Source organism: Arenibacter antarcticus, assembly GCF_041320605.1.
Classification (GTDB): domain Bacteria; phylum Bacteroidota; class Bacteroidia; order Flavobacteriales; family Flavobacteriaceae; genus Arenibacter; species Arenibacter antarcticus.
In genome coordinates this window covers 2,133,843-2,249,185 of record NZ_CP166679.1, presented here as the reverse complement: position 1 = coordinate 2,249,185, position 115,343 = coordinate 2,133,843, and the positions used below count along the sequence as shown (strand labels likewise).

General features: G+C 39.6%; 94 protein-coding genes and 1 tRNA gene (2 of these 95 cut by a window edge). 43 read left to right on the top strand and 52 right to left on the bottom strand.

The features are described 5' to 3' along the window. The 4 genes in view from hemL to KCTC52924_RS09205 are tightly spaced (each overlapping or abutting the next) and all read right to left on the bottom strand, a layout consistent with a single transcriptional unit that may run on beyond the window. On the bottom strand, positions 1–279 hold the 5' portion of the coding sequence (hemL, locus tag KCTC52924_RS09220) for a glutamate-1-semialdehyde 2,1-aminomutase (protein WP_251806437.1). It extends 1,011 nt beyond the left edge of the window; only the first 279 of its 1,290 coding nucleotides appear in the window; it begins with the start codon at positions 277–279; its stop codon lies beyond the left edge, outside the window. After that, a complete protein-coding gene (locus KCTC52924_RS09215) occupies positions 276–1,142 on the bottom strand; it encodes a glucosaminidase domain-containing protein (protein WP_251806436.1) in 867 nt (288 codons plus the stop codon). Before KCTC52924_RS09215 ends, hemL begins: the two co-directional genes overlap by 4 nt. Continuing rightward, positions 1,139–2,065, bottom strand: a complete 927-nt coding sequence (locus KCTC52924_RS09210; RefSeq protein ID WP_285903355.1) for a 1-aminocyclopropane-1-carboxylate deaminase/D-cysteine desulfhydrase — start codon at positions 2,063–2,065, stop codon at positions 1,139–1,141. The genes KCTC52924_RS09215 and KCTC52924_RS09210 overlap by 4 nt, the downstream gene beginning before the upstream one ends. After that, entirely contained in the window at positions 2,047–2,385 is a 339-nt protein-coding gene (locus tag KCTC52924_RS09205; protein ID WP_251806435.1) for a hypothetical protein, read from the bottom strand. The genes KCTC52924_RS09210 and KCTC52924_RS09205 overlap by 19 nt, the downstream gene beginning before the upstream one ends. Positions 2,386–2,569: 184 nt before the next feature. Here KCTC52924_RS09205 and KCTC52924_RS09200 point away from each other — a divergent pair, with 184 nt between their 5' ends. From KCTC52924_RS09200 to KCTC52924_RS09185, 4 genes are all read left to right on the top strand, one after another. Beyond that, the gene (locus KCTC52924_RS09200) at positions 2,570–2,731 is read left to right on the top strand and encodes a DUF5522 domain-containing protein (RefSeq protein WP_251806434.1); all 162 of its coding nucleotides are present in this window, start codon (positions 2,570–2,572) and stop codon (positions 2,729–2,731) included. 70 nt (positions 2,732–2,801) lie between these two features. Next, entirely contained in the window at positions 2,802–3,359 is a 558-nt protein-coding gene (locus tag KCTC52924_RS09195) for a DUF4136 domain-containing protein (RefSeq protein ID WP_251806433.1), read from the top strand. 172 nt (positions 3,360–3,531) lie between these two features. Continuing rightward, entirely contained in the window at positions 3,532–5,283 is a 1,752-nt protein-coding gene (locus KCTC52924_RS09190) for an aromatic amino acid hydroxylase (protein ID WP_251806432.1), read from the top strand. Between the two features lie 57 nt (positions 5,284–5,340). Further along, a complete protein-coding gene (locus KCTC52924_RS09185) occupies positions 5,341–6,606 on the top strand; it encodes a S9 family peptidase (protein WP_251806431.1) in 1,266 nt (421 codons plus the stop codon). Positions 6,607–6,613: 7 nt separating this feature from the next. Here the strand turns inward: KCTC52924_RS09185 and KCTC52924_RS09180 are convergent, their stop codons facing one another. From KCTC52924_RS09180 to alaS, 3 genes are all read right to left on the bottom strand, one after another. After that, the gene (locus KCTC52924_RS09180; protein ID WP_251806430.1) at positions 6,614–7,240 is read right to left on the bottom strand and encodes a DUF4230 domain-containing protein; all 627 of its coding nucleotides are present in this window, start codon (positions 7,238–7,240) and stop codon (positions 6,614–6,616) included. Positions 7,241–7,243: 3 nt separating this feature from the next. Beyond that, positions 7,244–8,191 carry a GSCFA domain-containing protein gene (locus KCTC52924_RS09175; protein WP_251806429.1) on the bottom strand — a complete coding sequence of 316 codons (948 nt, stop codon included), beginning with the start codon at positions 8,189–8,191 and terminating at the stop codon, positions 7,244–7,246. A gap of 94 nt (positions 8,192–8,285) precedes the next feature. After that, positions 8,286–10,901 carry an alanine--tRNA ligase gene (gene alaS / locus KCTC52924_RS09170; RefSeq protein WP_251806428.1) on the bottom strand — a complete coding sequence of 872 codons (2,616 nt, stop codon included), beginning with the start codon at positions 10,899–10,901 and terminating at the stop codon, positions 8,286–8,288. A 104-nt stretch (positions 10,902–11,005) separates the two neighbouring features. Between alaS and KCTC52924_RS09165 the strand changes: the two genes are divergently transcribed. The 5 genes from KCTC52924_RS09165 to KCTC52924_RS09145 are packed head-to-tail and all read left to right on the top strand — an operon-like array spanning position 11,006 to position 14,198. After that, a complete protein-coding gene (locus tag KCTC52924_RS09165; protein ID WP_251806427.1) occupies positions 11,006–11,983 on the top strand; it encodes a M23 family metallopeptidase in 978 nt (325 codons plus the stop codon). Further along, positions 11,983–12,312 (top strand): MerR family transcriptional regulator, encoded by a 330-nt coding sequence (locus KCTC52924_RS09160; RefSeq protein WP_251806426.1) that lies wholly within the window; start codon positions 11,983–11,985, stop codon positions 12,310–12,312. The genes KCTC52924_RS09165 and KCTC52924_RS09160 overlap by 1 nt, the downstream gene beginning before the upstream one ends. Before the next feature lie 26 nt (positions 12,313–12,338). Further along, on the top strand, positions 12,339–12,938 hold the full coding sequence (locus KCTC52924_RS09155; RefSeq protein WP_251806425.1) for a LemA family protein: 600 nt from the start codon (positions 12,339–12,341) through the stop codon (positions 12,936–12,938). Between the two features lie 8 nt (positions 12,939–12,946). Then, complete coding sequence (locus KCTC52924_RS09150) at positions 12,947–13,384, top strand: TPM domain-containing protein (protein WP_251806424.1); 438 nt, start codon at positions 12,947–12,949, stop codon at positions 13,382–13,384. 13 nt (positions 13,385–13,397) lie between these two features. Then, positions 13,398–14,198, top strand: coding sequence for a YgcG family protein (locus tag KCTC52924_RS09145; RefSeq protein ID WP_251806423.1), 801 nt, complete (start codon positions 13,398–13,400; stop codon positions 14,196–14,198). Between the two features lie 101 nt (positions 14,199–14,299). Here KCTC52924_RS09145 and KCTC52924_RS09140 read toward each other — a convergent pair whose 3' ends face one another. From KCTC52924_RS09140 to der, 3 genes are all read right to left on the bottom strand, one after another. Beyond that, positions 14,300–14,689, bottom strand: a complete 390-nt coding sequence (locus KCTC52924_RS09140) for a VOC family protein (RefSeq protein WP_251806422.1) — start codon at positions 14,687–14,689, stop codon at positions 14,300–14,302. A gap of 250 nt (positions 14,690–14,939) precedes the next feature. After that, positions 14,940–17,675: an outer membrane beta-barrel protein gene (locus KCTC52924_RS09135; protein WP_251806421.1), complete on the bottom strand. Its 2,736-nt coding sequence runs from the start codon at positions 17,673–17,675 to the stop codon at positions 14,940–14,942. A 129-nt stretch (positions 17,676–17,804) separates the two neighbouring features. After that, complete coding sequence (der, locus tag KCTC52924_RS09130; RefSeq protein ID WP_251806420.1) at positions 17,805–19,109, bottom strand: ribosome biogenesis GTPase Der; 1,305 nt, start codon at positions 19,107–19,109, stop codon at positions 17,805–17,807. A gap of 155 nt (positions 19,110–19,264) precedes the next feature. On the opposite strand from der, the gene KCTC52924_RS09125 reads away from it, so the two are divergent. Next, a complete protein-coding gene (locus KCTC52924_RS09125; protein ID WP_251806419.1) occupies positions 19,265–19,699 on the top strand; it encodes a GTP-binding protein in 435 nt (144 codons plus the stop codon). Between the two features lie 5 nt (positions 19,700–19,704). On the opposite strand, the gene era is transcribed toward KCTC52924_RS09125, so the two are convergent. Beyond that, complete coding sequence (gene era / locus KCTC52924_RS09120) at positions 19,705–20,586, bottom strand: GTPase Era (RefSeq protein WP_251806418.1); 882 nt, start codon at positions 20,584–20,586, stop codon at positions 19,705–19,707. A 48-nt stretch (positions 20,587–20,634) separates the two neighbouring features. Further along, positions 20,635–22,116: a Na+/H+ antiporter NhaC family protein gene (locus tag KCTC52924_RS09115; RefSeq protein WP_251806417.1), complete on the bottom strand. Its 1,482-nt coding sequence runs from the start codon at positions 22,114–22,116 to the stop codon at positions 20,635–20,637. A 437-nt stretch (positions 22,117–22,553) separates the two neighbouring features. Here KCTC52924_RS09115 and KCTC52924_RS09110 point away from each other — a divergent pair. Next, a tRNA-Met gene (locus KCTC52924_RS09110) sits at positions 22,554–22,626 on the top strand. Positions 22,627–22,905: 279 nt separating this feature from the next. Here KCTC52924_RS09110 and KCTC52924_RS09105 read toward each other — a convergent pair. The 7 genes from KCTC52924_RS09105 to KCTC52924_RS09075 form a co-directional block, all read right to left on the bottom strand. Beyond that, on the bottom strand, positions 22,906–24,936 hold the full coding sequence (locus tag KCTC52924_RS09105) for an OmpA family protein (RefSeq protein ID WP_251806416.1): 2,031 nt from the start codon (positions 24,934–24,936) through the stop codon (positions 22,906–22,908). Between the two features lie 77 nt (positions 24,937–25,013). Continuing rightward, the gene (locus tag KCTC52924_RS09100; protein WP_251806415.1) at positions 25,014–26,540 is read right to left on the bottom strand and encodes an ice-binding family protein; all 1,527 of its coding nucleotides are present in this window, start codon (positions 26,538–26,540) and stop codon (positions 25,014–25,016) included. Positions 26,541–27,392: 852 nt separating this feature from the next. Next, on the bottom strand, positions 27,393–29,165 hold the full coding sequence (locus KCTC52924_RS09095) for a right-handed parallel beta-helix repeat-containing protein (RefSeq protein WP_251806414.1): 1,773 nt from the start codon (positions 29,163–29,165) through the stop codon (positions 27,393–27,395). A 249-nt stretch (positions 29,166–29,414) separates the two neighbouring features. Then, positions 29,415–31,238 (bottom strand): neutral/alkaline non-lysosomal ceramidase N-terminal domain-containing protein, encoded by a 1,824-nt coding sequence (locus KCTC52924_RS09090; protein WP_251806413.1) that lies wholly within the window; start codon positions 31,236–31,238, stop codon positions 29,415–29,417. A 58-nt stretch (positions 31,239–31,296) separates the two neighbouring features. Beyond that, positions 31,297–34,335, bottom strand: coding sequence for a PVC-type heme-binding CxxCH protein (locus tag KCTC52924_RS09085; protein ID WP_251806412.1), 3,039 nt, complete (start codon positions 34,333–34,335; stop codon positions 31,297–31,299). A 119-nt stretch (positions 34,336–34,454) separates the two neighbouring features. Beyond that, complete coding sequence (locus KCTC52924_RS09080; protein WP_251806411.1) at positions 34,455–35,792, bottom strand: neutral/alkaline non-lysosomal ceramidase N-terminal domain-containing protein; 1,338 nt, start codon at positions 35,790–35,792, stop codon at positions 34,455–34,457. A gap of 179 nt (positions 35,793–35,971) precedes the next feature. After that, a complete protein-coding gene (locus tag KCTC52924_RS09075) occupies positions 35,972–37,369 on the bottom strand; it encodes a sulfatase (protein ID WP_251806410.1) in 1,398 nt (465 codons plus the stop codon). Positions 37,370–37,738: 369 nt separating this feature from the next. Here KCTC52924_RS09075 and KCTC52924_RS09070 point away from each other — a divergent pair, with 369 nt between their 5' ends. Then, positions 37,739–41,041, top strand: coding sequence for an amidohydrolase family protein (locus tag KCTC52924_RS09070; protein WP_251806409.1), 3,303 nt, complete (start codon positions 37,739–37,741; stop codon positions 41,039–41,041). A gap of 204 nt (positions 41,042–41,245) precedes the next feature. On the opposite strand, the gene KCTC52924_RS09065 is transcribed toward KCTC52924_RS09070, so the two are convergent. The 5 genes from KCTC52924_RS09065 to KCTC52924_RS09045 form a co-directional block, all read right to left on the bottom strand. Next, positions 41,246–42,007 (bottom strand): ThuA domain-containing protein, encoded by a 762-nt coding sequence (locus tag KCTC52924_RS09065; protein WP_251806408.1) that lies wholly within the window; start codon positions 42,005–42,007, stop codon positions 41,246–41,248. A 69-nt stretch (positions 42,008–42,076) separates the two neighbouring features. Beyond that, a complete protein-coding gene (locus KCTC52924_RS09060; RefSeq protein WP_251806407.1) occupies positions 42,077–44,755 on the bottom strand; it encodes a PVC-type heme-binding CxxCH protein in 2,679 nt (892 codons plus the stop codon). Positions 44,756–44,806: 51 nt separating this feature from the next. Then, positions 44,807–45,217, bottom strand: coding sequence for a cupin domain-containing protein (locus KCTC52924_RS09055; protein WP_251806406.1), 411 nt, complete (start codon positions 45,215–45,217; stop codon positions 44,807–44,809). A gap of 11 nt (positions 45,218–45,228) precedes the next feature. Next, positions 45,229–46,089: a phosphoenolpyruvate hydrolase family protein gene (locus tag KCTC52924_RS09050; protein WP_251806405.1), complete on the bottom strand. Its 861-nt coding sequence runs from the start codon at positions 46,087–46,089 to the stop codon at positions 45,229–45,231. A 148-nt stretch (positions 46,090–46,237) separates the two neighbouring features. Beyond that, entirely contained in the window at positions 46,238–47,386 is a 1,149-nt protein-coding gene (locus tag KCTC52924_RS09045) for a glycerate kinase (protein ID WP_251806404.1), read from the bottom strand. Between the two features lie 834 nt (positions 47,387–48,220). Between KCTC52924_RS09045 and KCTC52924_RS09040 the strand changes: the two genes are divergently transcribed. The 4 genes from KCTC52924_RS09040 (at position 48,221) to KCTC52924_RS09025 (ending at position 52,397) form a co-directional block, all read left to right on the top strand. Continuing rightward, positions 48,221–49,240: a TQO small subunit DoxD gene (locus KCTC52924_RS09040; protein ID WP_251806403.1), complete on the top strand. Its 1,020-nt coding sequence runs from the start codon at positions 48,221–48,223 to the stop codon at positions 49,238–49,240. Between the two features lie 232 nt (positions 49,241–49,472). Then, positions 49,473–50,369, top strand: a complete 897-nt coding sequence (locus KCTC52924_RS09035; protein WP_251806402.1) for a YihY/virulence factor BrkB family protein — start codon at positions 49,473–49,475, stop codon at positions 50,367–50,369. An 11-nt stretch (positions 50,370–50,380) separates the two neighbouring features. Then, a complete protein-coding gene (locus tag KCTC52924_RS09030) occupies positions 50,381–51,397 on the top strand; it encodes an AI-2E family transporter (RefSeq protein WP_251806401.1) in 1,017 nt (338 codons plus the stop codon). A gap of 388 nt (positions 51,398–51,785) precedes the next feature. Next, positions 51,786–52,397, top strand: coding sequence for a nitroreductase family protein (locus tag KCTC52924_RS09025; RefSeq protein ID WP_251806400.1), 612 nt, complete (start codon positions 51,786–51,788; stop codon positions 52,395–52,397). A 206-nt stretch (positions 52,398–52,603) separates the two neighbouring features. Here KCTC52924_RS09025 and KCTC52924_RS09020 read toward each other — a convergent pair whose 3' ends face one another. Beyond that, positions 52,604–53,965: an NAD-dependent succinate-semialdehyde dehydrogenase gene (locus KCTC52924_RS09020; protein ID WP_251806399.1), complete on the bottom strand. Its 1,362-nt coding sequence runs from the start codon at positions 53,963–53,965 to the stop codon at positions 52,604–52,606. A gap of 72 nt (positions 53,966–54,037) precedes the next feature. Further along, a complete protein-coding gene (locus tag KCTC52924_RS09015; protein ID WP_251806398.1) occupies positions 54,038–55,339 on the bottom strand; it encodes a DUF2254 domain-containing protein in 1,302 nt (433 codons plus the stop codon). A gap of 509 nt (positions 55,340–55,848) precedes the next feature. Here KCTC52924_RS09015 and KCTC52924_RS09010 point away from each other — a divergent pair. Beyond that, complete coding sequence (locus tag KCTC52924_RS09010; protein WP_251806397.1) at positions 55,849–56,730, top strand: mechanosensitive ion channel family protein; 882 nt, start codon at positions 55,849–55,851, stop codon at positions 56,728–56,730. A 7-nt stretch (positions 56,731–56,737) separates the two neighbouring features. Here KCTC52924_RS09010 and KCTC52924_RS09005 read toward each other — a convergent pair whose 3' ends face one another. Next, a complete protein-coding gene (locus KCTC52924_RS09005; protein WP_251806396.1) occupies positions 56,738–57,961 on the bottom strand; it encodes a hypothetical protein in 1,224 nt (407 codons plus the stop codon). 207 nt (positions 57,962–58,168) lie between these two features. On the opposite strand from KCTC52924_RS09005, the gene KCTC52924_RS09000 reads away from it, so the two are divergent. The 10 genes from KCTC52924_RS09000 (at position 58,169) to KCTC52924_RS08955 (ending at position 66,002) form a co-directional block, all read left to right on the top strand. Next, complete coding sequence (locus KCTC52924_RS09000; RefSeq protein WP_251806395.1) at positions 58,169–58,618, top strand: PA2169 family four-helix-bundle protein; 450 nt, start codon at positions 58,169–58,171, stop codon at positions 58,616–58,618. Positions 58,619–58,843: 225 nt separating this feature from the next. Further along, positions 58,844–59,581: an SOS response-associated peptidase gene (locus KCTC52924_RS08995; protein ID WP_251806394.1), complete on the top strand. Its 738-nt coding sequence runs from the start codon at positions 58,844–58,846 to the stop codon at positions 59,579–59,581. A gap of 331 nt (positions 59,582–59,912) precedes the next feature. After that, positions 59,913–60,074 (top strand): DUF1328 family protein, encoded by a 162-nt coding sequence (locus KCTC52924_RS08990; RefSeq protein ID WP_251806393.1) that lies wholly within the window; start codon positions 59,913–59,915, stop codon positions 60,072–60,074. Between the two features lie 84 nt (positions 60,075–60,158). Next, entirely contained in the window at positions 60,159–60,350 is a 192-nt protein-coding gene (locus KCTC52924_RS08985; protein ID WP_251806392.1) for a hypothetical protein, read from the top strand. A gap of 422 nt (positions 60,351–60,772) precedes the next feature. Beyond that, positions 60,773–61,333: an AraC family transcriptional regulator gene (locus KCTC52924_RS08980; protein WP_251806391.1), complete on the top strand. Its 561-nt coding sequence runs from the start codon at positions 60,773–60,775 to the stop codon at positions 61,331–61,333. Positions 61,334–61,347: 14 nt separating this feature from the next. Beyond that, entirely contained in the window at positions 61,348–61,794 is a 447-nt protein-coding gene (locus KCTC52924_RS08975; RefSeq protein WP_251806390.1) for a response regulator, read from the top strand. Positions 61,795–61,805: 11 nt separating this feature from the next. Next, entirely contained in the window at positions 61,806–64,385 is a 2,580-nt protein-coding gene (locus tag KCTC52924_RS08970) for an ATP-binding protein (RefSeq protein ID WP_251806389.1), read from the top strand. Between the two features lie 212 nt (positions 64,386–64,597). Further along, positions 64,598–64,744, top strand: a complete 147-nt coding sequence (locus KCTC52924_RS08965; protein WP_251806388.1) for a hypothetical protein — start codon at positions 64,598–64,600, stop codon at positions 64,742–64,744. Between the two features lie 53 nt (positions 64,745–64,797). Next, positions 64,798–64,944: a lmo0937 family membrane protein gene (locus KCTC52924_RS08960; RefSeq protein WP_353057461.1), complete on the top strand. Its 147-nt coding sequence runs from the start codon at positions 64,798–64,800 to the stop codon at positions 64,942–64,944. Positions 64,945–64,970: 26 nt separating this feature from the next. After that, positions 64,971–66,002: an AraC family transcriptional regulator gene (locus tag KCTC52924_RS08955; protein WP_251806387.1), complete on the top strand. Its 1,032-nt coding sequence runs from the start codon at positions 64,971–64,973 to the stop codon at positions 66,000–66,002. A gap of 403 nt (positions 66,003–66,405) precedes the next feature. Here the strand turns inward: KCTC52924_RS08955 and KCTC52924_RS08950 are convergent, their stop codons facing one another. The 3 genes from KCTC52924_RS08950 to KCTC52924_RS08940 form a co-directional block, all read right to left on the bottom strand. Beyond that, complete coding sequence (locus KCTC52924_RS08950) at positions 66,406–66,894, bottom strand: Dps family protein (protein ID WP_251806386.1); 489 nt, start codon at positions 66,892–66,894, stop codon at positions 66,406–66,408. Positions 66,895–67,092: 198 nt separating this feature from the next. Further along, entirely contained in the window at positions 67,093–67,515 is a 423-nt protein-coding gene (locus tag KCTC52924_RS08945) for an arsenate reductase family protein (RefSeq protein ID WP_251806385.1), read from the bottom strand. Positions 67,516–67,610: 95 nt separating this feature from the next. Next, a complete protein-coding gene (locus KCTC52924_RS08940) occupies positions 67,611–69,170 on the bottom strand; it encodes a hypothetical protein (RefSeq protein ID WP_251806384.1) in 1,560 nt (519 codons plus the stop codon). 253 nt (positions 69,171–69,423) lie between these two features. On the opposite strand from KCTC52924_RS08940, the gene KCTC52924_RS08935 reads away from it, so the two are divergent. Further along, entirely contained in the window at positions 69,424–69,894 is a 471-nt protein-coding gene (locus tag KCTC52924_RS08935; protein WP_251806383.1) for a hypothetical protein, read from the top strand. A gap of 92 nt (positions 69,895–69,986) precedes the next feature. Here the strand turns inward: KCTC52924_RS08935 and KCTC52924_RS08930 are convergent, their stop codons facing one another. The 7 genes from KCTC52924_RS08930 to KCTC52924_RS08900 form a co-directional block, all read right to left on the bottom strand. After that, a complete protein-coding gene (locus KCTC52924_RS08930) occupies positions 69,987–71,174 on the bottom strand; it encodes a M20 family metallopeptidase (protein WP_251806382.1) in 1,188 nt (395 codons plus the stop codon). A gap of 173 nt (positions 71,175–71,347) precedes the next feature. Then, the gene (locus KCTC52924_RS08925; RefSeq protein WP_370671533.1) at positions 71,348–72,256 is read right to left on the bottom strand and encodes an FAD:protein FMN transferase; all 909 of its coding nucleotides are present in this window, start codon (positions 72,254–72,256) and stop codon (positions 71,348–71,350) included. 119 nt (positions 72,257–72,375) lie between these two features. Beyond that, positions 72,376–73,812 carry a c-type cytochrome domain-containing protein gene (locus tag KCTC52924_RS08920; RefSeq protein ID WP_251806380.1) on the bottom strand — a complete coding sequence of 479 codons (1,437 nt, stop codon included), beginning with the start codon at positions 73,810–73,812 and terminating at the stop codon, positions 72,376–72,378. A 3-nt stretch (positions 73,813–73,815) separates the two neighbouring features. Next, positions 73,816–75,282: a DUF1501 domain-containing protein gene (locus KCTC52924_RS08915; RefSeq protein ID WP_251806379.1), complete on the bottom strand. Its 1,467-nt coding sequence runs from the start codon at positions 75,280–75,282 to the stop codon at positions 73,816–73,818. Positions 75,283–75,287: 5 nt separating this feature from the next. Beyond that, entirely contained in the window at positions 75,288–77,630 is a 2,343-nt protein-coding gene (locus KCTC52924_RS08910) for a PSD1 and planctomycete cytochrome C domain-containing protein (protein WP_251806378.1), read from the bottom strand. A gap of 799 nt (positions 77,631–78,429) precedes the next feature. Then, positions 78,430–78,966, bottom strand: coding sequence for a YceI family protein (locus KCTC52924_RS08905; RefSeq protein WP_251806377.1), 537 nt, complete (start codon positions 78,964–78,966; stop codon positions 78,430–78,432). A 39-nt stretch (positions 78,967–79,005) separates the two neighbouring features. Further along, complete coding sequence (locus KCTC52924_RS08900; protein ID WP_251806376.1) at positions 79,006–80,037, bottom strand: SUMF1/EgtB/PvdO family nonheme iron enzyme; 1,032 nt, start codon at positions 80,035–80,037, stop codon at positions 79,006–79,008. 160 nt (positions 80,038–80,197) lie between these two features. Between KCTC52924_RS08900 and KCTC52924_RS08895 the strand changes: the two genes are divergently transcribed. Further along, the gene (locus KCTC52924_RS08895; RefSeq protein WP_251806375.1) at positions 80,198–82,915 is read left to right on the top strand and encodes a pitrilysin family protein; all 2,718 of its coding nucleotides are present in this window, start codon (positions 80,198–80,200) and stop codon (positions 82,913–82,915) included. A 69-nt stretch (positions 82,916–82,984) separates the two neighbouring features. Here KCTC52924_RS08895 and KCTC52924_RS08890 read toward each other — a convergent pair whose 3' ends face one another. The 3 genes from KCTC52924_RS08890 to KCTC52924_RS08880 all read right to left on the bottom strand — a co-directional run bounded on the left by KCTC52924_RS08890 (position 82,985) and on the right by KCTC52924_RS08880 (position 87,058). After that, positions 82,985–83,167 carry a CPXCG motif-containing cysteine-rich protein gene (locus KCTC52924_RS08890; protein WP_251806374.1) on the bottom strand — a complete coding sequence of 61 codons (183 nt, stop codon included), beginning with the start codon at positions 83,165–83,167 and terminating at the stop codon, positions 82,985–82,987. Positions 83,168–84,061: 894 nt separating this feature from the next. Continuing rightward, positions 84,062–84,937 (bottom strand): hypothetical protein, encoded by an 876-nt coding sequence (locus KCTC52924_RS08885; protein ID WP_251806373.1) that lies wholly within the window; start codon positions 84,935–84,937, stop codon positions 84,062–84,064. Between the two features lie 192 nt (positions 84,938–85,129). Continuing rightward, entirely contained in the window at positions 85,130–87,058 is a 1,929-nt protein-coding gene (locus tag KCTC52924_RS08880) for an ABC-F family ATP-binding cassette domain-containing protein (protein WP_251806372.1), read from the bottom strand. Between the two features lie 64 nt (positions 87,059–87,122). Here KCTC52924_RS08880 and KCTC52924_RS08875 point away from each other — a divergent pair, with 64 nt between their 5' ends. After that, positions 87,123–87,512: a DUF983 domain-containing protein gene (locus KCTC52924_RS08875; RefSeq protein WP_251806371.1), complete on the top strand. Its 390-nt coding sequence runs from the start codon at positions 87,123–87,125 to the stop codon at positions 87,510–87,512. Here KCTC52924_RS08875 and KCTC52924_RS08870 read toward each other — a convergent pair. The 9 genes from KCTC52924_RS08870 to KCTC52924_RS08830 all read right to left on the bottom strand — a co-directional run bounded on the left by KCTC52924_RS08870 (position 87,509) and on the right by KCTC52924_RS08830 (position 99,070). After that, complete coding sequence (locus tag KCTC52924_RS08870; RefSeq protein WP_251806370.1) at positions 87,509–88,555, bottom strand: FAD-binding oxidoreductase; 1,047 nt, start codon at positions 88,553–88,555, stop codon at positions 87,509–87,511. The two genes, KCTC52924_RS08875 and KCTC52924_RS08870, sit on opposite strands and share 4 nt — an antisense overlap. Positions 88,556–88,785: 230 nt before the next feature. Further along, entirely contained in the window at positions 88,786–89,688 is a 903-nt protein-coding gene (gldN, locus tag KCTC52924_RS08865) for a gliding motility protein GldN (protein WP_251806369.1), read from the bottom strand. Between the two features lie 119 nt (positions 89,689–89,807). Continuing rightward, entirely contained in the window at positions 89,808–91,376 is a 1,569-nt protein-coding gene (gldM, locus tag KCTC52924_RS08860) for a gliding motility protein GldM (protein ID WP_251806368.1), read from the bottom strand. A gap of 57 nt (positions 91,377–91,433) precedes the next feature. Beyond that, complete coding sequence (gene gldL, locus KCTC52924_RS08855; RefSeq protein ID WP_251806367.1) at positions 91,434–92,084, bottom strand: gliding motility protein GldL; 651 nt, start codon at positions 92,082–92,084, stop codon at positions 91,434–91,436. 76 nt (positions 92,085–92,160) lie between these two features. Next, the gene (gene gldK / locus KCTC52924_RS08850; protein ID WP_251806366.1) at positions 92,161–93,519 is read right to left on the bottom strand and encodes a gliding motility lipoprotein GldK; all 1,359 of its coding nucleotides are present in this window, start codon (positions 93,517–93,519) and stop codon (positions 92,161–92,163) included. Between the two features lie 115 nt (positions 93,520–93,634). After that, complete coding sequence (locus KCTC52924_RS08845; protein WP_251806365.1) at positions 93,635–94,792, bottom strand: formimidoylglutamase; 1,158 nt, start codon at positions 94,790–94,792, stop codon at positions 93,635–93,637. Between the two features lies 1 nt (position 94,793). Continuing rightward, positions 94,794–97,283, bottom strand: coding sequence for a type I DNA topoisomerase (topA, locus tag KCTC52924_RS08840; RefSeq protein ID WP_251806364.1), 2,490 nt, complete (start codon positions 97,281–97,283; stop codon positions 94,794–94,796). Positions 97,284–97,406: 123 nt separating this feature from the next. Then, the gene (locus KCTC52924_RS08835; RefSeq protein ID WP_251806363.1) at positions 97,407–97,760 is read right to left on the bottom strand and encodes a hypothetical protein; all 354 of its coding nucleotides are present in this window, start codon (positions 97,758–97,760) and stop codon (positions 97,407–97,409) included. A gap of 62 nt (positions 97,761–97,822) precedes the next feature. Beyond that, on the bottom strand, positions 97,823–99,070 hold the full coding sequence (locus KCTC52924_RS08830; RefSeq protein ID WP_251806362.1) for an LVIVD repeat-containing protein: 1,248 nt from the start codon (positions 99,068–99,070) through the stop codon (positions 97,823–97,825). Between the two features lie 364 nt (positions 99,071–99,434). Here KCTC52924_RS08830 and miaB point away from each other — a divergent pair, with 364 nt between their 5' ends. From miaB to groL, 7 genes are all read left to right on the top strand, one after another. Next, the gene (gene miaB / locus KCTC52924_RS08825) at positions 99,435–100,880 is read left to right on the top strand and encodes a tRNA (N6-isopentenyl adenosine(37)-C2)-methylthiotransferase MiaB (RefSeq protein ID WP_251806361.1); all 1,446 of its coding nucleotides are present in this window, start codon (positions 99,435–99,437) and stop codon (positions 100,878–100,880) included. Between the two features lie 4 nt (positions 100,881–100,884). After that, entirely contained in the window at positions 100,885–102,156 is a 1,272-nt protein-coding gene (locus tag KCTC52924_RS08820) for a sigma-54-dependent Fis family transcriptional regulator (RefSeq protein WP_251806360.1), read from the top strand. 26 nt (positions 102,157–102,182) lie between these two features. Further along, on the top strand, positions 102,183–102,701 hold the full coding sequence (locus KCTC52924_RS08815; RefSeq protein WP_251806359.1) for an LptE family protein: 519 nt from the start codon (positions 102,183–102,185) through the stop codon (positions 102,699–102,701). A gap of 3 nt (positions 102,702–102,704) precedes the next feature. Then, positions 102,705–103,634 carry a hypothetical protein gene (locus KCTC52924_RS08810; RefSeq protein WP_251806358.1) on the top strand — a complete coding sequence of 310 codons (930 nt, stop codon included), beginning with the start codon at positions 102,705–102,707 and terminating at the stop codon, positions 103,632–103,634. A 4-nt stretch (positions 103,635–103,638) separates the two neighbouring features. Then, a complete protein-coding gene (secG, locus tag KCTC52924_RS08805) occupies positions 103,639–103,998 on the top strand; it encodes a preprotein translocase subunit SecG (RefSeq protein ID WP_251806357.1) in 360 nt (119 codons plus the stop codon). Positions 103,999–104,139: 141 nt separating this feature from the next. Then, complete coding sequence (gene groES, locus KCTC52924_RS08800) at positions 104,140–104,418, top strand: co-chaperone GroES (protein ID WP_251806356.1); 279 nt, start codon at positions 104,140–104,142, stop codon at positions 104,416–104,418. 100 nt (positions 104,419–104,518) lie between these two features. Further along, positions 104,519–106,147, top strand: coding sequence for a chaperonin GroEL (gene groL / locus KCTC52924_RS08795; protein WP_251806355.1), 1,629 nt, complete (start codon positions 104,519–104,521; stop codon positions 106,145–106,147). Positions 106,148–106,353: 206 nt separating this feature from the next. Here the strand turns inward: groL and KCTC52924_RS08790 are convergent, their stop codons facing one another. The 3 genes from KCTC52924_RS08790 to KCTC52924_RS08780 all read right to left on the bottom strand — a co-directional run bounded on the left by KCTC52924_RS08790 (position 106,354) and on the right by KCTC52924_RS08780 (position 109,502). Further along, the gene (locus tag KCTC52924_RS08790) at positions 106,354–106,716 is read right to left on the bottom strand and encodes a heavy-metal-associated domain-containing protein (protein ID WP_251806354.1); all 363 of its coding nucleotides are present in this window, start codon (positions 106,714–106,716) and stop codon (positions 106,354–106,356) included. A 34-nt stretch (positions 106,717–106,750) separates the two neighbouring features. Then, on the bottom strand, positions 106,751–108,988 hold the full coding sequence (locus KCTC52924_RS08785) for a carboxypeptidase-like regulatory domain-containing protein (RefSeq protein WP_251806353.1): 2,238 nt from the start codon (positions 108,986–108,988) through the stop codon (positions 106,751–106,753). A gap of 97 nt (positions 108,989–109,085) precedes the next feature. After that, positions 109,086–109,502 (bottom strand): HYC_CC_PP family protein, encoded by a 417-nt coding sequence (locus KCTC52924_RS08780; protein WP_251806352.1) that lies wholly within the window; start codon positions 109,500–109,502, stop codon positions 109,086–109,088. 140 nt (positions 109,503–109,642) lie between these two features. Between KCTC52924_RS08780 and KCTC52924_RS08775 the strand changes: the two genes are divergently transcribed. The 6 genes from KCTC52924_RS08775 to KCTC52924_RS08750 all read left to right on the top strand — a co-directional run. Further along, positions 109,643–110,095 carry a GAF domain-containing protein gene (locus tag KCTC52924_RS08775; RefSeq protein ID WP_251806351.1) on the top strand — a complete coding sequence of 151 codons (453 nt, stop codon included), beginning with the start codon at positions 109,643–109,645 and terminating at the stop codon, positions 110,093–110,095. A gap of 93 nt (positions 110,096–110,188) precedes the next feature. Next, positions 110,189–111,721 carry a bifunctional phosphoribosylaminoimidazolecarboxamide formyltransferase/IMP cyclohydrolase gene (gene purH, locus KCTC52924_RS08770; RefSeq protein WP_251806350.1) on the top strand — a complete coding sequence of 511 codons (1,533 nt, stop codon included), beginning with the start codon at positions 110,189–110,191 and terminating at the stop codon, positions 111,719–111,721. A 55-nt stretch (positions 111,722–111,776) separates the two neighbouring features. Beyond that, positions 111,777–112,805, top strand: coding sequence for a rod shape-determining protein (locus KCTC52924_RS08765; RefSeq protein ID WP_251806349.1), 1,029 nt, complete (start codon positions 111,777–111,779; stop codon positions 112,803–112,805). Positions 112,806–112,919: 114 nt separating this feature from the next. Then, positions 112,920–113,741, top strand: a complete 822-nt coding sequence (mreC, locus tag KCTC52924_RS08760; RefSeq protein ID WP_251806348.1) for a rod shape-determining protein MreC — start codon at positions 112,920–112,922, stop codon at positions 113,739–113,741. Beyond that, complete coding sequence (gene mreD / locus KCTC52924_RS08755; protein WP_251806347.1) at positions 113,728–114,237, top strand: rod shape-determining protein MreD; 510 nt, start codon at positions 113,728–113,730, stop codon at positions 114,235–114,237. Before mreC ends, mreD begins: the two co-directional genes overlap by 14 nt. Beyond that, on the top strand, positions 114,234–115,343 hold the 5' portion of the coding sequence (locus tag KCTC52924_RS08750; RefSeq protein WP_251806346.1) for a penicillin-binding protein 2. 759 nt of this gene lie beyond the right edge of the window; only the first 1,110 of its 1,869 coding nucleotides appear in the window; its start codon is at positions 114,234–114,236; its stop codon lies beyond the right edge, outside the window. The genes mreD and KCTC52924_RS08750 overlap by 4 nt, the downstream gene beginning before the upstream one ends.

Genomic DNA, 115,343 nt, shown 5'->3' with positions numbered 1-115,343 from the left:
CACCTCTGTGGGCATCCCAAAAGAAGTCCCTTTTTTTGCTTTCTCAATAACCGCATTGATGACGGGCTCGTAAGCATGACCTAAGATTAAAGGGCCCCATGAAGCAATATAATCTATAAATTTATTGCCATCCTCATCATATAAATAAGCTCCCTTGGCTTCCTTAACAAATATTGGGTCACCACCCACTGCCTTAAATGCTCTTACTGGGGAGTTGACCCCACCTGGAATAAATCGCTGTGCTTCGGCAAACAAAGCACTACTTCTCTTATATATCATTTTATACCTGATTTTTCTGCTTTTACAGTAAGTTTTTGACCTACCGCCAAATTACTGTTCTTCATTTTATTTAATCTCATCAGTTCCGGAACCGTAAGAAAGTATTTTTTGGAAATAGAATACAAGGTATCCCCTTTCTGAACCACATAAGTTTCAAAGTTATACTGTCTGGGTTCTTTTTTCACGATCCTTCCCGTCTTTATTACATCTAGGTCATATTTATGCAAATCATAGCGTTCTATAAAGGATATTAATTTATCGGGATATTTGCGATCTGTAGCATAGCCTGCTTGTTTTAATCCTTTGGCCCAGCCTACATAGTCATCATGCTCCAAATCGAAAAGAAATGCATATCTGGCGCGAGTAGAAAGAAATATACTGTGATCTCTAAAAGAATACATGGGATGATTGTATTTTCTAAAGCACTCCCCCTTTTCATCATCGTCGTGATAATCATAATCGCCATCCCAACCGGTATGGCATTTTATTCCAAAATGATTATTGGTCCTTTGAGCAAGGTCGCCCCTTCCAGCTCCACTCTCCAAGATTCCCTGGGCCAGAGTAATACTGGCCGGAATGCCATAAGCTTTCATTTCAAACTGGGCAATCTCAGCAAAAATTGTTATATACTCATCCACGGAACTGACTGGAAAACTCACAAATTTCCCCGTATCTTCCGGAAGTGGGTACAGCACACTTCCCAGCTGTTCATTTGCCTTTCCGGTCTCTCTTTCGGTATCTTTTTCGGCAGTCTTCTTGCTAGCCCTATCAATAGGTTTCTTAGTATGGGAGACCCGTTTTTTAGATCCACATCCAATCATTAAAAATCCAAAAATTACTACAGTTACAATCCTTTTTATCATACTTCTATCAATGGCAGCTGTCGCTTTTTTAATACTGAATTCATTCCTTCTATCCCTTGTAATCCACCCGTATGGATGGCTAATATTGATGATCCCTTTTTAAAATAATCCTGTTTTACCAGATCTAAAATACCATAAAATAATTTTCCGGTATAAATGGGATCTGTGGGGATGCCGGTTTTTTGCTTAAAGTGATTAATAAATTCTATAAGCGATTGGGACACTTTGGCATAACCTCCAAAGTGATACTCGTTTCTTATTTCCCAATTCTCCCTAGTGACAAAATTACGAATATCTTTTGTTAGAAAATCACCTTTCAAGGAGGCAAAACCCAATACCTTTTGGGCCGGCCCAGAGGAATTGATAATTCCGGCCAAGGTTCCACCCGTACCTACACTGCTGCATACATAATTAAAGTTCCAGTCACTTTCCTTTAATATCTCTTCACAACCTTTGATGGCCAACACATTGGTTCCCCCTTCAGGCACCAAATAGAATGGCCCAATAGTTTCCTTCAATGCCTGTATAGAGGCAGAATTGGCCTTATCCCTATATTCCTCCCTAGAAATAAATCTAAGATCCATCCCATGTTCATTAGCTTGGACTAAGGTGGGGTTGTCTTTCCATTTCCCACTTAACTCCTCACCTCTTATAATACCAATAGTGCGCAGTCCATATTCTTTACCGGCATAGGCAGTAGCGGCAATATGGTTGGAATAAGCCCCACCAAAAGTGACTAAGGTTTGAATACCTTGCTGCTGGGCCTCTATGATGTTGTATTTTAACTTTCGGAATTTATTGCCAGAGATAAAAGGATGATTCAAATCTTCCCTTTTCACTACTAGGGAAACCTGTTTCTCTTTTAATATAGAAAGATTTACTTCTTGATGGATTACCGACACGCCTAACGCTTTTCGGTCCAAAGATATTTAATAAAGCTATACGGACGTCGTTCCTGCAAATAATATAAGTTAGATTCATTCTGATACGCCTCTCGTTCAAAACTAATATTTCGATAGGCGGTGTAAACATCAAAATAAATAAAAAATCGCACCACACCTTCCAACAGGTATAACATATAAAAAGGAAGAACAAGCAATTCCCGTTGTTGTTTTAAATGGATTTTTTCATGATTAATCAGGACAGCATCATTTTTTAAGGCAGGATTCTTCAATATGATGAATGGCCAGAGCGACAGTCCCACATAGTTTTTGATGAAAAAATGTTTAAATACAATGATCATAGAATCCGAAAATAATAATGCTTCTTCCAAAGGTAAAAGTCATCAAACAAAGAACGGACCATAATCGATTTAAAACCTACTAAATAAGATAAACTACAGAAAGAACCAGAGTGATTCCCAATATTATCACCAATGACTACGGTTGAAGTTACATTTTTCAATTTAATCCCATAAATTTACAACAATGAAGAAATTGATACCATTGGAGGAAGGAGATTTTTATCTTTCGGAGGAAGGCTATAAAGTTTTCACGGAACAATATCATCTAAAAAGAGGGTATTGTTGCGAAAGCGGTTGTAGACATTGCCCCTACGGCTACAATAAGAGCACTAACAGAAGAAACTAAAAACCAGGCTGTTCGGCATGATTTTTGCGAATACATCTAAAGGAGTAGTACTAATTCAAATTTTAAAGCTATGAAAAATATTACATTTTTGGTCGTTCCGATTTTCGCATTACTTTTAATAAGTTCCTGCACATCGGTACGTGTATTATCGGATTATGATAGGGAAGCAAATTTCAACAACTTTAAAACCTATGCGTTCTACAAAACAGGGATAGACAAGGCGCAAATTTCCGATTTGGACAAAAAAAGAATCCTTAAGGCCATCGATTCCGAAATGAGTTCTCGTGGTTTCGTAAAAGCCAATGACCCAGACATTCTGCTTAGTATTTTCACCAAGGAAAGACAGCAAGTAGACGTTTACAGCAATTACTGGGGCGGTGGTTATTATGGTTGGGGATGGAATCCCTATTTCTGGGGCGGTCCTTATAATGGCAGCAACGTTAGCACTAGAACGGAAGGCTCTTTGTACATAGATGTAATAGACGCCAAAAATAAAGAACTGGTATGGCAGGGACGCGGCATTGGAACCTTGCACAACATAAAAAATATTGAAAAGAAAGAGGCTCGAATAAAAGAATTTGTTGCTGAAATCTTGCAGGCCTATCCTCCAGGATCTGAAAGCAAATAAGAATATTTGTAATAAGACTGCCCAAAAAGAACCTCTTGCCGTAATTTAGAAGTTACTGGAACACATAAATTTTAGGACCCTCCGAAATTACATAGTGCTTCCCCTCTAAAAAGCAAGGCTTACTTTTTGGGCAGTTGCTTTTTCGTATCTTTCCTAGAGCAAAACAGAAACCATGTCTTACGAAAGCAACTATATATTGGAGAAGCTCCCCGAGCATTTAAGACAGTATATAAAACCTCAAAACTACGAGGAGTATACTGCTATAGATCAAGCTGTATGGCGCTACGTAATGCGAAAAAATGTGGACTACCTAAGCAGGGTAGCCCATAAAAGCTACTTAGACGGACTACAAAAAACAGGCATTTCCATAGACCATATCCCCAATATGTATGGGATGAACCGCATTCTAAAGGAGATTGGTTGGGCCGCAGTAGCGGTGGACGGTTTTATCCCTCCATCTGCCTTTATGGAATTCCAAGCCTATAACATTTTAGTCATCGCTTCAGACATAAGGCAATTGGAGCACATAGAATACACTCCTGCCCCAGATATAATACATGAAGGTGCCGGACATGCTCCTATAATTGCTAATCCTGAATACGCCGAGTATCTTAGAAGATTTGGAGAAATAGGCTGCAAGGCAATTTCCAGTGCTAAGGATTACGAACTCTACGAAGCCGTTAGACACCTCTCCATAATAAAAGAAGCACAAGGCACTCCCCAAGACCGAATCGACAAAGCTGAAAAAAAAGTGGCGGAATTACAGCACAATATGGGGAAACCCAGTGAAATGGCCCTTATAAGAAACTTACATTGGTGGACGGTAGAATACGGATTGATTGGCACCGTGGAAAACCCAAAAATATATGGGGCGGGACTTTTATCCTCAATTGGGGAAAGTGCCTGGTGCATGACCGATGCGGTAAAGAAAATACCCTATTCCATTAATTCCGTACATACCTCTTTTGATATTACCAAACCACAACCACAACTTTTTGTAACTCCAGATTTTGCTTATCTCAATCAAGTATTGGAAGAATTCGCCAACACCATGTCGCTGCGGAAAGGCGGCTTAAGGGGATTGGAAAAATTAATTGAATCCAAGGAACTAGGAACGGTAGAACTAAGCACTGGCCTTCAGATTTCAGGAAAATTCAGTACTGTAATCGCATATGAAGGGAAACCCGTTTATCTTTTCACTGAAGGAAAGACGGCACTCTCTTACAGGGAAAAGGAATTGATAGGACATGGCACCAAACAACACCCCCATGGATTTGGTTCCCCGATTGGAAATTTAACGGGAATAAATATAGCCATTGAGAACATGAGCCCTAGGGACCTAAAGGCATATAATATTTACGAGAGCGAGGTGGTTACCCTAGAATTTGTTGGGGGGATTACCATAAGCGGGAAAATTATAACAGGGACCAGGAATTTGAAAGGCGAAATTATCTTGATCAGCTTGGCAAATTGCACGGTAAAACACTATGATAAAATACTGTTCCAACCAGCGCAAGGACTTTACCATATGGCAGTGGGAGAATCTATTGTTTCTGTCTTCAACGGTCCGGCAGATCTGTCAAGCTTTGATCTAGTTACCCATAAGATTTCCGACACCACTATTAAGGCTACCAAAACCGAGCAGCACACGGAATTGGAACAACTTTACCTTCAAGTAAGGGAGTTTAGGGATGGAAAAAACACCAATACCTCCCGAAACAAGATTTTTCAAGAACTAAAACTGAACCACCCGGAAGATTGGCTATTATCCGTAGAATTGTACGAATTGGCAAAAAACAATGAGGATTGGGAGTTTGCAAAGGAAATAGCGGAACATCTGGAAATTGTAAAACAGAACAAGCCAAAAGTTGGACATTTAATAGATGACGGATTGGAACTGGTAGCTAAAAAATTAGTACTTTAGAGTTTTTATGATCAACAATTATTCACCCTATATAACTGACCATTAATTAGATAACCTATGAAATTACCGGTCCATTTAACACTATTATTATTCCTTTTTTCCATGTCCTTTTCTAAAGCCCAAACCATTTACAATGAAAGTGAAGTTCCCTCTTTTGAGGTACCTGACCCCTTGGTCACCTTTAAGGGAAAAACAATTGGCACTATTGGGGATTGGGAAAATGTGAGAAGGCCAGAATTACATACTTATTTTGAAACCAAGGTCTATGGAAAGATTCCCAAAAATCTTAAGATAGATTCCTATAAGATTTTAGAACAGGAAGACAATGCCCTTAATGGAAAGGCGAACCGGAGGCAGGTTGAACTCACTTTTAAACATAATGATAAAGTACTGAGCTTTACCATTTTGTTATATCTCCCCAAGAAGGTTGAAAATACAGCGGTTTTTTTAGGCTATAACTTTTACGGCAATCATACGATTACCGAAGACGAGTCGGTCTTAATTTCAACCGCTTGGGCCGATAATAATGAAGGTTTTGACATTGTAAACAATACTTTAACAGCAGCATCCCGCGGCAAGCGGACCCATCGCTGGGCCATTGAAAAAATTATAGATGCAGGTTACGGCCTCGCCACCATTTACTACGGGGAAGTTGATCCGGACAAGGACGATTTTTCAGACGGTATCCAAAGCCTCTTATACAGTAAGAACCAAAAACATCCAAAAGCAGATGAATGGGGAAGTATTTCCGCATGGGCTTGGGGCTTGAGCAAGGCAATGGATTATTTTGAAAAGGATCCTGAAATTGATGCGGCAAGGGTCATTGCTTTTGGCCATTCCAGATTAGGTAAAGCAGCCCTGTGGGCAGGAGCCAATGACAAACGGTTTGCAGGTGTTATTTCCAATAATTCAGGATGTGGGGGAGCCGCCCTTTCCAAGCGGAAATTTGGAGAGACTATAGGGGTCATAAACGAAAGGTTTCCACACTGGTTTTGTACGAATTTTAAAGAGTTCAATAATAAGGAAGAGACATTGGCCGTAGACCAACACCAACTTTTGGCCCTGATTGCGCCTAGGCCCTTGTATATCGCCAGTGCGGAAGAAGATAGGTGGGCAGATCCCAAGGGCGAATTTCTTTCTGCCCTTTACGCATCGTCTGTTTATGAATTATACGGTAAAAAAGGTATTAATATCATGGACATGCCAGTTGTAAATTCACCCATCCTAAACACAGTTGCCTATCATATACGCACAGGCAAGCACGATGTTACGGATTACGATTGGGAACAATATATTAAGTGGGCCGACACCTTTCTGCGATAAACAGGGACTAATGCTTTATAAATTGCTCTGCAGACTTTAATTCTTCTAAATTCTGAACGGTATTGTCACCATAAACCAAGGTCCAACCCATCGTATTTGTAAGCACCAAAAACTTTGAAAGCTCACTGACCAATCGGTTTTCTGCATTGGACCTTAAAGTAGAAGCCTCAATCTTTTTCATCAAGGAAGCATTTACATTGCGCTTAATTTTATTGTAGTCTTCCGCATTAAACTGATTAAGAAAATCTGAAGTAACATCATAATACTCAAAATCTGGATTTATCTTAATTTCTGCTTTGGGAATACTCCGGATAAACAAAGTTTTAGCCTCCTTGTCTACCTCATAATTTATTTTGCTTAGATCATAGGCCACAGTTACCTCGGCATTCACCACCACTAAGGCTTTTTTATTTGCGGTTATCAATGGCCCAAACAATTGTTGGGAATCTTTATAATTGTACACCTCCGCAAAATGCCCTTCGGTTACAATTAATTTGGAAACATTCTCTATTTGTTGCTGAATAAGCATCGAATTCTCTTGTAAGATCGATTTCTCCTTTTTGTCTTCCGAACAGGAACGGAAAATTAACACTGCCGCCAAGGCAAGTAGCACCCCAGTAAATATATTTTTCATTCCTTAAAATTTCATAAATGGGTACTCTAGTAAGAGATCCATAATTTTTTGCTGTTGCTTGTCCAGAAACTGTTGATGTTGTTCCGAAGAAGGATTAAACGGTCTATGCTTCATTCCCTTTTGAATTTGGTCCACTTTTTCCATCACCGTATACACGGCTTCTGATATCCAAACATATTTAAATTTTTCCCATATATAATCTATGGCCAACGTATTGGGATGAACCATATCGGCATTGTAAAAACGGTAATCCCGCAGTTCGTCCATCATAATTTCATACGCGGGAAAATAAGTCACATTAAGCGATTTCTCCAATACTTCATGGATGGCAGTACTTAAATTTGCCTTACTACGCTGATTTTCCACAAAACCATCTTTGAGATGTCTTACTGGCGATACTGTGAAAATAAACCGAACATTTTCATTGATAGTTCCTACAAGCTCCATAATATGTCTTAAACTTTCCACGTTGGCTTCTACCGATATCATCTCCTTGGAAAATTCCTTTTGTGGCACCTTATGGCAATTGGCGACGTACCGATCGGTTTCTTTATGACGGTACGCCCAGGCAGTGCCCAATGTAATAAAGATATGGGAAGCGGCACCAATCTCTGCCAAGGTAACACTTAAACCTGTATTTAAATTTTCGAGCAATTGTTCTTTGGTAAGGGCAGAAAGATCGGAATGAGCATCAAAACAATGCCAACGTTCGTTGTGGAAAAAAATATCCCCTTCTGTGTAAAATTGCTTATTAACGCATCTGGCAACCAAACGCTCTATGGCCTTTGGGTGAAACAAAATTCCGAAAGGATTGCTTAAGGCTCGAAACTTAAAATAACTCAATTTATCACCGATATTTTCTGAAAAACAAGAGCCTAACAGAACCACCTTACCCTGATAGTCCATTTGGTCGGCAACCTTATATAACGGTATTTGGGTTTGTAGCTTCATTTTAGTCCGCACTTCATTTAATAAAACATCCTAAACCGTACAGTGAAGCCGCAGGATATGGAACTCCTGCCAGGCCTCAGTTAACAGTTGGGCATTAGGTTAAATACTCCTTTGCCATTTTTAAGGCTTCCGGGATACCTGCAGGATTCTTACCCCCTGCCGTAGCAAAGAAGGGTTGACCTCCGCCACCACCTTGAATGTATTTCCCTAATTCCCTTACTATGGTACCGGCGTTTATCTTTTTTTGCGTTACTACTTCCTTAGAGATGTAACAGGACAAAATAGCCTTCCCCTCTTGTTCCGAGGCGAACAACAAGAACAAATCATCTCTATTGCTCCCCATTTCAAAAGATAGATCTTTAATTCCGGAAGCATCTAGGTCCACTTTTTTCGCAAGGAACTGCACTCCGTTTACTTCGGTTAGTTCGTTTAAGAGATCCCCTTTTAAGTTTTTGGCCTTATCCCTTAACAAGCCTTCAATTTGCTTTTTCAACGAAGAGTTCTCCTCTTGTAAAGCTCCCAAGGCTTTCACTGGATCTGCAGTATGGTTAAGCAGGTCTTTTATCTGGTACATCAACCTGTTGTTTTCGGAATAAAAATCCTTAACAGCATCAGAGGTTATAGCTTCAATTCTTCGTATTCCAGCAGCTACAGCTCCTTCCGATCTAATTTTAAAATGCCAAATATCCCTAGTATTCTTAACATGGGTGCCACCACAAAGTTCAATAGACTGCCCAAAACGGATAGTTCTTACGGTATCCCCATATTTCTCGCCAAAAAGGGCCACTGCGCCTTCTTTGACAGCTACTTCCATAGGAACACCACGCTGCTCCTGCAAGGGCAGGTTACCGTAGATACGTGAATTTACAAAATTCTCGACCTCTCTTATTTGGTCTACGGTGAGTTTGGCAAAATGGGAAAAATCGAATCGCAAATATTTGGAGTGAACCGCAGAACCCTTTTGTTCTACATGGGTTCCTAAAATTTCACGCAATGCTTGATGCAAAAGGTGTGTAGCGGTATGGTTGCAAGCAGTTCTCCAACGTTGTTTTTTATCTACTACAGCCTTAAAACTATCGTCTACCTCCGATGGCAATTCCTTGGTGAAATGTACAATTTCATTGTTTTCCCTTTTGGTGTCTAAAATGTAATACACATTCCCATTGGCCGCTTCCAGATAGCCTTTATCACCTACCTGTCCACCACCTTCTGGGTAAAAAGGAGTTAAATTAAAGACCATTTGATATTGTTCACCTTCCTTCTTGGAGGTAATCTTTCTATATTTCACCAATTTCACATTGGCTTCCATCAGATCATAACCCACAAATTCCTGTTCCAGATCGTTGGACAAGATCACCCAATCATCCTTGGAAACCTCTGAGGCTGACCTAGAGCGGGCCTTCTGTTCCTGCATAGCGACCCCAAATCCCTTTTCATCTAATTCATAGCCCCTTTCACTTAAAATAAGAGCAGTTAAATCTATTGGAAAACCAAAGGTGTCATAAAGCTCAAAGGCTTTTCTACCATCCAATATAGTCCCTTTATTGGCCAAGATCATGGTATCTAACAACACCAAGCCTTGATCCAGAGTTTTTAAGAATGATTGCTCCTCTTCTTTAACCACATTCTCTATCAACTGTTTTTGAACTTTAAGTTCGGGATATGCCGAACCCATATTATCGGAAAGCACCTTTACCAGCCTGTACATAAAGGGTTCCTTCGTATCTAAAAAGGTAAACCCGTACCTAATGGCCCTTCTAAGGATCCTACGGATTACATAACCTGCTCCTGTATTACTTGGCAATTGTCCGTCCGCAATAGAAAAGGCCACTGCCCTAATATGATCGGCAATTACCCTAATGGCAATATTTATATTTTCATCTTTTCCATATTTGGCATTTGCAATGGTCTCTATCTCTCTGATTAGGGGAGTAAATACATCTGTATCATAATTGGATTGTACGTTTTGCATCACCATACAGAGTCGCTCAAAGCCCATCCCAGTATCTACGTGTTTTGCGGGCAATGGTTCCAAGCTCCCATTGGCCTTCCTATTGTATTGCATAAATACAAGGTTCCAAATTTCCACTACTTGCGGATGGTCCATATTTACCAAGGAGGCACCGGACACCTTTTCCTTATCCTCTTTAGATCGTATATCCACATGGATTTCGGAACATGGTCCACATGGGCCTTGATCGCCCATTTCCCAGAAATTATCCTTTTTATTACCGAACAATATTCTATCCTTGGCCACTATATTTTGCCAAAAATTCAATGCTTCGGTATCTTGCTCCAGATTATCTACATCCTTACTACCTTCAAAAACAGTCACGTAAAGGCTATCCTTGTCTATTTTACACACTTCTGTTAAAAACTCCCATGCCCAAGCTATGGACTCTTCTTTAAAGTAGTCCCCAAAGCTCCAGTTCCCCAACATCTCAAACATGGTATGATGGTAAGTGTCTTTCCCTACCTCTTCCAAATCATTGTGCTTTCCGCTTACCCTAAGGCATTTTTGGGAATCGGTCACCCTGGAAAATTTGGGTACGGAATTGCCCAAAAAGAATTCTTTAAACTGGTTCATTCCCGCATTGGTAAACATCAAGGTCGGATCGTCTTTGATGACCATTGGGGCAGAAGGAACAATTTTGTGTGCTCTTTCCTTAAAAAACTCTAAAAACTTGGCTCTAATTTCTTGGGATCTCATGTATAATGGTACACTTTTTATATATTTAACTGATGGTAGAAAACATTTACTAACTTTGCGTGTTATTGATAAATACCAGCACAAAAATAGAATAAATTACATACATGTCTAAGGTAAAATATTATTACGACCCTGACACCCTATCTTATCGCAAGATAGAGCCCAAAAAAGTAAAGCGATATAGAAACATTGCTTTCTTTTTTTTAGGGTCCTTGCTATTTGGTTTTTTGGGCCTGATTTTTCTATTGAACACTAATTTAATCAACACCCCGCATGAGCTCTCCTTACAGCGGGCGGTTAAGAATTACGAGCTTCAGTTTGAAATTCTCAACAGGAAGATGTTACAGATAGAACAAGTACTGGGAAATATAGAGGAAAGAGACAATAATCTTTATAGATTGTATTTTGAGGCCAACCCAATTCCTGAGGAACAAAGAAAGGCAGGATTTGGTGGGGTAAATCGATATAAATCCCTAGAAGGCTTCAATAATTCCGAGATGATCATTGCTTCGACCAAGCGAATGGAAATCATTCAAAAACAGATGGTGATCCAATCAAAATCCTTGGATGAGATCACTAAATTAGCAGGAGAAAAAGAAAAACTTTTAGCCGCAATCCCCGCTATTCAACCCATAAAAAATGAAGATCTCACCAGAATGGCTTCGGGATATGGCTGGCGTACCGACCCATTTACCAAGGCACGAAAAATGCATTGGGGAATGGATTTCACTTCCCCAAAAGGCACCCCAATCTATGCCTCGGGAGATGGCAAAATATTGCGCGCAGACAACAATTCTTCCGGTTATGGAAAGCATATCAGAATAGAACATGGTTATGGGTACATGAGTCTCTACGGCCATTTAAGCCAATACAATGTAAAAAAAGGCCAAAAGGTAGAAAGAGGTGACCTTATTGGTTTTGTGGGCAATACGGGAAGATCCGAGGCACCCCACTTACATTATGAGGTCTGGAAGGACGATCAAAGGATAAACCCTATTAATTTCTACTATGGAAGTTTAACAGCGGAAGAGTTTGAAAATATGCTGAAATACGCTACACAGGAAAACCAATCACTGGATTAATGCATATAGACCTCCCTGAAAAAAGATATTACGGAATTGGCGAAGTTGCCAAAGCCTTTAAGGTGAACGCCTCCCTTATCCGTTTTTGGGAGAAGGAGTTTGATGTGCTTAAACCCAAAAAGAATGCCAAGGGAAATAGAAAATTTACGCCCGAAGATATTAAGAACCTCCAACTGATCTACCATTTGGTTAAGGAACGTGGATTTACCTTGGAGGGAGCAAAAACCCATTTAAAAGAGGACAAACAAAAAACCTTGACTACCTTTGATGTTATCCAAAAATTGGAAAGAGTAAAGGCTGAATTGATCAAAATAAAAAATCAACTATAAACACAAACAATTAAAATACACCACTTATGAAAAAATGGTTAATCCCTGTTATTGTCATTGTAATTATTGTTTTTGGATTTTACCGATATGGTGTAGGCTTCAACAATACCGCCATATCCTTGAATGAAAATGTAGGTGAAGCTTGGGGTAATGTACAAACATCCTACCAGCGTCGTAACGATTTGATTGGAAATCTTGTGAAAACCGTACAAGGCGCCGCCGATTATGAGCGCAACACCCTACGTGAGGTTATTGAGGCACGCTCCAAAGCTACTCAGACTACTATAGACCCCTCCAACATTACTGCGGATCAATTACAAGAATTTAATAAAGCTCAAGGAGGGTTAAGCAGCGCACTGTCTAGACTTTTAGTAACTGTAGAACGTTATCCAGATTTAAAAGCCAATGAAAACTTTTTAAAACTGCAAGATGAATTAACAAGCACCGAAAACACTATACAAACAGCAAGAACACGTTTTAATGAGGCTATAAAACCCTACAACAACCACGTAAAAATATTTCCAAACTCTATATTAGCGGGTTGGTTCGGTTTTGATGACAAACCATATTTTGATTCTGAACCTGGGGCCGAAAATCCTGTGGACGTTGAATTTGATTTTAATTAGAAGAAAAAATGTCTGCCACTGAAGATTTTCTAACCCAAATAGAAGAGCAGGAAATTGTTGAAGCCATTCGTTCCGCCGAATTTAAAACTTCGGGAGAAATACGCGTGCATATAGAAGACGGATGTGGCAAAGATCCCTTTGAACGTGCCAAAGAACTTTTCCATTTTTTAAAAATGGATAATACCAAACACGACAATGGCGTATTAATATACGTAGCCGTTAAAGAACACACTTTTGCCATCTGTGGAGGCAAAGGGATCGATGAAGTTGTACCCGAAAATTTCTGGGACTCCACAAAAAACACTATCATCTCCCACTTTAAAGGAAAGCGATTTAAACAAGGTCTAGTTGAAGGTGTTTTGCTGGCTGGAAAAGAACTTAATATGCATTTTCCATGGCAAAAGGATGATGAAAATGAACTTTCTGATGAGATCTCGAAAGGATAAAACACAGTAATTAATGTTGAAAAAAACACTTTTATCCTGGATTTTTATAGCTTGTTTCACAAGTATATTCGCCCAATTCACTATTCCAGAGGCGCCCAAAGCACCTACCAGCGTATACGATTACGCCAAGGTGCTTTCCTTCTCGGAAGCACAAGCTTTAAAAACAAAATTAATTTCTTATTCAGATACTACTTCAACACAAATTGTTCTTGCTATTGTCAACACCATAAATGGAGAAAACATTGGCTTACTAACCCCAAGGTGGGCTCATAAATGGGGAATTGGTCAGGCGGATAAGGACAATGGCGTTTTTATTCTACTAGCAGAGAAAGAACGTAGAATATGGATATCCCCGGGTTACGGCGTAGAGGATAGACTTACATCTGGCATAGTAGGTGAAATTACGAGAAACATAATTATTCCAGAATTTAAAAAAGAGGATTACTATACTGGCCTAGATAAGGGCACCGATGCCATTATTCAGGCTTTAAATGGAAAATTTAAAGGGGAACGTACGCCTGATAAATCCCCCGACTTTCCTTTTTCTTCCGTTTTACCCTTTATTGTTTTTATCGTTATCATGATGATTCTTTCTAATAGAGGAAGAAAAGGTGGCGGCGGCAAGGGTGGTGGAAAATCTACCGGCTTGAATATTTGGGACATGATTATCCTTAGTAGTATGGGGCGCAGCGGCCAGGGAACAGGCTCCTCTAGAGGAGGATTTGGAGGCAGTGGCGGCTTTGGCGGTGGAGGCTTCGGTGGAGGCTTCGGTGGCGGAGGCTTTAGCGGAGGTGGCGCAGGAGGAAGCTGGTAAGAGATCTGATTACATTAAACACTTCTATTCTTTTGCTAAGAAGAAAACTTGCGATTCTACTTAAGCAATAGCAAACCATAACTTAAAATGGATTTCTAATTTTATGACATAGAGTGTAGCCCAAACATATTCCCCTCTGTGTCATAAGCTAAGGAAATAAATCCATACTCCCCAATGGAATGTTTGCCCTGAAACACCTTGCCCCCAGCCTTTTCTACTCTATTCTCTTCCACTACGCAATCGTCACAATGAAAATACACTACAGTACTGTTTCCACCCGCTTTAAAATCATCCATTTGCACTAAGGCACCACTTGCACCAGACCCATTCATATTCATCGGAAACGTAACCATCGTCATATTACCCTGTATCTCTTGGGGCATGGGCAGCTTACTACATTTAATTTTTAAAACGGCCTCATAGAAGTCTTGGGCCCTTTCCATTTCGTTTACATATATTTCAAACCAAACCACAGGATTGTTAGCTGCCATATCTTGATAAATTAGGGGTTGTTACTCCTTAAAATTACGAGATTTTGCTGTAAACAACATCAACTAAAGAAACTAATTAATACGATAAGGCCATCTACTCTCCATACCAGTATTAGATCTCAACCCTTATGCAAAGCTATATCCCCAACAACTTAGTGTGGTTTGCGGTGTGGATTCACTATCAATAGAACAAGAATATACCGAGACAACACTTACAAATGAATCACTTTAAAAGAAAGTGGTACAAGCCTTAGAAACGCCTACCCCTACTTTGTTTCTTACCGCCAAACTGATCAAATTTATAGCTAAAACTAGCCATAAAATAGCGCTTTAACATAGTACCCTGGTAGTCTTGGATAAAATCTTCTCCAGTTGTCCTACGTGTATTTATATTCTGATCCAACAGGTCGTATGCCAATACTTTTACCGTTCCCTTTTCTTTTAGCACCTGAAGACCTAGGCTCATATTCCAGAATAAGGCATCTTTCTTAAATCCTGGCCCAACATTTCCGTTATAGCTATAGCGTAGGTCGTTCCCCCAAATTAAATTTTTTGGCCAATAACTAGTTACCCTTAAACTAGCGTTCTGGGAAGTATATGATATATCATCTATATTATCTAGGTTGTATTTGGTATTATTAAACGAAACCCCATACCCTGGTTCTATTTCCAAAAGTTCCTTATAATTGTAGGTAGTAGAAACGTAAGGAGAAACACTGATGCTATTTCCTTTAAGCTCTACCCCATTGGTAAAACTTACTCGCTGATCTATACTAAAGCTAGGCCTAATGTTAAATCTAAGCGTGTACACACTATCTTTTTTAATCTGTTTGGAATAACCAAAGCCGCCATAACCATTATAGTTGCCATTTACATTGGCAAATCTAGTGGTTCTTAAGAAATTTTCATCGGTGGTAGTTACAGCCGAAACCCAGTTATTTTGCATATTAAGTCCAGAGTACAAATAAACACCACTGCGTTCCCTCCAATTGTAATTATTAAAATTAAAACTAATACTGTGATTTACACCCGGTTGTAAGTTTGGATTACCAATAACGATATTTAAAGGATTATTTACGTTGGGAACTGGCTGCAATTGATTTACATTAGGGATATTCAATCTAGGATTATACCGAAGAGATAATCGCTTATTTTTCCCTAAGGTATAATTGATGTTGCCGTTGAACGTTAGGTTTTCATAGGAATTGGAAAAGCCACTACTCCTTAAATAATCCGTATTATTAAGATCGGTAAAAACATAATTTGCACTGACCATAAAGTTAAGTTTCTCACCTTGACTTTGGATTCCTAATGAAGGGGTTTGTTGTTTGTTGGTAAAATTAAAATCGGAACTCAACGCTTCGTTAAAAAGATTGTATCCATTAGTATTATCATCGTAATCCATTACCTCTATATTATCTCCCCTTTGCTCATGAGAAAACTGATAACCTAGATTTAGGAATACTTTACTGCCCAAAGGCTGTCTGAAAGAACCCTCCAAGTCATAGGAGTCGCGCCTATTATCCACTTCCGATAATTGATCCAAGATTTCTAAGCTGGCATCGCCCCCATATATTTCACGAATAGAATTTAAACTGGAAGTACTCTTATTTTCAGAGTTATTATTAGAAAAGGTAAAACTTAGAATGGTGCCAATGGTATCTAATTTTTTCATTAGACTAACCCTATTGGAGAAGTTCCTCTGATAGCCATCGCTTATAGACACTCGCTCGTTAGAATTTATTAGGTCACCGTCCTCATTCTTACTTACCGTATTATTACTATTGTTGGAGTTGTTCCAATTGACACTTAAGTTGGGTTGTACCGACACCCTAAGGGTTTCGTCAATATCAAATTCTAGATTTGCAGACCCCTTATTAGAGTTGGTAGCCCCCACAAAATTGGATACATTTTCAGTGAAATATCTACGATCTGGCAAAATATTTTCCCTGTTGGTCATCTGATCATTATAAGAGTCGCTGTAGGCAAAAAAGTAATTTCCGTCTACTTTATATTTACCTTTTTTTGCATTGGCATAACTAGCTCCCAAATTTGATGAAGTCGTAATCCCATTTCCAAAATTATTTAGAAGACTAGATCCCCTAGCCCCAGAATTCCCTACCATATCATAAATCTCATCGTATGAGAAACCGGAGTTATTAATATTATTGGCACCTCCTATAAAACTTACACGTTGGGTATCGTTGAAATAATTAAGTAATCCGCTTAGCTGATACCTGTCATCCGTACCGTAACCTGCAGAAGCTCGACCCATATACCCTTTATTCTTATCTTTCTTGATGGTTAGGTTAATGGTCTTATTCTCGCCATCGGCATCGTCTCCTGTAAATTCTTGTCTTTTTGTCTTAGTGTCGGATATTTGGATTTTACTTATAATATCTTTAGGCAGACTCTTGGTAGCCACCTTGGGGTCGTTACTAAAAAACACCTGCCCATTAACCAATACACGATCTACTTCTTTACCGTTTACGGTAATTTTACCATCCGAATCCACCTCCACGCCCGGTAATTTTTTCAGCACATCTTCTACCGTGGCATCTGGTCTGGTTTTAAAAGAATCGGCATTAAATTCTAGCGTATCTTTTTTTATGGTAATGGGAATCCTATGCCCTACAAGTCGTACTTCATCCAGTTCTTCTGCTTGCTCCTCTAATTGAATTTTCCCCAATTCAACCTTCTCCTTAGGCTTTATATTCATCACCAACGACTTATAGCCATTATAGGTAAAGAACACCTTCATCTCCTTGTGATTGGTTTTTCCCTCTAGCTCAAACTCTCCTGTTTGATTAGAGATGGTATAAGCAATTAATGTACTGTCTTTAACAGATTCCGCGTATATAGTGGAAGCTTCCAAAGGAGTATTGGTGATAGCATCTACCACCTTACCACTTAATATAAAATCTTGGGAATAAGAAACTGAAAAAAATAAAATAGCAAAGAGAGCGGAAAGAAAAAGTTTATTCATTGGTAAGTTAGTGTTGGAATGATGGCAACTATAGAAGTTGCCAAAAATAGACCAACACCTAGCCTAACCCAAATGATTAACAGAACTTTAATAGTACAAAGCACTAGGCCATGAACCAAAAAATTACAGTTATTTTTTCCTCATAAACACCGTTACTGGCACTCCGGTAAAATCGAAATGCTCCCTAAGTTTGTTCTCCAAGAACCTCTTATAGGGATCCCTAACATATTGTGGTAGATTACAAAAGAATGCAAACTGGGGATAAGGAGTGGGCAACTGGGTACAAAATTTTATCTTCACATATTTATCCTTGTATGCCGGCGGCGGATAATTTTCTATAATGGGCAACATTATATCGTTCAATTTTCTGGTAACCACCTTTTTGTTGCGATTCTCATAAACCTGCACTGCAGTTTCAATGGCCTTAAAGATCCGTTGTTTGGTATGTACGGATATAAAAAGAATAGGCACATCCACAAAGGGAGTTATGGCCTCTTTTATTTTTTGAGTGTATTGTTTAATAGTATTGGTTTCCTTATCTTCTATAAGGTCCCATTTATTTACCAAGATTACAATCCCCTTATTGTTTCGCTGTGCCAACCAAAATATATTCTCTACCTGCCCATCAAACCCACGGGTAGCATCCAACATTAGAATACAAACGTCTGAATGCTCTATGGCCCTTACGGAACGCATTACAGAATAAAACTCCAAATCTTCCCGCACCTTAGCCTTACGCCTAATTCCTGCGGTATCCACTAAGTTAAATTCAAATCCAAAACGATTGTATTTTGTATCTATACTATCCCTAGTTGTTCCAGGAACATCGGTAACGATATATCTTTCTTCCCCAATAAGGGCGTTTATAAACGATGATTTCCCAGCGTTGGGCCTTCCCACTACTGCAAATCGAGGAAGATTATCCTCTACCTTTTCTTTCTCGGGCAATATTTTCACTAGATCGTCCAAAAGGTCTCCAGTACCACTTCCACTTATACTTGCAATGGTATAGTAATCCCCAAGTCCAAGCGAATAAAACTCCACTGCATTTTCGGCTCTCTTGCCGTTATCTACCTTATTCACCACTAAAAATACAGGTTTGTTCACCCGTCTTAACAGATTGGCAACATCCTCATCCATACCGGTAACTCCAGCCTCCACATCCACCATAAAAATAATGGCATCAGCCTCGTCTATTGCAAGTTCTACTTGCTTATCAATTTCTTTTTCAAAAACATCATCGCTACCAAGTACATATCCCCCGGTATCTATCACTGAAAATTCTATCCCGTTCCAATCACTTTTTCCGTAATGACGGTCACGCGTTACCCCACTCTCGGCATCAACAATTGCCTCTCTTCTTTGGATAAGACGGTTAAAAAAAGTTGATTTGCCTACATTAGGTCTTCCTACAATAGCAACTATTGCACTCATATTTTTTAATTTGATGCAAAAGTACTATTTATAATCGAGGTAAAAACAGTATCTTTTCTCCTTATTCACAGTAATTTAGTTTGATGGCCCTCCCCAATAGTATTGTCTTACGCCCTAGATTTCAACTCTTACTAAATAAAAATGCCCTTCCCGTTTTGGAATTATTCAAAAATACTGAAGAACCTCCCTTTGTTGTGAAGTGTATGGATCATCATGTTTTTATTAAGTTCAATAAAGTGGAATCTAATTTTTGGTCGCCCCAATTACAGATCGAGATTGTTGACCACGTAGCGGGAAAAAGCACCCTTTACGGCCTGTTTGGCCCTAATCCAACCTTGTGGACCTTTTTTATGTTTGTACATTTTGTGGTAGCCACCCTGTTTATCATATTAGGAGTCTGGGCATATTCTAGTCATGCTTTGGGTAAATCCTACGAGCTACAAATGGGGCTTATGGCCCTTATGATAGCTTTATGGATCGTCCTGTATTTCTTTGGCAGGAACGGAAAAAGAAAGGGAAATGATCAAATGCAACAATTAAATGATTATATGATGCGCCAACTGGGACACCATGTCATTTCCCCCTCCTAAATGGGTTAATTGTTATACCCAAATCGTTTTAATTGATTAGGGTCGTTTCTCCAATTTTTGTTCACTTTCACATAAAGCTCCAAGTGCACCTGTTTGTCAAAGAATTTCTCCAGATCCTTCCTTGCCTCTACACCTACTCTTTTTAGTGCAGCCCCTTTATGACCTATGATAATGCCTTTTTGGGAATCGCGCTCCACCATAATCACGGAACGCATTCGTATAATCTTTTCGTCCTCGAAAAATTCCTCGGTCTCTATTTCTACCGCATATGGAATTTCCTTTTTGTAAAACTGTAGAATTTTCTCCCTTATAGTCTCATTAACAAAAAAGCGTTCCGGCTTATCAGTTAGCTGGTCTTTGGGATAGTATGCCGGTCCCACTGGCAATAATTCCAGAATCCTGAGAAATACTTCCTTTACATTAAAATTCTGTAGAGCAGATATGGGGTGAATCTCCGCCGTAGGCAACTGTTCTTGCCAGTATTGCACTTGTTCTTCTAATACTCCTTGTTCGGAAATATCGATCTTGTTCAACAATAAAAGTACGGGAATGGAACTATTTTTAATTTTTTCAAAAAAACGTTCGTCCTTTAATGCCTTTTCCCCAATCTCCACCATATAGACCAAAACATCAGCATCCTCAAAGGCTGATTTCACAAAATCCATCATAGAGGACTGCAGTCCATAGGCTGGCTTAATAATTCCTGGAGTATCGGAAAGAACCATTTGAAAATCGTCTCCGTTTACAATACCCAAAATCCGGTGCCGGGTAGTTTGCGCCTTGGAGGTTATTATAGATAACTTCTCCCCAACAAAGGCATTCATCAGCGTAGATTTCCCAACATTGGGATTCCCTATAATATTTACATAACCGGCTTTATGAGACATGTTCCTTAATTTGCTTTTAGAAGTGCAAAGGTAAGGGAATCATTGGTTTTAAATTATAATTAACCCTAAAATTATATAAAGGACCACTGTGATTAATCCGCCAATCAGCGCATAAGGCAACTGTGTATTAATATGGTCTATATGGTCACTACCGGAAGCCATGGAAGAAATTATGGAGGTATCCGATATTGGGGAACAGTGATCACCAAATATCCCTCCCCCAAGAGTGGCAGCCACCACTAACGACAATGGTGCAGCATGTATTTCCGCCATAGGCACGGAAATTGCCATCACAATAGCAAACGTACCCCAAGACGTCCCGGTTGAAAATGCGATAAAAGAGCTAATGACAAAAATAAGGGCAGGTAAAAAGGCGGGAGACAACCAATCTTTAGACCAATTGGCAATAAACTCCCCGGTCCCTAATTCGTTACAGGCATCACCTATCGCAAAGGCTAACAACATTAAGAGGGCCAAGGGCATCAGTTCACTAATCCCTTTTAGGACCAAATCCACCATCTCCTTGGTTTTCATAATTGCCTGAGACCTATACAGCACCATGGCCACTATAATTGCGGTAAGTACGGCGTACAAAACGGACGATGAACCAGATCCGTTACCAATGGCTTTAAAAAGATTATCCCCAAAGGAACCCGAATTATCTATAGCACCCCAACCTGTATATGCCAAATAAACGGGCATCATTACCACCATGGTTGCCAATGGCACTACCATATTGTACGCCTTTGCCTTGATCCCTTTTTTTGACTCAAAGGAGGTTACCGTACTGGATAACATAGGTTGGGCATTGTCGTTCATCAATTTTCCCGTTTCCCGCGTCCGTTTTTCAGCTTTGGCCATGGGTCCAATATCTTTTTTGGAAATAATTACCACAAACACAAACAGTATAGCAAGAATGGGGTAAAAATTATATACCATAGAAGAAAGCATAGTCCCAAAGGGATCCTCTATCCCTTGCGTAAGCAACAGCCCCATTATAAAGGCGCCCCAGGCATTAAAAGGGATTAATATAGACGAAGGCGCAGAACTGGAATCTGCAATATAGGCCAGTTTTTCTCTTGGTATATTTAGTTTATCAAATACGGGCCGATATAGCGTACCTACAGTTAAAGAGCTAATACTAGTCTCAACAAACAAAAGGAGCCCTGTTATCAAAGCCATAAGCTGCACTACTACCCTACTGTATCCACTTTGCTTTTTCTCAAAATAGGCAATCACTTTATTTAGAACGTTAATAAAACCCTCAACTCCTTTGGAGTATTGGATAAACAACAGCAAAGCCCCCACCAGCGCACTGAACATAATGGTCCTTGTATTTCCCGGGGATTTAAAAACATTGACCAGCCCTTCTACGGTGGCAAAGGTACCTGTCAAAAAATTCCAATCATTGATTATAATCCAAGAAAACCAAATTCCAAAAAGCAGGGCTATATAAACTTGTTTTGTTCTGAGCGCCAATACAATAGCAATGACAGGAGGTAAAATTGAGAGAAAACCATAGTTATCCATAAATGTTCGGGCGAATTAGAGGTGATGGATTTTAATTAAAATCGATACAAAATAGAAAGATTTTGGACAAGGTAGACTACAACTAGGTATTTTTACATAATAAATTACTTAAAACTAAGGCCACACCACAATAACTCACTTCGGTCATTAGCAGTTTCAAGTATTATAATCACTCCTCTAAAAGGTCTGCTAAAAATCGCATTTCCAACTTTTATACTTCGTCTACGCCCGACACTAGCTTAGAAAAGTAAATTAAAATTCCCGGCCAAGAGTCTGAAAATCTTTAGTTTGATAAAATTTTAGGTCGATTTTCAATATTTAATTCGAATTATATTTGGGAAATCGTAAAAAGGATGTATCTTTGCAGTCCGAAATAATTCAGTCAGCATTATGAACTGAGAGTTAAAAGCTAAGTAGAATATTTTGGAAACGCAGATCGCGGGATAGAGCAGTAGGTAGCTCGTCGGGCTCATAACCCGAAGGTCACAGGTTCGAGTCCTGTTCCCGCTACTAAGAAAGACAAGGGCTTCAAGAGATTGAAGCCCTTTTTTTATTTCTACTGTACAACATATGTACAACAATTTCCATATTTCTTGCTTACCAACTTTACTGCAGGCTTCCATCAGATTCCATCTCACGATGGACACCCTTTCCTTGAGCTAATGGCAGGTAACTACAGCCCCCATAAATTACTTGTACCGTCCAGTTATTAGCCATGCATGGCATACAACAAAGGGGTCGTCCAAATTGTTTTTGGACGACCCCTTTTTTTATAACAAGTTATATTATTTATTTTTGTAGAACAACATCAATAATAACAGTACGGTTATAAGCTCTTTCTTCTGGGAGTTTATTTCCAAAAGGAGCTGCGTTTGAATTTTCGCCCAATCCGGCAGTTTCAAATGTTACACCAGTTGTGCCTAATTTAGACACGGCTCTTTGCAAAATGGTTTTAACATTATTAGCTCTTTTTAAAGACAGTTTTAAGTTATAGTCTTCCTCACCAATAATGTCTGTATAACCGTGGATAATAACTTTTGCATTATTTGCAATTTTAGGAGCCACGATCTCTGTAAGATATTTATCATACATTGCAATTGCACTCTCGTCATCAAATTCATTAAGAATGCTGAATCTCATTCCTTCTTCAATTTTAGAAGGTGTCCAAAGCACAATGTGTGCAGAAGATTCTTTAGTTATAACATCGCCATTTTTGGTTGTGCCGATCATTTTCATTCTGTAGTCTCCTTCAGGATTTGTTCCTAAAATGGATTTTCCGGGAAGACTCACTTCTTCTTGTGTATAAGGACCGAAATTTTGTACCGTTCCGTCTTTATCCGTAATCTCCATTTTCCAAGAAGTAAACGCTTCATCTTCTGTTACAGCTTTAAAAGTTACGTAACTATCAATTGGTGCTTCCTGGACTCCTACAAGTACTACCGGCTTTAGTGGTGCAGCAGGACCGCTACGGAATTCCATTAATAAAGCAGGAGAATTACTTTCAATAGAAACTCTACGGTCACCTTCTTGAAGAAGTGTCAATTCTTTTGTAGCACCTGGTTTCAATGATGGAATTTTTGGTTTGTCCCTTCCTTCAATCGCAATTCTTGCAGTATTAACAGCAAATACCTCCACCAAGTATTTTTGAACAGATTCTGCCATTAGTTTTCCTTCTGTTGAACCTTTTTCTGAAGATCCAACCAAAACAATTGTTGAGGCAGGATTTTTTCCCATACGATCGCCAAGAATATTTAAAATATTGTAATAAACCGTCATTTCACGTTTTGAACGACCTGCCAATTCTATATTTGGCACAAACACTTCAACTTGCTCTTCTTTAAAGTCTTTTACCTGATCCTTGTTCAATAATACATAGCGTTTTGAGATAGCTGTAGATTCTTTTTCGAAATAGATATAGTTACGTAAAGGGAATGTTTCTGTTACTCTAAGTTCTCCAGGAACGTTCAATGGAGAGATAACCGTAAATTCAGCTTTGGGAACCATTAAGACAACTTCCTCTTCCACTTTCGCTGAAACTTTTTCTCCAGCCCCAAGTTTAAGAACAACCCCAGCTCTTATTGTAGTTATGTTCCAAGTTTCTATTGAACGTGGATATTGGCCAAAATATGGTTGAAAAGCTACAAAAGGTGAAAGCACCAATTGTGTTTTGCTAGTTGTTTTAGACAAAGGAACATCATAACCTGCACCAACTTGTACAGAGATAATCGTTTTTTCCACATCACTAAAATCGCCTTCTACATCTGCTGGAGCAACCTGATTAGGGAAATTTGGATTTATACCTTGTTGGTATGTAAATCCTTTGTCTAAGTTGAAAGCAAATCGTGGGCCACCATATAAATAAAAATTAGACTTAAATGGCGCGAACCGCAAACTAGGCTCCACTGTAAAATAGCTTAAGTCGGTTGACAAGTCGGCCGGACAATTACAATCGGTCAACTGTTGGTCGAAATCCCCTTTACGGCTGTCTAAACCGGCTTGTAAAATAACCCCGAATCTGGTATCAGGACGGTAAAATTCTATACTGGGGGCAAGAAAAAGTCCAATACCTGAACCTTTATGAAAAGTAGTGGCAGGTGTAAAATTGGCATTCAACTGCTGAGTTGAACCATCATAGAAATTAAAATTCGCACCACCTGCTAAACCGAAGTACCAAGAAGGTCTTGAGTATTCTACTTCCTGTGCTTGAAGCGGCGCTTCAATCCCTGTTAAAATCATGGCACCTATAATAAGGCCTTTCAGGGTAAGTTTAAGGGAGCCGGCAAAAAGCAAACTCTTTTTTTTTGTTGTTTTATTATTCATTATTTTGTGAATTAAATTTTGTAAAATATTTTTTTAAAGAATATCCCCCCTTTTTTTGGGGGGACTTCTAAATTTAATTAAGGTTTAACAACACTGTTTGCGTCCAATGTAACCGCAGTTTGTGCTAATAATCTACCATTAACGGTTGTTCCTGTATTCAAGGATATTAAAGTTTTAGATAAGATATTTCCTTGGAACTGGACAGTTGTTCCAAGTATAGCGCCTGACCCTGCTACTACCCAGTAAATATTATCTGCGCTTGCGCCATTTGCTAAAGTAATAATAGCATTATCCGCTACTGTAAGTTCTTGGGCAATTTGGAATACGAACATCGCGCAAGGATCACCACCACCGTCCAATGTAATGCCATTTGTTATAGAAACTCCCGTACTCCATTTGTAAACCCCTGCTGCCAAAGTTTGGCCATTAAGATTACCGGCCAACAGTTCAGTTGTGCCTGGGGCCAACCCATTCCCTGTGGTAAATGCAGTACGCACATTGTCTACAGCTGTGGTTAAATTAGAAGGCGTTGGGTTTGCATAACCAGGAGCGTAAATTTTTCCGTTTACTAAACTTGAAGTTGAGAAAGTACTTCCAGCGGCATAACTTAAGCCAAATCCGGTTATAAAAGTTGCTGCTGCAGGGCTTATTCCCATATTGCCAGTAATAGAAGTTGTACCTGTAGTAGATATTCCTGATTCAGCCAATATCACGTAATTGGCGGCAGTTCCCAAATCTATTGCAGGGGTACAAGCAACGGGTGGAATTACACTGAAATTTGCCGTGATATTTTTATCAGTATCCATAAGTACATTTAATGGATCGTTATTTCCAGTGGCATCTCCGCTCCAAGAGCTAAATTCATATCCCGGATCTGGCATAGGATTAAGTAGTACGGTATCTCCAAAGTCATAAGTTATTTGATTGGGAACAATTTCAACCGTACCGTTTTGAGCGGTCACAACTAATGTATAAGTGTTAATATCAAAATTCGCAACCAAGGTAGTGTTTGCATTTAATGTAAATGTATAATTTGCATTGGTTGAAACTTCAACTCCAGCCAATGTCCAGTTCACAAAAGTATACCCTGTATTTGCAGTTGCTGTTACAGCTACAGCAGTACCTTCGTCAAATAGGCCATCTCCAGCAGTTACGCCGCCAAGAGCTGGATTTGATGATAGTACGACAGAAAACTCTGGTGAAGGGGGAACAGTGACAAATGTCCAAACATAATCTTCCTGCAAAGCATTTCCTCTGAAATCTTTAACCACTGTTTTAATTGTACCGGTATATTCCGTGTTTTCATCAAGAAGTGATGAAGGCGTAAAAACAGCCGTTGAATCGGTATAGGTAACAGTTCCATTTATCAATGTACCAGATCCAACTGTAAATGAAGCCTCTGAAATTGTTAAAGGGTTCATTTTCTCATTGAAAGTTGCTGTAATAATCTGGCTTAGAGGTACTCCTGTGGCAAGGTTCTCGGGGGTAGTCGAAATAACAAGTGGGCAAACACCATCGATTTGTTCGAAATCATCGTCTGCACAACCTGAAAACAAAAGAACAAATGCAACTGCGAATGTTGTAAGTAATTTTCTAGTGATCATAATTTTTGGGGATTAAAATTCATAATTTTTGTTTTTGGTGTGGAAAAATTTTTCACGCATCAAAGGTGGCTGCATATAGCAGAGAAAACCTTACACAATTATGAAGAAAAGTTGTATAATTCAACTAATATAATTTGCAAAAGAGAATCAAATGATTTTTTTTTCGTTTTAAATCGGCGTTTTATATAACCTATTTCCACTATGCCGCTTTATTTTGATGAAATTAAGTGCCATAAATCTTTTAATCATTTCTAAATCGAAGAGTATTCATATGGAATACCAATAATTTCAAAATTCGAACCCAAATGTTGGGTCATAAAGTGGCTTATCTGTTGCATTATAGAAACGAACATTTGTATTAGCTTCCCAATGATCCAGGGCTTATAAATTATAGACTTTCAATCCCATGTTAGGGTAGGCGAATAAGCAAATCTAACGATTGCCAAAGATTATAAGCTGTTGGATACATACCAAATGCTCTTGGTATGACCCCTCCATTTTCATCAGTTATAAAAGGTGGGTTATAAACAGGATGAATATCTGTTTCATACCCTTTGTCACTAGGAGGTTCAGAGATAATAAAAACAGGTACAACATTTATTGGTTTTAAACGATATTATTTGATATCAAAGACTATAAATAAAAACATTGATTATTAGCGTATTTATAATATTTTATTATGCAATGGTAAAGCACTCATAACTACTAGGAAAGCCTTTCAGAAATGAAAGGCTTATTTTTTGGGAGTATATGAAGCAAGTTCCGGCACTAAGTCGGGAGACTTAGCGCAGCGAGTGTTTATTCGAAAATTGTCGTTAATCTATAAAGGAGGAATTCTACATTTTTACATGATTATAAATTTGGTAGTATCGGAACATTAACATCCGTATTCAATGTCTCAGCACCCTTGTTATCAAATGCACTAACACGTTTTGATGAGCCAATTATAATTGGATCTCCATCAATATTTTTAAAAACATTGTTTCTTAGGGTCACATCCTCTGAACCTCTAACGACAATGGCATGTTGCCCACCATCAATAGTATTATCATATATCAATATACGCTTATGCAATCCCTGCACGCTGGTGTTTTTGGCCTTTACATGAAGTGCAATTGCCGATGCACCGTCTAAAGTGCCGTCATTGGCACCGCCTAAACCACAATTGGTAAATTCATTGCCGCTTATAACCACATCTTCAGAGGCTGGTCCCTCACCCCAATCACCTTCTACACCCAAGTGTATAGCGGTGCCGGTCGTATTTTCAAAAGAATTGTCCTGGATCAACACCTTACGGGTCTTTACTAAAACCGACCTTGCCCTGTGGGAACGGATCGTATTATTGACAAACTCCAATCTTGGTGAGGCCGATATATTAATTAGGTAGTAATCTTCTATTTTTTCAGGTAGCGTTCCATCAAATTGAATCCTAACCTTGTCCTGCAAAGGATAGGACCAAAATCGTCTTACCCTAACGTAATCCAATTCATCCATTGTATTTTTATCGACTAAAGCCATTATATCACCTTCCGTAGGTTCATCTAGATAAGAAGAATGGGTATAATTATTTCTATCGACCATAATATCGTAATATCCTTCTTTTGACGTATTGGTAATGGAAACATAATAGGTGTGCACATTGGTGGCATCATCACCCTGACCAGCAAACTCACAACCATTAAACCTAATTAACCCCCTGTTCGTGGCAAAATGGGTGGCATCGGTATTGGTAGAGGCATAACGCCCCTCAGAAGGCACTACCCTTAAGTGATTCATGGTAATGTTTTCACTGAGATGCCCCACAATTCCCATTCCCGCTTGGGAATGTATGGTTACATGGTTCAATTCAATATTTTGGGTCTTATAAATTAAAATGGCTGGACGATAATGATACCCAGAAAAGGTGAGCAGCATATTTCCTATTCCCGATTGATTCCTAATCTTCTTTCCATAAAAACGCACAGTATTGGGAGCCACGAATTCCATTTTCTCGTGATAGACTCCTGCCCCGGTAAAGGCATTTTTCTCTTTATCGAACACCATGATACGCAATACAACCTGTTCATGCTGCAGCATCTCCTTGTCTGTAAAACACACCTCAACATAGTCGCTCCCTAGGGCCATAACTTCTCCTTGATTGTTGGGTCTTCGTTTGTAATCTATAGTAATGCCGTTTAAGGTTATGTTTTTGGCATTCCGAAACGAAAGTGGCTCCATCCAACCATCACATAACAATTGCACCCCTGCAGCCTCAATGACCAGATTTTCTGCTCCTTCAAAATCAAGACCAATGGCATATTCCTGATTGGGAATGAACAATTTGTCCTGGGGATTTGCGCCTAATTTCCCTGACATGGCCTCCTCTTGGATCTTTAATGCTAGTGGATCCGATATGTGGTAAATCCCTGGTTCAATATACAAAATGGCACATTCTAGGTAAGATGCTGCTGATCTTACAGCACGTCTAAGAGCCTCCGTATCATCCTTTTCATCATTGGGAAAGGCACCGAATTCTGTTGCCTTTATGATTTTGCAATCTGATTTCTTAGCTTGCCCACTTGCAATGAAAGGAAGACAAAACATTAAAAAAAAGATTCCTAAATAAACTTTGTAATTAGTATTCATTTCCAATCCTATTTGTATCCACATTAGCACCAATATTCCTTATCATTTGAACCTCCAATTCCAAATTAACTTTGACCATGCCTGATTGCCCCACCCCAACAAAACCTACTTATTAATATTCTATTCCTAAGCTTTTCTATACTACAGAAATCTCATCAACTACCATCACAGCGGCTGCAGTTGCCGATATTCCCCAATCATAAATACAGCTATATACACAAACTGGCGCCTTTGGTTTTCTTCACCTTTTTACAACCCTGATAAATACCCCAAAACCGCCTCTTTAAGTTCAATTTCTGCAGTTGATGTAAAGGGAGAAACTGTTTCTACTTCGTAACCTCCGTGTTGCCAAGCGGACGAAGTGGGCAAATAGCCGAGCCAGCCGTTGGTGTACCCAAAATAAAACGTGAAAGGGAAAGGAGAACGATCCCGTATTTCGTTCGATATTTCATTGAACAGCTCTAAGGGAGCACTCCATATGGCCACATCATCGTTGATATTTAAGAAACGAATTGGAAGTCGCACTATATTTAATCCATCATTCGTCGTCCTTGTGTAGTTTCCGAGGTCGGATGGCCATCCAAGACCAAGTTTTCGAGGGGTTTCGACCACCATTGCTCCAGAATTTAATTTCACCACATTGGTGGTTGATAAAATCCTTTGGTTCGCTTCAATAATTTTGTCTCCTAGGAGTACGCGAAATTGCCCTAAATGGCCAGAGCCAGGTGTTGGGTAGGTACTATATATTGGGGCCAGATTACCAGCGGCACCGTTGATAAAGAGCACCGGTGCTCCAATCTTTTGCTCCACATACTCGGAGACAATTCCGGGGGCATCACCACTAATTTTCAAATTACCATGTCCCAAAACCGTTCCATGAATTGCATAATTGGAGATAAGGGCCAGAGGGCTCCCATCTTCCCTATCTATTCGAATCAGCCCAATACGCCGATCAACAGCCCCATCAGGGTTCATGCCAAGGGAAGCCTTCCCATCAATATCTAAAGCCCTACGGTTAATATTTGCTTGTGAGAAGCCCCAGCCAACACCTAAGCCCGCTGGCTCAAGGTTCTTTCTGGCTTCTAAGATACCATCAATTAATTTCTGTTCCACCATGGCAGTATAAGCGGGGTCAACCTCGTGTTGAATTCGTTCACCCATATACGTACCATAAATACCTGGCACTCCCACTTCAGGTGCCGAGTGGGTATGGGTAACCGTCCACCATATATCAATGGGCTCTATTCCATGTTGTTTCTGGAGCTTATCCGCAACTTTATCATATTCCGATGGGGAAAACAGGCAAATATCTGTCGATACGATAAAGAATTGTTTTTCACCGTCATCCATGGCAACGATCCGATGAAAAATACTGTCGTGAACACTCTCCGATTTCCGTTCTCCATAGCCAAGAAGATACTGGCTATCCGATGGCGTGATACTTTTTTTAACAACGGCCGCTCTAAATTCCTTTTCTGTGGTCAACTTCTGCGCCCCAACTTTCGTTTCAATAGGGACTAATTTTATTTCCCGTAAATCCAACAGCGCACCTTTCTTAAATTTGGAATCCGGCTTAAAAACCATCAATTGCTGGCCTGCCGATAGATGGACATTCCCTATTTTTTTACTTTTAAAGGTCTCCCATGACCCGGATTTAGCCACATTATTTTTTAAATCCTTGCTTCCCGCCCTAAAAACAAATGGCTTACCAGCTTCAATATCCGATACGGACCATTCCAAAAACACCTCGTATTCGCCACTTTTTTCCACCAATACACTCCATTCTACCCTGTCCTTTGCCGTAAACCAACCGAAAGCTTTCCATTCTGGCATATATTTAATCTCAGGACCTATAGCCTTTCCCTTTTCCGCATTTAACCTTAACGAGCCATTGGATTCTGGCCTGACCAACAATTCATCTTGCACGGATGGATTTGCAGCCATGGACTGGATTGAAATCAACAGTAAAAAAACAGTGATAAAGGCCCTGACACAACAGATTCTTGTATTCCCGTTAAAGAACTTTTTTAAGTTTGGTTGTGCTAATGACAGTTTTATTTTTAGAGAATCCATAATTGTTTCATTTGTATTAAAAATGTTCTACTTCCTTAATTTTAAACCGACAATACTATTATTTTACATCTCGGATATAGGCCAAGAGATCTGCCATTTCCTGTAGATCAATATTATTTTCAAGTCCAACCGGCATAGCCGACATGCCCAGTGGTATCAATGACTTAATATTTGCTCGGGAAATGGTTGTTTCCTGTCCGCCTATCTGTTGTAGGGTGATAGCAGTAGGGGTTTCCGCTGAAACAACCCCCTGAATTGATTCACCATCATTAAGTGTAACGGTCCACAGATCAAAACCATCGGCAATAGATTGGGCCGGATTTATAATGTCGTTAAGAATGGAAGCAGGTCGCCGATTTCTGATGGTAGCCAGATCGGGACCGAAACCTGTTCCAATTGCACCTCCTATTTGATGGCAGGAAGCACAATTTTGAAGGAAGACTTGCTTTCCCTCCAATGAATTTCCTTTAAGTTCCAAAGCACTTTCGTACTGCTCTATGATCTCTTGGCGTTGATGATCATCATTTTCAGCAAACATGGTACGGGCACGATCCTTAAGTGCTTGATCCTGCTGCGTCATAAGTTGAATTTTATGACCTTGATCTAGGTTCGTTTTCTGGATCTCTCCCGCATCAATCGCGTCTAGGAGCAGTTTAACCCTAACTGGATCCTTTAAAAAAGTCTGAATAGCGGCCTTTCTCACTTCAGGAGATAATACTTTCCATTGCTCCAATAGATATCCGCTAATAGTCTGTCCCGGTGTTGCACTAAGGGTACGCAGTGCCGCCAGTTGAACCGGCAATGCCTCACCAGGTGTAATTAGTCCTTTAAGCAAGGGAATATGACTTTCAGGATTGTCAAGAGCCAAAAAATATACGGCTCCAGCCCTTCGTTCCATAGATTGGTTTTTGTTGCGTATTGTTTTTTCGGCACGATTTAAGGCAGTAGCTGAAATTGAACTATTAGGAAGACCTATCACTTGCAACATTCGTAAGCAGCCCTCGCCAACCGATTCTGAGGGATGTTCAAAGAACGCTCGAATTAATGAATTTTGAATTCCCTGAAAATCTGAAGCAACTAATTTCTTGCTTTTGATACCCTGCGCCAAGCCTTTAAGGACTGCTGCCTGCCACTCAGCCACTTCTTCTGAATCCTTCTTCGTTGCTCTTTGCGCTTGCCGTTGGATTTCCTTAAGATTTCCAGACCTTCCTATCATGGCGCTCAATTTATGGATCAGTGAAGTATATACTGAAACATTCCCCTTAGCGTGAGCAATCACGGCATCCAACAAAGTACTATGCTGAACGGAGGAAGCCGAAAGTGCAGCAATTTGAAACCACTCGTCCTCTATATCTTTAAACAGAAGGTCTTGCCGTGCCTGTGAAACGGCTGGTGTATCCACAAACCCCAATGTCAGTAACAGTTGATACCTAACTTTGATGTCTGTATCTTCCTTAAGCGATAGCAAAGCATCGCTAAGGCCGGGAGTTTTATTAAGGTGCAGCTCAGCCAGTCTGATGGCATTTTCCCTTATACCTGAAACTGGGTCCATTAGAGCCCGTTTTATCATTTCCGGGCCAAGTTGCCCTAATCCTTCTAGGGTCCACAAGGCGTGAAGTCGACCCAATGGAGCCTCGAAATTTATTGCCATTTCCTTTAATAAAGGTATCGCCTCCTTCGCCTTCCTATCTATTAAAAGACGCTGGGCATTTTTACGCCACCAAATATTGGTGTTGGCCAATGCCCCCACTAACTGTTCCAAAGAAGCATCTCCCAGATTTAAATTTTTAGATCGATCTGTCCGTTTTGATCCAATGGGAGTAATACGATAAATTCGCCCCTTGTCTGTGCCTTCATATAATTCCCCTGATTCTACCACTTCTTTTGCCATCCACTCAGGGTGCTCAATAAATTTCCGGTAATAGTCGAGTACATAAAGGGCACCGTCCGGTCCCGTATACATATTGACGGGACGAAACCAAGAATCGGTAGATGCCAGAAATTCCTTTTGATGATAAACACGGGAAGCTTTAAAACTAACCCCATCATCCTTAATATAATCTGCATGTACGAGATTATTTACAGGTTCTGCCACGAAACTAACATGATTAAAATCTTCTGAAAAAGCGCCGCCTTGATACATTTCAAGGCCCGAAGCAGAGGTAAAGACTCCTACAGTGGTCAACAACTGGTGCTGTGGGTCTTTCGTTATGGGAAACACATCTGCTGGTTGCCCATGATCGGAAAGAGTGCGTGTAACTTTTGTTATAAGCTGGTCAGGATTTCGTTGGAGATATCGCTCGGCAATAAGTTCTTGATAGATGTGATTGGAATTGTTTAGTAAGAAGTGATTGCCCCAGGAATCAAATGTTTGACCAAATTGTGAGGCGGCAGCGGTCATTTCCAGCTCGTGGCTACCTGGCCGAAAACGGACGTTTCGCCCATTGGCATTTTTAGGCAAACGTGGGCCCTCTGGTTTTCCGGGATAGATGATCTCCTTCCCATCATCGCCAAACTCTTCCTTATAAGACTGCGTAGCAACGGTTGACTCATGTGCGAGATAAATCCAATTATCCAGTCCATACATAGGATTATTGAGGTTGTGTTGTGGATTAGATAAGGCAAACCCTGTGAGTAATATTTCCCTTATATCTGCTTTCCCATCCCCATCTGAATCTTCCAAATAAAGTACATCGGGAGCATCGGTTACTAAGACCCCATTCTTCCATCGCATGATACCTGTAGGAAGCGTTAGCCCATCGGCAAATACAATACTATTATCTATTTGTCCATCACCATTGCTATCCGTTAACAGTTTAATTTTTCCAGTACCACTTTCATCAAGTGGATATCCATGCATTTCCACTACATACATCTTTCCATATTCATCTATCATCATGTCTACAGGGTCGGATATAAACGGCTCTGAGGCGACTAGTTCAATCTGGAAGGGTGGCGCAATCTCCAAGGTAGAAAGAGCATTCTTAGCTGATTCACTGAATGGGGAGTCAGAACCATTCCGACAACTTGTAACAATTAAAATAATTAATGAAAATAGAAAACAAGGGTAATAGGCATATAGGCTATTCTTTTTCATTCTTAATATTTAGATTGAACCAAAGATTAAAAATTGATACTTTAAATCAGTAGTATATATTGCCCTTTAGCAATGACTTTTTAACTTTTAAAGTGTTCCTATTCTTAGGCTAAGCTGCTCTATAAACCCTCCTTTGATTGCCCTTCAAGATATCCTAAAACTGCTTCCTTAAGTTCAGTTTCGGCAGAAGGTGTAAAGGGAGAAACTGTTTCTACTTCATAACCTCCTTGTTCAAAAGCCGATGAAGTAGGCAAATAGCCGAGCCAGCCGTTGGTATACCCAAAATAAAACGTAAAAGGGAAAGGGGAACGATTGCGTATTTCATTCGATATTTCATTGAATAATTCTAAGGGAGCGCTCCAAATGGCCACATCATTGTTGATCTTTAGAAAACGGATTGGAAGTCGCACTATATTTATTCCGTCATCCGTAGTGCGCGTGTAGTTCCCTAGGTCCGATGGCCACCCAAGACCTAGTTTTCGAGGGGTTTCAACGACCATTACTCCAGAATTTAATTTCACCTCATTGGTGGTTGATAAAATCCTTTGGTTCGCTTCAATAATTTTGTCTCCCAATAACACACGGAATTGCCCTAAATGGCCAGATCCCGGGGTTGGGTAGGTACTATATATGGGAGCAATATCACCAGCAGCACCGTTAATAAAGAGAAGGGGTGCCCCAATCTTTTGCTCAACATACTCCGAGACAACACCCGGGGCATCACCACTAATTTTCAAGTTACTTTGTCCCAAAACCGTTCCATGAATGGCGTAATTGGAGATTAGAACCAGTGGGCTTCCATCTTCCTTATCAATCCGCAACAGGCCAATACGCCTGTCAACAGCCCCATCAGGGTTCATGCCAAGGGAGGCCTTGCCATCGATATCCAAAGCCCTACGGTTAATATTTGCCTGTGAGAAGCCCCAGCCCACACCTAAGCGTGCAGGTTCTAGGTTTTTGAGCGCTTCCGAAATTCCTTTTATAAGCTTTTCCTCCACTTCGGCAGTATATTGGGGATTAGCTTCGTGTTGATAGCGCTCCCCCATAAAAACAGCCGGAAGACCTGGAGGACCTACTTCTGGGGCAGAGTGGGTATGGGTAACAGTCCACCAGAAATTAATTGGACCAACGCCATATTTATCTTCAAGTTTGGCCGCAATACGATCATACTCGGATGGAGAAAGAACGCATAATTCCGATGATACTATAACAAACTTATTTGTGCCATCATCCATAGCCACAATGCGATGGTAAATGTTATCATGGACTTCTGTTGATTGTCTAGGACCATAACCCAGCAACCATTGAGGGTCTTTAGGGGTAATATCCACTTTAACTACTGATGCCTGAAATAAGGTAGAGGGTGTTCTTTCCTCTGCAACCGATGAATTAAACGGTTGGGCCAAAGGCACTTCAGAAGTCAATAAAAGAAGAAAAACTACAACAAGATTTCGCATTATCATCTAAGATTTAAAATTATTAATATTCTTCCGTTAAAACACTATCGATCCCTTGCATGACGTCCTCTGCACCCAAAATGCCAATTAGCATATTGGTTACCTCAATCCCTACCTCATAAAATTCTATTGAAAATAACCTACAAACTCAAATTATTTTAGGGCTAGCTAAAAATCAGCTACTGTTTCATTTCTGACCGAACCGATTTTATCCAGGAATTGTGCAACTGCAAAAGTTCGTTCATTTTCTTTGGATTGGAATTCGCTAAATTGTTTTTTTCGCTGATATCATTGTCCAAATTGACCAAAAATAATTTCTCCAAATTAATTCTTTCTCCCTGTCCAGAGGGCTCATTTACGTTGCCAATAAGCTTCCAAGGGCCCTTTCGGACTGCCCACTGTGCAGTTTTATCATCGTAACCACCAAACTGCCAATGCGCTACTTCATGTAAAGATTCCTTAGTATCATCCAAAATAATGGGCATTAGACTTTTTCCATCTATTCTTCCCACCATTTTGGAATTTGTCAATTCGCCAATAGTACTAAACCAATCCATTTGCATAGCAAGTTGGTCACGAACCTGATTGGCAGGAACTACTCTAGGATAACGGATGATAGCTGGCACACGGATTCCTCCTTCGAATAAGCTGAATTTGCTCCCCCTATATTCCCCGGCATTTCCTCCACCCCAAAAAGCACGTTCCTCCAAAGAATGTCCGTGGTCCGATTGAAAAATAACTATGGTATTGTCCGCTAGGCCCGTCTCGTCCAGATAATTAAGAACCTCCCCAATTTTTTCATCCGTGTTGGATACAAAAGCAGCATATTCCTTTCTAGGTGTCGGAAGGTCCTTGTAATAGTCCAACCACTTTGTGGTTCCCTGATAGGGATAATGTGGAGCATTGAACGCCCAATAAATAAAGAATGGCTCGTTTCGCCTGTGATTGATTACCTGCTTTACCTCCTCGGCCATTAGATCGGTAAAATGTTCGCCATCATAATAGACCTCTTCTGAATTTCTGAACAGATCGTGTTTATTAGGGCCATCCCAGTAAAAGGTATGGGAATAATTATCTATACATCCACGCTGATGTCCAAAAAAATAATCGAACCCCTGTCCGTTGGGCAAATTCTGCTCCCTATGCCCTAGATGCCATTTACCAATTAAGGCGGTATAATAGCCATTTGGCTTCAGCATTTCTGCCATGGTAATCTGGTCGGTTGGTAGTCCATGTTCTCCACTCTTTTCAGCACGTTCAGGTATTGGGACATTACCCTCCAGGCCAGCACGCAAATTAGTCTTTCCCGTCATAAGTGCTGCACGGGATGGCGAACAAACGGGAGCCCCTGCATAAAATTGTGTAAACCTAACACCCTCTTTAGCAAGTCTATCCAAATTAGGGGTATACAGATCCGTTGCACCGTAAGAATTAAGATCTATGGAACCCTGGTCATCTGTCATAATAACAATAACGTTGGGTTTACTTTTAACCGAAGCTTGGGAAAAAACTCCCTGGTAAAAAAATAAAAAAAGAAACCCCAATCTAATGCCTATCAATTTCTTAAATACTCTCATTTCGTTTAATTAATTAGTTCTAAAAAACACCCACATGCTTCTATTTATTTCTTTATCCTTATCAATATTACTCAATTTCTTCTAGACTTTTTCCTTTGGCCTCAGTTACACATCTGTAGAATAAAATATTCGCTATCAGACAGATGAATGTATGGGAGGAAAGAATACTGTTCTCGCTACTAAGACTTAAGGCTAATAAATTCAACAGATCGGTTCCTCATAATCCATTTTTTTAAGCCTTATAATTTCACTATTCAAGTGATTTTCCGCTGAACTCTAGACGAAAGAAAATCGAAATATATAAAAATCGCTATTCACAATTCTATTAAGTACTTTTGGGAAAACTATATTTAGCAACCCATTATTACAATGAAAAATAGTATTCTATCGGCACTTCTCTTACTTATTTGCCTAAGTACCAATTCACAAGACAAAGAAGAAACTAAAAACGAAAGCTGGGATGTGACCAAGCCAGCGCTATCCTATAAAAATGTCTCCATCACCTCGGACGAGGGGTCTTGGATGAGTCTAGATGTAAGTCCTGATGGCACTCAAATAGTTTTTGATATGCTAGGCGACATCTACACTATGCCCATTACTGGCGGCAATGCGACCTTAATTAGAGGCGGACATGCCTTTGAGGTACAACCAAGATATAGTCCAGATGGAAAGAGCATTAGCTTTACCAGCGATGCTGGCGGGGGAGACAATATATGGGTCATGAATACCGATGGCACTGAAGCCAAACAGATTACCAAGGAAGATTTTAGGTTGGTCAACAATGCAGTATGGTCCATTGATGGCAATTATATTTTCTGTAGAAAACATTTTACCGCATCGCGTTCACTAGGAGCCGGTGAAATTTGGATGTACCATAAATCAGGTGGAAAGGGCATTCAGCTAATAGAAAAGAAAAACGAACAACAAGATATTGGGGAACCTTGGGCGTCACCCGATGGTAAGTACGTTTATTACAGCGAAGATGTATACCCTGGTGGTTTTTTCCAATACAACAAAGACCCTAACAGTCAAATCTATGTTATTAATAGATATAACTTGGAAAATGGTGAAATTGAAAGGGTTACAGGTGGTCCTGGAGGTGCCATACGTCCAGTAATTTCCCATGATGGTAAGGTAATGGCCTTTGTGAAAAGAGTACGGGAAAAAACAGTGCTTTACCTACATGATCTTGCTTCTGGAAAAGAATGGCCCATATACGATCAACTCAGCAAGGACCATCAGGAAGCATGGGCTATATTTGGCCCATACACCGGGTTTAATTTCACTCCTGACAATCAACATATTATTATCTGGGCACAGGGAAAAATCAAAAAAATTGGTGTCAATTCCTTGGAGCTTACGGACCTCCCCTTTTCGGCTACAGCAGACCACAAAATTGTGAATGCCCTAAGGTTTAAAAATGATCCTGCCCCGGAAACCTTTAATCCAAAGGCGATACGTAACGCAGTAACCTCCCCCGACGGCAAAACCTTAATCTTTAACGCAGCTGGGTATTTATGGAAAAAATCGCTACCTAAGGGTGAGGCAGTTCGCCTCACCAAAGGGACGGACCTAGAATCTGAACCCTCATTTTCAAAGGACGGAAAATACTTGGTTTATGTGACTTGGAACGACGACAAGATGGGTGCCATACAAAGGTTGGATCTAACCTCCTCCAAAAATAAACCACAGCAATTAACCACTGAGAAAGCCATTTATAGGGAGCCTTCTTTTTCACCCAAAGATGTGAATATTATTCTGTATCGGGAAGAAGCAGGAAATGGACACCAGGGTTATGTACATACCAAAGCACCTGGAATTTATTTACTAACAGTGAATACTACTAAAAAATCGGGATTCAAGTCCAGTAAACAATTCGTAGTAAAAGAGGGTGAATTTCCCGCGTTCAATAAGGATGCCAATAGAATATATTACCAAACTGGAGGCTATCTTTTCGGAAACCTAACTAAAACCCTGAAATCTGTAAACCTGGAAGGCAAAGAGCCTAGAGAATTGGTGAAGTCTAAATACGCACAACGTATTATTCCAAGTCCAGACGACCAATGGGTTGCTTTCACCAATTTGTACAAAGTATATATTGCGGCCTTGCCCATGACCGGAAACACCATAGAATTGGATGGAAAGGCCACCAATGTGCCTGTGGCCCAAGTAGCACGCGATGCAGGAATTAATTTGCATTGGTCCTCCAATAGCACTCAACTCAACTGGACATTAGGGGATGCCTATTTTAGCGCCCCTATTAACCAAAGATTTCTCTTTTTGGAAGGAGCTCCAGATTCCATTCCAAAGATGGACACTCTAGGTATTAAGATAAACCTAACCCTTACTTCCGATAAACCACAGGGAATTATGGCGCTTACCGGAGCTAGAATCATTACAATGGATAATGATGAAGTTTTGGAAAATGGCACCATCATAATTAAGGACAATAGAATTATGGCTATTGGTCCCAAAGGCGATATAAGTATACCAGCCGAAGCCAAAATCATAGAGGTTAGTGGCAAAACCATTATGCCTGGATTAATAGATGTACACGCCCATCTTGGACATTTCAGATTTGGATTAAGTCCACAAAAGCATTGGGAATACTACACCAATTTGGCCTATGGTGTCACCACAACCCACGACCCCTCGGCAAATACGGAGATGGTGTTCTCACAATCGGAAATGGTGCGTGCTGGAAATATGGTGGGGCCTAGAATATTTTCGACAGGGGTTATTTTATACGGAGCAGATGGAGATTTTAAAGCTACCATCAACAATTTGGAAGATGCCCGCTCGGCTATTCACAGAACAAAAGCATTTGGAGCATTTTCTGTAAAAAGTTACAATCAACCAAGAAGGGAACAAAGGCAACAAATCATTAAAGCAGCTCACGATAATGAGATAGCGGTGGTTCCTGAAGGGGGCTCAACCTTCTTTCACAATATGTCCATGATTTTAGACGGACATACAGGAATAGAGCACAACATTCCTGTGGCCACTGTCCATAAAGATGTCACCCAATTATGGGCCGCTAGCCAATCTGGTTACACCCCAACCCTAATCGTTAATTATGGCGGATTGAACGGGGAATTCTATTGGTACCAAACCACCAATGTATGGGAAGATGAAAAGCTTTTAAAGTATACTCCAAGAGGCACTATAGACTCCCGGTCCAGGCACCGTACCATGGCTCCGATGAAAGAATATGAAAACGGTCATATCCTGGTTTCAAAAAGTGTCAAGAAATTGGCGGATGCAGGGGTAAAAGTCAATCTGGGTGCACATGGACAAATACAAGGACTTGGAGCACACTGGGAACTTTGGATGTTGGCTCAGGGCGGGATGACTAATATGGAAGCCTTAAAAGCAGCCACCATAAATGGGGCTAACTACCTTGGAATGGACGATCATTTGGGCGCTTTAAAAACAGGAATGTTGGCAGATTTAATAGTTTTGGATAAAAATCCCCTTGAAAATATTCAGAATTCCAATTCTGTGCGCTATACCATGATCAACGGTAGGCTATACGATACAGAAACCATGAACGAGATTGGAAACGAGGATAAACCTAGAGGAGCCTTTTACTGGGAAATGAACGACTATGCCCCTGCCTTTGACTGGCATGGGGAAACCCGCACCGGATGCTCTTGTGAAAGTGGTCATTGATTAATGGATTAATAATTAAAGGATCATAGGTCGTTATATTTTCCAAAATATAATTATTTAAAAGGAGTATACGATTTCACGGAGTTGAACGAGGAAAAAATCCCATTCCCACTACTAAAAAAGCCTTTCAGAAATGAAAGGCTTTTTTTTGAGTATGCGAAGTAAGTTCCCTTATCTACAATGTGAAGGAGTAAAAATTTATAATCAGTGCTTCCCTCTTACCCATTCCCCACTATTCTTCAGGATGGTTTGATACGCCTCTAAATCATGTGCCCTTTCATCATGACCCAAAGTATTGCCTATTATTTTTGCCTTTGGATGTTTTACAATCCATACTACCGGATATTCTTTGCCCGACGCTATTCCCTTTCCCATGGCCAACACTTCAATTTCGGCATCGAGATCCTTTTCCCATCGATAGAGCTCGTCTACGATCTTGAATGTAATTGGCACACCCTTCATTATGGGATGATCCGGTTTTATAACGGTTACCTCAAATTCCTGCAGCTTCTCGTGGGAGCGCGAGCCGCCACCAACGAGTTTTAAATTATACTCTGGCCAATCCTCCCAATTGTACCAGGTACTTGGGTGATAGAGAAGTAAATTCAGGTTTCCATCGTCTACCCTAGAGAATATTGCTTTTTTAGCGGTCGCATCCAAAGGTTGGTTGTTGGTCAACATCAACACATCAACTATAGGAATTAAAGTACCCATCTCTGCAACATCCTCGGCATAGACTACTGTGTTCTTCCCATTTTCACTTAGGACTTCACCATCGGCAATTCCAAATAATTTTAGAAAATCATGTGACCCTCCACCTCCGGTTATCAGTATTTTAGTGGCGCCCTTCTCCTCAGAAATAAAACGCCCCACAGTTTTATCGGACTTATAATCCTTTGGTAATACTTGGGCCTTGCAACTATATACCAACCCTAAAATGACTACTACCATTACTAATTTTTTCATTTTTATCTATTTTAAAATTTCAGAATCCTTTCTTCCATTAATTTAGTTCCTTTAAATATCAGGGTTCGCTTAAGTTACGATAATCACGCCCTGCATAAATCGCCAATGCCCGGGAAAGGTGCAAACAAAGGGGTAGCTGCCTGGTTTATCGGGCAACTGTACCATTACCGAACCAGTTTCGTTAGGACCTAACATTTGGGTAGCACCTAAAACATATCTGGATTTGGGGACATATCCCATCTTCTCCGCATCGGGGGTAGTGACAAAACTATCTACCAAGGGTCCAAAGATCTCTAGACTTCCTTCCTGTATAACCACTAGGTTATGGGGCATCTGGTCCTTGTTTACCAATTTAATTTCTACAATCTGCCCAACCTTGGCCTCCAGCACCGTTTTGTCATACGCCATTTCCTGGCTAACCGTATTGATGGTAAATGTTACATCGGCCTTTATCTTTGCAATTTTTCCGAGGCCCATATCAATATGCTGTCCGCCACCAGTATTCTTACAATGCAGGGCGATAGTGTTCTTCCCTTTTTTAAAGGCTGCAGCCTTATCCTGGTCCAATTTCATGTACTTATACGCTCTGCTGGAACCCGTTCCAGAAAGGACCAGCACCCCATTTACATACACTTCGTAGTCGTCATCATAGGCGATCTTGATCACAGGTTCGGTCATTTCCTGATTGATAGTCACTGTTTTTCGCATCCAAATATCATCTGTAGTCCATTGAGTAGTGTTACGCTTTTCACCATGGCTTCCGAACATTCCTTCCCCTTTTTTCCATGCACTATCATCAAATGCAACTAACATCCAATTCTCCGTAGGTTTTGCTTCGGTATAGGACCAGGTCGATTTTTTTTCTTCCGAAGATGGCACCACCATTTCCACCAAAGATGCCTCTACCTCTTCCGTATTCAATTCCCTGAAGTATATTTTCGTAGCGGCATTGAGCCATTTATCCGATGCATTATCCATATTTTTGGACACCTTTTGCATTTCAGCATAGAGTTCGCCAGATTCTGGCAATTCGCTTGCCCTTAGGATGGCTGCCAACCGCAGTTGAGGGTCGGTATCCGATAAAAGCTGAGATCTTGCCAAGAGGCCACTCCCTTCTTGGGAGTTTGGCAGCAGAGTCAGTGCTGCCCGTTTAACTGCGTAGGAATCACTCTTAAGGGCGTTCACGACGGCCTCTTCTGCCGCTTGATACTTACCGTCTAACGCCCCCAACCCGTCTAGGGTCCACAGTGCGTGTAAGGCTGGGGCATTAAGTCCATTGCCATCTGTTTTAGTCATGTCACCCGCCAATTGGACCAATTGTGGGATCAATTGGATCCTGTTTTCCTCTACAATAAACCGTTGGGCCATGGTCCGCCAAAATAGATTGTCACTTTTCAAAGCTTTCAACAGAGCGCTATCATCATAACGATCTAGGGAAGTGATTTTTGCATCGGGCTCTTTTTTGTATTTTACAATATAGATTCGTCCATGGCCATAATCCCTAAGCTTATTAAGATGGGCGTTCCCCTCGCCTTTATCGGCGTTCCATATTTGGTTGTCCATCCCCCGTTTATCGGGATTGTGCTGAATTACGGGATTGTACCAATCTGCCACCCATAAGTTTCCATCTGGGCCCGTCTCTGCGAATACAGGGGCAGTCCAGGCATCCGTACTGGCAAAGATATTACCACCATCTTCCTCTTTATAACCCGCTCCATCCTTTACGATCTTAGCAATATGCACCAGGTGGCCGGTGGGTTCACATACGTACATTTGGTTCTGGTATTCCACGGGATAGTTGCGGGCTGTATAAAAATTGGCACCTGCAGCAGCTGTATACCCTCCACGTACATCTACCTGTTGCAAGGGAATGCTATCTACCGGATGTATTTCATAATGCCCCTGTATAAAATCGGCATTTAGCGACCACGGAGGCATCCTATCCAAATACTTGTAATATTTTAAGGGAATCCCTACATAACAGGCATGGTTGTTATTGGCCGTGGATCCAAAAATTTCAAAATTTTCATTGTATCCCATTCCCCAAGTATTATTGTTGAATTGGCCTACAGGCTCCAAATAGGACCCGTCCCTAGCGAAGCGGTATACTCCCCGTTCAAACTTTACAGGTTTTCCTGAAAAATCATTTTCAAAGCCAGAATATCCTACGGCTCCCCAGATAGCATTATCCAATCCGTATCTTAGGCTAGACGGTCCGGCATGGGTATCAAAAGTTCCAAAACCACTGAAAAGTACGGTGCGCTTATCCATCTTGTCATCCCCATCAGTATCTTCTAGGAACACCATGTCTGGTGCTTGGGCCACTATGGCTCCTCCTTTAACTAAGATTATTCCAGTGGAAAGCCGTTGATCTGTGGCAAAATCGATGAATTTGTCTGCCTTTCCGTCCCCGTTAGTATCCTCGCAGATAGTAATTCTATCACCGCCTACATCATTGGCCAGACCATGTGGATAATCCTTGGACTGCACTACCCAAAGTCGGCCTCTAGCATCCCAGGTAAAGGCTATGGGGTTGATAATATTGGGCTCGGAGGCGAACAGTTCTGCCGTGAACCCCTCGGGGAGCTGAATATGCCTTTGTGAATCCTCGGGCACCAAGGGATCTTGTACCCTTGGGTTTTCTCCGGTATAGGTTAATGGGGGCAGCGGTTTCTTTTCTCCAGAACAGGCAGAAAAAAAGAGCATTCCCAAGATGGAGCACAATAGTCCTGACGATAACTTTTTCATGGTTTTAAAGTTTTAATACTTACTATTTTAAATTTGGTTGGTTGCAATTGTCTATTCTTTGGTCCGATAGTGGATATAGGGTTCCTCTTGGCCCATATCCACGGTTCCCGCTTCCCACCCGTCCGGTGGGGAAAGGATTGCTAGAAATTCGAGTTCCCCTTCCCCCGCATTGAACGTGGCATGTACCACATCTGCATCTATATAAACGGAGTCGCCCGCTTCCAATAATTGCATTTCATCCTCGATCCATTGCTCCGCCTTCCCCTTTAGAATATATAAAATCTCATGCATTTTTGGATGCCTATGGAAGTCATGTCCCTTTCTTTCGGGCACCACCACCTTTACCATATACGATTCCGCATTTTTGACCAGTTGGGGATGGTAATGCCAATAATGATCCCGTCCAAATGCTTTTTCGAACATCACGTCCTTCTTTTTAATGAATTTCCAATTCTTGGGCATTATCAGAAAATTTATAAGGTTATAGATTTAAATTCCTTGGTCAGGTTTGTTAAGGATTGTTCCACTCCCATCCGTTCTAGGGAGGAAGCCCCCACAAAGCCATGGAGACCCGTGGTATGGGCCAAAGCATAACGGACATCATCGGGAGTATTTATGGGGCCTCCATGAGCCAGAAAAAAGGTATTGTGATTCGCTTTCTTTACTGCATCTACAATGGCCTGAGTACGCTCCAGAGCATTGTCCATGGAAACCGATGCTCCGGTAACACCTATAGATCCGCCTACGGTGGTGCCCACATGGGCAATGATGGCATCTGCCCCAGCATCTGCCATTTGTACGGCCTCCTCTGGTTTGGCCACATAAACAATAGAGAACAAATCCATTTTAGTGGCCAAACGCACCATCTCCACTTCCTTTTGAAAGCTCATCCCTGTTTCCTCTAGGACCTGCCTAAAATGACCGTCAATAATGGAATGCGTGGGGAAGTTATTTACTCCTGAAAAACCCATATCCTTTACCTTACCCAAAAAATGCCACATTCTTCTCCGGGGATCACTACCATGTACACCGCAGATAACTGGAACCTCTTCTACCACTGGCAACACTTCAAATTCCCCGATTTCCATGGCAACGGCATTGGCATCACCATAGGCCATCATTCCGGCGGTAGAGCCGTGACCGGACATACGGAAACGACCAGAATTGTAGATAATGATAAGGTCTGCCCCGCCCTTCTCAATAAATTTCGCACTGATGCCTGTACCAGCACCTGCTGCTATAATTGCCCTATTTTGGTCAACTACTTTTTGCAATCTATCTCTTACTTCTTGTTTAGTATAAGGATTCCCTATCCCTGTCCATGGATTTGCCATATTGGTTTCTTAAGTTATTTATGATAATTATAATTTATTTTGATGTGGTGGTTTATACTATTATTTCCTTTTCTAATTTTTGGGCAACCCAACTTTTCTTATATAAAAATTGTCCAGCATAATCCTACAATGGATGATTTCTCATTGTTTATTGTCTATCCTTTACCTTGAACTCCTTAATGGTATTCATAATATTCCTGGCGGTCCGTTCCAATAGTTGGGGAGCTTTTTTCAGGGCCTCTTCCAGTGCTATTGGTCCATCAACTATAGGAAAAACAGCAGTAACGCCTAATTCAAAAATAGCATTCATGTGGTCGCCTACCTTTCCTGCTAATACAATTACAGGTACTTGGTGTTTTTTAGCCATTTTAGATACCCCAACAACGGTTTTTCCATTAAGAGTTTGTAAGTCTATTTTCCCCTCTCCCGTAACTACTAGATCGGTATTATTCAAGTGCTGCTCCATACTTACCATTTGAAGCACCAGGTCTATCCCATTTACGATCTTACCATTCATAAATGCCAATAAGGCGGCACCGGTTCCCCCTGCCGCACCTGCCCCTTCCTTGTTTACAACATCGATATTGAACTGATCCCGGATTACGGATCCATACTTATATAGGCTATTGTCTAATAGTTCCAATGACCTCTCGTCTCCACCTTTCTGGGCGCCATAAATAAAGGAAGCCCCATTTGGCCCAGCCAAAGGGTTGGAGACATCACAGGCTACCACCACCTCACAGTCTCCTATTCGAGTATCAAAATTGCTAAGGTCTATACGCTCAAGATTTTCTAATTGACCACCCCCATCACCGACTTCCTCTCCCCTTACATCTAGGAACCTTGCTCCAAGGGCCTTTAACATGCCAGTCCCCCCATCGTTGGTAGCACTACCACCTAGGCCAACAATAATTTTTTCACATCCATGGTCCAATGCCGCTTTTATCAATTGGCCGGTACCATAGGTAGAGGTCAATAATGGATTTCTTTCCTTTTCCTTCAGAAGTTCCAGCCCCGAGGCCCTAGCAAGTTCAATGATGGCCGTTTTTCCATCCTTTAAAACACCAAATTCCGACCTTATTGTCCGACCCAAGGGATCTAACACAGGAACTGTTAATACTGTTCCGCTAATACCATCCAACAGAGCATCAATAAGACCCTCGCCCCCATCGGACAAGGGAATCTCCAAAATTATTGCCTCAGGATATACTTGGCGTATCCCTTTAGTGATAGATGCGGATACCTCTTTGGCTGAAAGGCAGTCCTTAAAAGAATCTGGAGCGACAATAATTTTCATATAGATTTGAACTAATTATTCTTAAATGTAGGTTATTTTTAAAAAAAGGTTTAGCCATGACTTTAGTCAGGGATACAGGCTTTTTTAAAGGTAGAAAGATTTAAATGTAGAAAAATTATTTAATATTCCGTGATAACAAAGTTGTATTGATCTTGATTTGTGCTGCCCTTTATAATTAATCATTACCCTAATCTATAGTCTATTGCTCTTTAAGTTCCTTGTCTCCTGTATTAATTCAACCGCTTTTCTATCAATTCACCCATCCCGTTCCCTATTCCCTTTTTGATGGGCTTCACTTCCTTTCCGGTAGTATTCTAACGCTTTGGATTTCTTTTCCCTTAGGGCAATAAACACCGTCCTCTAAAATCATTAAAAAAACATCTATCTTTGTCAGTTGAACTTATGACAGGAACTAGCCTACATATAAAAAAAATTCAGCGCATTGTATTCATGCTGGCCGTTTTTGTGGCTTTAACTCCTTGCTCCATCAAAGAAACCCTATTCAGTTCTTTTGAAATCACTTTTGAACGACCTCTCAACAAAACGAAATCAACACAGAGTATAAACACTTTTTGTGAATCCGAAGTAGTCGTACAAACTAATATAGAATGTAACAGCAAGCTCGCGGCAATAAATCTTCCGGATATAGCGAATTCCATCACTATTATCCCGATAGGCTGCAAAAAAGTTGCTTTAAAACAATACGCGAAAAGAACTTCGGGCAAGAGCCCTCCTATGTACATATTATATAAACGATTGAAATTTGATATAGCCTAAACCTTTTTTTCCGCTATTCAATTTTTAATATAATCGTTTAAATAATATCTTTTTTACATGAATCAGAATCACAACGATCAGTCACAAAATATGGCTGGTCTCTTCACATTAGCCATCCGCTTAGTAGTTGGCTGGACTTATTTTTCCGCCTTTTGGCGTAGATTAGTAATAGACAACAAATTAAACCCCGAGGAAGCAGGTTATATAGGAGAGAAATTCAACCATTTCCTACCCAACGCTCTAGGAATTGGCCCCATGATTGAATATTTGGTAAGTAATCCCGATACCCTTTGGTGGGCCATGGCAGTCTTTACCATCATAGAGGGATTGGTAGGGTTATTTATTATGTTGGGCTTGTTCACTAGATTAATGAGTATTGGGGTTTTTAAACTGGCCATGGGAATCTTATTAGGTGCGGGTTGGATAGGCACTACCTGTTTGGACGAATGGCAAATAGGGGTGTTAGGTATTGCCACGGGGTTTACTTTATTCCTTACTGGGAGTGGATCCTATTCTTTGGACCAATATTTCATTAACAAGAATGCGAAATTTACCCGAACAAAATGGTTTTCTTGGTTAGGATCTGGAACCTTGCCCATAAAAAACATCAAACCCTTTGTATTGACCGGGGCGTTGGCCATACTAGCCCTAACCCTATTTACCAATCAATATTTCCATGGTGGTATCTTTGGAACTCTCCACAACAAATCCGTTAAACCAAAGCTAGAGATCAGTAATACAAGCCTTAACCAGGACCATTTGCAGTTTGAGGTGTTCCGAGTAGAGGGTGTGGATGTTTACGGTTCGTTCTTAATTGGCATGCAACTTCTGGACCAAAATGGCACTATCCTTTTGAACAAAGAAGGAGCCGATCTTGCTAAGTTTTCAACGAACAATATCCACAATCATTACGTGGCCAAGATAAAACCTGGCAAACACAGTCTTATCATTCCTTTAGGGGCCAAGGCTGATATCACTTTAGACCTAAACAATATCGATTTAAAGAATGGGGAGCAATACACCCTAAAACTAATTGATATTAGCGGTCTGGAATGGGAAATTGTTATGGCATATTGATTATGTTTCAATAAAAATTGATCAAAAAAAAGGGCCTTAAGCGAAAACTTAAAGCCCTTTTTTTTTATACATTGACTTTAATCTAAACAAGATTTTTTGCGGGACTCCAATTTAATTGAATCAATATAAAACCTAATATTGATAAAGCAATTGTTTCTCAATAGCTATCTTATACATTTGTCAACCAAAAACGTATTACATCTACTAGCCACCATTGTTTAAATAGACCTATATGAAAGAAGAACGCACAAGGTTTAAACCAAAAGACATCCCGTCCTTAATAAAGGATACTTACATCTCTTGGATGGCCAATGACCCGTGGCGGCTAAGTGCGGTTGTAGCCTATTATGCCGTACTTTCCCTTCCAGCCCTATTGGTCATTATAATAAATATAGTTGGCGCCATTTGGGGAGTAGAGATTGTACAGGGTCACCTAACCCAAGAATTTTCCTTGGCCCTTGGCAAAGAGGCAGCGACTTCTATTGAGACCATAATTTCAGAGACCCAAAATGAGAAAAAAAACCTTATATCTACCATAATCGGAATTGGCACCTTACTCTTTGGTGCAACTGGAGTCTTCTATCAATTAAAAATATCCCTTAACCAAATATGGCAGGTACAGCCAGATCCCAAGGCAAAAGTTTGGAAATTGATCACCGATCGCGCCCGTAGCTTTGCCTTTATTTTTGTTATTGGTTTTCTGCTTTTGATCAGTTTTATTTTTACTGCAGCAATAAGTGCTCTTAACGGTTATATTAAACAAATGTTCCCAGATTTAGTGATATATATCGCCCATATTATGGACGTTGTAATATCTTTGGGTATCATAACAGTATTATTTGCATTGATGTTCAAATATTTACCCGACGTGAAAATTAAATGGAAAACAGTGTGGAAGGGCGCTATACTTACCGCAATTCTCTTTGTAATAGGTAAAACCTTGTTGGGACTCTATTTTGCTGAAGCGGAACCAGGTTCCACCTATGGTGCCGCAGGCACTATTGTACTTATTTTGTTATGGGTATCCTATTCTTGTCTTATCTTATTCTTTGGCGCACAGTTTACCTTTATATATGCGAAACGTTATGGACAAAGCATAACCCCAAGTAGTATTGCAAAGAAAAAATAAACCTCAAAAACATGAAATATATAAGTCCATTTATTGTCAGACAAGTATTCGTAATGCTACTCATAGTACTAATGGGAGGTCTTATCTTTAAAGAAATGCTTCCTTATCTAGGAGGTGTCCTGGGTGCAATTACTATTTATGTATTGCTTAGGAAGCCTATGTTAATGCTGGTTAAAAAAGGATGGCATCCCAATTTAGCCGCTTGGACTTTAATAATTACTTCCTTTACCAGTATTCTTTTGCCCTTAGTGGCTTTTGGATTTATGATTGGCAATAGAATAGAGTATGCCGTTACCAATTCGGAACAAGTGGTGCAGGCGTCCAAAACGCAATTACAAAAACTAGAGGAATACTTAAATTATGATGTCACCTCACAAATAGACCCTTCGGCTATCTCATCGTGGCTTTCAAAAAGCTTACAAAGCATTGCAGGGAATACTTTTACCATTTTCATTTCCATTACCGTAATGTATTTTCTGCTATATTTCATGTTGATCAGTGAAAAGAAAATCAAGGATTCCTTATTCACCTATATTCCGATCAACAGTGACAACTTGGAAACCATTGGGAACGAAACTTTTGATAAAGTTCGTTCAAATGCCTTGGGAATACCTCTAGTTGCCATTGCTCAGGGCGTAGTGGCCCTAATTGGATTTTTTATATTCAGTATCCCCAATCCCTTTTTCTGGGCAACCGTGGTCACCATCGGTTCTATGGTTCCGTTTGTGGGGAGTGCCATAGGGACCCTACCAGTATTTATCCTTGCCCTTGCCAACGGGAATTCTTTTCAGGCGTGGGGAATTCTCTTATATGGAACTCTGGTCATAGGCGCGACCGACAATCTGTTTCGTTTGTACATTTTAAAAAAACTGGACGATGTTCATCCGATTATCACGCTGATCGGTGTTTTGGTAGGCGTACCCTTATTTGGATTTATTGGATTGATCTTTGGCCCTATTTTAGTAAGTCTTTTTCTCATAATTCTAAGAATTTACAAAAACGAATACGGTCAAAATTCTTCCGCTTAACAACAAAGGCACCCATGTTACGATCAAAAAACAGTTTGAAAAACATACTCGATCTAAAAATATCCGGTCCCTTTCCATCAAAATAGCGGATGTGAGGCAAGAAACAAACTTCATTTCTCCACATCGCAATTGCATCAACATATTGAGGGAATAAGTCAACATAACAATCCAAAAGTGATTAATATTGATAGTGGTAGTTGGAGTTTCCTTTGAAACTTCAACTAATGGTTAATTATACACATCTCATATATTTCCATTTACACTGTTGGAGTTCCTATACGTTTTGCTCTAAGAAATACAGCTATAGTTCTCCACAATAGGGAAACCGGATGTGTCCAAATTGGACCAATTCCATTTACCTATAAATTTTACATAAAACATCGAAAGCATGACATCCTCGGAACAAATACAACTTGAAAATATTGCAGATTCTGATTATGAGATATTTGCATTATTAAAACAACGGTACAGCCCTAGAATTTTTAAGGATAAAAAACTTTCCAAACAGAATATAAAACAGCTTTTTGAAGCAGTACGTTGGGCCGCTAGTTCTAGCAACCAACAGCCATGGCGCTTTTTATATGCTGAAAAAGAGACCGAAGCCTATGACAACATTTTGGATTGTCTAAGTGAAGACAATAAGAAATGGGCCGTTAATGCCCCCTTGTTGATGCTTACGGCCTACAAAGAGAAAACCGATCAAGGGACCGATAATTTTCACGCCCTACACGATTTGGGGCTTGGTTTGGGCGGTATGACGGTACAAGCACAATATATGGGTATTGCCATGCACCATATGGCGGGGCTAGACTGGAAAAAGGCACATAAACGATTTAATATCCCAGAGGGGTTCCACGTCACCACTGCAATTGCTATTGGACACTTCGGGGGTGAACTAGAAGATCTTCCTTATGAATTACAGGAAAAGGAATTGGCTACAAGGCAAAGAATCCCACAAACTGAATTTGCTTTTAAAGGAAAATGGGGAAATGTAGATTAAGTTGTTGTCAATTCTAATTTGAATACTTAAAGGCCAGTTTAAGGGGAATGGCTAAAAAGTAGGGTACAATAACCGTACCTGTGTAGTCTGCTAATCCATATATCAGCGAGGATACAACAGCGTTCGACCAGACTAATTGCTTAACTTTACATTTCGCAAACAAGCTTTCTGTAGTCGTTATACAATACAAATTAGATAACTATACGCTACTTAGCGATATAGACGGTCTTTTTATTGACAAATTCCAACATACCCTCTAAAGACAATTCGCGTCCATACCCTGAAGCTTTAGTGCCTCCAAAGGGCAAACGTGGATCGGATTTCACCATCTCATTTATAAAAAATGCTCCATCAGGAATGTCCCCAACTACTTTACGTGCACTTTCCAGGTCTTCCGTAAACAACATGGTTCCCAATCCAAATTTTGATTTAGTGGCAAGTGCCAATGCATCGGTCCTATCTTTAGCCTTTATAATTGCTGCCACCGGCCCAAAAAGCTCTTCGTCAAAAGCAGGCATACCCGGCCTAACCTCCGTAATTATGGTAGGTTCATAATAGGCTCCACTCCTAGAATTACCATAATCTACCACCGCTCCCATTTTTATGGATTTCTCTACTTGATCGGAAAGGGAATGGGCTAAATCCTCACGGGCCAATACGCCAATATCAGTGCTTACATTCAAGGGATCCCCAATTTTTAGGGCTCTTACTATATCTCTAAATCTGGACAGAAATTCCCCGTATATTTCTTCCACTACAATAAATCGTTTTGCGGCTATACAACTCTGCCCATTGTTTAGCATACGGGCATTGACCATAGTATCTAAATATTTGTCTAGATCCGCATCTTCCCACACTATACAAGCATTATTGCCCCCTAGTTCCATAACGGACCTTTTTAAGTTCTTCCCTGCCAAACTTGCTATTGAACGCCCGGCTTTTTCACTTCCAGTAAGACTTACCCCCTGTACGATATCGCTTTCCATCACAGCTTCCAACTGCTTGTGATCAGCCAAAATCACTTGAAAACAGCCCTTAGGGTACCCTGCAGAAATAAACAATTCTTGAAGAGCTATTGCGCAACCAGAGACATTGCTCGCGTGTTTCAAAATTAGAGTATTCCCCGCAGTGAGCGTAGGTGCAGCACATCGGATTACCTGCCAAAAAGGAAAGTTCCAAGGCATTATTGCCAATACACAGCCTATAGGGTCGTAACTAATAAAACTCTCCCCAGCTTCGGTCTCTATTAGATCGTCTGAAAGAAATTGAACCGCATTTTTAGCATAAAAATCGCATACCCATGCACATTTCTCCACCTCAGCAACCGCTTGAGTTAGGGGTTTACCCATTTCTTTTGCCATTAAAACACTATACTTCTCCTTATTTCTCAATAATGTCTTTCCAAGATTTTTAAGCAACACCACCCTATTTTCAACACTTTCTGATTTCCATTCTAAAAAAGTGTCTTCGGTTTTTTTTAGCACCGTTCCTATTTCGGGGTCCGAAAAACGCTTATATTTTTCCAGTAATTGCTGGTTGTACGGATTAATTGAACGTAAATATTCCATGTCCTTATTTTTTAATGATTTTTAGAACCTATATAAAATTCCTCTCTCGGATTTGTTAAATCCCTTGTGTATCTATTGTGTATCTATAATGTCTTGAAACATCTTCACTATTCGCTCCCTGTCCAGGGAATTGGTGATATTTTCTTCCACATCCCTTTTTAAGGCCTGAATTTCTTTCCTTATACACTCCCTGTTTTCTATAGAAATCTGGGTATCCCGTTCCAAAAAACCCAAGGCACCAATAAGAGTAGCAACTACAGAATTGTCCTTTTTTGCATATAATCTTATTGGCTGTATTAAGATTTGCATCAAGTCCGATGCGCTGATAAAGTTTTTAATAAGGATAATTTTCCCCTCTTCAAGAGAAACAGAAGTGATTTTAGGGAATCTCATTGTTTTCTGCAACAGGGGAGTGAGTTTTGTTATGGCATCAATTGCAGTTCCTGGGTCGTTTATTCCAGGAGACATAGCCTTTACCGCAATCTCCATTAGCTTAACCATACCACCAATCCCATCATTATGGTCATTGCGGTTTTTGGACAAGTGGCAACAAAATAATACGGCATCCAGATCGTCTCCCTCTACCTTATTTTTAAGTCGCAACATGGGCATTCCTTCCCATATATGGGCTCCCAAATAAGGCAAAACCTCAATTTGGTTACCAGCGGAAACAAAGGAATCGGGCAGTAGAGCGGCATCAAAGCCCCTAAAATAACCTGTTATCGGTGCAAAGACAGTTGAAAATCCCTCGGTTTGCACTTGTTGCAGCCCCATTTGGGTGTCTTTAGCATTATCAATCTCCCGATCTATCTGTTTATTACTAGAGGCGTAGATTCCCTCTATAATATTTTGAATTTGAATGGAAGTGGATATACTGTGTATAAAATAAACGAATAAAGCAACGCAGCTTACTCCCCACAGTGCCGCCAACATAGTAGAAAATCCCAAGGAAGCAGAATCTATTCCCTTAGCGCCTAAAACAATCAGGATGATGATACAATACAACAAAGTTCCGATATAGACCCCTAAAATAAATTGATGTTTTTTATTGGAAATTAAACTGGGCAAAAGGCGCGGTGAAAAATTGGAGGAAGCCTGACTAAGCACTACCATAACCATGGTAAAACTAAAAACCGTTAAGGAAAGGACGCCCCCGATTAAGGTGGTTAAAATTGCCCGTGCCGTTTCATAATCCGAAATAAAGAGATAAGGCACCTTATCACTTATGGATTTAGCCAAGTCCAAACTCTCCAATTGTAAAATAGAAAAAGCAAGAATCAGAAAACCTAAGGCAATAATAACAGGATAAAATGCTATGCTCTGCACTACTCTCCCATAAACTTCCTTAGCCATTTTTAGGATTGATCGGAACATATTGCTTACTGAATTTAGATGTTTAAAGATAAACATTATAACAACCATAGGTGACGTATTCCCTTAAAATCCTAGCACAATCGATTGACATACAGCTCTCTTCACCTACCGAAATGCAGCATAAATATTCTTTATAAGGATCAATAAAATTTGGGATAGAGCACTTCTTAGGGGAATAGTAAATCTATATTTGTAGAAATTAGAGTTGTAAAAGATTAAAGATCATATTATTATAGACGTATTAATTACAGCCTATTTATAAAATATTAATACTAATTCCTGAACGTATTCCCCATTATTATTTTAGTAAGCTGTTGAGGTGTAGTACTAAAATAATAGCGTAAAAATTTGGTTGGTTGTTGAAAAATGGTTCCGTGATACTTTATCTTCGGAGCCATTTTTGTTTATATTACCTTTGTAAATCCTTAGTAATTCTATTTAATATATCGCCTTATATATTTTAAATTGACTTAACAACACCAACAGGACAAGCACTAAAACCTAAAAAGATGAGACTTAAACTTGAAGAAGCATGGGAGGAAATGATCAATAATTTATCTTCCTGGATGAATAGCCTGATTATTAATCTGCCAAACATCATAATAGCATCTTTCGTTTTTATAATGGCTGTTTTCCTTTCTAAATACATTTCCAAACTGACCTTAAAACTACTTGAGAAGAGCAGTTTACAAAAATCAATGAAAAATGTAATTGCCAGATTAATATCCATACTGGTTATTTTTGCTGCGCTTTTTTTAATCTTAGGAATACTGGACCTGAGCAAAACCTTAAATACACTTTTAGCTGGTGCAGGGGTTGCCGGTCTGGCAATAGGTCTAGCACTACAAGGGGCTTTAGCCAACACTTATTCTGGTATAATTCTTTCTTATATTAAGGAAATCAGATTTGGAGACTGGATAGAGAGCAATGATTATTCAGGGGAGGTAGTCAATATAGACCTCCGTGCGGTAACCATTAAACAACCCGATAACAATTTGGTCTATATTCCCAATAAGCTGGTTCTGGAAAATCCGCTGAAGAACTTTTCTTCAACTTCACAATCCAAGGTCATCCTAACTTGTGGTGTTGGTTATTCCTCCGATCTGGAGTTTGTCCGTACCTTGGTAAAAAAGACCATTACGGAAACATTTGATGCGGTAGAAAAGCATGGGGAGATCATTTTTATTTATACCGAATTCGGGGATAGTTCCATCAATTTTGAAACTCGGTTCTGGGTAAAAGCCACCTCCTCAATAGAGATTTTAAAAGCTAAGACAGAAGCCATGATCGCCATTAAAAAAGCCTTCGACAAAAACGATATTAATATTCCGTTCCCTATCAGGACCTTGGATTTTCCAAAAGACTTTAGGAAGCCCAACCAAGAATCCTAATCTACCATCAATTTGAATTCCTTTTAAGTTGATTGCGGTGGTAGTTGTGCAATATAAAATGTATTGAAATGAGTAGGAGCATTATAAAAAAATATTCGTTAAAAAAATTGTCCTTAGATGGGAAACTGGGAACATAGACTTTAAAGGATATCCAATAATTTAAAGTGACAGATCCAAGTAAATACAATTTATTTCTTAGGCTTCGAAAGCAATCCAGATATAGCTGAGCCTTGCACATCAACATTAATTCCTTACCAAATAATTGTCCTACCAATGGCCATAAAAAAATTAGGGGCAGGGCATATAATCGGGCTTCCCTAGCCAATGTTGCCAACATAACAATGGGCGTATTAACAATTACAGCAAGAATAAACGCTTTAATATACCGTTTTTGCAGCCCTTTAAAACGCATAGTCCGCTGCGCCATAAGCAATAAATAAAACACCGGTCCCAAGACTAGGATAAAGGAGAATAGGGTTTCCTTGGCACTAGCCATTGTCCCAAAATTATCTTGCACACATTGAAACCTACTGGCGGCTATATCTGAGGTCTCTTGCCACAAACCAGTATTCCAAAGAAATAAAAGCAGATAAACAGTATATATGGGTATTGGTAAAAATAGTAGCACCCATTTTCGTATTTCTTTAAGAGACCAGTGCTTAACCGAAACCAGACCCGAACCCAATCCAATAATCACAATTCCAGGTATAAGAAAGACACTACTTTCCCTAGCGATAATGGCCAAAGAAAAAAATAGCACATAGTATCCCCACTTGTTATTGATAAATGCCAAGATAGATAGCAGTAGTAAACAATATTGCAAAGGCTCATCATAGGTAAATATTGGCGGAAAAAAGGAGAATACTATGGAGAATGTCATGAAGAAAAACACCAAATTCAGAAGGGCATTCCCAGGGCTTCCATGGAGTTTAAATGAAGTTTTATACACCAACAGTCCGCAGATAAATAGCAACATAAAATTAATTAGGACAAAGGCTTCCCCTAGTGTAATTCCAAAAACACTAGAGGCACCCTCAATTAATAAAGAGGTAAGGGGCCTTCTTGCAAAAGGGGTGAATTCCTGATGATACCTTATCTGGGACTTTAAAAATACCTGGGAAAGTTTAGTATTGTTCTCATTCAACATACTATCCGATACTGGCAACATATGAATAGCAAATATGAACAGGACAAACCCAAATCCTACATAATAATGTACCTTATTTTTCATTTATCACAAGCCTATCAACGGGATTAAATGTAATGAAAACAAAACTGGCGTTTACCGTTCCTGATCAATATTGTATCGCAATGCGATAAAAATTATTTTTTTCGAGTTAAAACATTATAACATAGACTATTAACTTTGAGAAACGGATGTTAATCGATAGCCATCCCTAGAAAACAAATCTGTCGAGAACATAAAAATCAATGAAATATGAGCACATATACTAAAAACGTAGGAGAAAAATTAAACGAATTATTAGAGAAGACCTATGATGCGGAAAAAGGGTATAAAAAAGCGGCTGAAAATTCGGATCATGCGCTTTTAAAAGCATTTTTCGGTAGAAAGAGCAAAGAGCGGTATAATTTTGGCAATGCACTAAAAACCGAGATCCAAAATTTTGGTCAGGAAGTGGATGAGGGAGGAAGTGTCACTGGTGTGGCACATAGAGCTTGGATGGACGTTAAGGCCTTCTTTTCTTCGGATAAACCGGAGGCCATGCTAGAAGAAGCTATTAGAGGTGAAAAAGCGGCCGTTAAGGAATATAGGGATCTATTGTCCGAAACTAGCTTGCCCCTTAGCACCACCACTCTTTTAACAAAACAAATGAACCAAATCCAAGCTGATCTAAATCAGGTGAAGCGCTTGGAGGATGTAAGATAGCATGTAGCCTTTATAGCAGGAATCTGGAAATAGGGTGCTTGGCACCCTATTTTACCTTAAAATAAAAAAATATTAAAAACAGATTATTTTACGATGCACAGTCCACGAGAATTTATTTAGGTAAAATAACAGCTATTGTATTTTGGTGCACAGTATACCAATCACAAATAAATTTTATTAAAGCAAAAAAATTTCGGACAAATACTATATTACACAAAAAAATTTATGTATTATAAGCTATCCAATACGGCCAGCGTTCCTACATTACAAACGGAATACAATAAACTTTTCAAATACCCCAATCTATATCGCAAACAAGTATTGATAAACGGAATAGAAGAGGTCACCATTCCTATTATTACCATGGAAGAAAAGCAATACATTATTCCTGCTATATGGGGAATATTACCTGAAAACTACGAAGATGATTGGAGTGTTTTTCAAGATGTCATTAATTCCCTAAACCTAAATATTGATTCCTTGAACAACCCGTCTTGGTTCGCTCCTGCCCTATTACAAAGAAGATGCTTGATTCCCGTTACCGGTTTTTTTACGTCTTATCTTATTAATGGCGAACTTTACCCCTATTACTTTCATAGACAATCTGGGTTACCATTTTGCCTTACCGGTATTTACAATAGATTGGAAGATGGTTTCTTAAGCTGTGCGATAATTACCTCTACTACGGACCATGGGCTCAAAAATGTTCAAAATTTAGACAGAACTATCCCATTAATGCTCCCTAACGAACTACATAAAGACTGGTTGAACGAGGATTTAAATGAGGACGGAATAAAAAACCTACTTAAGTCCACTCCAGATTTTAAATTGATTGCCCACCCAATTTCAAAAGAATTTTTTAAAAATAATATATCCTATACCTCCATGTTGTCCCCTGTTAGTTATGAGGCAGCTCCGTCTAGGATAATTTTGGAAAATGGAATGGAATTACTTGCCCAGTGATGCAACCAAATTTAACAAAAGCAGTTTCCTAAAAGCATCAAAATCGTCATAAAGCCTAATAGGAAATCAACTTCACCATTGCTGAAGTGTTATTATGATTCGCTAGGTTATCTTTGAATCAGGTGCACCTCCAGCCCATGATTTAATAACAAACAAAAAACTAACCAACTGATTATCCGCCTCATAACACACCCTGACAACTCGTTTTTTGATTACTATCTGAGTTAATTTTTAATGTGATGTGGTTAAGCAAATTGTTAAAATTCAATAATCTTTGTAATGAAGGGCAGGTAATACGGCCCATAAGTTTAACCCTTAAAAATCAATCATTATGTTACGTTGGACAATTACATTCATAATTTTGGCGATAATAGCCGCTATTTTTGGTTTTGGTGGTATCGCCGCAGGAGCAGCCAGTATTGCGAAAATCCTGTTTTTTATCTTCTTGATTCTATTTGTGATCTCACTATTTACAGGAAGAAAAAGGATTTAAATCAAAACACCATGTCTCATGAGTATTATATAATGAGACAAAATTATAATCTACAACTATTAATTAAATCTAAATTTAAAAAAGATGAAAAAATCAATAATTTACTTTTTATTCGCCTTGCTTTTTAGTGTATCACTTTCAACATTTACGGGATGCAGGGAAGATAAAACTGCCGGAGAGAAAATTGAGGAAGGCATCGATGATGTAGGAGACGGAATTGAAGAAGGTGTAGAAGAGATTGGAGACGAAATAGACGATGCGACAGACGACCTTTAAAATCCCCCAATAATTATAATTATCAATAAAAACGGACATTCTCCTCTACGGATGATGTCCGTTTTTGTGCTTGTATTTCTCAGATATCCTACTTGCAACACTTCCTTCCCGTTAAGGACCTATAAAAGCAGTATCCCTATCTAGCTTTTTTAGATGATAGGTAAAATCTTTTCGGCACTTATTAAATAGGTATGCTCTAAAAATAATTAACTATTTCTGCCTATCACACGCATGGATTGCAAAGCACTGGCAGACTCTCAAAGGCCTAAAATCTTCTTGACAAATTTAAAAAGTACCCAGTCCGAAAAATCCAAAATTAGCCACCCTCTTTAAATAAAATGAAAATCTAAGTTGGAAAGGAGTTATATTTGTTATATTTTGAACAATATCTTAACATCCTGACCATAATTTTTTGGTAACCAATGAGAGTCTACGTAAAATTCGATTTTAACAAAATATGTAAAACTGTTTTACGTGAACAACTGGATATCCTAGGTTTAGAATATATCATTCACGGAGTGGGGGAGGTGGAATTTAAGCGTTCCCCATCTCTAATTGAAAAGCAAAATATCACCAGTACTCTGGACCTCTATGGTATAGAGATAATGGATGACCAACAAGTTGCTTTGGTGCAACGTATTAAGGATATTATAACGGAATGGGTTCATGATGAAGAGGGTCCAAAACGCTATAATTTTTCCACCCATCTTTCCGAAAAATTAGATTATTCCTATACTTATTTATCATCTATATTTTCGGAAACCACCTATTCCTCTATTGAAAATTTCATTATACTTAAAAAGATTGAATATGCTAAGAGCTTAATAATTAATTCTGATCTTACTTTAACAGAAATAGCGTATAAGCTTAATTACAGCAGTGTAGCGCATTTGTCCGCACAATTTAAAAAAACAACCGGCCTTACCCCTTCATCCTTTCAAAAGATTATCCAAAAAAGAAAGGAAAGGAGTATCATCCAGTAACCCCTAAAAGAATTATGTCATTACATTCGCTAAATATTGCACTTGCCGATGATGATCAAGACGACCGAACTTTGTTTAAAGAAGCTATAGAGGAAATTAAGATCAAAACAAAACTTTCTCTCTTTAAAGATGGAAAGGAATTAATGGATTATTTAACTCTTCCGAACGTTATTTTGCCAGAAATTGTATTTTTGGATCTAAATATGCCTTTAAAAAATGGCATGCAATGTTTAAGTGAAATAAGAAATCACGCAAAATTAAAGGACCTAATGGTCGCTATTTATTCCACTTCCTCATCGGAAGAGGATATTGAGGAGACCTTTGTAACTGGAGCTAATATTTACATCAACAAACCAAATAGTTTTGCTGCATTAAAGAAAGCTATTGATAAGGTGTTACAACTTAATTGGCAATATCACACCTCTGCCTTAAATAGGGATAATTTTCTATTGCGGATATAATTTACAAACTTATGGTGCTCAAAAAATTGGCCCCCTCGCCAAAAGTGTATATTATTATGCTTATTGCAGCAACCGCCCTTCTATTGTTCATTGGCAGTATCAGCTATAGGCAGATCGATAGGCTGGGGAAGTCCGCCGAATCTGTTACTTCAATTATGCAGGTAGATATGCAAATAAATCATTTGTTCTCCTACTATGGACAAATGCAGGCTACCGAATTAAGAAACCGCTTACTACAAGACTCCACGGGAATATCAACATTTGAAGTTTATATGCCCGAAACCTTAGAATCTATAAAGATCCTAGAAGAACTTACCTCGAATAAACCAGCGCAACAAAAAATTCTAAAAAAAGTTAAAATCTGGCAAGACAGCCTTTTTTTATCCCTAAAGCAATTAGCGGCGACACCTTATAATCAACCTATAACCTCTGCTAACTACAAGGAAAAGGTACTTAAAGTAACTTCGGCTATCACCGAACTAAGTTTACTGAGAAATCAGATGTATAGCGTTAAGCAAAAAGAACTTGCAAAACGAAAAGCAGCCTATGCTTCCCAAATCTCATTTACTCCGTTAACCATCCTTTTTCTGGGAACCTTCGCTGTGTTAATTTTTGTGGTGTCCTTTATTCAAATAAACATCTTAAGAAAAAAAACCACTACAGCAGAAAGATTCCTCGCAAATATATTGGCCTGCTCCGATAATATCATCAGCTACTTTGAGCCAATCTACGATGATTCCGGAAAAGTAAAAGACTTCACCATTACCTTTTCCAATGAGAAAATAGAATCTATATTAGGAAAAAAACCTGATCAGATTGCCAATACCAAAATGTCGGAAAACTTACCCGAAAATTTCAAAAACGGCATCTTTCAGGAACTGGTTCAGATAGTAGAGGAAGGATCTACCCGAAAATTTGAAAAGCTTTTAGAATACAATGGAAAGAAATCCTGGCTTAGGACAACTGCAACCCTTATGGATGATGGGGTACTTACCACCTCCATGGACACTACCACTGAAAAAAAGTTTACCAAAAACTTAAAACTCCTAAACGAAAAATTAGAATTTCGAAATAAGGACCTTATCCAAACCAAGGCCTTTTTAAACAATATCTTAGAAAGTGCCAGCAATACGGTTAGTCATCTTAATACCGAAATAGATAAGGACGGTAACATAATAGATTTCAGGTACCTCTTCACCAACAAGGAAACAGAGAATCTAACTGGCAATAAACCCAAATCGGTCATCGGTAAATCTATCACAGAAACATTTCCTTCGATCCATAATAATGGATTATTTAAGCTCATGGTAAAATGCGCTACCCAAGGCAGTATTGAAACCCACGAAACAAAATACTACTTAAACAACAAATGGAAATGGGTACATACCACCATAAACAAATTGAATACCGGGATTACCCTCACCTCATATGATAGTACCGAAATTATAAAAGCCAAACAAGTATTATTGGAACTCAATGAGCAATTAACCATTCAAAACTCCATTCTTAAGGATGCCGAAGCGGTCGCCAAGATCGGAAGCTATCGCTGGGACTTAAAAACAAATGAGGCCACCATGTCAGATAATTTTTATCGATTATTGGACTGTGAGGCAAACGAATTTATTGCCACCTCTGAAAATTACGATCGCTTTATACATCCAAAAGATCGAAATTATTATAACGAAAAATTACAGTTGACCACAGAAAGAAAGCATGATGGCAATTTCAATTACAGGATTATCACCAAGACTGGGAAAATAAAACACCTACAACATTCCGGTCATTTTGTGCAAAACGAGTTTATTGGAGTCGTTAAAGACATTACCACGGAACTAAAGAATGAACAAAAGCTAAAGGATAAAAATTTGGAACTCAAGAGGTCCAACAGTGAACTGGAGTCTTTTAATCGTGTTGCCAGCCATGACTTACAGGAACCCTTGAGAAAAATACAAATTTTCATTTCCAGGATAACCGAGGAGAATACTGAAAATGTTTCTAGCAAAAATCTCGAATATTTACATAAAGTAAGTTCTTCCGCAAATAGAATGCAGACCCTTATTAGATATCTCTTGGCTTATTCCCGATTGAACAAAGACAAAAAAGGACTTTCAACGGTAGACCTCAACGAAATATTAGAAAAGGTGCTAGAAGACTTGGAAGCACCAATTAAGGAGAAAGGTGTTTCTATTGAAGCCCACAATCTTCCAGAACTTAGTGGAGTCCCTTTTCAATTGGAACAGCTTTTTAATAATCTTCTTTCAAATTCCATTAAATATTCAAGCGTGCTGAATCGGCCAAAAATTGAAATCGACTGTCAACAACTTAAACGCAAACAGATAACGGACAATTTTCAAAAAAAGCACCAACAGTATTATTGTATTACCATTAAGGACAACGGAATAGGCTTTGATCAATCTAACGCCAAGAAAATCTTTGGGTTATTTCAGCGGTTGCACCAGAAAAATGAATACTCAGGAACGGGAATAGGTTTGGCCATTTGCAAGAAAATTGCAGAAAATCACAAAGGGCATATAGTAGCCGAAGGAACAATTAATAAAGGCGCCAATTTCCGTATATACCTTCCCGCCTAAGCTTTTGACTTCATTTTCCGTACTCTACACCCTCACATAAGTGAATACTTTCCTCTAAAAAACTATCTCAAATCGATATAATTATACCGTTATAGGCCAAAAATGGCTTTTTTAGTATAATTATATAAGAGAATTCAAAAATTGTATAACAGGGAGGGCCTACCTTTTATCGAGATTTGTATACACAAAACAAATGATTAAAAACAACTACCATGAAAAAATCCGACGAACAATCTTCCTTGAACTCAAAAGTTGGTAAGCGTTGGACTTTAGATTCAAAAATGGAGGAAGACAGCACCTTGCCAGATAATTTTATATTGGGAATGACAAATCAGCCAAACGGTTACAATTCCAATTAGCAGGTAAAATTTTACAATACTACCAAACTTGTACAAATTTATTAGCGCTACTAATGTCCAAAATATTGACCCTAATAGCAGTTTTAATGCTTGTCATTTGGACAATGGGCCTATTTGTATTCAACATAGGCAATTTAATACACTTTTTTCTATTACTGGCGGCTCTCCTAATGATCCTGAAAGTAATAAGGGAAAAATGACATTAAGAACCTTTAAACACAACATTATGAAAACAATTAACATAGATTCAAACAACATCACAAATATCTTTAATGAGATGCAACAAGATTTAGGTGGCAGCTTAAAATCCCGTCCCCAAGAATACCATCTAATCCTTGACAACGATTTGGCTAGTGGTACAATTACAGGTGTTTGCTTTAAAAGCCACATCTGCTTTATGCAATACGATATCACCTTTAAAGAAGATACTTTGGTAATTAATAACATGCCAAGTACGAACCCTATACATTTTATGTATTGCGCAAAGGGGAAAATAGCCCATAGTTTTGGAAATGAAGAGAAGCAACGGGTATTGAATCAATTTCAGACTGGTATATTCTCCAGTGACCCTAGCAAAGAAACAACTCTCTTTTTTAAGAAGGATGAACATGTAAAGATCTCCAATATAATGGTAACCACTACTGAGGAAGCATCAACGGAAGACAATATAGATAAATTGAGAAATCAATTACTAAAAACCTTTATGCCGAAAAATGGAGAGCAAACTTTTGCCTACACGGGCTCCTACAATCTTAAAATTGCCGAACAAATGCATCAATTGGAAGCCATTACCCAAAAAGGTTTGGTACGCCACTTGTTAACACAGGGAATTGTTCACCTAATGTTGGCCATGGAAATTCAGCAGCACAAGGAAGATCAAAAGAATTCGAAAAATAATTTTGGTTCTTTAACCAAGGATGAGGTAGACAACATAAGGGAACTCGCGGAATTCGTAAGAAATTATCCAGAGATTCAATACAACCTAAAGTACCTAAGCTCCAAGTCTGGTCTTTCGCCAGCAAAACTACAGGAAGGCTTTAAATTATTGTACAATAGAACGGTAACGGATTACATACGGAATGTAAGGGTGGAAACTGCAGAACACATGATCAAAACCACCGACCTAAATATTTCTGAAATTGTCTACAGTGTAGGACTTACCAGCAGAAGTTATTTCTCCAAAATTTTTAAGGAGCGATACAATTGCAGTCCAAAATACTATCAAGACAATCAAAACACGTTGGTTGCAACAGCTTAACTTCATATTTACTTAATACAAAAAACCGGTCTGAACAGATCGGTTTTTTTGTGCCCTTTTGTAACGATGGTCTGGTTAATTTAAGAAATGACTCAACCTACATTACTTCTATGTAGATCACTAGAGACAGACCATAAGGATATGGTTTCGGTTCTGGTCAGCCAACGGATTATTGGAGATTGAACTTGCCTGCCTGCCAGTAGGTAGGCCCAGTCGAAACCGGATATCTTGGAGAGCAATACACTTGATGGCTGTTTTGGTTCCTCTCAGACAGCAACTACAACACTATCAGAATGGGAAATCAAAATGTTTCTTAATGGCTTCTTTTAAAAATTTAGCATAAAAAAAATCGGTTAAGAAAAATTATTCTTAACCGATGATTCAAGGGGGGAATTAAAACTTGTTAGAAAGCCTTTAAGGAAGCTCTTAACATCCAAGACATTTGTTCGTGAACCTGCATAATTCCAGTGATGAAATCTGCCGTACCTTCATCATTGTGTGCTTCGGTATTATCTCCTATACTTTTCCTGATAAATTTTATGATGGTAGAATGATCTTCCAGTAAGGCATCCATCAAGCTGGTGCTATCGGTCTTTTTAGGTGCCTCGTCCTTTAAATGCGATAGTTTTAAAAACTCCCCTAGTGTACCAGGTGAATAGAACCCCAGCATTCTTATTCTCTCTGCCACCTCATCTACTATGGTCTCAATTTTGTTGTATTCCTCCTCAAAAAACACGTGTTTCGTATGGAAATCGATTCCCTCTACGTTCCAATGCGCGTTTCTCAGTTTAGTGTACAGCAAATATTCATCTGCTAAAAGTTTCCGTAACATCTCCACTACGGCCTTCCTATTATCTTTAGTTATTCCAATGGTTGTTTGTGTAGAATCCATGATTATATATATTTTTAGTTCCTACCCCAAGTTAAGCCTGGTGATTTAATAAAATTGCTTGAAACGATTCTTTCATTGCTCTAAATCCTATTTCAGGTAAAACGCAGCCCAAAATAGGTTGGTGTTAAGGCGATTGTAGCCGTATTGAATTTTGTGACGAGATTAGTTTTAGGGTATCTAAGTTGCAAATCAGGAGTTTTACTCTCCAGAATCTTCCTCAATTTTCTTAATTGCCACAGTGTCGGCCCCCAAGTAACTTGCTATTTTAGATGGAGTTTTTATCAAGATCCAGGTAGCACCAAACATAAGGATGGGATGCGCCAACGTAATAGGATTTTTATCAAGGATCTTTAGACAATCCTCCCACCCTAGATCAACTTGATCAGTTCCATACTCGGCAATAAAATCTGGGTGTTTCATATTTATGAGATCACATATCCTAATCCCCAAATGATCCGCGATCTGAGCCCATTGAGTACCAGTGACCTTTGTTTTAGCTATATCTATCGCCAGAAGTTTTTTGTCGGAAGTAGTTGCATAGGCATATGTTTGCTTCCCTATGGAAGTCCCCGAATGATAATAGAGCGTTAATTTTCTTTCGTCTTTCACAATTTCTTCCATATTATTTTTATTTATAAGGTAATTCAACAAAACATATATGAGAGTCGTTTTTCATTCTATTATTGCCCCAATTGAGATTGAGATCAAACAACACTTCAGTCTTGCTTTCCATTTCCTGTAAGGGTACTTAGCACCCCTTCCTTTACATTGAGCCATAAATAGTTAAAAAATGACTTGCTGACATCTCGTTCTGCTTCAATACTGCCATATCTATAGCCATTTAGATCCGCTTGCGAACCGTCATTGGTAAATATATTACCAAGGAGGGTCAGTAACTTATTTACACCTCCTCTATTTTTTTGCAATATTACAAATCCGAAGTCTTGATATTTCATTTTCATATCCCCAATAGAACTCACCTTATCTCCACTAAAGGTGAAAAACAGCTCCTTTATGTCTCCATTGGCCTCTGCCCTTAGGTTGGATATTAAAAATGGATTGATGCTTTTCGAATTAAAATCGCGTAGCTCCCCAGACACCAGAAAAGCATCGTTCTCCATTTGCGGATCAAAATTCCAGTTTAATATAAGGGGAGCCTTGCCCATTAATAAAGCATTAATCTCAATTGTTGTACCATCACCTTTTACAGTAGTTTTGGTATTTGAAATTCTCTTTAAGTCTGCATCCAAGTCCGAAAATATAATTTCGCCTGGCACAATTCCTTGCGTCACCAATTCGGCATAAGAAATATAACCCCTATTAATTTTTAATTCAGCAACATCTAATTCCAATGGCATTTCCCGGAGCATCTGACTATATAGTTTTTTTGGATCAAAATCATCAGGTACCAATTTATCCCTATATATTCTCAAGCTTGGATCAGAAAAGATTCCTTTATCTATGTTTAGAAAAAATCGGCCTTCATCATATCCGAAGTCCAACTGAGAAATTAGCACTTCCGGGATTTTTAGATCGATGTGGTCTCGTTCTTTAATCAAAATCCTAGATAATTCCCTTTTATTATATTTAGAGGTAAGAGTTATATTTTTAAAAACAGCCTCCTTTTGCACCAGATCTACCTCAGCGACCTTAAGCACCTCATAGGGCCCAAGATCCACAAATAAGTCATGTGAATTAAAAGTAAGGGCTTCATAGGTAAAGGGAATTTTATTCTTTAAGGTTTCAGTACTGATGCCAACTTGACTTAAGGATAGATTGAAGGAATCTATCTTCAATTTCACACTATCTGGTTTTTGTTGCATTAGGATGTATTCCCCATCGGCAATATTGAAATTAGCTATTGATATATCACGACCTACTTCCTCCGTTTTAGCAGCATTTTTAGGGGAAAGCAGGTCATCAGGAAAATGCATTATAACAGGTTCTAAAAGTTCTACATTTCTAAAGCTAACGGTATTATTAAATAGCAGGTTGCCGTATCCTAGGCCCTTAAAGTTTAAGGCCTCCATTATAGCAGAAGTATGCCTTAACAAGGTATCAGGATTATAAAAGTCTAGCCGTACCTCTTTTAAACGAATGGATCCAGAAAGGACATTAACGGTTAACCCTTCGTAATCCAAATGGATATGCTTAGGCACCTTTTTACTTAAAAAATTGGCCACTCTAGATTTTGCCATGAGTTGCGCTACCATCACCAAACCAATAAAAAGAGAGATGAGGATGAAAATAATTCTAACTGCTTTTTTACGCGACATGGACAACTATCTTTTTAAATCTTGATCCAAAAGGATTTTAAAGAATTCTCGATAAGATTCACAATTTAAAACAAAAGTTATAACTATAAAGAAAATATATTTGACCTATTTGAACCCACTACTATTAGGGTTAGTATTTAATTGGATTAAGGTCAATTCTCCATCCATTTTTAATAATTTTGTATTTTAATTAAGGAACCATCCCAAGTAAAATACGTGGTTCGCTAACACTATTAAAAAACTAACAACTAATATGAAAAAATTACTAGGTCTAGTTACTATTGCACTTCTTATGACAGTAAGCGCACATTCACAGTCGATCTCCAAAAATGCCCTAGGGGTACGGTTAGGGGATAATGATGGATTTGGTGGGGAAATTTCCTACCAACGTTATTTACATGAAAACAACAGATTGGAATTTGACCTTGGATGGAGAAATTCCCATAATGTTGATGCTTTTAAACTGGTTGGACTTTACCAATGGGTAATGCCCATAGACGGTGGTTTTCATTGGTATGTAGGTGCCGGAGCAGGATTAGGTCAATTTGAGAAAAAAGATTCAGATGGCACCTTCGCCTTGATTGCAGGAGACATTGGTATTGAATATGATTTTGATTTCCCACTATTATTATCCTTAGACATTAGACCCGAGTTTGGGTTTAATGACAAGTATTCGGATGATCTGGATATGGATATTGCCTTAGGAGTGCGGTTTCAGTTCTAAACTGATCCAGCTTATAGCATATCAAACAATATAGTATTCAAGGTATTGGGAAATTGAATTTCCCAATACCTTTTTTTATTGTAGGCATTCTTTCACTGCCCTAACACTTCCAATGCCAACCACGACATTAATCCGCCTCCTGTTTCCAGAGCGGTTTCATCTATATTAAAAGTAGCCGTATGCAATCCCGATGAAATTCTCTTCTCCGTATTCCCCACCCCTAACAGGTAAAAACAAGCGGGATTATTCAGGGTATAATAGGCGAAATCCTCCGCCGCCATCCACAAATCTAAATCCACCACATTTTCGGTCCCCAAAAAGTTAGCTGCACTATTTTTCATGGAGTTGCTTAACTCTATCTCATTATTAAGGTGTGGGTATCCCTTGGGAATATCTACTAGGCATTCCCCGCCCATCCCTTCGGCAATAGCTTTTGCCAATTTTGTAAGTTTTGCAATAGCTTCACTCCTCCATTCCTCATCAAAGGTGCGGAACGTCCCCTCAATACTCACCTTATCCGGAATTATATTATTGGCTCCATCCCCAATTATTCGTCCAAAAGATAGCACACTTGGTGTTTTTGGGGATGCCATTCTGCTCACCAATTGTTGGGAAGCTACAATAATATGGGAGGCAATAAGTATTGGATCTATACATTCTTCAGGTACTGCCGCATGTCCGCCCTTTCCAATAACCGTTAAATACACCTCATCCATACTGGCCATAAATTGCCCCGCTCTAAAGCCTACCTTCCCCGCTGGCAGTTTGGGCATCACATGTTGTCCCAAATGGGGAACTGTCCCTATATCCTGATAGACTTTCTCCTTCATAACCAAGGTGGCACCACCTGGCATTACCTCTTCCCCTGGTTGAAACAATAATTTTACAGTCCCAGAAAATTCGCTCTTCAACAGAAATAGAATTTTGGCTGTTAGCAAAAGGGAACTCATATGTACGTCGTGCCCACAGGCATGCATTACACCATCAGTATTGGAGGTGTATTCCAATACGTTTTCCTCTTGTATGGGGAGAGCGTCCATATCTGCTCTCAGCAAAACTGTTTTTCCCTTTTCGCTTCCTGTAATTGTCGCTAATAAGCCAGTTTCTGCGACTGTTATAATGTCGGAAACTCCAATTTTAAAGAGTTCTTTCCTTATAAAAATAGAGGTATTGAACTCCTTAAAAGAAAGCTCAGGATGTTGATGAAGATGCCTTCTTACATCAACATATTCTGCTGCGTATTGTTTTGCCAATTGTTTAATCCTATCCCTTAAATACATTCTTTTACCTTTAAGTTCTTTTAATTTTATAAATTGATGTTATCCCTTCCAAGCACTTTGTTTCATCGCACCATCTATTCACCATACACTAGCTACTTTCCCTTGGTAGGAGAAGGGGTACTTTGCTCTCTTTTCGGGGAAAAGGACGGAAGGGAACTAGAATTCTAGCCAATTTAATCGTTTAAGATATAATAATTAAATTTAGGACTTTTCCACTTTTGATACGTACCAGGTAGATCAGCTACCATAAAAACTTCCAGACCGGGAATTTTATTTTGTAGTTTTTTACCGTTTTCCACCCCGATCACACTTAGGGCAGAAGCATAGGCATCGGCCATAGTTCCATTAGGAGCAATAGTGGTAACTTGGATATTATTGCTTAAAGCCCTACCCGTTTTTGGATCTACAATATGGGAATATCGTTTCCCGTCCATTATAAAATATTGGTATAAATCTCCCGAAGTGGCCACTGCCTGATTCTTAAGGTTGAGCTTGGTAAAAACCTCGGCTCCATTTAAGTCGTAATAGCTAAATCCCAATACCCAGTATTCTTTATCTGGTGGGGCACCGCTTACTGTTACATCTCCTCCCATATCCACCAAGGCCGATTTAACCCCCAATTCTTTCAATAGCACTATAGCCTTATCCGCAGTATATCCTTTGCCAATACCTCCTAAATCCAATTGCATACCCGAATCCTTTAGTCTTACGACATCATCTTCGAAAAATTCAATTTTGCCAAACCCGGTTTTTTTCTTAGCCAATTGAATCTCTTGGTCCGTAGGCAACGTTCCCTTTTTTCTAGCGTTTTTCCAAAGTGCAATTACAGGCCCCATGCTTACATCAAAAGCACCATCTGTTTTTTCACTAACGCCCACGGATAGCTTTAATATTTGGAATAGATCCTTGCTCACCTTCACCTTCGAATTTACCGTTTCACATAGCCTATTTAACTCACTTTGTGGCAAATAATCACTTAAGACAGCATTTAAATCATCTATTCTTTTAAAGACCAATTTGGCCACCGTATCGGCATCAGCACTATCGGGGGCATAAAACACCAGCCTTATTTGCGTCCCCATCTGTTGATGGTTAAACGAATACTTTTTTTGGGCCGTTAATACTAAAGGGAAAACAAAAAGATATAATAAAACCGAGAAAACTTTTATTCTGTTCATAATCAGCACTTACAAATGGACCCCTACTCTTTCACCTCCTCAATGGAGTCCTTTTCCGCAAATATAGTTATTAGCTCCGGATCAATCCCCCGGTCTATACGCACATTGGGTAAAGCATCTTTTAATGAACTATTTTTTGTCTCGGATAAGGGAGTGTCCCATAAATATAAGCTGTGTAAATGATTATAATTCTTAAGAATTGGCAAACTAGCCTCAGTAATTTTTGTGGCATATGCCTTTAGCACCAAAAGGTTTGAAAGCGCACCCAACTTTGCAAATTCACGGTCGGTTATATTTGTCCTATCCAATTCCAGCCATTCCAGATTAGTGCACATACCAACAATTTCCATTTCCTTTTCGCCCAAAGGAAGCCCGCTTAAATCTAACTCCACAATATTACTTGTCACTCTTTTAAGTGACAATATCAAATTCGGATCATATTTCGGAGGAGAAAAAATAGAAACACTAAGGGCCTGCGAATTGCCAGCAATCCTTTTTACAGTTCTATAATCCCCGTTTAAATTTTGCAAGGTACTATCCGCTACTATGGGGAAGGATTTCCATTTATCCATCTTTTCTGGTGCCATCATCTCCTTAACCAAGTCTTGCAGGGGTTCGTCATTATCCAAATGATTCAATCTTAGGGTATCCGATGCGCCCAAGGCAATCCAACGCTCCATTATCTGAATTTCATTTTCGGATAAGGGTTTCTTTCCCTCTGGCGGCATATGGTCTTCACTTTTTAGGGGCAATCGCAATCGCTTCACCAGTTCGCTATTAGCTGGTTCTCCGCGTACAATGGCTGGACCGTTTTCCCCTCCCACCAAGAGCTCAGCAATTCCGGTCATTAGAAGTTCCCCTTTTTTCTTGTTCGGATTATGGCAACCGATACAGTTAATATCCAGCACCCGATGCACGATATCTTTGTATAGCAATGGGTTGTCCGGTATCTCCCCCAACTTTGTGTTCTGAGGAAGTGCTAGAAAATCCTCTCCATGGGTTATCATTCCTCCGTAATGCCCAGTAAAACCTATCAGAATAATCAATATAACCTGAATAGACTTTACTAAATATACTTGCTGTAGGTAGTTAACACTCACCCAATACCAAACCGCGGCCAAAACTGCGACCCCGGCACCCATCCATTGATGCCAAAAGATCAAATCTCCTTTCGGATCAACCTCGGCACCCAGAAAGAACCCAGTAATGGCGGTAACCAAAGCTGAAAAGGTAGCAATGGCGAGCAAAAGATCGGGTACTTTATTCTTGAAAAGTCCGATCAACGCCGCCATCAATAACAATACTATAGGAAAATGAAGGACCAATGGATGTAAACGCCCTAACCAGGCTACTAGGTTTGGCAGCGCAATAAAGGATTCGAAAATTAAAAGAAAAATTAGAAATACGGTAAGGCCTAAGATGACTTGACTTACCCATTTGGGACTACTTCCTTTTGCCATAACTTAGGTTAAGATATCTTTTACCACATTACCAGCAACATCTGTCAGCCTGAACCGGCGTCCCTGGTACTTATAGATCAATTGTTCATGGTCTAGCCCCATATTGTGCATTATTGTAGCATGGAAATCGTTTATATGGACCGGATTTTTGATGATGTTGTAACCAAATTCATCTGTTTCCCCATAGGTAATCCCGGGTTTTATGCCTCCTCCGGCCATCCAAATACTAAAGGCCCTAGGATGGTGGTCCCGCCCGTAGGTCTTTGGATCAAAATTCCCCTGGCAATAATTAGTCCGACCAAATTCCCCGCCCCAGATCACTAGGGTATCCTCTAACATTCCACGTTGCTTTAGATCCAGAACCAAGGCTGCTGAAGCTTTGTCCACATCCTTGGCCTGCCCTGCCATCTCATTGGGCAGATTGCCATGTTGGTCCCATCCCTGATGATACAATTGTATAAAGCGCACCCCGCTTTCTGCCAATCTTCTGGCTTGTAGACAATTGGCTGCGTAGGTCCCCGGGACCTGGGAATCTTCCCCGTATAGCTGTATAATAGATTCCGGTTCCTTTTTAATATCCATTACATCTGGTACGGACATTTGCATGCGGTAGGCCATTTCGTATTGTGCAATTCTCGACTCAATCTCGTCGTCTCCTGTTTCCACATGATGTATCTTGTTTAAGGAGGATACATGGTCTAATAAATGTCTTTTATCAGAACGGGAAATACCGTCCGGATCATTCAAGTACAATACTGGGTTATTCCCCGAACGCAACAGTACTCCTTGGTGCTTGGAATCTAGAAATCCGCTGGACCATAATTTGGAATACAAGCCCTGACTGTTCCCCTTGCCCCTAGATGTCAGCACTACAAAAGAAGGTAAATTCTGATTTTCGCTCCCTAATCCATAGCTAAGCCAAGATCCCATACTGGGCCTTCCTGATTGTTGATTTCCTGTTTGAAAAAAGGTTATGGCCGGATCGTGGTTAATGGCTTCGGTATGCATACCCCGTACAATACAGATGTCATCGGCGATTTTACCAATATGGGGAAAAAGATCGCTTATCCATGCCCCACTTTTACCGTATTGTTTAAAATCTACCGCTGAGGGCATTAAGGGGAATTTGGACTGCCCCGAGGTCATTCCCGTCAGCCGCTGCCCATTCCTTATGGAATCTGGGAGGTCCTCCCCCATCCTTTTGGCCAACATAGGCTTATAATCGAAGGATTCCAATTGGGAGGGGCCACCGGCCTGAAATAAATAAATGACCCTTTTTGCTTTTGGAGCAAAATGTGGAATTCCTAAGGGCTGGCTTGCCAATTGGCCAGCTTGCCCTTTAAAGAGGTCTGGGATCAATAACGACCCCAATGCCAAAGACCCTATCCCCACACTCAACTGCGAGAAAAAATGTCTTCGGTTTACCTTTAGAGGGTTTTCTGGGCTATCTTTATCTTTATCCTTTTCCATAATCGTTATTCTTTGGTAATGGTTTCGTCCAGATTATAAATTACTTGCGCTGTAAGCATTAACGCAGCCGTTCTTACCGGATCGGTATCTATTTGCTTATATTTTCCTTGCGTCAATAATTTCTCCGCATCCCCCTTCTTATTTGAAAATAGGTCTAAAGCATCTTCAAAGTAAGACTCTAGCACCGCCAGCTCTTCCTTATTGGGCTCTCGGATCAAGATACGCTGGAAAATAGAAGTCACTGGATTTTTAGACCCCGCATTTTCGGCAAGGGTTTTTTGGGCCAACACTCTGGCCGCCTCCAGCATTTGAACATCATTTTGAAGGGCCAGTGCTTGTAATGGGGTATTTGTTTTTTGCCGCCTCACCTCACAGAGATCTCGAGTAGGGGCGTCAAAGATCGACATACTGGCTGGAGGCATGGTCCGTTTCCAAAAGGTATATAACGACCGCCGGTACAAACTCTCCCCTTCGTCCTCCACATAGGAGGTTAAGGTACCCCTGTTGCCTCCCGCATTGGTCTCTTCCCATAAACCCGCGGGCTGGTAGGGCTTTACACTTGGGCCACCCAATTCGGCGTTTAAAAGTCCACTAGTTGCCAACATATAATCCCTGATCATTTCTCCGCTCATCCTAAAGCGTTCTGCCCTCGCTAATAATAGGTTTTCGGGATCGGCCTTTTTTAATTCGTCCGTAGCAATGGAACTTTGTTGATAAGTAGCGGAAAGCATAATTTTTTTTAGCAAGTATTTTATGTCCCAACCATGGTCCATAAAATCGCGGGACAACCAATCCAATAATTGTGGATGGGTGGGTAAACTGCCCTGAACCCCAAAATCTTCAGAAGTAACCACAAGGCCCTTTCCAAATAGCATGCCCCACAGTCTATTGACAAACACCCTTGCGGTCAGAGGGTTATCCGTATCGGTCACCCATTTCGCCAATCCCAATCTATTCTTAGGAAGATCTTCTGAAAAGGGAAAAATGTCCTTAGGGGTGTCCGGTAATACCTTTTCACCAAGATCGTAATATTCTCCACGGTTAAAGACAAACGTCTCCCTAGGCATAGAATCGTTCATGACCATTACCTTAACATCCTCCTCCTTCTTTTTATTTATAAAGGATAAGACTCCATTGGCTTCCTCATCCGTGATTACCATAAATGGGGCATCGGCAAAATATTTTTGGTTCGCGGCCTGCACGGCATCCATTTGCAATCCTTTCTCCGCTACATTGTTGAAGAAGGAATACATCTCAAAATACTCGCGCTGCGACAGGGCATCGTACTTGTGGTCATGGCATTTGGCACATTCCAAGGTAAGCCCCAAGATTCCCTTACCCAAGGTATTTGTACGGTCTACCACGTAGTACGATTGATATTCCTCTTGAATAACACCGCCTTCCTGCGTAATAGGATGGTTTCTATTAAAGCCCGTAGCTAATATTTGATCCTTGCTGGCATTAGGCAAAAGATCACCCGCCAATTGCTCTATTAAAAATTCATCGTACGCCAAGTTATTATTAAATGCGTGGATAACCCAATCGCGCCACGGCCACATACTCCTATAACTATCGTCCTGGTAACCATGGGAATCCGCATACCTTGCAACATCCAACCAGACTTGGGTCATGCGTTCCCCATAGCTAGGGGAGGCAAGAAATTCATCTATGGCCTGGTCAAATACAAAATCTTGACCCTCGGAAAGGTATTTCTCCATCTGCTCCATATTCGGGGGCAAACCTGTTATATCCAAACTCATCCTTCTTATCAGGGTTTCGTTGGCTGTCTTTTTAGAAGGAGACAGATCGTGTTCTTCCAATTTTTCCAAAACAAAATAATCTATTTCGTTCTGGACCCAATCGGTTTCTTCAATTTTTGGCAATTCCGCTTTTCGAGGCGGGATATAGGCCCAATGCTTATCAAATTTAGCCCCTTGCTCTATCCATTTTTTTAAAAGTTTCTTCTCGTGGAAATTTAATTTTAATTGAGAGTCCGAAGGTGGCATAACTTGCTTTGGATCATCGGAAATCACATGTTGGTAAAGCATGCTCTTGTTGGGCTTCCCCTTCACAATGGCGTATTTCCCTGGATTTTCCGGCAATTCCTCAAAAGCGTTTGTTTCTAGATCTAACCGAAGGCCAGCCTTTCGTTTATTGGCATCGGGGCCATGGCAGGTATAGCAATTATCTGATAAAATTGGCTTAATATGAAAATTATAATCTACCAGTTCTGGCATTTTTTGATGTACATATTCATCATCCGAGGCTCTAAAAAACCCGGATTGGAATGCAAAGACCAACGCCATTAGCCCTAAAAGGATAAAAAAGATACTAAGTTTTTGTTTCATGTATACGATATTACTTAGACTACATAAAAGTTAGCTCAAAAAATCCAAAGTCTCCTTCATCCAATTATATTTAACAGCTTTTCGCAAAGGATCACGATTAAAATACTCGAAGCAAACGTAAAAGATATTAAAATTTACAACGTATAACAACCTAGCCACCTTTAATTCATAATTTTAGGAGCAAATATATTTTTCACGACAAATTCCTAAACCTATAAATTACACCTCCATATTCAATAATTTTAGGGTTTTCCCAAATACAGTACTGTGGCTTTTAGGAACAAAATTGAGCCCCCTAATACTCCGTAGACAAAATCAATTACCTCACAAATGGGTATACATGGATTGTACAGCACCATTACTGGATATCACAGAGAAAAAGTAGGGAATCTATAGTTATCGAAGCCCATTCTAAAACTGAGCCATGACCCAAAAGTGAGGCAGCCCGACTGTTGACTTCCAGTAGAAAAAAAAGGTATTGCCAAGTTATGGATTATAGCATCTGTATGCATTCACACACTAAAGAGCAGACCATCAGAAATTTACAAAAGTATCGTATGACTTCGCCATGCCAAGAAATTAAAGTAGAGGCGGCAATTGGGAAAGATGTGTGACCCGCGCTCATCTTGGCAAGGTAATATAAGGCCGAAGGGGATTACCAAGCATCCCCATCAGTTCCGCTTACAGAACACCATATTCAATTAAGTCAACATATTGACTACAACTATTACTGGAATATTAAAATTTCCAGAAATTGTACTTAATCCTATATTAAAGGGAAAATATAGGAATAAGTTTTCTATTCCTTTACAAAAACCAGATCATATTTTACCGTAACCGTATCCCCTACCACTATTTGACCAAACATGGCCGTTGGGGCTTTCATTCCATAATCCTGCAAGGTGATTTTATATTCCCCCTGGATGCGATGGCCTTTGTCCATTGCTGTGATTTTGGAGGGGAGGCCAACCACTTGTTCCACTCCAGCAATAGTTAATCCACCATTAATCGCAACACTACTATTCTCCGTAATGTCTTTAAAGTTAAAAGAAATTTCGGGATGTTGTTCCGATTTAAGGGCACCGTGCATTTTCTTATCCATAGCAGCACCACGTTCACTCTTTATGTTAGACACGGGAACCTTAAGCGCCAAGTTCACAATTTTTTTACCGTAGGACATTGACCCTTGCATACCACTGGCCGCAACGGTCCAGTCGTGCATTGTAGAAGTTCCACTAATGGTTAGAACACTTTCTTCGGACAGCTTGTAGCTATCTTGGGAATAACCGATTAAGACAACGAACAATAAGGATAATAAGGATAATTTATTTCTCATACCAGTAATTTAAATTTTATAATTGGCCCTTGTAAAGGACTACTCATCCAATACGGTTTGCCAAAACTGTACTTGTTCTTCCTTGCTAGGTTGTACTTTGGGACTTACCAATCTAAATCCTATAAAATTGGAATCGGTATTCCACCAAAAGCTTTTTGGAATCTGTGGATCTCTTTTTTGCAATTTCAAACTAGATGCAACTCTAGCTGATGACCTTAAATCATCGGCATCATCATCCCAAGAACCACCTCTGATCACTCTGGGATGGATTACCGTAGGTTTTACCCATGGATTTTTGGATTCTGTAATGGCATAAGCATCTTCCTTATACTCATCCAAGGTCCATTCCGATACATTTCCGTGTATATCGTATAGCCCCCATGGATTAGGTAGTTTGGTACCTACCTTGGCATAATGGTTGTCGGCATTTTTATAATATACGGCATAATCATCAATTTTTGAAACGTCATCACCAAAAGAATAGGCAGTTTCTGTCCCCGCTTTAGCAGCATATTCCCATTCCGCTTCTGTAGGTAATCTATAAAATTTTCCAGTAACAGAGCTCAACCACTTACAAAACACTAATGCTGAATAGGCTGACATGCTTATCGCCGGATATTGGCTTTTTCCCATCCCATAAGACGGATCTTCATAAGGGGGACTAGGTCTTGTAATAGCATCTATAGCATTCAATTTATCTGCTTCCAAATCTTGAAACAAGTTTTGGTTTTGCTTAAAAAATAGCTCGAAAATCTCCCATGTAACTTCATATTTTCCCATATAAAAGGCATCGAGTTCTACCTTTTTCCTAGGTCCCTCATCCGCCTTTCTATTGGCTTCTGACTCGGGGCTTCCCATCAAAAAGCTTCCTTCCGGTATCAAAACCATATCAAAAGCTACCTCTGTGGTAGGAATATTTTCAATATAAGACGCCTTTACTACTTTTTTCTCTACGTTTCCCACGATGGCAGGAGCGGTAGATTTACAGGACCCCAAGGCAACTAACACCATGACTGGCAAGAAAATTTGATATAGGGTTGTTGGGAATTTTGAAAACGAAATATAGTGCATCGTAAGTGTTTAAATTTATTTCGTAAAAATATTACTAATTTTCCAATAAGGCGAACCTCCTAGACAAAATTACGTGGCACATCGCTATAAATTCTATGGTTTCAGAAGCATAATCCCACATAAAATTTCGTAATATTGAGTATAATCAATATCATCCGCTATGAAATTTAAAATATGGAGCCTAATGCTAATAGGCCTATTTGTCTGTACTTATAGTTCGTACGGCCAAATGAAGAAGGTGGCCACTGTAGAGGGTATTACCGAATATCAAATGGAAAATGGACTTAAAGTGTTACTATTTCCAGACAACTCTGCCCAGACTATTACCGTAAATATTACGTATCTGGTGGGATCCAGACATGAAGGTTATGGGGAAAAGGGAATGGCTCATTTATTGGAACACATGGTCTTTAAAGGCACCCCTAACCATCCAGACATCCCAAAAGAGTTAAGCGCTCATGGCGCAAGACCTAATGGCACTACTTGGTACGACCGTACCAATTATTTTGAAACCTTCAATGCCACAGAAGAAAATCTAGATTGGGCCTTAGATCTAGAAGCAGACAGAATGGTAAATTCCTATATCGCTAAAAAGGATTTAGAAAGCGAATTTAGTGTAGTGCGGAACGAATTTGAAAGCGGGGAAAACAATCCCTCAAGGGTGCTTATGCAAAAGGTGATCAACGCAGCTTATCTATGGCATAACTACGGCAATAGCACGATTGGAAACAGGTCTGACATTGAACGTGTTCCCATTGAAAACCTGAAGGCTTTTTACAAAAAATTCTACCGCCCGGACAATGCAATTCTTATGGTCACTGGTAAGTTCGACGAAAGTAAAACATTAGCCTTGATAAATAAAAAGTTTGGTGAAATTGAAAAACCTGTTTCTCCATTAAGGGATTCGTATACCGTAGAGCCCGCACAAGATGGAGAAAAAACAGTCCAACTTAATCGTGTTGGAGAATTGCAGATCGTCTCGACTATGTACCATACTCCAGCTGGTTCCCATGAGGATTATGCCGCTGTATCCTTAATAGAAAATGCCTTGACGGATGAACCTTCAGGCAGACTCTACAAGGCATTGATTGAAACGAACAAGGCCTCTTCCGTTTGGTCTTTTTCACCTTTTACCAAAGAGCCAGGTTTTTTATATATAAATGTCGATGTGCCCTCGGATAAAAATGCAGACGAAGCTGAAAAAGTACTTAAGGAAACTTTGGACGCTATAAAAACGACGCCTCTAACCCAAGAAGAATTAGAACGCGCCAAAGCCAATCTTTTAAAACAAACCGATCAAATCTTTAGAAATTCGTCCTATTTAGGTACCTACATGAGCGAATTTATCGGTGCAGGTGATTGGCGACTGGCATTTATACAACGTGATAGAATTGAAAACACTAGCCTAGAAAAGATAAATGAGATCGCCAAAAAATATTTAATTACCACCAATAGAACCATTGGTAGATTTATACCTACCAAGGAGCCTGAACGAGTAGAGATAGAACACACTCAAAATCTAGATGCTCTGGTAGCCGAATATAAAGGCAAGGAAGATATGGGCACAGGGGAAGCATTCGATGTTTCCTATGATGCCATTCAATCCAGATTGGATATGGGCCAGCTTTCTAATGGTATTGAATATGGGATTATCGAAAAAGGCAATCGAGGCAAAACAGTCAGGGTTAGTTTTAGTACTAGAAATGGCAACGTGAAATCATTATCCAACAAAGGTGTTGTTCCGTCCTTTACTGCAAGCATGCTAGACAAGGGCACCCTCTCCAAAAAAAGACAGCAGATAGAGGACGAATTGAGCAGATTAAAATCTTCAGTATCATTTAGAGCCAGTAATGGAAATGTTTATGCCAATGTAGTTTCGACCGAGGAGAACCTCATGTCCACTTTGGCTTTAATGACCGAAATGTTAAAAACTCCATCTTTTGAGGCTACGGAGTTAGAAAAATTAAAAACCGAAACCTTGGCTTATTTAGAAAGCAATAAGACTGAACCTCAATATTTGGCTTCCAAAAGATTATCACAGTTAAACAACCATTATCCTAAGGGGCATCCATTATATGCCATGACCGTTACCGAAGAAGAGGCAGCCATACGTGCTATATCGACAGAGGACCTTAAGGCATTTCACAAATCCTTTTACGGATTGGGCAGGTCTATTATGGTTGGTATTGGGGATATGCCGTCTCCAGAGGTCATATCTTTTATGGAGGGGGAATTTGCTAATTACAAGAGCAAATATCCGTATGAGAGGCTTAAAGACCCTTATTCGGATTCCCAACCCATCAACGAAGATATCCTTACTCCAGACAAAAAAAATGCCATGACGCTTGGAAACTTGAACATTAAAATTAGTCAGGACGATGAGGATTATGCTGCATTAAATATAGCGGCTACCATTTTGGGTGGTGGTTTTCTAAATTCAAGGATTGCAGAAAGGTTGCGACAGAAAGATGGGGTGAGTTATGGTGCAGGTGCCGGATTCCAAGCCGATTACAATGCCGATGACCAAAATTCGTCGCTGTATCTATATGCCATTTACGCACCTGAAAACTACAGCAAGGTACAACAGGGGTTTTCAGAAGAATTAGATCGTTTTATAAAAGATGGTATTACGGAGGACGAATTGAAAGATGCCGTCAATGGATGGATCCAGGAGGAGAACGTATCTCGCGCTAAAGACGGTGAATTGGCCAACCTAATCAATAATAACATTTTCTATGGCCGCAATATGGACTTCCAAAAGAAGCTGGAAGAGAAAGTAAAAAACCTAACCGTAACAGAGGTCAACAAAGCGATCCAAACCTACATTAATCCCTATAAGGAATGGACGGTTATAAATGCAGGAGATTATAAAAAATAAATTCAGTCAATTTAAACAGCCTATAAACGATGCTTTTAGGCTGTTTTTTAGCGGAAACATTGTTCATCCCTATTGGCCAATATCCATCGCTTCAAACCCAATAAGCGCCCCGTCATTAAAAACTGGAGAAACCGATAGTGGATTACAACAAACCTCACAATCTTCCACATAAGTCTGCCTAGTTATGGAGGGGTCCAATAACATGGATATTTCTTCCCAACAATAAGGACATTGAAAAAAGTGTTCGTACATATTTCATTTTTTTTAGTGGATTGCCTATATCGGCTGGCACAACCATTTGATTACCGCTCTACAGCTAGTCTTGGTAAAACTTAAAAACAATAAAAAATCTATTAAACTTTGGGGGTCTCATCCTCCTAACCTAAAGTTACAGATTATTACCTTAACCTAGGATCAAGCTCAAAAGCTGTGTAGTTAAAATTATCAGGTAAGTACAATAACAATAATCTACCTTTTAACACGCCTTTCAATACTTTTTTCCATCGATGAAATGCTTAGCATTCATGAATTCCATTAAAAAACAATAGATAAGCATATGAATAAAAAAGTATTCAAAAAAATCTAGGCTTATTTCTCCTTTCTTGAAATCTACGGGCTTTCCACAGCCACAGCGCCCAGGCCGCTTTCACAAAGGTGAAGATGCGCTGCCGGACGCCTTCCTTAAGCCAATGTGGAAACCCCTTGATTTACTACTAAAGGAGAAAATAGGCCGAAAACTTTTGGTAGACACCACTTGTGAGGCCATCCTTATCCGTAGAATAGGTTTAAAAAAGCTCCGAGATTCAGCTTTTTATTTTTCAAAAAGCGCGGAGTTTTTAAACCGGTTTTTTGATCTGATCTAAAAAATTCATCTGGATAAGGTGTCTTTTCTTTTGTTTCGTTTTCTTTGGACAAGCAAAGAAAATGAAAGAGAATTTGGTTGAAGGGAAAGGTATAGATTAATCGAGCTCCATAGAATAAATCCTATTAAAATCAATATTAATCATTTACATGAACACAACAATTAGTCATGATCCTTAACCTATGTCCTTGGTTTAGCAAATGGACTTTTTCGAATTATAAAAAAAGAGGATGCCAACCAGCACCCTCTCACACTAACCAACAAAATCTATTGACAAACATTAACTATTCTTCCATTTCATCCTCGAATTTTGTATCTGCCATTTTTGTCATATTCGCATTAAAATCTTTGAATTTATTTTCCCCTTTTCCCTTATCGTAATCCAAAACTAAAAATTGCCCGGAATTCATATTTTCTAAACCGTCAAAGGAATAAATATTATTGTTCTGGATCTGGAGCACTTGTAGACTTGCTAATTCACCAAACTCCTTCGGAATAGCGCCTCCCAATTCGTTATTTGCAAGCACCAGTTCCCTTAATTTCCCTAATCTTCCCATTTCCCTAGGGATAGCCCCAGTTAATTGGTTATCAAACAGTCCAAGCTGCTCTAAATTGGAGAGTTCTCCCAAGGAATAGGGAATACTGCCAGATAGATTGTTACTAGATAAATTGAGGTCCTTTAAATTACATAAATTGCCAAGACTTTCGGGGATATGTCCGGATAGGAAATTATTAAAAACGGTAAACTTCTCCAAAGCTGTCATATCCCCCAATTGGGATGGAATTTCCCCTTCCAATCTGTTCATTTCCAACTTTAAAACCTTTAATTCACTGAGATTGGAAATACTTATCGGAATTGTACCCTCTAAACTATTAAAAGCAAGATTAAGCTGTGCCAATTGCTCTAGATCCCCAAGGCTAGGCGGCAGGTTTCCTTTTAAGTTATTCCTAAAAAGGTTGATCCCTACAACATGTCCAACCTTCACAGTTATTCCGTGCCACGTTTCTACCGGAGCATGTAGGTTCCAACCCTTGTCCCAGGATTCCCCATTAGTTGCAGAATATAAGTCCAACAGTGCATTTTTTTCCCTCTCAGAAACTTGCGCATGCAAACATTGACCTAAGATGATTACGGTAAATAAAAGTAGAACTCTTTTCATGCTGATTAATATCCGTTTGTAAGAATTAGGAATTACCCTACAAACTAAGGCTTTTTATGGATAAACAGCAAAAATATTCGATAAACCGTATGAGTAACTCCCGTATTTGTTGTGAAAGCACAGAAAGTCATGGTGAAAGAACTAATCTCTTAGCACCAACCCCATATACAATTCATTGGAATACTAAATGGCCTAAAGCATTTTCACCTCTAATTCGTCCAATGCAAGGGTGAGCTTTTCCCAATCCTTCATTAGTCTTTCCAAGTCCTTTTTTTTCTTTTGATAGGAATCAAAGAAATTAGGTTTAGCAATGGCAGTATCATAATCCATTAGAAGATCGTGATCAATTGTCGCAATTTGCTTTTCTAAATTGGCAATCTCGCTTTCAGTGGAACTCAATTTATTTTTTAGTGATTTAAGCTTTTTTTGTTCTTCAAAGCTTACGTTCTCAACTTTTGATTTTTCTTTTTTTTTGCTTTGGACAGGGTCTTTTTTCTCTATAGCCCGGAAATCAGCTACTTTCCGTTCCTCTAAATAAAAATTAATATCACCTAAATATTCTTTTATCTTTCCGTCCTTAAACTCATAGACTTTATTGGTTAATCCTTGAAGGAAGTCCCTATCATGACTCACCAAAATTAGTGTCCCATCAAAATTTTGTAGTGCTCTCTTTAGAACATTTTTCGACTTAATATCCAAGTGGTTGGTAGGTTCATCCATAACCAAAACATTAAAGGGCTGCAATAACATCTTTGCTAAGGCCAAGCGGTTACGCTCCCCTCCAGAAAGCACCTTTACATATTTGTCTACCTCATCTCCCCTAAACAGAAAAGATCCTAAAATGTCCCGCACCTTACTCCTATTAGTTTCATTGGCCGCATCGAACATAGTATCCAGAATAGTTTTATTGCCATCCAAGTATTCTGCCTGATTTTGCGCAAAATATCCGATCTGCACATTATGTCCCAATTTTAAATGTCCTTTATGCGCCAGATCACCAACCAGTATTTTTGCCAAGGTAGACTTACCTTGACCGTTTTGACCAACGAAAGCGGTTTTGGTATCTCTTTCTATTAATAAGTCAATGCCCTGCAAAACATGGTTATCTCCATAGCTTTTACATAAATCTTCCATTTCCACTACTACCTTTCCAGGGGTAACTGAAATTTGAAACCTCAGGTTCATGACACTATTATCATCCTCATCCACCTCTATACGCTCCATTTTATCAAGTTTTTTGATCAAGGATTGCGCCATGGAGGCCTTGGTAGATTTTGCCCTAAACTTTTCTATCAATCGCTCTGCCTGTTGTATCTCCTTTTCCTGATTTTTTTGTGCGTTCAACTGCTGTTGCATCATCTCATTCCGCAATACCAGGTACTGGGAATAGGGTTTGTTGTAATCATAGATCCTCCCCAAAGAAATTTCTATAGTACGATTAGAGACATTATCCAGAAACATCTTATCATGGGAAACGATCATTACTGCCCCAGTATAGTTTTTCAGGAAGTTTTCTAACCAAATTATGGACTCTATATCCAAGTGGTTAGTAGGCTCATCCAGCAAAAGTACATCGTTACTTTGCAGCAGTAATTTGGCTAGTTCTATCCTCATTCGCCACCCTCCAGAAAAAGTTTCTGTCTTTTGGTCAAAATCCTCACGTTTAAATCCAAGTCCCAACAAAACCTTTTCAGTTTCACCTTCGTAATTATACCCTCCTAAAATTTCGAAATGATGGGTTACATCGTTAAGGTCTACTATAAGTTGACTATAACTTTCTGTTTCATAATCCGTACGTTCCGCCAATTGATGGTTAATCTCATCCAATTTCATCTCCAGCTCCTTGATCTCCACAAAGGCTTGGTGCGACTCCTCCATAACAGTTCTACCCTGTTCAAAATCGATGTCCTGCCGCAGGAATCCCATCTTAAGATCTTTATCGGATGCTATGGTCCCGGAATCAATGGGCATGTCTTTAGACAATATTTTCAAAAGAGTAGATTTCCCCGCCCCGTTCTTACCAATTAGTCCAACCCTGTCTCCAGAGTTTAGTCGGAAAGATATTTCTTCAAATAAATATTCGCCTCCAAAAGAAACGGAGAGGTTATGGATATTCAACATAATTTTAGACAATTTTCAGAATGAATCAATATACAATGATGTATTTTTACGTAAACTTTTGCAAATGTTAAAAAAAGGAAACAAACTCTACAGTATTTTAACAGGAACTTGTCCTAAATGCCACGAAGAAAGCATGTATATGGATAAGAACCCTTATAATATGTTAAACATTTTTAAAATGCACGACCGTTGCTCCCATTGCAACACCAAATATAAAATTGAACCCTCTTTCTTTTTTGGTGCAATGTATGTTAGCTATGGTGTAGGGATAGCCTTTGGAGTCGCTGCTTTTGTCATTTCTTTTTTATTTTTAAAAACTTCATTAATAACTACGTTTATCGCAATTACCTTGACGTTAGTTGTATTTATGCCTTTTATAATTAGGGTGTCCAGGAATATATGGATCAATCTTTTTGTGCATTACGATCCAAATGCTATCAAAACAAAGTCCTAACTTTTATTAGCGTATCGGGAAATATCCATTTCCTTTTCTATGGGTTTATTGTTCTCCACCAAATCATAAAGCTGTTGGGCTGCAGCCGGAGCTACAATAACCCCACGTGACCCAAAACCATTTAAGGCATACAAATTGGCATGTTGGGGATGTCTTCCCACTAGGGGCCTCCTATCCTGTACCGTTGGCCGAACTCCGGCCACATGATCTACCACTTCGTAGGGGCATCTAATAAAGCTATTTAACTTTTTAAGTAATTCTGTCTTGGCAGCATCAGTTGGGACATTGGTCTTATCCTCTCTATTATAGGTAGCCCCCACTCTATAAAGGTCAGTTCCCATTGGTATTATAAATACGGAAGATTTAATTACATTGGATTCTTTTAACAAGGGCGCCTTGACAGTTAACAGCTCCCCCTTGGTCCCATTCAGTGGTAAATAGTTGAAATAGGGGTTAACCCTTAACCCGAACCCAGTGGCAAAAACAATTTGTTTGGCGACAATGGATTTGTATTCTACATGGGAACTATCAATGTTAAGCTCCTCAAAATTAAAAGTTTCCGGCACTAACAACTTCTTGTCCAAAAGAGACCTCTTATAGGCATCCACCAAATTGGCAGTATCCAATCTTCCGGTGCCCAAGACCTCTCCATATCCAAACGGTGCCTCTATATGCATGTTATCATTGAATATCAGATCAGGGGATAGAAAGGGTTTTAAATTCGGCTTATCTGCCGCTTCAAACCAAAGGTTCTGTTCTTCAATAGAATTAAACCTCCTCAGCACTGGCAATTTATAAAGTAGTCTACTGTTTAACTTCAACTCCAAGTCCCGGTAGAATGGCATTGCCATTTCCAATTGTTCCTTTACATTCCATGCTAAAGTAAATCGTTTTAAAATAACTGGATTGTAAAGTCCGCCAGCTACCACGGAAGAGATTTGGGAACTATCGCTAATTGCTATAAACGATTTGTTATTTTTTTCGAGTACCTCACAAAAGGAAATACCTGCTAGCCCCATGCCAACCACTAAATAATCTACCATGGTGCAAAAGTAGACAAGGAATTTTAATTCTTGATCAAAAAGGGAAACTAAAACAGTTCCTAAACAGCAGTTCCTCTTTAATCTTCAAAAACTTGCCATGGAAATGTGGTTACTGGAAATTGACCCTCCATAATAACGCTTCCGAAGGATTAATAAACATCCTACAAAAAAAAGTGCCACATCCAAGGATGTGGCACTTTAATAGATGTATGAATTGGAATTATTCTAGGCTAATACGCCCACATGTCTTGCTCCCTGTCCCGGATAACTTCTTTTATCCGCTTAGACTCCAACAGCTGGAAAAGGGCGTTATCGGAAATGTAATCCTTGATCTCCCGATCTCCGTGCACATTGTCCTCCTTATAAATGGTAGCATTGAACCTTCTGGCATTCAACAACATATCAAATGAGATCGGCTGTGCGGAATTTCGTTGATTAAACACTTTTGCTTCGTGCAGGATCTGACGGGCACTGGGATACCAAACCCAAAATAATGGCACTTTTGCCTCGGCCAAATCCATAGACTCATCGTCTATAAAGTTAACATCAGGAGCCACTGGGGCTATCCCCAATAACCTGTATTTTAATTCTCCCTGTCTTTTGTCAAAATACCAGATGCCCTTTATTAGGTATTCTTCTAGATCTGCAGCCACAAGGTTCCTACGGTTTATATATTCTGGAGATATTGATTCGCCGGCATTATATTGCTCATAGCCAAAATCTGTAGTATCCACTTTTTGCAAAGTGGCTTCCAAATCACTAAAATTTCTTTTTTCCGTAAAATAGGAATCCACATAGATGTCCTTAAGATTTCCGTTTTTAATGTTTTTGATCAAAACATCGTACAGCGACCTTCTATCGGAACCAATGTCAATGGTATCTAAAGGATAGTACAAAGGGAAATTGACACGCTCGTCCAGATCAATTACCTCCCATACCGTTTTGGACCATAGGATATCCCTATCGTCCACATAACCATAAGGCAAAGGAGCATCATTATCCTTCATCATCTGCGCATTAGTTTTCTGTCCTATTTCCTGTGGCTTTTTCGCATTAAGGATATTTGCTTGAGCCGAAATGGATACAGGCAATAGCGTTACAGCTCCAATTAACAACACATTTTTCCAATTCATCTGTTTAAATTTATTATTTTAACAACTTAGACCTGCCTTCCAGCAGGTATAAATTACCAATGGCAGTTGGTAGGTTCAAAACCATCTGCCATGGCTAATTTCATTAAAATTATTAACTACTAGTTTGTTATCTCCACAACAACCGGAGATACTTTTTTTAGTTTATAGCCTTTGTTGTTTGTAATATAGGCTTCAATATCAAATATCTGAACTGCATCTCCACGACTAGCTCTTCTAAGAGCAGACTTCGCTCTGGCGTCCAATTTATTTCCGTTTACATCAACCGTTGGTTGTCCGGGAACTTTAAATTTAAAGCCACTTACCGCAAGGTTAAGGTCAAAATCGAAATCTTCCAACAAGGCACCTACCGTAGAGATCTCCAAGTTTTGTTTTCCCATTATTGCACTACCTGATTCTCCTCTAATAGAACCTGATGGTCTTGGGATATCCTTTATTCTAAACTCAGAAGAGGTTTTAATCATTTGACCATCTGGCAATTTACCTGAGGCCGTAATAGAAACCGTTCTTCCAGTTCCAGGGTTCATAGTATACTTACTTCCACTTTGCTTGGAAAGACCAGCAGCCGAAGCACTCACATTGTTATCAGGAATACCAGGAATGGAGATAGTGATCGGGTTTGATACCCCACGGTAAACCACGTTCATCTTATCTGCGGAAATTACCGCTGCATTAGGTTTGGTAATGGTAGCAAATGTAGAGGAAACTGGTACTTCTGTACGCTCTCCATCTTGTATAAACACCAAATTACCTGCTATCTTGTGGTCACCAGCACTTCCAGCACTAATTGTCAACCTTACTTTCCCGTCTTCAATAACGTAATCTGCACCTTCGTTTAGTTTTCTTCCATCTAAGGTAAGGTTTACTTCATTGGGTTTTGTACTAGCATCCTTACGCCCTAACACAATATTTCCAGAAAATTTTTCTCCGGCATAAAAAGCAGATTTTTCCTGCTCCAATAATGTGGTATAGTTGGTCATGGAAACTTCACTACTCAACTGCCCTTGTAACATAGCCTTTAGAGCATCCTCTTCCGTAGATTTAATATCTGCCTGTAGCGAGGTTAACTTTGTATAGGAGGCAATTAGCGGATATCCTTCAAAATTGTAGTTTAACCATTCTTGTTTGGTACCATCTCGTTTTTCTACCATTCCATTTTCGTCTCCGGTTTCAAACCTGGCTTGTACTGAAGATTTTACAGCCTCTAATTCTGTGGGCATTGCTGCAGAAATTTGTGTGCGATAGTCCACCAATTTATCCAAGAATTCTTTTCCTTCGGCACTTATCTGCCCACCCTTAAAGAAACGTTGATCCAAATAATCGGTCATATCCATTACTTGGTAATCTTTGGGATCTTTAATATTGGCCATCATTTCCTTTTTCAAGCCCTCCAAATAAGCATAATACTCCTCGGACAATTCTTTGATTTTCTTCGCATCTGCTAAAAGAGGTCCAAATTTCTCCTTGTTTTCTGACGCTTTTGTTTCAAGGCCACTTAGGAAAGCTAGGTTATTTTCCGTGGTTTTCACATTTGAAACTTCTAACTTTTCGTTCATAAGACCGAAAGCTGATAGCACTTCTTTTCCCATATTTAGGGCCAACATCGCAATGAAGATCAAATACATTAGATTGATCATCTTCTGACGTGGTGTTTCTTTTCCTCCTGCCATTTTCTAATTAGTTTTAATTATTAATTGATTTGGGTTTGGTTATAGAAAGGCAACTAATTAGTTTCTATTCATTGCGGACAACATACCTCCGTACACTCCATTTAAGGAAGAAAGGTTTGTGGCCAATGATTCCATTTGGTCTTTTAAGGCAGTGGAATTATGTACTACTTCCTCATTGATGGAAGCTTGTCTGCTTGCACTTTCCAATTGCACCTTGTAAAGGCTGTTCAAAGATTCCATTTGAGCGGCAGCTTGTACCATTTCATCAGAATACTTTCTGGTAGATTCCATAGCATCTACCGTAGGAGCGATACCTTTGGCAGCACCTTCAAAATTTTTGATACTGGATCCAAGGCTTTCCATAAGACTGGCATCTACACCGGCTTCCTTTAAAAGTTCATCTAATTTCCTAGATAATGAAGTTTCAGCATCCTTAACCTCAGCGACGGAATTTGATCTATTTGCAATTTCTGCACCATTCAATTCCGGATATACTAAAGACCAATCATATTCATCATCTACTGGTTCAAATGCACTTATAGCGAAGATCAAAGCTTCTGTAATAAGTCCGACAGCCAACAGCAATCCACCTGTTAATGGACCAAATTGCCAGTGAAGAATTTTGAATAAGGCCCCTATAATTACGATAGACGCACCTAGGCCGTAGGCCATGTTAAATAATTTTTTTGTTGATTTTGATTGTGCCATAATTTTGAATTTAATAATATTAATAATAAGTATTTGGTTTTTGGTTGATCAAGTATTAAAAATAAGTTTGGTTCTACTAATAGGTTGAATCCTCTTCACCCATGTAATCTTGTACGGTTCTAAAGCCAATATAACTACGTGCAGAATCTTGGTATTCGTAATCCCTAGTACTAACTTGTAGGAAATAAGCAACATCTTTCCAAGACCCACCTCGAATTACTTTTCTGGCATTCTGTGAAGAACCAGCATTGGGGTTCATGGTAGATACATATTCATAAGAATTTGGATCGTAACTACTATTGGTCCATTCAGACACGTTACCTGCCATGTTATAAAGATTATAATCGTTTGGTTCAAAGGATTTAGCCTCTACGGTATACAAGGCTTCATCTGCGGCATAATCTCCCCGTTGTGGTTTAAAATTCGCCATAAAACAACCTGTATCACTTATGACATAAGGACCACCCCATGGATAAGTTCCACTTTCTATGCCCCCCCTTGCAGCATACTCCCATTCTGCTTCGGTAGGCAACCTAAAGCGGTTAACAAATTGCTTGTTCCTACTTTTTTGGTCATCGTTCTTGTATTTGGTCCTCCAATTGCAGAACGCTTGAGCCTGCTGCCACGTAACCCCTACAACAGGATAGTCACTATAGGCATCATGCCAAAAATAATCATTGTGCATTGGCTCGTTATAGGAGTAGGAGAAATCCCTGATCCATACAGTCGTATCTGGATATATCTCCAGTTCTTCCTGTTTTATGTAATCTTTTCTGCTACCTTTTTTCGCTCTGGCAGCTGCCTCGATATCCATCCAGGTATACTTGTACTTTAATTTAGCAACATCTACATGACGTTGGCCATTGTACGACTCCTCCTCAGAAATATACATGGAATCGATCATGATTTCCGCGTAGTATTCATCGGGGTATTTGGAAATATCCCAAATTAATCTTGGTTTTTTATTCAATGCCCTTCCTTCGTAACCAGTTTTTCCCATTCCTGAGTAATTGTCCAGCATATATTTATCATACACAGAAGCGTTGGTGGTATCTGCATCTTTAAATGCGTATTCCCCAATTCCTCCATCTTCGGGACCCAACCCAAGTTCATCTGCTAAGATGGCCAATTTGGTCCTAGCTATCGAATCCTTTACCCATTCCACAAACTGACGATATTCGCTGTTCGTAATTTCGGTATCATCCATGTAGAACGACCTTACTGTAACGGTTTTTGCGGGAGCATTGAGAATCTTTGCCTGATCTTCCTCGCTTTTCCCCATGATAAAAGCACCACGTGGAATTAACACCATGCCATAGGGTTTTTCTGGATACCATTTATTTCCTTTAGCTCCTACAAGCTCTCCTTTTGTTTTGGACCCACAACTTGAGAGTAAAAAAACAAATGCTATAGATGACAACAATAGCTTCTTCATACGTTTGGTTAAATTTCGATTATGATTACAAATACAAACACAAGTATTATTCTCTAAAACTGCTTTTTAAATAATTTATTGTATAAAACCTTATTATACGCCAAAATTTTTCAACTTAATTAAACCCTTTTTTATAGGCCTTAAACCACCTCTCAGGAATATTTTGATCACACGCATCTAAATAATCCAATTCGGTGCATGGTAATAACGCAGGTGAATTTGTTTTAGTATGTGCCGTTAAAATTGAGGGGACCTCTACCCACCATCTTTCGCTAAGATGACTTTTATAGAAGATGAGATACTCGTTTTCCGTAGGAACAGTATACTTCGTGAAGTCATTATTATTACCATCTGGAGTTTCCTGAATCCTAAAATTAAGCCCCTCTATAAAATACCAGATCAACTGTGAAATAAGCTGAAAGGATTGATTGTTATTCTCACATTCATAAATCCCAAAGACGGATATGTTATCGCTTATCCCAGCATATCTGGCTATAGTGCATATTTCCCGTCCGGTAAACCCATTGGGGGAAAAATTATTGGGCAACCCCATTTCTCCCGCACGTATGGCACGGGCGTCTAGACTAACCAAATGCGCATTTCTCAGCACCGGTTCTGCCAAGGCAATGTTGGAAATCAATTCACCCAACCTGTAATAATCAAAAAATAAACGCTCCATGAGATCCATTTCTTCCTGGGAATTAAAATAGCTCTGGTATCCTATATTTGAAAAATTAAAAAGATTATTGGGCTTGTCGGTTATGATCTTGCTCATATAGGAGTGGGAGGAAATAAAATCCTCATCCAATCCAAAATCGAACCTACTATCTATGGCCACTAAATTGACCATATTTTTAAGTCCGTCAAAAGCCCTATAAGTTGGATAGGTGATGTCTTGGGTGGCCCCTATAACTATAGGAATTATATTCTTAGTGATCAATTCGGCCACTACCCCTTTCACTACAAAATAAGTATCCTCTACGGTATTACCAGGCTCCACATCCCCTAGATCGGCAATGGTGGTATTCCAATTCCCTTTCATTAGACTATATAACTGCAGCCTAATTCCAGAAAGATCTAAAGGTTCCGTTTTCTCCTCAAAGGCATTCCTAGCTTCATTTACTCCCAAAATCGCCACATTAACGTTGGCTAATTCGGGAAGACCATGACTTAGGGAATGTTTCAGAATATGTTTCCCCAATGTCTGGGAAGGTAATAATTCGCAATGGGCCATAACCCGTTCGTTAACGGGCATTAAAAAATCGAATGCCATATTATTTTTTAGCCTTTGGTTTGGTCTTTGTTTTTTTCTTGGGTGTTTTTTTGTCGATCAACTCTTTCGCTTGCTCCAAAGTGATCTTGGTAGCGTCCACATCTTTGGAAACCTCAACTTTTATCTTGCCCTTTAATATGTTATGCCTCCCCCATCTAGCTTTTTCAATACGGATACCTTCTTCTGGCCATTCCTGTATTAATTTATCTATTTCCTTCTGTTTTTTGGCCTCTATTATTTCCCCAATATCGGTTTCGCTAAGGCTATCGTAATCATATTTCTTGATTATATTGATAAACATCCCGTCCCATTTAATAAACGGGCCAAACCTTCCGACTCCTTTGGTAACTTCTTTATCCTCATACATGGCGATAGGGGCATCTGCTCTCTGCTTTTCCTCAATAAGTTCTACAGCCCTGTCCATATCTATTTCCATGGGATTTTCATCCTTGCCCATAGAAATGAATTTTTTTCCGAATTTAATGTACGGGCCAAATCTCCCTGCATTAGCCTCTACTTCTTCCCCTTCAAAAACTCCCAACTTTCTTGGCAATTTAAACAGGTCCATAGCCTCTTCATAACTGATACTATTTAGGGATTGATCTGGCAGTAAACTTGCAAACAAGGGTTTCTCCTCATCGTCAACGGTCCCAACTTGCACCATAGGCCCAAATCGGCCCAGCCTAACGGACACCTGTCTTCCTGTTTTGGGATCTGTACCCAAAATACGCTCTCCACTTGCCCTATCAGCATTTTCTTCCACGTGCAATACTTTTGGATGAAAATCGCTGTAAAAATTCTTCATCACCTTTTGCCAATCTTCCTCACCTGAAGCAATAAGATCAAATTCTTCCTCCACCTTGGCGGTAAAGTGATAGTCCAAAATAGATTCGAAATGACTGACCAGAAAATCCGTTACGATCACCCCAATATCAGTGGGCACCATCTTCCCTTTATCCGACCCTACATTTTCAGACAATTGCTTGGTTCCAATCTCATCAGACTTAAACAGCAGTTGCACGTATTTCCGCTCTGCTCCTTCTATACTACCTTTATCTACATAGCCCCTATTTTGTATGGTAGAGATGGTAGGTGCATAGGTAGAAGGTCTCCCTATCCCTAATTCCTCCAATTTCTTTACTAAGGATGCCTCTGTAAATCGGTATGGCGCCCTACTAAAGCGTTCAGTAGCAGTTATGTATCTGTTTTCCAATTGCTCCCCTTCCTTCATAGCTGGAAGCATCCCCTCTTGTTCTTCTGAAATATCCTCTTCATCCGTTCCCTCTAGGTAAACCTTTAAGAAACCATCAAATTTGATAACCTCTCCATTGGCTGTAAACTCTTCCTTATGGGTATTGGTTTTTATCTTTACATTGGTACGTTCCAATTGTGCATCGCTCATTTGGGATGCTAGGGTACGTTTCCATATCAGTTCGTATAATTTGGCCTGATCTCTTTCTAGGGAAGGTGACTGATTGGTCATTTCCGTAGGTCGAATGGCCTCATGGGCTTCTTGTGCGCCTTTGGACTTGCCTTTAAAATTCCTGACCTTGCTGTATTCCTCTCCGTAATTACTTATTATGGCATCCTTGGCGGCATCTATCGCTTCTGTGGATAGGTTAACACTATCGGTCCTCATATAGGTGATTAACCCAGCTTCGTATAAACGCTGTGCCACTTGCATAGTCCTAGAGACCGAAAAATACAATTTCCGCGAAGCCTCCTGTTGTAGAGTAGAAGTAGTAAACGGGGCTGCTGGAGATTTTTTTGCAGGTTTTTTATCCAAACTGGCCACTGAAAAATTGGCCCCTATATTCTGTTTTAAGAAATTTTCCGCAGCTTGCTCACTGGAATATGTCTTATTTAATTTGGCGGTAAATATACTGCCATCATGGGTCTTAAATTCTGCCGATATCCTAAATGCCGCTTCAGGGACAAAAGATTCTATATCCCTTTCCCTTTCCACGATTAATCTTACGGCAACCGATTGTACCCTACCTGCAGAGAGGCCTGGTTTTATTTTTTTCCACAATACTGGGGATAGTTCGTACCCCACCAAACGGTCCAAAACCCGTCTTGCTTGCTGTGCATTGACTAAATTGTAATTAATTTCCCTTGGATTCTCAATGGCTTTCTGGATGGCCGACTTGGTAATGGAGTTAAAAACGATTCGTTTTGTTTTATCCTTATCCAACTTTAGCTCCTCTGCCAAATGCCAAGAAATGGCCTCACCCTCTCGGTCTTCATCACTTGCCAACCAAATGGTTTCCGCTTTATTAGCTAAATCCTTTAGTTTTTTAACCAGCGCCTTTTTATCAGTATCCACAATATACTTCGGAGCAAAACCATTATCTACATCCACACCCAATTCATTGGAAGGTAAATCGGCAATATGCCCAAAACTGGAGGCTACCTTAAATTCCTTTCCTAAAAATTTCTCAATAGTCTTTGCCTTAGCAGGGGACTCTACAATCACTAAATTCTTTGCCATTAACTCGTTTTTGGTGAAGCAAAAGTAATTGATTTTTTTAATTTGATGCCATCCCAACCATATATGACGAAAATAACATCCGGCAAAAACAGGTGATTTTATTGGGGATGTCTTATAAAATTTTCAATAATTGGCGTTCCCCGAATAGGTAAATACTGGTTTACCCTCCTTGCAAATAAGTCCGGTAGGCTTTGCTACCATGGCACAGTCAGATATAATACCATTCCGTCTATTATAGTCCGCCACACCACTATTGTACTGCTCTACTTTAGCGAGAAAAAGAGTTACATCTATTTTGGTAGAATAGGCGATATAAGAATTAGGCCCCCCACAAGGTTTCGACCCAAAGGCCGTAAAACTCCAAAAATCACTGTCTTCACAAGTTTGGCTGTCGGCCATTTTCTGTATTTCCTTGTACAGGCTTTTCAACTCCGTTTCATCAAATGGCTTACTATCATCATTTGAACAGGACGGCATCGAGAAAAAAAAGAACCCCAAAATAAAAACATTTCTAAAGGCAAGAAAGCACACCATATATATTAGCTTAATTTTAAAATACTCAATAACTCTATATCACCTTCCAAGTATAAATACTGATAAATGACCCCATCACCGACCATTAAAAGATGATCTTTTAAGGGAATTACATCTAAAGTATTTATATCCTTAAAGTGATTTATTAATACTAAATTTTCTACATCGGTCTTATCGTACACCTTGAGGCCGGAGGTCCCATCACACACAAATATCATTTCATCCTTCACCCCAAGCCCATACGGACTGTCCATTGGGTAGGTTTTTAATAGGGTTGGTGATGTTATATCGGAAATATCAACAACAAAAAGTCCGCTTTCCGTGGCCCCACAAAAATTTCCGCCCCTTAGGGTAACAAAGGCGTAATCTCCGTCTACTACAACGGGGTCACAGGCGGTCCCATGCTGAAATTCAGAAACAAAGGTAGGCACGGCCGGGGTGGAGATATCATATATATACATCCCCCGCATACTACCCAAGAAGAGCTGATCGCCTCTATTAAAAATGGTCTCTATATCAAAACCGGCATAAACATCTTCCAAATCTTTGGGATTAGCAAGATCCTGAATATTAAACACGTTAATAGAATGATTGTCTACGGCGTACAAATAATCGTTTACTATTTTAAACCTGGCTAGGGATCCTCCCTGACCAGTATTAGATTGTGACTTGGTAGCATTGGCAAGTGCAAAGTCGAATTCCAGAGAAAAGCGCTGATCAACCTCCTCTATAAGCCTTCTTTCTGTTACGGTTTCCCAACCCACTACAATTTCAGCATTATAATCTATTCCCTCCCATTCAAAGATATCGACCCCCAAAGGAAAGACCACATTGTCTCGCAATACATTCTCCAATCTGATCACCATTTTAATATGTTGTATATCTGTAATATCCAACACCAACAGATCCGTAATACTATCAGCATAAAGAAAATTATCCTTAATGGAGATATCCACGTTCCTAGGTATTTTTATAAATGCAATCTTTTTTGGCGCCTTAGGATTGCTATTGTCCACCACATGCACTCCTTTAAATTGATCATTCACAAAAATATAATCCCCATAGACGTATATTTTTCCCGATTTCTCCATGGGGATGGGCGCCACTATGGAGACATCCTGCTTAAACTCGGATTTACTCATCTTGATAGGTTTGGCCACCAAGTACTCTGCGTATTGGCGATCGTCTGTATCATCGCAGGAGACAAGACCCAGCATGACCGAGACAACAATTAATACTAAAATATTTTTCATATGTAGATATTTATTGATTTTTAACGGTCCTATGTAAGTCACATATCTTCATTTGTATTCGCGACAACTATTCGGTCATGTTCATTTCACAGGTAAAGGTTTCGCTAGACTACACGTTTATAGACAGATACCAATACTTGAATAAAGTTGCGTTTACAATCTAATAAGTTTACCCACTACTGACAACTTAAAACCACTCTTTAATCCCAACTCCTTTAAAACAAAATATCCGTAGTTTTCAAATTCCATTGTTCCATAAAAGTCGCATCGTATTTTAGTTAATTTTTAACTGTCAATATGTCATATATTTCTATATAACACTATATTTGCAAACCATAAATGCTGATAGCAAATTTACCATAAAATGGAAAAGACAATAGATGAGTCCGCACAAGGAACAGCTTTATCGTTAAAAGTAAAGGAAAATAGTTCCCGAAAATTATATATAGAGAGCTATGGCTGTGCTATGAATTTTTCGGACAGTGAGATAGTGGCTTCCATATTATCTAAAGAAGGATTTAGCACCACCCAAGAATTAGAGGATGCAGATTTAGTTCTTGTAAACACGTGTTCCATTAGGGAAAAGGCAGAGCTTACCATCCGCAAGCGTTTGGAGAAATTCAATGCCGTTAAACGCCTCCGTCCCCACATGAAAGTGGGAGTTTTAGGTTGTATGGCAGAAAGATTAAAAGCTAAATTACTGGAAGAGGAAAAAATAGTAGATATGGTTGTAGGCCCAGATGCCTACAAAGACCTTCCCAACTTAATAAGGGAGGTAGATAGCGGCCGCGATGCCGTGAACGTACTCCTATCCAAAGAAGAAACCTATGGTGATATTTCTCCGGTCCGCCTAAACACCAATGGAGTGACCGCTTTTGTATCCATAACCCGTGGGTGCGACAATATGTGTACTTTCTGTGTGGTCCCCTTCACTAGAGGCAGGGAGAGAAGTAGGGACCCACAATCTATCTTGGAAGAGGTAGGAGACCTTGTCAGCAAGGGCTATAAGGAAGTAACCTTACTAGGACAAAATGTGGATAGCTACCTGTGGTACGGAGGCGGATTAAAGAAAGATTTTAAGAAAGCCTCGGAAATGCAAAAGGCCACCGCTGTTAATTTTGCCAATCTCTTGGAAATGACAGCACAGGCACATCCAAAATTACGGATCCGCTTCTCTACTTCCAACCCTCAGGACATGACCTTAGAGGTAGTTAAAGTGGTTGCAAAATACGAGAATGTCTGTAACTACATACACCTTCCCGTCCAAAGCGGCAGTAACCGAATCCTTAGGGAGATGAACAGGTTGCATACCCGTGAGGAATATTTGGAATTGGTGAAAAATATCTTGGAGATTATACCGGATTGCTCCATATCCCAAGATATGATATCTGGCTTCCCAACAGAGACCGAAGAGGACCATCAGGACACCCTATCGTTAATGAGAGAGATCAAATACGAATTTGGCTATATGTACTCGTATTCTGAAAGACCGGGAACCGCCGCGGCAAAAAATTTGGTAGACGATGTACCCGAAGAAACTAAAAAACGAAGACTTGCAGAAATCATTGCCTTACAGCGCGAACACGGTCATTACAGAAGTAAGCAAAAGATTGGAAAGACTGTAGAAGTACTGATAGAAGGAAACTCCAAGAAATCGGAGCAAGATTGGATGGGAAGGAATTCCCAAAGTTCTGTCGTAGTTTTCCCCAAGGAAAATTATAAAATTGGAGATTTTGTAAATGTTAAAATCACGGATTGCACCTCGGGAACACTATTGGGTGTACCTGTAGGTTATTCTCATAATAATTAAAAATATGGAATCGATCCAATCGACCAAACAACGATTTGAAATTATTGGCAACGATGTTAAACTAAATCGCGCCATAGAAAAAGCTATTCAAGTTGCCCCGACCGATATTTCAGTATTGGTAACTGGGGAAAGCGGAGTGGGAAAAGAGGCTATTCCTAAGATAATTCATTCCCTTTCCCATAGAAAACACGCTAAATATATAGCGGTAAACTGTGGTGCCATTCCAGAAGGCACTATAGACAGTGAGCTTTTTGGACATGAAAAGGGAGCTTTTACGGGTGCTACATCTAACAGGAGCGGTTATTTTGAAGTGGCCGATGGCGGCACCATTTTTTTGGATGAAGTGGGTGAACTGCCGTTAACTACACAAGTCCGATTGCTAAGGGTATTGGAAAATGGGGAATTCTTAAAAGTGGGCTCCTCTCAGGTACAAAAAACGGACGCAAGAATAGTTGCCGCGACCAATATCAATATGTTCGAGGCAATTAAAAAAGAAAAATTCCGGGAAGACCTCTATTATCGATTAAGTACCGTTGAAATTAATATCCCCCCACTAAGGGAGCGAAAAGACGACATTCATTTATTGTTCCGCAAATTCGCCTCCGATTTTGGTCAAAAATATAAAATGCCTACTATTAGGCTGGAAGATGATGCGGTACAATTGCTATTAAAATACCGTTGGCCAGGCAACATCCGACAATTGAGAAATATTGCCGAACAAATTTCGGTATTGGAGTCAAGCAGAAATATCACCCTTGCCTCCCTAGATAGCTATCTGCCAAATTCAAGCAACACCAGCCTGCCAGCAGTGGTGGACAAGGAAAAAAAGAAAGGCGATTTTAGCAATGAAAGGGAGATACTCTACAAAGTATTATTTGATATGAAGGGGGATCTCAATGACCTAAAAAAACTGACCTTGGAACTTCTTAAGCATAACGATACTGAAAAGGTTCAGGAGGAAAATGAAAATTTGATCCGTAAGATATACGGAAAGGAAGAAGAAATCTATACCGAGGAAGAGGAAGAAATGGCCTCCAAAATATTGGAGCTGCCAGAATCTTATGCAGAAAAACCCAAAAATACGACGACCACAGAGGACAAGTATTATTTTGCGGAAGAAATAGAAGAGGAAGAAACCCTATCTTTACAGGACAAGGAAATTGAACTCATTAAAAAATCTTTGGAGAGAAATAAGGGGAAAAGAAAAGCTGCCTCCGCAGAATTGGGAATCTCGGAACGCACCTTATATCGTAAAATTAAACAGTACGATCTTTAGCAGTAGGCTAAGAAAATTTAAAAACAATGATCAGGAGTAAACATATTCTTATTATACTTATTATAGCAACCACTATCTCAGGTTGCGGGATATACAACTTTACCGGTGGTGATGTAGGGTCAGCAAAGACCTTTCAGGTGCCATATTTCCAAAATTATGCCTCTCAAAATCCCGGATCTACATTTGAACCAGGGATGGATAGGGATTTCACCTTGGCCTTGCAAGACCTAATACTTAACCAGACTAGCCTAAACTTGGTCAGCTCCAACGGGGATTTATTATACGAGGGCGAAATTGTGGAATACCGCATCTCTCCCATGTCTGCCACTGCACAGCAAACGGCCGCCCAAAACAGATTGAGCATTGGAGTGAATGTAAGGTTCTTTAACAACACTAAAAAGGATGTAGATTTTGAACAGCGATTTTCATTCTTTTACGATTACCCAGCAAATTCTCAATTTTCTTCGGTAAAGGATGAGGCTCATCAAGTGATTTTTGAGCGCATTACCCAAGACATTTTTAATAAATCATTGGCAGACTGGTAAATTATGAATGTACAGGACTTCACATATCTATTACAGAACCCGGATAAGCTAGTCTCACCTGTTCAAACCAATCAGTTGGAGGATATTCTGGAAGAATATCCCTATTTCCAAGCCGCTAGAGCCATGCACCTAAAAGGCTTAAAAAACTTAAACAGCTTTAAATACAACAACGCCCTTAAACTTACGGCCGCTTATACCGCAGATAGGGATATCTTGTTTGATTTCATCACCTCCAAGGACTTTCTTCAGAACAATATTGCGGATTCCATTTCGGGAAAGGCTACCACTCTGAACGATACCATTACCATATCTGAAGAAATTAAATCCGAGTTTCAAGAAGGAAAATCCCTGATTGAAACTTCTGAGGATGAACCTTGGCCAAGAACGTCGAAGGATGCCGACCAAATTCTAGACCCTTCCCTCTTCTCTTCAAAGGACCCGAAAATAGACCAATCCCTCTCAGAGGATAAAAAAAAAGCTGAAGAAGTACTGGAGATAGGGAAACCATTGAATTTCTCCAAGAAAGAGAAATATTCGTTCGGGGAATGGCTACAACTCACCAATCAAACAACCAGCAACGAGAAAGTAGCAACAAAAACTACTAAAACCCAATCAGAAGTCAATAAAACCAAGCCTTCTACAAAACTTACTGAGCACAAAAAGAAAAATTTTGACCTCATAGACAAGTTCATTCAAACCAATCCCAAGATCGTCCCAAAAGATAACATCAAGAAAGTATCTATCAAGGAATCATTGACCTTTGACCAGAACGAATTGATGACCGCTACTTTGGCAAAAGTGTATTTAGAACAAAAAAAATACAAAAAAGCTATTCAAGCTTACAAAATTTTAAGTTTGAAATATCCAGAAAAAAGTAGTTTCTTTGCAGACCGAATAAAATCGGTAGAAAAATTACAACAAGAAAATACATAATTTAATGAATACAACATTTACAATATTCTTGGTACTGATCATCCTAGTGTGTCTATTACTAATGCTCGTTATTATGGTACAAAACCCTAAAGGTGGCGGTTTATCATCTTCTTTTGGAGGTGGTGGAAGTCAGGTTGTGGGCGGTGTTAAAAAAACAGGCGACTTCTTAGACAGGAGCACATGGACCTTAGCAACTATTTTGGTGGTATTGATCTTACTTTCTAACGTTGCTCTCAAAGGAAGCTTTAGTGGTTCCGATTCAAAATTGCTAAATGGCGATCCTATAGAGAATACTACTCAGGAAGCCTTACCAGTGACTCCAATAACAACACCTGCCAACAAGCCATCGGATAGCGTAGAATAAGGATTAAAAGACATATAATTTTTAAAAATGCCAGCTTTAGTGACAAGCTGGCATTTTTCATTCAACAAAGTGTCAGTTTTTCACTAATGGCATAATTTCTGCCATCATCAAGGAAACTTAAAAACCTAAAATTTAAATAATATGGCTAAAGTTAGCATTAAACCATTAGCGGATAGAGTTCTTATTGAGCCTATGGCTGCCGAAACAAAGACTGCATCAGGTCTTTTCATTCCAGATACCGCAAAAGAAAAACCACAAAAAGGTAAAGTAGTAGCTGTTGGTCCTGGTACTAAGGACGAAAAAGTAACCCTTAAAGTTGGAGATACTGTACTATATGGCAAATATGCTGGTACGGAGCTAAAATTGGAAGGCTCTGAATACCTAATGATGCGCGAGAGCGATATCCTAGCGGTCATATAATCGTTTTTTCAATTCCCGCGAAGGTTGGGAATCCCTTAAAACTTTTTTTAAAACAAACAGGTTCCCGTTCTCACGGGACCAAATAATACAAAATTAAATTATGGCAAAAGATATAAAATTTGATATTGATGCAAGAGACGGCCTCAAACGCGGTGTCGATGCATTGGCAAACGCAGTAAAAGTAACCTTAGGACCAAAAGGTAGAAACGTTATCATCAGCAAGTCATTTGGCGCACCGATGATCACCAAGGATGGGGTTACCGTAGCAAAGGAAATAGAATTGGCAGATGCCCTAGAAAACATGGGAGCCCAAATGGTTAAGGAAGTTGCTTCCAAAACCAATGATTTGGCAGGTGATGGTACCACCACTGCAACCGTATTGGCACAGGCTATCGTAAAAGAAGGTCTTAAAAACGTAGCTGCAGGTGCAAATCCGATGGACTTAAAAAGAGGTATTGACAAGGCGGTAGCTGTTATCGTTGAAGATTTGGCAAGACAGACCAAAAAAATAGGTGATTCCTCTGAAAAAATAAAACAAGTTGCTGCTATTTCATCCAACAATGATGAAACTATTGGTGACTTAATTGCACAAGCTTTTGAGAAAGTTGGCAAGGAAGGTGTTATTACCGTTGAAGAGGCAAAAGGAACAGATACCTATGTTGATGTTGTTGAAGGAATGCAGTTTGACAGAGGTTACCTTTCTCCTTACTTTGTAACGGATTCCGAAAAAATGACCGCAGATTTGGAAAATCCTTACATTTTATTATACGATAAGAAGATTTCTTCTATGAAGGATCTTTTACCAGTATTGGAGCCAGTAGCACAGTCTGGCAAACCTTTATTGATCATTGCAGAGGATGTAGACGGTGAAGCTTTGGCTACTTTGGTGGTTAACAAATTAAGAGGTTCCTTAAAAATCGCTGCTGTAAAAGCACCTGGTTTTGGAGATAGAAGAAAAGCTATGTTGGAAGACATCGCTATCTTAACTGGCGGTACCGTTATAGCTGAGGAAAGAGGTTTCACAATGGAAAACGCCACCTTAGATATGTTGGGTACTTGTGAAAAAATATCTATCAACAAGGACAACACTACTATTGTTAATGGTTCCGGATCAGCGAAGACCATTAAAACTAGGGTAAACCAAATAAAATCTCAAATAGAATCCACAACTTCTGATTACGACAAAGAAAAACTTCAGGAGCGTTTGGCCAAATTGGCTGGTGGGGTCGCCGTACTTTATGTTGGTGCCGCATCTGAAGTGGAAATGAAAGAGAAAAAAGATAGGGTAGATGATGCTCTACACGCTACAAGAGCAGCGGTTGAAGAAGGTATCGTTGCCGGTGGAGGAGTTGCCTTGATAAGAGCCAAAGCACTTCTTTCCAAGATCAAAACAGAAAATTCTGATGAGGAAACTGGCGTACAGATCGTTGCCAGAGCCATTGAATCTCCCTTGAGAACAATTGTTGAGAATGCAGGTGGAGAAGGTTCTGTAGTTGTTGCCAAAGTATTGGACGGCAAAGGTGATTTTGGATATGATGCCAAAAGCGAAACCTATGTAGATATGATCAAGGCAGGTATTATAGATCCTAAAAAAGTAACCAGAATTGCATTGGAAAATGCTGCATCGGTTGCTGGAATGATCTTGACTACCGAATGTGCATTGACCGACATTAAGGAAGATTCTCCGTCAGGCCCACCAATGGGTGGAGGTATGCCCGGAATGATGTAATTGGCAACATGCCAATAGAATTTAAAAAGCCGTCCTTGAAATTTCAAGGACGGCTTTTTGCTTTTGTCAATTTCCTCTGAGCATGCCCATAGGGCATCGGAAGGAAACTATAAATAACATTTCCACGCCCTCCTAAACGGAACGGACAGGCAAGCCTCAGAGCATTCAAATCTCACTTGGTAAGTAAAATAAAAAAACACTAAACCCTAGTGATGCTTTCCATCGTCAGAATTGTCCTCTCTATACTTGCAACATGGATGTATACCATCATAGGCCACTTCGGTCGCCTTAAGCTCCTCAGTATCGTGCCCTACCGCTACTAGGGCCGTTTTAACCTTCATAGAATTTGTTTTACGTTCGTTTAAGATTAAGGATAACTGATGGGTAGGGATATCCCAAGAGGCAAATTTCACCCCCTTCACCCCTAGGGCTGCCTCTTCTATCCGCTCTTTACACATAGAGCACTTTCCATTTACCTCAAAGCTTATTTTTTTATTCTTTTCCTGCCCATAAGCTACCATTGATAAAGCAGCGAACGCAAAACCCAATATTGTATTTTTAATTTTCATCTTTTTCTGTTTAAACGATTAGCAATCAGCAAAGTTATAATTTATATCTAAATCCCGCATAAAACATCCTACCCATGGTAGGACCGTAAATAATAGTAGTATCAAAATTGACCCCAAAAGGATCCTCTGCCCCTAACACCGGCCTATCCTGAACGTAATCCGTTAAGTTTTCCCCACCTATATAAATTTCAAAACTGTCCGAAAAGACTTTCGTCATTTGGGCATTCATCAAACTATATGAAGGTGAATATTCTCCCAATTGGTACGCTACTGGATTACTGTTCGTATTCGGTAAACGCTGTTTTCCCAGTACGTGCAAGGTATAATCCAATCGCCATTGGGAACCGTTTTCCTTTAGCTTAGTCACATAGCCAATATTGGCAAAAAAACGATGCTGCGCCTGCAAAGGCTTCTGTAGGGAACCAGAAACATAGTCCGTTTCCACATCATAGAACTTATAAGCAGTCCTCAACTCAACATTCTTTAAAACCTCATGGTTAACCTCTAACTGAAGACTCCTAGCCGCACTTTTTCCATCTAGATTATAGAACAAAATCGCTTGGGGGTTCTCCCAATCCACAACTACCTGATTTCTAAAATCGGTGATATAGTAATCCAACGCAAAACTTCCAGGCCTTTGGAATAAGGTAAAGCCCTGAAGAAAACCAATACCGTAATTCCAAGCATCCTCCGCATCAAGCCCGTAGACGCTTCCTTCTTGTCCCAAGATCTCAATTTCCCGAGCGGAACCAAACATTTGTTGGTTCTCAGCAAATATATTAGCCGCACGTCTCCCACGTCCTATAGAACCCTTAATACTCCCTCGCTCCCAAGGCAGATAACGAACATGGAGTCTTGGAGTAACAAAGTTCCCTAGATTATTGTGGCTGTCCACCCTAATACCCGCTGTTAGGCTTACTTTCTTTAAATCGTCATAACTGTATTCGAAAAATGCACCTAGAGACTTATCTTCCCTAGAAAAATCCAAGGTATTCACCATTTCCGTATAGCTGTCATAAGCAAAGGAAAACCCTGTCTTAAATTTGCTTCGGGTATCACCAATGATTGAACTAAAGAGCAAGCTGGTATAACTGCTTTCATGATCTATATTATAGCGGTTAAAACCAAAATAGGAATCCTGCATATGCAAACTATAGGCAGATTGAATGCCTACACTCTGAAACGGGAGTTCTGGAAAAACATATCCTACCTTTAAGGAAGAATCAAACCTGCGAGTATCTATTTCACTACCCCAGGAATTAGAGGTGAATTTATCGGTATTTGGATTAAAATTGGTCTCACCTGCCTGTTTTTCATCATTCAAAAATCTCAGATTAAAGAAACTAACCCATCCTTTTTCTGGGTTTTGGTATTGCCATCTGTTTAAGATATTGATTTGATTCCCCAGCGGGGCATCTAAAAAACCATCTCTATTTTCATCCTCCTTAGCATTCCTGTAATTTCCATGCAAGTAAAGTCCAGTGCTCCATTTGTCGCTTATAGCATGATTCAGATGGGTATTCAATTCCAGCCTGCCATTCATATTGGCATAACCATTAACAAAAAGACGCTTATCCGTTAGGGGCTTAACTAGCTCTGCATTTATCTGCCCAGATATACTCTCGTACCCATTTACAACACTCCCTGCCCCTTTGGTAATCTGAATACTTTCTACCCATGTCCCCGGAGTAAAACTAAGTCCGTACACCTGTGAGGCACCGCGTACCATGGGGATATTCTCTTGGGTTATCAATAAATAAGGACTGGTAAGTCCCAACATCTGGATCTGTTTGGTTCCGGTAAGGGCGTCGGAAAAATTGACATCTATAGACGGATTGGTCTCAAAACTTTCGGATAAATTACAACAGGCTGCCTTTAACAATTCCGCACTGTTAATCGTAACCACATTCTGGGGACTAAAATAGGACTTCTGCAATGCATCTCGCTTCTTTTGGACCACTACCTCCTCTAACGCGTTGGAAGGCTTTAGCCAATGGCGTAGCTTTTGAGGCGTGGTTACGGCTAAGGTATCGGATTGAAACCCTACATAACTAATCACCAATTGATCATATTCTGGCTTAAAAGGGATAACAAAACTACCATCCTCCCTACTTATGGTCCCTATTTGGGAATTTAACCAATAAACATTGGCACCCGATAATCCAAGGGACTTATTTCCCGGATTGGATTCTAAAATTACACCCTCAATATTCCTTTGAGAAAAGACCAGAAATGGCAGACTAAATAAAATAACAATTAAAAAATTCCTCACTTAATTAGATTTAAATATTAGTAAAACACATACACACTAAACAACTTTCCTTCCCATTAAATAGAACGGATAGACAGTGTAAACACCTAATTTAAAATCAAATAAGAAAAACCTGTTGAAGCACATGTATGTCACCTAAAAATATGGGTGGCGGACTGTAGATTATAGGAATGGGAAGTAAACCGTTTGCCTCAAGAAAATGGATTTGCGTATTTAACGGCACCGTAAAAACAAATGGCAACGCCAACTTAAAGTCCTTAACAGAATACGTCAAGTCTTCTAAGCCCTTAATGGAAATTACCTCATCACTGCAACAATGGAGGGACTCTAAATTAATAGACGCCACTCCTTGGTTCGCTATGATATTCATACCACAACTTTCTGCCTTTTGAAAAAGGGCAATGTCTACAAGATGGCCTAGGCAATAATGTATTTCTACCGTCCAAGAGACGGTAGCGGCAAAGATGAAAAATGCCAGCAGCAAGGATATTAATTTACGAAATACTTGTTTCATCGGTGCAAAAATAATCAAATATTGTGGCCCTAATATTTCTACAAAACAATAAACTTTAAATACGCCATAATATTGTTTAATTATATCATTCTAGCGCCTAGAAATATATAATTTGAATTAATTTTGATGAAAACTTTCTTATGCTCCATCAATTAAAATCAAAAGTATCGGATATTATAAAGGAATCAGACAAGGATACCAACGAAAAACTACTGGCCATCTGCGAATTGTTAAAAGAAAACGTGCCCTATTACGATTGGGTCGGATTTTATTTTAGGAACGGCAATAAGGAAGAACTTAAATTGGGGCCTTATGCAGGGACTCCAACGGACCACACCATAATTCCTTTTGGAAAGGGCATTTGTGGTCAGGTGGCGGTATCCAACAAAAACTTCGTAGTGCCCGATGTAGGCGCCCAAGACAATTATATTGCCTGCAGTATTACAGTAAAGGCCGAGATAGTAGTCCCCCTTTTTGTAAATGGAAAAAACATTGGGCAAATAGATATAGATTCAAACACTCCAGATCCCTTTTCCGAGGAAGATGAGCGCTTTTTGGAATACATCAACCAAGAAGTAGCAAAAATTTATTAAAACTTTAAGTCGATTGTTGTTAAACCTGCTGTTTTTAAGCACAAAAAAATTACTTTTGTGGGCTTATAATTTATAACAACAAGCACAAAAAAAATGAGCACTCCAAAAAAAGCTACATCGGCCTTAATCTCTGTATTCCATAAAGATGGGTTAGCACCTTTAGTGAAAAAGTTTAACGAGTTGGGAATCACCATCTATTCTACTGGTGGCACGGAACAGTTTATTAAGGAATTGGGCATTGATGTGGTTCCTGTGGAGGACGTTACCAGCTATCCTTCCATATTAGGAGGTAGGGTTAAAACCTTACACCCTAAAGTGTTTGGGGGAATTCTTAACCGTCAGGACAACCAAGGAGACCAGGACCAGTTGAAGGAATATGGAATTCCACAGTTGGATATTGTTATCGTGGACCTATATCCGTTTGAAAAAACAGTTGCCAGTGGTGCTCCAGAACAAGAAATTATTGAAAAAATTGACATAGGCGGTATTTCATTGATACGCGCTGCAGCTAAAAACTACAAGGATACCCTTTGCGTATCCTCAATGAACGATTATGACGAGGTGTTGGAAATAATAACAAATGGTAACGGAAGCACTACTTTGGAAGAACGTAGGCGTTTTGCAACTAAATCTTTTAATATTTCATCTCATTACGATTCAGCGATCTTCAATTATTTCAATAAAGATCATGGGCAGCCTACTTTAAAATTGAGCGAAACCAACGGACAGGTATTACGCTACGGGGAGAATCCACACCAAAAGGGATTTTTCTTTGGAGATTTTGACGCCATGTTTCAAAAATTAAATGGCAAGGAGCTATCCTACAACAACCTATTGGATGTAGATGCCGCGGTAAATCTCATCGAAGAATTTAAACAAAACGAGCCTACCTTTGCTATTTTAAAGCATAACAACGCCTGTGGCTTAGCTACGCGTTCAACCATAAAACAAGCCTATGTAGATGCATTGGCTGGAGACCCAGTATCTGCCTTTGGAGGTGTCTTGATCAGTAATGTAGAGATTGATGAAGCTACTGCCACGGAAATCCACTCCCTATTCTGCGAGGTGGTGATTGCACCGAGCTATTCCCCAGAAGCCTTGGAAATTTTAAAAGGCAAAAAGAACCGGATTATATTGATCAAAAAGGAAGTAGCACTACCAGACACAACGGTAAGGACTTGTTTAAACGGAGTATTGTTACAGGAAAAGGACAACAAGACAGATGCCTTGGAAGACTTGACTAATGTTACCAATGAAAATCCTACCGACCAGGAATTGGAAGACTTAATATTTGCCTCCAAACTGTGTAAGCACACCAAAAGTAACACTATAGTCTTAGCAAAAAACAAGCAGTTATTTGCTAGTGGCACCGGACAAACATCCCGTGTAGATGCCCTAAACCAAGCAATTCACAAAGCTAAATCGTTTAATTTTGATTTAAATGGGGCCGTTATGGCAAGTGATGCCTTCTTCCCTTTTCCAGATTGTGTAGAAATTGCGCATAAAAGTGGTGTCTCTAGCGTTATACAACCCGGAGGGTCCATCAAAGACCAGCTGAGCATCGATTATTGCAATGAAAATGGAATTTCCATGGTAATGACTGGCACCCGCCATTTTAAACATTAATTTCATTACTTTTGTCGGTAAAACTGACTTTTAAACTGAAACCAAATTACTAAAAATGGGATTTTTCGATTTCTTAACCGAGGAAATAGCGATAGATTTAGGAACTGCTAACACCCTCATTATTCATAACGACAAAGTTGTTGTAGACAGTCCATCTATTGTTGCCCGGGATAGGATCAGTGGTAAAATCATTGCAGTTGGCAAGGAAGCCAGTATGATGCAAGGAAAGACCCATGAGAACATTAAGACCATTAGACCATTAAAAGATGGTGTAATCGCAGATTTCGATGCATCAGAAAAGATGCTAATGATGTTTATTAAGAACATCCCCGCCCTTAAGAAAAAATGGTTTCCGCCTGCATTGCGCATGGTAATCTGTATTCCATCCGGAATTACAGAAGTGGAAATGAGAGCGGTAAAGGAATCTGCAGAACGAGTAAATGGCAAGGAAGTATACTTGATCCACGAACCCATGGCAGCAGCCATCGGAATTGGTTTGGACATTATGCAACCCAAAGGAAATATGATTGTGGACATAGGTGGAGGAACCACTGAGATTGCAGTAATTGCGCTAGGAGGAATTGTTTGCGACAAGTCTGTTAAAATTGCGGGTGATGTATTTACCAATGACATCATCTATTATATGCGTACACAACACAATTTGTATGTTGGCGAAAGCACTGCCGAGAACATTAAAATAACAATCGGCTCTGCAACCGAAGACTTGCAAACGCCCCCCGACGAAATGTCGGTTCAAGGAAGGGACCTACTTACTGGGAAACCCAAACAAGTATCCGTTTCCTATCGGGAAATAGCCAAGGCCTTGGACAAATCCATTTTACGCGTGGAGGATGCGGTAATGGAAACCTTATCGCAAACACCACCAGAATTAGCAGCCGACATTTACAATACAGGAATCTATTTAGCAGGTGGCGGATCTATGTTAAGAGGATTAGACAGGCGTTTATCCCAAAAGACCGATCTGCCCGTATATATAGCAGAAGACCCATTAAGAGCCGTTGTTAGAGGCACTGGGATTGCTTTAAAGAACTTGGATCGCTATAAGAGTATCTTGATCAAATAAATTTAGAAAAGTTTCAATGCGAATCGCCATGTTGAAAAATTAATAATAGCAAACCGACATTAAACCACTAATTGGGCGATGAAAATTTAAACTTCAATATATTAATACAAGTGCATGCAGCAGATTATCAATTTTATACTAAGATATAAAAACTTCTTGCTCTATGCGTTGTTATTAACCATAGCACTTACGTTTACCATACGGGCACAGTCCTATCACCATTCCAAGTTTTTCAATTCGGCCAACTGGCTTACAGGCAACATCTACGGGACCTCAAACAATATTACCACCTATTTTGGCCTTGGGGTGGAAAACAAAAAATTGCTGGAAGAAAACAAAAAATTGCGCATCCAATTGTTCAATCAGGAAAAGGAGACTCCAGAACCTTTAGATTCCACCAATACTAATTACAGGGTAATAACTGGCCAAGTAATAAAGAACAGTTACTCCCTTCCAAGAAACTATATCACTATAGACAAAGGAAGTGCCGATGGATTGGAAATAGACATGGGGGTCATTACACCAAACGGAATATTAGGTATAGTGGAGCACACTTCCAAAAATTTTGCAATGGTACAAAGTATCTTAAATGTTAGATCTAGGATCAATGCAAAACTCAAAAACACCAACCATTATGGCTCTTTGGTCTGGAACACCAAAGATTACCACATGGTCCAATTAAACGATATAGAACGTCTGGTTCCCTTAAACATTGGGGATACTATTGTTACTGGCGCATCTTCAAGTATATTTCCAGAAAACATTCCTATTGGTGTCATCAATAATTTTGATATCAATAATTCCAAAAGCTCCTACAGCATTGATATTAAACTGTTTACCGACATGACTACTATAAAGAATGTGTATGTCATTGAGAACGAGCAACGCGAGGAAATTAAAGAATTAGAATCCAAGATCCGCAATGACCAGCAATAGCACTTTTATCATTATCATTAGGTTTATACTACTAATTTTAGTTCAGGTATTGGTGTTTAATAAACTTAATTTTTTTGGATATATAAACCCAATGGTTTATATTATATTCCTGTATTGGTACCCGATCAAGGAAAAACGATCTCTTTTTATTTTGTTGTGCTTTTTACTAGGTATAATGGTAGACTGGTTTTCTGATACCATGGCCATTCATGCAGCAGCAACCGTTACCATTGCATATTTACGACCCACTATTATGCGTTTCTGTTTTGGTGTAAATATTGAATTTCAAAATTTCAAACTCACCAATTCTACTAAGGCCCAACAAATTACGTTTCTTTTATTATTAATTATTATACACCATTTAATTTTCTTTACCCTAGAGATTTTCAGTTTTAAAAATACACTGTTAATTTTGAAAAAGGTTTTATTTACTAGTATGGCAACCTTAGCACTAAGCCTTCTGTTGAATTCCCTTTTTAGTGTCAAAAAACGATGAGAAAAATACTGTTATCCTCAATTATTTTATTAGTGGGATTAACTTTTATTGGCAGATTATCCTATTTGCAAATATTTAGTTTCTCTCCCAACCAAATATTGGAAGACCCTGCCATAAAAGCAATCTACGACTACCCCGAAAGAGGGTACATATATGATAGAAACGGGGAACTTTTGGTAGCCAACCAGCCTGCCTACGATGTAATGGTGATTCCCCGTGAGGTAAAACCCTTGGATACGTTGGAATTTTGTAGCCTTCTCGGAATTGATAAGGAGCGTTTTATAGCACAATTGAGCAAAGCCCGCGTATATTCTCCGAGGCTCCCCTCTGTATTAGTACCCCAATTATCCAAGGAAGATTATGGGCGACTCCAGGAAAAAATGAGACGGTTTGACGGTTTTTACATCCAAAAAAGATCTTTGCGTTACTATGACACTAAAAGCGGCGCCAATGTCCTAGGCTATATTAGTGAGGTTAACCCATGGGATTTAGAGAGAAACCCGTCCTATGCCGCAGGGGAATTAATGGGCACTACAGGTATTGAAAAAGAGTACGAGAATGTCCTGAGGGGGCACAAAGGAGTGAAATACATTCAGAAAGACCGCTTTAACAGGGATATTGGCCCCTACAAAGAGGGGGCATTGGACACCCTCCCAGAACAGGGTCAGCAAATAACGGTCACCATAGATAAACAACTTCAAGAGTATGGTGAAACACTAATGGTAGGGAAACACGGTGGAATTGTAGCTTTAGAACCTAGTACGGGCGAAATACTAGCCCTAATCTCCGGTCCTAGCTATGACCCTTCCATATTGGTGGGGAGAGACAGGTCTAAAAACTACAGCAAATTACACTATGACAGCATCACAAAACCCACCTTTGATAGATCTTTGTTGGCATCCCAGCCTCCTGGATCTCCCTTTAAAACCTTAAATGCCCTTGTAGCCTTACAGGAAGGAGCCATCACCACCGAAACCATAATACAATGTTATAACGGTTTTTACGTAGGAAAAAAGAAACGAGGCTGCCATTGCGGAGGCGGAATCCGCAAACTGCATAGTGGCCTATACAAGTCTTGCAATGCCTTTTCTGCTGGGGTGTTTCGG

Coding starts and splice junctions, on each gene's coding strand:
- KCTC52924_RS09215 (WP_251806436.1), bottom strand. CDS start 1,142: ATGATAAAAAGGATTGTAACTGTAGTAATTTTTGGATTTTTAATGATT.
- KCTC52924_RS09205 (WP_251806435.1), bottom strand. CDS start 2,385: ATGATCATTGTATTTAAACATTTTTTCATCAAAAACTATGTGGGACTG.
- KCTC52924_RS09200 (WP_251806434.1), top strand. CDS start 2,570: ATGAAGAAATTGATACCATTGGAGGAAGGAGATTTTTATCTTTCGGAG.
- KCTC52924_RS09195 (WP_251806433.1), top strand. CDS start 2,802: ATGAAAAATATTACATTTTTGGTCGTTCCGATTTTCGCATTACTTTTA.
- KCTC52924_RS09190 (WP_251806432.1), top strand. CDS start 3,532: ATGTCTTACGAAAGCAACTATATATTGGAGAAGCTCCCCGAGCATTTA.
- KCTC52924_RS09185 (WP_251806431.1), top strand. CDS start 5,341: ATGAAATTACCGGTCCATTTAACACTATTATTATTCCTTTTTTCCATG.
- KCTC52924_RS09180 (WP_251806430.1), bottom strand. CDS start 7,240: ATGAAAAATATATTTACTGGGGTGCTACTTGCCTTGGCGGCAGTGTTA.
- KCTC52924_RS09175 (WP_251806429.1), bottom strand. CDS start 8,191: ATGAAGCTACAAACCCAAATACCGTTATATAAGGTTGCCGACCAAATG.
- alaS (WP_251806428.1), bottom strand. CDS start 10,901: ATGAGATCCCAAGAAATTAGAGCCAAGTTTTTAGAGTTTTTTAAGGAA.
- KCTC52924_RS09165 (WP_251806427.1), top strand. CDS start 11,006: ATGTCTAAGGTAAAATATTATTACGACCCTGACACCCTATCTTATCGC.
- KCTC52924_RS09160 (WP_251806426.1), top strand. CDS start 11,983: ATGCATATAGACCTCCCTGAAAAAAGATATTACGGAATTGGCGAAGTT.
- KCTC52924_RS09155 (WP_251806425.1), top strand. CDS start 12,339: ATGAAAAAATGGTTAATCCCTGTTATTGTCATTGTAATTATTGTTTTT.
- KCTC52924_RS09150 (WP_251806424.1), top strand. CDS start 12,947: ATGTCTGCCACTGAAGATTTTCTAACCCAAATAGAAGAGCAGGAAATT.
- KCTC52924_RS09145 (WP_251806423.1), top strand. CDS start 13,398: ATGTTGAAAAAAACACTTTTATCCTGGATTTTTATAGCTTGTTTCACA.
- KCTC52924_RS09140 (WP_251806422.1), bottom strand. CDS start 14,689: ATGGCAGCTAACAATCCTGTGGTTTGGTTTGAAATATATGTAAACGAA.
- KCTC52924_RS09135 (WP_251806421.1), bottom strand. CDS start 17,675: ATGAATAAACTTTTTCTTTCCGCTCTCTTTGCTATTTTATTTTTTTCA.
- der (WP_251806420.1), bottom strand. CDS start 19,109: ATGAGTGCAATAGTTGCTATTGTAGGAAGACCTAATGTAGGCAAATCA.
- era (WP_251806418.1), bottom strand. CDS start 20,586: ATGTCTCATAAAGCCGGTTATGTAAATATTATAGGGAATCCCAATGTT.
- KCTC52924_RS09115 (WP_251806417.1), bottom strand. CDS start 22,116: ATGGATAACTATGGTTTTCTCTCAATTTTACCTCCTGTCATTGCTATT.
- KCTC52924_RS09105 (WP_251806416.1), bottom strand. CDS start 24,936: ATGAATAATAAAACAACAAAAAAAAAGAGTTTGCTTTTTGCCGGCTCC.
- KCTC52924_RS09100 (WP_251806415.1), bottom strand. CDS start 26,540: ATGATCACTAGAAAATTACTTACAACATTCGCAGTTGCATTTGTTCTT.
- KCTC52924_RS09095 (WP_251806414.1), bottom strand. CDS start 29,165: ATGAATACTAATTACAAAGTTTATTTAGGAATCTTTTTTTTAATGTTT.
- KCTC52924_RS09090 (WP_251806413.1), bottom strand. CDS start 31,238: ATGGATTCTCTAAAAATAAAACTGTCATTAGCACAACCAAACTTAAAA.
- KCTC52924_RS09085 (WP_251806412.1), bottom strand. CDS start 34,335: ATGAAAAAGAATAGCCTATATGCCTATTACCCTTGTTTTCTATTTTCA.
- KCTC52924_RS09080 (WP_251806411.1), bottom strand. CDS start 35,792: ATGCGAAATCTTGTTGTAGTTTTTCTTCTTTTATTGACTTCTGAAGTG.
- KCTC52924_RS09075 (WP_251806410.1), bottom strand. CDS start 37,369: ATGAGAGTATTTAAGAAATTGATAGGCATTAGATTGGGGTTTCTTTTT.
- KCTC52924_RS09070 (WP_251806409.1), top strand. CDS start 37,739: ATGAAAAATAGTATTCTATCGGCACTTCTCTTACTTATTTGCCTAAGT.
- KCTC52924_RS09065 (WP_251806408.1), bottom strand. CDS start 42,007: ATGAAAAAATTAGTAATGGTAGTAGTCATTTTAGGGTTGGTATATAGT.
- KCTC52924_RS09060 (WP_251806407.1), bottom strand. CDS start 44,755: ATGAAAAAGTTATCGTCAGGACTATTGTGCTCCATCTTGGGAATGCTC.
- KCTC52924_RS09055 (WP_251806406.1), bottom strand. CDS start 45,217: ATGCCCAAGAATTGGAAATTCATTAAAAAGAAGGACGTGATGTTCGAA.
- KCTC52924_RS09050 (WP_251806405.1), bottom strand. CDS start 46,089: ATGGCAAATCCATGGACAGGGATAGGGAATCCTTATACTAAACAAGAA.
- KCTC52924_RS09045 (WP_251806404.1), bottom strand. CDS start 47,386: ATGAAAATTATTGTCGCTCCAGATTCTTTTAAGGACTGCCTTTCAGCC.
- KCTC52924_RS09040 (WP_251806403.1), top strand. CDS start 48,221: ATGAATCAGAATCACAACGATCAGTCACAAAATATGGCTGGTCTCTTC.
- KCTC52924_RS09035 (WP_251806402.1), top strand. CDS start 49,473: ATGAAAGAAGAACGCACAAGGTTTAAACCAAAAGACATCCCGTCCTTA.
- KCTC52924_RS09030 (WP_251806401.1), top strand. CDS start 50,381: ATGAAATATATAAGTCCATTTATTGTCAGACAAGTATTCGTAATGCTA.
- KCTC52924_RS09025 (WP_251806400.1), top strand. CDS start 51,786: ATGACATCCTCGGAACAAATACAACTTGAAAATATTGCAGATTCTGAT.
- KCTC52924_RS09020 (WP_251806399.1), bottom strand. CDS start 53,965: ATGGAATATTTACGTTCAATTAATCCGTACAACCAGCAATTACTGGAA.
- KCTC52924_RS09015 (WP_251806398.1), bottom strand. CDS start 55,339: ATGTTCCGATCAATCCTAAAAATGGCTAAGGAAGTTTATGGGAGAGTA.
- KCTC52924_RS09010 (WP_251806397.1), top strand. CDS start 55,849: ATGAGACTTAAACTTGAAGAAGCATGGGAGGAAATGATCAATAATTTA.
- KCTC52924_RS09005 (WP_251806396.1), bottom strand. CDS start 57,961: ATGAAAAATAAGGTACATTATTATGTAGGATTTGGGTTTGTCCTGTTC.
- KCTC52924_RS09000 (WP_251806395.1), top strand. CDS start 58,169: ATGAGCACATATACTAAAAACGTAGGAGAAAAATTAAACGAATTATTA.
- KCTC52924_RS08995 (WP_251806394.1), top strand. CDS start 58,844: ATGTATTATAAGCTATCCAATACGGCCAGCGTTCCTACATTACAAACG.
- KCTC52924_RS08990 (WP_251806393.1), top strand. CDS start 59,913: ATGTTACGTTGGACAATTACATTCATAATTTTGGCGATAATAGCCGCT.
- KCTC52924_RS08985 (WP_251806392.1), top strand. CDS start 60,159: ATGAAAAAATCAATAATTTACTTTTTATTCGCCTTGCTTTTTAGTGTA.
- KCTC52924_RS08980 (WP_251806391.1), top strand. CDS start 60,773: ATGAGAGTCTACGTAAAATTCGATTTTAACAAAATATGTAAAACTGTT.
- KCTC52924_RS08975 (WP_251806390.1), top strand. CDS start 61,348: ATGTCATTACATTCGCTAAATATTGCACTTGCCGATGATGATCAAGAC.
- KCTC52924_RS08970 (WP_251806389.1), top strand. CDS start 61,806: ATGGTGCTCAAAAAATTGGCCCCCTCGCCAAAAGTGTATATTATTATG.
- KCTC52924_RS08965 (WP_251806388.1), top strand. CDS start 64,598: ATGAAAAAATCCGACGAACAATCTTCCTTGAACTCAAAAGTTGGTAAG.
- KCTC52924_RS08960 (WP_353057461.1), top strand. CDS start 64,798: ATGTCCAAAATATTGACCCTAATAGCAGTTTTAATGCTTGTCATTTGG.
- KCTC52924_RS08955 (WP_251806387.1), top strand. CDS start 64,971: ATGAAAACAATTAACATAGATTCAAACAACATCACAAATATCTTTAAT.
- KCTC52924_RS08950 (WP_251806386.1), bottom strand. CDS start 66,894: ATGGATTCTACACAAACAACCATTGGAATAACTAAAGATAATAGGAAG.
- KCTC52924_RS08945 (WP_251806385.1), bottom strand. CDS start 67,515: ATGGAAGAAATTGTGAAAGACGAAAGAAAATTAACGCTCTATTATCAT.
- KCTC52924_RS08940 (WP_251806384.1), bottom strand. CDS start 69,170: ATGTCGCGTAAAAAAGCAGTTAGAATTATTTTCATCCTCATCTCTCTT.
- KCTC52924_RS08935 (WP_251806383.1), top strand. CDS start 69,424: ATGAAAAAATTACTAGGTCTAGTTACTATTGCACTTCTTATGACAGTA.
- KCTC52924_RS08930 (WP_251806382.1), bottom strand. CDS start 71,174: ATGTATTTAAGGGATAGGATTAAACAATTGGCAAAACAATACGCAGCA.
- KCTC52924_RS08925 (WP_370671533.1), bottom strand. CDS start 72,256: ATGGGGACGCAAATAAGGCTGGTGTTTTATGCCCCCGATAGTGCTGAT.
- KCTC52924_RS08920 (WP_251806380.1), bottom strand. CDS start 73,812: ATGGCAAAAGGAAGTAGTCCCAAATGGGTAAGTCAAGTCATCTTAGGC.
- KCTC52924_RS08915 (WP_251806379.1), bottom strand. CDS start 75,282: ATGGAAAAGGATAAAGATAAAGATAGCCCAGAAAACCCTCTAAAGGTA.
- KCTC52924_RS08910 (WP_251806378.1), bottom strand. CDS start 77,630: ATGAAACAAAAACTTAGTATCTTTTTTATCCTTTTAGGGCTAATGGCG.
- KCTC52924_RS08905 (WP_251806377.1), bottom strand. CDS start 78,966: ATGAGAAATAAATTATCCTTATTATCCTTATTGTTCGTTGTCTTAATC.
- KCTC52924_RS08900 (WP_251806376.1), bottom strand. CDS start 80,037: ATGCACTATATTTCGTTTTCAAAATTCCCAACAACCCTATATCAAATT.
- KCTC52924_RS08895 (WP_251806375.1), top strand. CDS start 80,198: ATGAAATTTAAAATATGGAGCCTAATGCTAATAGGCCTATTTGTCTGT.
- KCTC52924_RS08890 (WP_251806374.1), bottom strand. CDS start 83,167: ATGTACGAACACTTTTTTCAATGTCCTTATTGTTGGGAAGAAATATCC.
- KCTC52924_RS08885 (WP_251806373.1), bottom strand. CDS start 84,937: ATGAAAAGAGTTCTACTTTTATTTACCGTAATCATCTTAGGTCAATGT.
- KCTC52924_RS08880 (WP_251806372.1), bottom strand. CDS start 87,058: ATGTTGAATATCCATAACCTCTCCGTTTCTTTTGGAGGCGAATATTTA.
- KCTC52924_RS08875 (WP_251806371.1), top strand. CDS start 87,123: ATGTTAAAAAAAGGAAACAAACTCTACAGTATTTTAACAGGAACTTGT.
- KCTC52924_RS08870 (WP_251806370.1), bottom strand. CDS start 88,555: ATGGTAGATTATTTAGTGGTTGGCATGGGGCTAGCAGGTATTTCCTTT.
- gldN (WP_251806369.1), bottom strand. CDS start 89,688: ATGAATTGGAAAAATGTGTTGTTAATTGGAGCTGTAACGCTATTGCCT.
- gldM (WP_251806368.1), bottom strand. CDS start 91,376: ATGGCAGGAGGAAAAGAAACACCACGTCAGAAGATGATCAATCTAATG.
- gldL (WP_251806367.1), bottom strand. CDS start 92,084: ATGGCACAATCAAAATCAACAAAAAAATTATTTAACATGGCCTACGGC.
- gldK (WP_251806366.1), bottom strand. CDS start 93,519: ATGAAGAAGCTATTGTTGTCATCTATAGCATTTGTTTTTTTACTCTCA.
- KCTC52924_RS08845 (WP_251806365.1), bottom strand. CDS start 94,792: ATGGCATTCGATTTTTTAATGCCCGTTAACGAACGGGTTATGGCCCAT.
- topA (WP_251806364.1), bottom strand. CDS start 97,283: ATGGCAAAGAATTTAGTGATTGTAGAGTCCCCTGCTAAGGCAAAGACT.
- KCTC52924_RS08835 (WP_251806363.1), bottom strand. CDS start 97,760: ATGCCGTCCTGTTCAAATGATGATAGTAAGCCATTTGATGAAACGGAG.
- KCTC52924_RS08830 (WP_251806362.1), bottom strand. CDS start 99,070: ATGAAAAATATTTTAGTATTAATTGTTGTCTCGGTCATGCTGGGTCTT.
- miaB (WP_251806361.1), top strand. CDS start 99,435: ATGGAAAAGACAATAGATGAGTCCGCACAAGGAACAGCTTTATCGTTA.
- KCTC52924_RS08820 (WP_251806360.1), top strand. CDS start 100,885: ATGGAATCGATCCAATCGACCAAACAACGATTTGAAATTATTGGCAAC.
- KCTC52924_RS08815 (WP_251806359.1), top strand. CDS start 102,183: ATGATCAGGAGTAAACATATTCTTATTATACTTATTATAGCAACCACT.
- KCTC52924_RS08810 (WP_251806358.1), top strand. CDS start 102,705: ATGAATGTACAGGACTTCACATATCTATTACAGAACCCGGATAAGCTA.
- secG (WP_251806357.1), top strand. CDS start 103,639: ATGAATACAACATTTACAATATTCTTGGTACTGATCATCCTAGTGTGT.
- groES (WP_251806356.1), top strand. CDS start 104,140: ATGGCTAAAGTTAGCATTAAACCATTAGCGGATAGAGTTCTTATTGAG.
- groL (WP_251806355.1), top strand. CDS start 104,519: ATGGCAAAAGATATAAAATTTGATATTGATGCAAGAGACGGCCTCAAA.
- KCTC52924_RS08790 (WP_251806354.1), bottom strand. CDS start 106,716: ATGAAAATTAAAAATACAATATTGGGTTTTGCGTTCGCTGCTTTATCA.
- KCTC52924_RS08780 (WP_251806352.1), bottom strand. CDS start 109,502: ATGAAACAAGTATTTCGTAAATTAATATCCTTGCTGCTGGCATTTTTC.
- KCTC52924_RS08775 (WP_251806351.1), top strand. CDS start 109,643: ATGCTCCATCAATTAAAATCAAAAGTATCGGATATTATAAAGGAATCA.
- purH (WP_251806350.1), top strand. CDS start 110,189: ATGAGCACTCCAAAAAAAGCTACATCGGCCTTAATCTCTGTATTCCAT.
- KCTC52924_RS08765 (WP_251806349.1), top strand. CDS start 111,777: ATGGGATTTTTCGATTTCTTAACCGAGGAAATAGCGATAGATTTAGGA.
- mreC (WP_251806348.1), top strand. CDS start 112,920: ATGCAGCAGATTATCAATTTTATACTAAGATATAAAAACTTCTTGCTC.
- mreD (WP_251806347.1), top strand. CDS start 113,728: ATGACCAGCAATAGCACTTTTATCATTATCATTAGGTTTATACTACTA.